A 115,343-nucleotide genomic window follows, 5' to 3' on the forward strand; every position below is an offset into this window, starting at 1 on the left:
GTTGGCGATCACCATCTGGGTTAGCAGGCTCGCCGCTTTGGCGCCGACGACCACAGGATCGAACCGGATGAGCGGCTGGTCTGCGACCACGCTGTCGCCTTCCCTGACGAGTGGGGTGAACCCTTCGCCGCGCAGCAATACGGTATCCAGCCCAATGTGCAGCAGCACTTCGAGTCCGTTGTCTCCCGTGATCGTCACAGCATGACCGGCGCTGTGCAATTGCGTAACCTTGCCGGAAAGCGGGGCGAGCAACTCGGTGGAGATCGGGTCGATGGACACGCCGTCACCGACCATCTTCTGTGCGAAGACGGGATCAGGAACGGTTTCGAGCGGCACCATCACGCCCGAGAGCGGCGCATGGAGTTGGACGAGTCCGAAACTCGCCGTGCCAGGCTGTTTGAGTTCGACTTCGAGCAACACGCTGCGGCCAGCCACGACGATGCCGGTGTGCGGTTTCATACGTTGGACCCGATCGCTGTTGATGACGGTGATCTGGGTGAGCAGGCTGCGCGCCTTGCGCGCGACCAGATCGGTTTCGAAGCGGATCATCGGCTGGCCGGCCGCGACACGGTCGCCTTGAGCGACGAGTGGCGTGAAGCCTTCGCCTTTGAGGCTGACGGTGTCGATGCCGATGTGCAGGAGGATTTCAAGTCCGCTGTCTGTCTTGATCGTGACTGCGTGATGAGCTGCGTGAAGCAGGACGACAGTACCCGCCGCCGGGGCCAGCAGTTCGTTCGACGTCGGGTCGAGCGAAATGCCGTCGCCCACCATCTTTTGCGCGAAAACCGGGTCCGGCACCGAGTCGATGGGTACCAGCACGCCGGAGAGTGGTGCGATCAACTCGATAAGTACCGCATTCTCGGGAGCATTCATCTGCGCGACTCCTTTCCCATTGATGCGAGACTGAAGCAATTTGAGCTGCGCCAAACCAATGCACAAGCTCTGGGACCATCGATGCGGATCAAAGCCGTCCAGCGATGCACCTGACGTTTTGGCTGTCAGGGATTCGAGCGTTGAATTCAATCATAGGCAACCACTTGACGATTCGCTGACCGAATGATTTCAGAAATGACGTCTTGCAGGTGTGTTTGCGAATTGATTGGCGTATCGAGAGACTATTGCGATTTCGTCCGGATTGGCTGGCTTGATTGCAGAAATGGAAACGCGAGCGCGACAGCCACCATAAAGGTGATTTCCTCATCGACACAAAAGACAGTTCGAAGACACGCTGTGATCACTTCAAGTGACCGCAGTGCCGGTCACTCTGCGTTGGATAGCCAGAGGCCGAACGATCAAAGATCGACGCGCGTCAATTCCCGCAACTTTTGTGCATCCTCTGCGTGCCGCTCCGCAGGGTGAAGGCGCATGATTGCTTCCCATGCGAGGTACACGCCGAACGCGTATTCATGGCGTTTTCGGAGTTCCATGTCCGAGGCCGTATTGGCCTTGTCGAGCTGACGTTTGATCTCAGTCTCTGCGGCGCGCATCAGTTCGTCATAAGTCCACTGTTGCATGTCATGTCCGTTTCATCAGATTCGGGTTGGCAACGATCAGAATGAATTCACCAGCAGAGTATTAAACTCAGGCTGCCCCAGACTTGCATCGCAAAACGTGTCACCTGGCAGTATGACGAAATACGTCTCGTCGCTTTGCTTCTGGGGTAGGGTGCCGAACTCCCGGACCGTTTTGTTACCGCTCTGCATGGTGAATCTCACCCGCCTGGCTCCGGGCAAAGCGGATTTCGCCGACTCTATCGGAAGGGTCTCGTATTCTCCCCAAATTATTGTAGGCGCACGGCGTTAAGGCAAACGCGCCTACACCCTGGAACGTGAAGAATCCGCGAGATTGGTGCTTCGCGCAACGATCCAGGTGCTGATTGGCTATCGAATGACGAAAAAATGAACGTTTGTACATCGACTTGAATTGCACACGCGGTAGCGTATTCTGCCTTGGTACCCGCACATTTCCCTTGGCAACATCACGGATGCAGCGTGCGCCCAATGGCGCGAAGCGGCCCGGCTGGTTCATTTAAGCGCCAACGTTGTCACCCGAAGGAGAGGTCGTCATGGACAAGCACTCCTCGTCTGATGCTTCGCAGCAAACTCCCCTAAGCTCCGATGAACTCCGGCTGATCGACGCCTGGTGGCGCGCGTGCAACTATCTGTCGGTCGGCATGATCTACCTGATCGACAATCCGTTGCTGCGCGAGCCGCTGAAGGCCGAACATGTGAAGCACCGGCTGCTCGGACACTGGGGCGCGAGCCCTGCGTTGTCTTTTGTGTGGGCACACCTGAACCGTGTCATCAAACGCGACGATCTCGATGTGATCTTCATGGCGGGTCCTGGGCACGGCGCGCCTGGCGTGCTCGGCCCTGCGTATCTGGAGGGCACATATTCAGAGGTGTATCCCGACAAGAGCGAAGATGCAGAAGGGATGCAGAAGTTCTTCAAGCAGTTTTCCTTTCCCGGGCATATCGGCTCGCATGTGACGCCCGAAACACCCGGCTCGATTCACGAAGGCGGCGAACTGGGATATAGCCTGTCACATGCGTACGGTGCGGCGCTCGATAATCCCGACCTGATCGTGACCTGTGTCGTCGGCGACGGCGAGGCGGAGACGGGACCGCTCGCCACGGCGTGGCATTCGAATAAATTCGTGAATCCGGCGCGCGACGGCACTGTGTTGCCGATTCTCAACCTGAACGGCTACAAGATCGCCAACCCGACTTTGCTCTCGCGCATCAGCCATGCTGAACTGGAGGCGCTGTTCGTCGGCTACGGCTACACGCCGTATTTCGTCGAAGGATCGGACCATGCCGAGATGCATCAGAAAATGGCAAGTACGCTCGATACGATCGTAAGCGAGATTCGCGCGATCCACACCAGGGCGCGCGCGGGCGGGGATATTGAGCGACCGCGCTGGCCGATGATCGTGCTGCGCACGCCCAAAGGCTGGACGGGCCCGAAGACGATCCGGGGTCACAAGGTCGAAGGCTCGTGGCGCTCGCATCAGGTGCCGTTCTCCGACGTGCGCGGCAATCCTGCCAACCTCGAGCTTCTGGAAAGCTGGCTGCGCAGCTACAAGGCCGAAGAATTGTTCGATGCCAACGGGAGACTGATTCCAGAGCTGAGAGCGCTCGCACCCGAAGGGCCGCGTCGCATCAGCGCCAATCCGCATGCCAACGGTGGCATGCTGCGCAGGGAATTGAAACTGCCCGACTTTCGCGACTACGCGGTGGACGTGACGCAAGCGGGCAAAGTGCTGCAGGAGAACACCAGGCCGCTCGGAGAATTCCTGCGCGACACGATGCGCGAGAACATGCATACCTTTCGCGTTTTCGGCCCCGACGAAACGGCTTCCAACCGCCTTCAGTCGATTTACGAGGTCAGCAAGAAGGTCTGGATGGCCGACATGCTGCCGGAAGATGAGGACGGCGGGGAACTCGCTCGCGACGGCCGGGTGATGGAAATGCTTTCCGAGCACACGCTGGTGGGATGGCTCGAAGGCTATCTGCTGTCCGGGCGTCACGGATTCTTCCATACGTATGAAGCATTCGCGCATGTGATCGATTCGATGTTCAACCAGCATGCGAAGTGGCTCGACATCTGCAAGAACCATGTGCCGTGGCGCGCGTCCGTGTCGTCGCAGAACATTCTGCTTTCGTCGACGGTATGGCGCCAGGATCACAACGGCTTCTCGCATCAGGACCCGGGTTTCATCGACCTGGTCACGAACAAGAGTCCGTCGGTCACGCGCGTCTACCTTCCGCCGGACGCGAACACGCTCCTCGCCGTGGCAGACGAATGCCTGCGCTCGACCGATTGCATCAATGTGATCGTCGCGGACAAGCAGAAGCATCTGCAATTCACCACCATCGACGAGGCGATCGTGCACTGCGCGAAGGGGCTCGGCGTCTGGCGTCGCGCGAGCAACGACGAGGATGAAGAACCCGATGTCGTGATGGCCTCGTGCGGTGACGTCGCAACCCAGGAGGCGCTCGCGGCAACTGCCATCCTGCGTGAACGGCTCCCGGAACTCAGGCTGCGCTTCGTCAATGTCGTCGATCTCTTCAGGATGCAGCCCGCAAGCGAGCATCCGCATGGCTCGACCGAGCGGGAATTCGACAGCCTCTTTACGGTCGACAAGCCAGTGATCTTCAACTTCCACGGTTACCCGTGGTTGATCCACAAGCTCGCCTATCGCTTCCGCAACCACGAGCATCTGCACGTGCGTGGTTACAAGGAGAAGGGCAACATCAACACGCCGCTCGAACTGGCGATATTGAATCAGGTCGACCGCTTCAATCTGGTGATCGACGTGCTCGACAGGGTGCCCCGTTTGCAAGGACGCACCGCGCATCTCAGGGAAGACATGAAGAACGCGATCATCAGCAACCTGAACTATGCGCACACGCATGGCATCGACCGTGCGGAGATCACGGACTGGGTATGGCCGGACTGACCGCCGCCCGATAACGGAGCGATACACCATGGCCGCCGACACGATTGCCAGCGAAATCCGCCCCGGCGATTCCGCGCGTAGAGGGCTGGACGCCGATGCGATGCGGCGCGGCGTGCTCGACAATCTCACCTGTTTGCAGGCCCGTCCGCTGTCCATCGCGACGCCGCACGACTGGTACATGGCGCTCGCCTACAGCGTGCGCGACCGCATGCTTGCGCGTTGGGCGGCAACGATTCAAACCTACGCCGAGCGTGAGTTGCGGGTTGCGTGCTATCTCTCGGCGGAGTTTCTGATCGGGCCACAACTGGGCAACAACCTCGTTAATCTCGGCATCGAGGCCAGTGCGCGCGCCGCGATGCAGGCGCTCGGCCAGGATCTTGACACGCTGCTCGCGCTGGAAGAAGAGCCGGGGCTCGGTAACGGCGGGCTCGGGCGGCTCGCGGCCTGCTATCTGGATTCGCTGGCGACGCTCGAAATACCTTCCGTTGGTTACGGCATACGCTACGAGTTCGGCATTTTCGACCAGCAGATTCGCGACGGCGAACAGGTCGAACTCACTGACCTGTGGCTGCAAAAGGGCAACCCGTGGGAGATCGTGCGTCCGAACGTCGCCTACTACGTCGCTTTCGGCGGACAGACACAGTTCACGAACGATGCGCAAGGGCGGCTCCGTGTGCACTGGACGCCCGCGCATATGGTCAAGGGTGTTGCGTGCGATACACCGATGCTCGGCTACCGGGTCAACACCTGCAACACACTGCGCCTGTGGAAGAGCGAGGCCGTCGAATCGTTCGATCTTCAGGACTTCAACGCAGGCGATTACTATCAGGCCGTGCAGGAAAAGGTGATATCGGAGACCCTGTCGAAGGTGCTCTATCCCAACGACGAACCCGAGGCGGGCAAGCGGCTGCGCCTCGCGCAGCAATATTTCTTCGTTTCCTGCTCGCTGCAGGACATGCTGCGCCTGCTCGATCTGAAGGGCGAACCCATCGCGCGTTTTGCCGACATGTTCACGGTGCAGTTGAACGATACGCATCCGTCCATCGCTGTCGCGGAACTGATGCGCCTGCTCGTCGACGTGCGGTTGCTGCCTTGGGAAGAAGCCTGGGAGATCACCAGGAACGCGCTCTCGTACACGAACCATACCTTGTTACCTGAAGCGCTCGAAACCTGGGGATTGCCGCTCTTTCAAAGCCTGCTGCCGCGCCCGCTCGAAATCATCTACGAGATCAACCGGCGCTTTCTGGATGAAATCCGTCGCCACTATCCTGGCGACGAAGCGCGCGTGGCGCGAATGTCGATGATCGATGAGACGGGCGACAAGAAAGTGCGCATGGCGCATCTGTCGATGGTCGGCTGTCATGCCGTGAACGGCGTGGCGGAACTGCATTCCGCTCTGCTCAAGGAAACGGTGTTGCGAGACTTCGCGCAACTGTGGCCCGAGCGCTTCCATAACGTGACCAATGGGGTGACGCCGCGCCGCTTCATGATGCTCAGCAATCCAGGGCTTGGGCGATTACTCGACACGACGATAGGCGAGGGTTGGGTGACTGACCTGACGCGGCTGCGCGCGCTGGAAGCGCACGCCGACGACCCGGTGTTCCAGGACGCTTGGCGCGGCGTCAAGCGCGCGAACAAGGAGACGTTGACGCAGCAGATTCTCGGCGCAACGGGCATTGCGGTGGACCCCGCCGCGATGTTCGACATTCAGGTCAAGCGCATTCACGAATACAAGCGTCAGCATCTGAACGCGCTCTACATCGTCACGCTGTACCAGCGCTTGCGGCGCGACCCGCGAAGGTCTATTGCGCCGCGCTGCTTCGTATTCGGCGGAAAGGCGGCGCCGGGGTACAGGATGGCGAAGCTGATTATTCGCCTGATCAACGGCGTGGCGGAAGTCGTGAACAACGATCACGCTATAGGCGGACGACTGAAGGTCGTGTTTTACCCGGACTTCAACGTGAAGAATGCGCAGTTCATTTACCCTGCTGCCGACCTTTCCGAGCAGATTTCGACCGCGGGCAAGGAAGCCTCGGGTACGGGCAACATGAAGTTCATGATGAACGGCGCGTTGACTATCGGCACACTCGACGGCGCGAATGTCGAGATCCAGGAGGAGGTCGGTGAGGAAAACTTCTTTCTGTTCGGATTGACCGCCGGGCAGGTGGAGCAGGTCAAGCGCGACGGCTACCGTCCGTCGGACTACGTGGGCGGCAATGATGAATTGCGCGAAGTACTTGACCTGATCGCAGGTGGATACTTCTCGCGCGGCGACCGCGAGCTGTTCCGTCCGCTGGTCGACAACCTGATGCAATCGGATCCGTTCCTCGTGCTGGCCGACTACGCGGACTACGTGGCTTGCCAGGAGCGGGTGAGTCATGCATGGAATGACACGCAACGCTGGACACGCATGTCGATTCTCAACACTGCGCGGTCGGGCAAGTTCTCCTCCGATCGCGCAATCCGCGAATACTGCGAACATATCTGGAATATCCGCCCTGTGAGTATCCCCCTTGACCGACTCTGAGGCACGGCCGCCGCGGATCTATCGGGTCAGCAACGGATCGCGCTTTCCGCCGGGCGCCTCAGTCGTGCCGGAAGGCGTCAACTTTTGCGTCTATTGCCGCCACGCAACGCGGGTCGAACTGCTGCTGTACGCAGGTCCTGATAGCCCGGAGCCGTTTCAGGTCATCACGCTCTCGCCCGGTTGCAACCGGAGCTACTTCTACTGGCATGTGCTGGTAGAGGACCTGCCGGTACGTACCTGCTACACGTGGCGTGTGGATGGGCCGCACGATACGCAGCAGACAGGCCGGGCTTTCGACCCGCGCTACGAACTTCTCGATCCCTTCGCCCGCAGTGTGACCGACCAGCTCTGGAAGCGGCGCAGTGTCGCGGGTGCAGCGCCCACGGGTCACGCATCGTGCCGGGCTGTGGTGACGGAGCCGATGGCGTCGGGGGACACGCGCGTCTTCCATGGTCTGGACGATGCGGTCATCTACGAACTACACGTTGGCGGCTTTACGCGTGACCCATCGAGCGGAGTGAGGCATCCAGGAACCTTCGCCGGGTTCATCGAAAAAATTCCTTACCTGCAGTCGCTCGGCGTGACCCACGTTGAGCTTTTGCCGGTGATGGCCTTCGACGTGCAGGACGTTCCGCCTGCGGTAGCGGCGCTCGGGCTCTCCAACTATTGGGGCTACAGCACCCACAGCTACTACAGCCCGCATCCGCGATATTGCGTCGATCCCGCCCGCGCGCCGCAGGAATTTCGTGCGCTGACCGATGCATTGCACAAGGCCGGCATTGGTGTGCTGCTCGACGTAGTGTTCAATCACACGGCGGAAGCAGGCGAAACCGGGCCAGTGATCAATTTCAAAGGCTTCGCCAACGACATCTTCTATCATCTCGACTGCGCGGATCGGCGCCACTACCGCGACTACACAGGCTGCGGAAACACCGTCAATTGCAATCATCCGCTCGCCACGGCGTTCATCGTTCATTGTCTGGAGTACTGGGTGGAAGAACTGGGCGTCGACGGTTTTCGTTTCGATCTGGCGAGCGTTTTTGCGCGCGACCAGCACGGCGAACTGATGAGCGATCCGCCGCTGCCGTGGGCGATCGAATCGTCTCGTGTGCTCTCGCGTGTGCCGCTGATTGCAGAAGCGTGGGACGCGGGCGGTCTTTATCACGTGGGCGCTTTTCCTGGCATGGCATGGTCGGAATGGAACGGCCGTTACCGGGACGTGATGCGCCGCTTCGTGCGAGGCGAGGTGGGCATCATCGGGGACGTGGCAATGTGCATGGCAGGAAGCGCGGATCTCTATGAGGACGATGGTCGCCTTCCCATCAACAGCGTCAACTTCGTGACATGCCACGACGGGTTCACGCTGAACGACCTGGTGAGCTACAACACGAAGCACAACGAGGACAACGGTGAGGCAAATCGTGACGGCAGCAATGACAACCTGTCGTGGAACTGCGGCGCCGAAGGTTATACCGACGATTCTTCGATTCTTCGGCTGCGCCGCCAGCAGGCGAAAAATCTGATGGCTACGCTGTTCCTGAGTCAGGGCGTCCCGATGATTCTTTCCGGAGACGAAGTGCTGCGCAGCCAGCAGGGCAACAACAACAGCTATTGCCACGATAACGACATGTCGTGGTTCGACTGGCGATCAACAGAAGAGCAACCGGACATGCTGCGTTTCGTGGGCGAACTGATTGCGCTGCGAAAGAGACACGCGAGTTTGCGCCGTCGGCGTTTTCTGACGGGGACACCATCTCCGGGTCACACACTGCCGGATGTGGTCTGGCATGGGGAACGGCTGAACTCGCCGGAGTGGCATGACCACAATTCCAGGCTCCTCGCCTTCACGCTCGGTGGGGAGGCACCTGGAGAACCGCCGTTGCACGTGGTTCTGAACATGCATGATTGCTCGCGCCAGGTGGCGCTTCCCGCGTCAGACGGGAGAATCTGGCGACGGATCGTAGACACGTCGTTGGAAAGCCCTCAAGACATCGCTCTTATGCACGGCGTTTCGGATGAAAGTGAAGAGTGCCATGTGCGAGCACGTTCCGTTGTCGTTCTCGAAGCGACCTGAATGGAAGTCGTAGACATTGCTGTGTCGATGCGAGGCTACCGACCAAAGCTTATCGCGAAGCCGAACGGCACGCCATCTGATGGTGGCGAAATACTTAACGATCCATGTCGCTTGTCCGCGTGACAACTTTCATGGTGAGGCACCGATTCAGGTGTCTGTATTGGTTCGATCCTTATTGTCATGCGTCTGTGACGCTTGTGACGCCTTGCTTTTCGGTGACATATCAGATCCACGTGCGCAACTGGAAAGGTACGGCACACCGATCAGATTGCGTCCGTTGGGTCAAGCGCCGATCAAGGTATGCATCTATCACGGTTGCCAGTGTGGGGCGAAATAGATGTTCGAAACGGACCCGTCTGTGTCAAACGAGCACGAGTGGTTCTGTTTATATCACTCGTCGAGATCTTGAACGTGGCAGCTTTTCACGCCGGTGATGCGTGATCTGAAAGGTCGCGATCGAGCGGCGAGTTTCCGGTCATGCGTGTTTCGCTTGATGAATCATCCAGCAGAGCCAATTCAATCTATAGCGCGTTGAAAGCCGGCGCAGCAAATTCGAGCGATTCCTGCAAGTCACGGCGAGTTCCGACGATCGAACCACGCACGGCACGAGACCATCACAGCACACGTACCAGGGTAATGAACAGGTACGGTTCCAAGCCGCTTGATTGCTCCTTTTGAGGATATTGGACTGAGGTCCAATATCCTGCGGTCTACTGCGGCCTCGCGGATGCGGGACTGGATGGACACAGGTCGATGGAAAAGGAGTCAGAAAAAGGCCGGCCCGCGATGGGCCGGCTCGAGAAACCCTGACTTTCGGAGGGTATGTCGATTAGGGCTGAGAGATGAGGCACGCATAAAAAATGCGCGTGAGCACAGTCAGCGGGATTGATATGAAGTGACTCTACCTCACGCACCGATGATGAAGCGGAAAATATGCATCAAAAACGCGCCATTAGTACGATGGTGTAACTATTTTACCGTTGTCAAGTGATCATCGGATGAATAGCGGCTAAAATTGCCGAAAGAATTGGAAGAAATGAACCGCAATTCAGTACTTGCTTACGTCTTGCACCTATGCGCATGACTGACTCGGCCGCGAGGACGTGACTACGTGCAACGTATTGTCTTTCTTAAAGATAATAAAACAGGCTATAAGCAATCCTATTTATTCTGGGTGGAATGCTGGTTGTCACGATCGGCGCTGGTTCTGAATGCGAGAAGGATCGGGATCCACAAATAATCTTCTGATTGGCTTTCGTCCATTATGTCGAACAGAGAGAGATAATGAACAGCGAAAAGACCTTGTATCTCGGGTATAGCCTTCAGGCGCTTGCCGCCTATGACGACGGGTCGTATGCCTCGATGTACATCGTGCGGCCTCCCAGCGGAAGCGAACGGGTCTCTCCTGTGCTGGGGCATTTCTCCAGCCCGGTGGATGCACGGCAGTTCGCATTGCGACGCGGAAAGATGGACGTCGACCGTATGTCTTCCGAAGATCCTCAGCAGTTAATCAGCGATCATCTGTGAGTCTTACTTCCCGAATATTGCGGAATGTATGACATCGCAAAATCTGGAATAAACTCCACGAACTTGAAGCCCGGTTATGCCACGAACTAGGCCAATTCGACGTAATGCAAGTCCTTATGCCTGTCGTGATGTCGATGCGGCCATCGCTCACCTCGAGGCGGTGCTTCTTTATGAGAGCGCAAGCCGGGTTTTTCCGAGAAGCTACTGGCGACGACGCGTACTTGAGCTCTCCACAACTTTTGGGATTGCAGAAACCCAGAAACAACGATTGGAGAACTTGCTGGAACGTGTTGACGAATCGTCGGCCCAGCGATGCGAGCGAAATCACCGATCCTGATAAATCGCATTCGATTCTCCAACCTGATCGATTAGCAATGAAAATGTCGTGCGCCGGATTCTGGAAGAAAAAAGAGCAGTGACAGTGTTCCTGGTTCTTATGCGGGAGTCGGACGGATACCGCATCGCGTCGTGATCGTTATACCAAGATAGGCGAAAGAGTCGTATACCGCGGAACGGTAATCTGGTCGGGGTGTTGCCGTTTCGTGAGCAATTAATTAATAAGATTTTCGACAAGCTCTTTGTGCCGAGCCCGCATGTTTCATCCTTAGAGAGCAGCTTAGAGTCTATATTAGACACGACGGCATGACTGCATGCCGCCGCTGTAGGGTGTGGGATTCACGTACAACGGTAATAGACTTTGAACGGGTACCCTGACCTTTCGTTTCCATCAAATGAGTCGGCCAGGTGATTGGATTAGGATAACGTTGGCGGTAAGGGGCTGTCCATCACGAGATGTCACTGGATGAAGCGCGCGGCGTTTCTGCAGGCTCGCCAGGATTGCGTGACGGTCTAATCTCCACAGCATTCATTTGGTCTTGGCGGCCTGCTGTCTATGCTGGAAGTAAAGAAGATCAGCCGCTTGATGCTTGCGAGGGCACAGATGCAGGCGCGACGTTACTGACCTCTTCGTATTAGTTCAATCCTACTTATCATGTTTTGTGACGCTTGCGAAGCACTGCTTTTCGGCGATAGATCAAGTCCACATTCACAGCTGGAAAGGTCTTGCGCGCCGACCAGATTGCGGCCGTTAGCTCACGCGCCGATCGATGTGTGCATCTATCGATGTTGCAAGTGTGGGGCAAGCTGGATGTCCGAAACGGACTTGTCTATACCCGGCGGGCGTGACTGGATCTGTCTGTATCGTTCGTCGAATATCCTTGAGCCTGGCAGCCTTTCACAGAGCATGTTGCAAGATAACGCGGATCCTCCGATAGTCACGCAATTGAGCGAAAAGCACGTGATCAAAACTGATTGGACGTTCCAAACGTTGATCCTGCTAGGTTCGCTTCCCTTCATATGACGATCTTGCGTTCGTTTGTGCATGTTGCAGGAGTTGGGTTGTGCTTACGTGGACCATGCATCCAACGAGGCAGTGCCATGGAATTCATGCTATCGGCCGCGATATTTGTTACATCTACTGGTTTCTCGTCAGCACCTCAGTATCGCGTGAGCCGACAACGGCTGTTGCGCCCCCGCAGTTCATGCCGCAGGTGACGCGGTGGTCCGCGAGGTTGCAGCTTAGCCGTGAGTTTCCGGTACGGTATGTCTCACTTCATCAACTATCCGGCAACGCCAATTCAATCTACAGCGCGTCGAAGTAACTGCCGGGAAAGCGGGCCGGGAGTCCGTCTGGGAGTGAATCAATGGAGAAAATTTACTCGTACCATGGCTTTGAAGTCACTGTGAAGCTGGAGTCTGTGCGGGCCGTTTCAAGCGAGTTCACGTATGGTCCTCCCGTTGGCTTCGTTGCAGAGGTGAGCATCTGTACGGCAGACCCGAAAAGACCAGTAGGCGTGCCGATTCGGCTTGTCGCCGAGGGAAACCGCGTTTTCAGCCTGGAGGACGACGCCTTCACGGCAGCCTTTAATGCTGCAAGGCGCGTGATAGACGACAGGGCTACTCCTTGACATGGACGAGGGCGAGTCGCGCCTGTGAGGCACCTGGGCGAGGACAGACGCTCGAAAGCAAGATCAAGGCCCCGTGATTCACGCGTGCTGCACATTCATCAGGTCGGAACGAGATCAGGCTGGCCGGCGGGTTCAAACGGATGGAAGCAGAGGAGACTCCTTTCATGCGCGGATACTATGGATGCATCGCCGCCCTGACACTCGTCGCGACGTTCGCACGGGTGTCGAACGCTGCGTCGACCAGAAGCGATGAGGATGAACACTGGCAATTCGCCGTCGCGCCATACCTGTGGCTGCCGTCCGTAGACGGGACGATGCGCTTCTCGCTGCCTGGCGGTGGCGCCGATGCGTCGACGGGGCCATACGATTACCTGCAGAACCTCAAATTCGCTTTCATGATTCAGGGCGAAGCGCGTAAGGGCGACTGGAGTTTCTTCGGGGACGGAGTCTATCTGAACTTCGGACGCCACGAGAGTGCGGTCAATGCAACGACCGGCTTGTTCGGGCCAGGCGAAACGCAGCAGAGCGTCCAGACGAGTTTCCGCGGCACGCTGGTCGAAATTGGTGGAGGCCACACGGTGATGCGACCATCGTGGGGCTACGTCGATGCGATTGTCGGGATGCGCTACCTTGGCGCGAAAGGCACGCTCGACGCGACAACTGCCTCGACCACGCGCACAGGCGGGGGTGCGAACCGGCAGTTCGATTTATCGCAGGTGCAGAACATTTTCGATGGCTTCGCGGGCGTGCGGGGACGCCTGTCGATCACCGAAAGCGGCCGCTGGTACGTGCCGTTCTATCTGGACGTGGGTGCAGGAACGTCGAAGTTCACGTGGCAGGCGATGGCGGGGCTCGGCTACGCGATGAAGTGGGGCGACGTGAGTCTGACGTATCGGTATCTGGCCTTCTACGGATCGGGCGATCAACTCGTGCAGACGCTACGCTTCGGCGGTCCGAGCCTGAATTTGATCTTCAGGTTCTGAATGCCCAAAGGTCGCGCGTGACCGGTAATCGAGCGTCCATGAAGGTCGCAATTTGTCTTTTGCAATTGACCCGGTGTCGCCGAGATGGTGGCGTCAACCCGTGAGGCAGCGCGCGGCCATCACCAGTCATTCGCCACGCGGCCTGCGATGGATTTCGAGCGGGCGGCTTGTAACGTCTCGTGCTGCCTCTGTCGTGTCCAGTTACTCAGCGAGGCTGTCGATGAACTGCCTGATGGTGCTCAAGACGGGTTGCTGATCGCCAGCGAAGGCCCAGTGATCCGCTCCGTCGAGTTCGACGAACCGTGCCCGCGCGATGTGGCTGGCGAGATACCGGCCCGCGCCGATGCGAACGGCGCGGTCGTCGCGCCGGTGGAGCACCAGAGTGGGCATCGAAATTTGCCTCAGAAGATGCCGCACGTCCATGTCGCGCAACGCCTCGAGCACGCCCTTGATGGCTCCGGGGCTTGATGCCGCCCGAAGCAGGCCGGCCCACCATGCTCTCGTTTGAGGATCGCCAGACAGGCTCGGCGCGAATGTCTCGATGCCTGCGGGGCCGCCCCAGTCTGTGACGAGCTGCTGCAGCCACATCTCGTACTGACTGGCCTGCAGCGCGTGGGGATAGTCGCGCGTAGCGGTTCCCTTCGCCAACGAGGCGAACAGAATGAGGCCAGCGACGCGGCCCGGTTGATCCACGGCAAACCTGACACATGCCGGCCCACCCTCTGACGCGCCGAACAGCACGACTCGGCGGCTGCCGGCGGCATCCAGCACGGTGCCGATGTCCTGCGCGGTCGCGTCGACGCTGGGATTGAAGCCGACTCGGTCGGAGAGTCCGACGCCGCGACGATCGAGCAGGATGAGACGGCCCATCCCGGCGAGCGAGGACAGGAACGCCCGACACCGCGGCTCCTCCCACAGCCGTTCGACGTGAGACACGAAGCCGGGCAGCACCAGAAGATCGATGGGGCCGGCGCCGCAGGTCTGGAATGCCAGGTGGACACCGCCGCCGCTGGCGTAGCGCGTTGACGGCGGTTCCTCGATGGGCAACGCTGCGCCGGCATTCAACAGCGCGCGGGTTGCGGATTCGGGGGCAACGTTGAGCTCGTCGTGAAGGCGTCGCGTCAGGGCCTCGAGGTGCCGCTCGGCCGTGGTGCGATCGCCGGCGAGCAGAAGGTTGCGGATCAGGTGACGTCCGTACACTTCGCTGAGCGGATCGAGTTCGACGAGACGGCCGGCGTGCGCGGCTGCGGCGGCGTAGTCACCGCTCGCATTCCTGTCATGCACCACGCGCTCGAGCGCCTGAATCGCGCGTCCGCGCAAGGCCTCCCGCCGGAAAAAAGCCCAGTCGTCGAACTGTGGGCAGTCGCCAGGCGAAAAACCCTCGAGAAAGTCGCCGGAATAGCAGCGGCACGCCCGCTCGAAATCGCCGCGGTCGCAGGCTTGCTCGAACAGTTGGGAATCCACTCGCAGGTCGATCGCTGCCGACAGGCGAACTGATGACCTGTCGGTGGTGAAAACGTCGTTGCCGAGTGTGAGTTGAAGGCGATGAAACAGACGCCGCAGCCGCGCCCGCACAACCTCCTCGGCGGCCTCCGGCCACAACATCGTGGCGATAGCGTCGCGTCCGACCGGACCGTTCGCTTCGGCCAGGTAGACCAGCAGGGCCAGGCCCTTGCGCAGCGTCAACCGGCACAGTTCACCGTCCCGACGGATCTCCGGGAATCCAAGCGTCCGGACACTCAACAGAGCCATGGCGGGCGACCTCCATGATGGCGTGCGGGGACGCTTAGGGGACGGGGCGATCCTACCATTCCTGCAAACGGCGATCGTCGGACTCGTTTACGAAATGGACTGGAGGTGTGTGATGAAGCATCTGGGAAAGCATGCGATCGTGATCGGCGGCAGCATGGGCGGGCTGCTGGCCGCTCGCGCGCTGGCGGATTTCTATACGCTCGTCAGCGTGCTCGAGCGCGATGCGTTTCCGGCGGCGGACCTCCCGCGCAAGGGCGTGCCACAGGGTCGTCACACCCATGGATTGCTTGCGCGCGGCAGCGCGGTACTCGAGGCGTTCTTCCCGGGATATAACGCCGAGGTGGTCGCGCAAAGCGGCGGATTGATCGGTGACGTAGCCAACGATGTGATCTGGATCGGCCACAACGTCAGGCTTGCGAATAGCAAGAGCGATCTGGTGGGCCTGCTGGCGAGCCGTCCGGTGCTCGAAGGCCATCTGCGCCGACGGCTGCTGGGATTGCCGAACGTACGCATGATAGAAAATTGCACCGTTCGGGGTCTTGCCACCGACTCCGCTCGCAAGCGGGTGACGGGTGTGCGCACAGGTGTCGACGGCGAGCCAGAGGCGATCATCAACGCGGACCTTGTCGTTGATGCGACGGGGCGCGGCTCGTCCAGTGCGACGTGGCTTGAAGAACTCGGCTACGAGCCTCCCGCCAGTGAGAAGGTCGACATCGGTATCTGCTACACGACCCGTACCTATCGGCGCCGACCGGCTGATCTCGACGGTAAGCACGGTATCGTTATAGCCGGTAGTGCGCCGAACTGGCGCAGCGGTGTCATGCTCGCGCAGGAAGGCGACAGCTGGATTGTCAGCGCTGGCGGTTTTCTCAATGACGATGCACCCGACAACGACGAGGGCTTTCTCGCGTATCTGGCGACGCTGCCGACCATGGAGATTCACGACGTTGTCGCTAGTGCGCAGCCGCTAGGCGATTACAGGCGTTACCGCTACACCTGCAGCGTGCGTCGCCAGTATGAGCAGCTTGCACGCTTCCCCGGGAACTATCTGGTTTTCGGTGACGCTGTGTGCAGCTTCAACCCCGTGTACGGGCAAGGCATGACCGTCGCGGCGGAAGAGGCGCTTACGCTGCAGCAGTGCCTGCGCGCGGGCACGGACGAGCTTGCCCGCCGTTTCTTCAAGGCTGCCGCGAAGATCGTCGATATACCATGGGACATTGCGGTTGGTAACGACCTTCGTCATCCACAGGTCAAGGGAGCGCGCCCACCGAAGCTGCGTTTCATCAACTGGTACATCGGCAAGCTTTATGTTGCCGCGACGCGCGACAGCATGCTGGCGACCGAGTTTCTGAAGGTTGTAAACCTGATAAGGCCGCCATCGTCGCTGCTCAGTCCTGCGATTGTGAGGCGGGTCTGGCAGGGCAACCGGAGGCCGGTATTGTCGGCTTCCTCGCTTGCAGTCGAAACCGCGCCGCGAAAGAGTGCATCGTCATGACCGGAAAGCACTGTGATAATCGGGGAAGGCGGTAAAAGCGCACTCGCTAAACAGTCGCTACGATATCCACCGTGTTTGAGTTTAGACGTTCACGACGGCAGGACACGCGAGCGAATGGCTGCTTAAAAACACTATTTTCCGACTGGAATCTGGACGCACCTCTCATTTGTTTCATCGGCTTTTTCTTCGGTGGATTAGCCGGCCGATTCATTGCGTGGCTGAAATGGCGTGATCTTTTGCGACTGTCGAAATAGATCGGGAAGCGATGAATAAAACTACCTGCAGAAGAGGCGAGCAGATATTCCGGGCCATCGCGCGGCCATTACTTTCGGCGACAACTGCACGTCCATCTCGATGGGCGCGCAGTGTTTGCGACTGCCGGAACGCATGAGGTCGGCGCAGTTGCAACCCGGAATGACCGCGCGATATTCAGGCTGCGATCGCCGCCTTGTGCGCTGCGACGATCTCCGCCTCATCCTTCAACGCCTTACGGACCGACGCACGCGCTTCGATCCGCGCGATATACGCCTTCAGGTTCGTCAGATGATCGAGATTGACGCCTGAGCGCTCGTGCCACATGGTTGCCCACACATAGGCATCGGCGACAGTAAACCGCTCGCCTGTCAGATACGAACGGCCATCGGCGAGACGCGCGTCGAGCTTGCCGTATGCCGCGAGCAGCTTGTTACTGTGAAACGCAATGCCTTCGGGCGTCATCAGTTTGCGCATCAGCGGGATGTGCTTTTGGGCGATTTCAGTTGCGATGAACGTCAAGAGTTGGTCCATGCGCGCGCGTTCCATCGTGCCGTGCTCAGGAATCAGCCCAGACTCCGGATACTGACCGGCAACGTACGACGCGATCGTGATCGTCTCCGTGAGCGGCTCCGCTTCATCATCGATCTCTAGTGCGGGGACGTACAGCAACTCGTTCACGGTGGCGAAGTCGGTTTGGTCCGACGTCGTTTTGCCGAACACATCGAAGTGCACGAGTTCAGGCGTAAGCCCCAGTTCGTTGAAGACGGCTTGCACGGCGAGCGAGCAGGTAGCTTGAGCAATATAGAGTTTCATGGTGTGCCTCGTTTCGGTGAAGGATTGCCGGGAACACATCGGCTGGTGCGTTTGCCCGCTGTCCCGTTGCAATGAAGTATCGCGAGATCCGGTCCGGCGATAAACAACGGCACGGGCGGCGCACCGTCGCCTGTACGGCGACAATCGCTAGCGCAGGGGCGCAAACCATTGTCGCGTTCATGGCGACACTCTGAACACGACGCACGGCTTTATCCGGCATCGAGCCGACTCTAGAATCCGGCGCTTCTCCCTCATCGCGGGCGCACGTGACGTGTCGTGCGCGCTCGCCTTCTCGCCGGACAGACTCTTCGATGAACATTTCAAACCCGGACGCCACACAGCGCGACAAGCTGCTGATACTTGTCGCCGTCTGTCTCTCGGCACTCGTGCTGCCGCTCGCATTTTCAGGCGGCGCGGTTGCGACGCCCGCTATCGGCCGCGACCTTGGCGCGCACGCCACCGCGCTCACGTGGATCACCAACGCATTCATGCTCAGCTTCGGCAGCCTGCTGATGGCGGCGGGCGCGCTCGCCGACCAGTTCGGCCGCAAGAAGCTCTTCGTGCTGGGGTTGGGCGGTTTCATCGCGACATCGTTCGCTATGAGCTGTGCGCCATCGGTGCTCGCGCTCGATCTGTTGCGCGGTGCGCAAGGGATTGCCGCTGCCGCATCGCTGTCGAGCGGCGCGGCAGCGCTCGCACAGGAGTTCGATGGCCACGCACGCACGCGTGCGTTCAGCATGCTCGGCACGAGTTTCGGCATCGGCCTCGCGTTCGGGCCGTTGCTGGCGGGCGCGCTCATCAACCAGTTCGGCTGGCGCGCGGTGTTCGTCGTGATCGGCGCGATCGGCATTCTGGCGTTCGCGTTCGGTGTGCCGCGCATGCGCGAGACGCGCGACCCCGATGCGACAGGCCTCGATTACCCCGGCGCCGTAACGTTCAGCGCGGCGCTCGCACTCTTCACGTTCGGCGTCGTCCAGGCACCGGCAAGCGGTTGGGGCAGCACGCCCGTCGTGGCGCTGCTCGCGGCTTCCGCTGCGTGCCTCATCGCGTTCATCGTCATCGAGCGGTGCGTAAAGCGCCCGATGCTCGATCTGGGTCTGTTTCGCTACCCGCGCTTTATCGGCGTGCAGGTGCTGCCCGTGGGCACCTGTTACTGCTATATCGTACTCGTCGTGATGCTGCCGCTGCGCTTCATCGGCGCGCAGGGACTCAGCGAATTGAACGCGGGCCTGCTGATGATCGCGTTGTCCGCGCCGATGCTCGTCGTGCCGATGCTGGTCGCGTCGTTCACGCGCTGGCTATCGGCGGGCACGCTATCGGGTATCGGCTTTCTGATCGCGGCGGCAGGCTTGTACTGGCTGAGCAGCGTCGACTTCGACGGGCCTGCGCGGCAACTCATCATGCCGATGTTCGTGATCGGAATCGGGGCAGGCATGCCGTGGGGGCTGATGGATGGCCTCTCGGTGAGCGTCGTGCCGAAGGAACGCGCCGGAATGGCGGCGGGAATCTTCAGCACCACGCGTGTAGCCGGAGAAGGCATCGCGCTCGCGATCGCCACCGCGATGCTGGCGGCGCTCGCGCAGTCGAGTCTTGCGCGTATCGTGCCGGGCGGGAGCGCGGATATCGCCGGACGCGTCGGGGAAGCGGCCCGTCACGTGACGGCGGGCGACATGCATCATGCTCTCGCCGTCTTGCCCGAAGTGACGCGCGCAACGCTTGCCGCGAGCTATGCGGATGCATTCACGCGCCTGCTGCATGCGCTCATCGTCATCACGTTGCTGGCCGCGTGTGCGACCTTCGCGTTCCTGAGCCGGACACACACCCACGACGAAACCGGTCCGACTGAAGACATGGCCGCTGCAGCGACCGAAGACACAACGGTATCCAGCTAGCTGCTACAGTTTGCTGTCTCTGATCCTCTTACGATTTTGCCAACGAAACGAGGCGAACAATGAGCGAGCGTGTGGACGCCCCTATCAATGAAATTGCCGTTTTCGTGACCGTCGCGCAGACGGGCAGCTTCACGCGCGCCGCGGAGGAAATGGGCAATAGCAAGTCGAATGTCGGCAAGGCTGTGCAGCGTCTCGAAGCCCGGCTCGGCACGCGTCTGTTTCAACGTACGACGCGTGCTGTGCGTCTCACCGAAGATGGCGAGACCTATCTGCTGGCTGCGCGCGATGCGCTGGACGGCCTGCGCGAAGCCGAGCAGCAACTCGCGGCGCGGCGCTCGGAACCTGTCGGCCGCGTGAAGATCGACGTCCCGGCCGGTTTCGGCAGGCTGCTGCTGCCGAGCTTTCTCGAACTGCGTGCCAAGCATCCGAAGGTGACGCTCGAACTCGCGCTGACGGACCGCATGTCGGACCCGATCGGCGAGGGATGGGATGTGGTCGTGCGTATCGGTGCATTGCCCGAGGACAGCGAGCTGACGGTGCGCAAGCTTTGCGATCTGCGCAACGGTCTGTATGCGTCGCCGGAATATCTCGAACGAAGAGGCACACCCGCCGATATCGACCAGTTGGGCGATCACGACGCCGTCATCTTTCGCGGACCAATGGGCCGGTTGCGTTCCTGGACCCTGCGCAGCGGCGCGTCGACGAAAGAATTCGCGCCGCAGCCGGTGATGGTGCTCGCGGATGGTCAGGCGCTCGTCGAAGCGGCCGTGGCCGGCTTCGGGATCGCGCAGATTTTCGATCGCGTGGCGCTGCCGCATGTGCAAGCGGGCAGGCTGGTGCATGTACTGCCCGAAGCCGACGTCGATGGGCCGCCCGTGCACGCGATCATTTCGCTCGGACAAAAGATGGCCGCGAAAACGCGCGCGGTCGTCAATCATCTGGCGGAAACCTTGCAACGCTCAGACGCGTGACGTGCATGAAGGCGGCCGGTGCAATGCCGGTCGCCCGGACGCGGGCGCATCCGCTACATCTGGATGCGTCCGCGCTTTCATTTATTTCCGGTCGTTGCGCTTACAACCTGATCGCCTGCTGTCCCGTCGCCCCAACCGCCGCCAAGTGCACGAATCAGGCTGACCGTCGACGCTGCCTGCACGCCCTGAAGCTGCACAGCGGCGCGTCTTGCCTGCAGTACGCTGCGCTGCGCATCGAGTACGTCGAGATAATTCACCGCGCCTTCGGCGTACTGCTTGCGCGACAGGTCGGCGGCGCGCTGCGATGCCTTCAACGCTTCGTCCTGCGTTTGCGTCTGCGTTTCGAGGATGCGCAGGTCGGCGAGACTGTCCTCGACTTCCCGGAACGCAACCAGCACCTGCTGACGGTATGTCGCGACGTCCTCTTCGTAGACGGCGCGCGCATTAGCGAGATTGCCGCGCCGGCGTCCGCCGTCGAAGAGCGGCACATTGAGCGCGGTGCCCGCGAGCGGGCCGAGCAGGAATGCACGGCTGCTCCACTTGAAGAGGTCGCCGAGTGTCGCGGATTCGAAGCCGGCGGTGCCCGTGAGCGTCAGCGACGGAAAGAAGGCCGCCTTCGCAACGCCGATGCGCGCGTTCGCGGCGGCCATCGCGCGCTCGGCAGCGGCGATATCGGGCCGCCGTTCGAGCAACGACGACGGCAAGCCCGGCGGTATGCGCAGGTTCACGGCCTGAATCGGATTGGGTGCGATCGCGAACGCGGCGGGCGTTTCACCGAGCAGGACGGCAAGCGCATGTTCCGATGTGGCACGCAGGCGCTGGACGCTCATCGCGTCCGAGCGCGCCGACGCCAGTTCGCTTGTCGCGCGTTGTACATCGAGCTGCGTAATTTCTCCTTCAGCGAAGCGTCGCTGAACGAGCGCTAGCGATTGTTCGCGCAGCCCCACGGCTTGCATGAAGACGTCTGCTTCGGCGTCCAGCTCGCGCAATGCAAAGTAGTTCTGCGCGACGTCGGCCTGTAGTGCGAGCAGTATGGAGCGATAAAGCGCTTCGCTGCGCTGCGTATCGGCGTTTGCCGCATCGACCGTGGACGCGACGCGGCCGAACAGATCCACTTCATACGATGCGCTCGCCTGAGCACGCCACAGCGTCTGCTGCGGCACATCAGTGCCGTCCGGCTCGAACAGCGACGCGGCCGACACGCGCTGCTTCGTCGGACCGACGCCGGCGTCGAGGGTCGGAAAGAGGCCCGCGCGCGTGGCTTGATTGAGCGCGCGAGCCTCGTTCACGCGTGCAGCGGCAGCTTTGAGATTCTGGTTTGCGTCGCGCGCGTGCTGTTCGAGTTCATTCAGTTTCGGGTCGTCGAAAACCTTCCACCACTCACCGCGTTTTACATCTTCCGAAGGCTGCGCGGTTTTCCACGCCCCTTCGGCGTCGGCGCCTGCGGGCGCCTCCTTGAAGCTCGCGATGGTGGATGACGCCGGCACTTCATAGGTCGGCGCCAACGAGCAACCGGCTGCGACGAGCATTGCGCCGAGCAGCAGCGATCCGCTGAAACCGCGCTTCCAGATACCTTTTTTCATGTCGATCTCCTTAGTCCTGCAATGCGGGTTCCTGCGCATCCTGTTCGTGTTGACGGCGCGTCACGGGCGAGCCGTCGGGACCATGAATGTGTGGATGACGGCCATGTTTGTCGCGCAGAGGCTTCGCACCAGAGAGCTTGCGCAGGATCACGTAGAACACGGGCGTGAGCAGCAGGCCGAAGAAAGTCACGCCGAGCATGCCGAAGAACACGGCGATCCCCATTGCGCGGCGCATCTCCGAACCCGCGCCTGTCGAGATCACGAGCGGCACGACACCCATGATGAAAGCGATCGATGTCATCAGAATGGGGCGCAGCCGCAGGCGCGACGCCTCGATGGCCGCCTGCACGATCGAGCGGCCCTGCATCTCCAGCTCGCGCGCGAATTCGACGATCAGAATCGCGTTTTTCGCCGACAGACCCACCAGCACCATCAACCCGATCTGCGTGAAGATGTTGTTGTCGCCGCGTGTAAGCCATACGCCCGCCAGCGCCGACAGGATGCTCATCGGCACGATCAGCAGGATCGCAAGCGGCAGCGTGACGCTTTCGTACATCGCGGCGAGCACGAGGAACACGAGCAGCACGCTGACCGGAAACACCCATAACGCGGCATTGCCTGCCAGGATCTGCTGATAGGTGAGGTCGGTCCATTCGAACCGGATGCCACGCGGAAGCGTCTCCTTCGCGATGCGCTCGACGGCCGCCATCGCCTGACCGGACGAATAACCGGGCGCGGGGCCGCCGTTGATGTCGGCGGCGAGAAAGCCGTTGTAGCGCACGACCATCTCCGGCCCATAGGTTGGCGTCACCTTCACGAGCGACGACAGCGGCACCATCTCGCCGCGCTCGTTGCGCGTCTTCAGTTGCAGGATGCTGTCGGCATTCGCGCGGAACGGCGCGTCGGCTTGCGCCCGGACCTGATACACGCGGCCGAACTTGTTGAAGTCGTTCACATAGAGCGAACCGAGATAGATCTGCATCGTGTCGAACACGTCCGTGACGGAGACACCCAGTTGCTTTGCTTTCTCGCGGTCCAGCTCCACGTTCAGTTGCGGCACGTTGATCTGGTAGCTCGAAAACGACGGCCCGAGTTCGGGTGCCTTCGCGGCGGCGGCGAGAAACGCCCGCGTCGCCGCGTTGAGCGCTTCATAGCCGAGCGCGCCGCGATCCTCGATCTGCAGCTTGAAGCCGCCGATCGTGCCGAGACCCTGAACCGGCGGAGGCGGGAAGGTGGCGATCGCCGCGTCCTTGATCGCGCTGTACTGGTGGTTGAGGCCCGCAACGATATCCGTGCCCGTTTCGCCTTTGCCGCGCTCCTTGGACGGCTTCGCGACCGAGAACACGAGACCGCTGCTCGACGAGTTCATCAGCCCCGTCACCGATAGCCCCGGAAACTCGGGTGTGTGTATCACGCCGGGCTGCTGGCGTGCCATCGCACCCATCTCGTTCACGACCTTCTCCGTACGATCGAGCGACGCGCCTGCGGGCAACTGGAGGATGCTGACGAAGTAATCCTTGTCCTGTGCCGGCACGAAGCCGCCCGGCACGATCCTGCCGAGCAGAACCGTGCCGCCGAGCAGCACCGCATAGACGACGGTCATCGCCAGCTTGCGGTTGATGATGCCGCTCACGCCTTTGCCATACCCTTCGGAGCCGCGATTGAAGATCTTGTTGAAGATGTTGAAGAACGGCCCGAGCACGCGATCCATCGCACGCGTAAGCCGGTCCTTCGGCGCGTGATGGTCCTTCAGCAGCAGGGCAGACAAGGCAGGCGACAGCGTGAGCGAGTTGAACGCGGAGATCACCGTCGAAATGGCAATGGTCATCGCGAACTGCTTGTAGAACTGCCCCGTGAGCCCCGACATGAACGCGAGCGGCACGAACACGGCAACGAGCGTCAGCGCAATCGCGATGATCGGTCCGCTCACTTCGCGCATCGCTTCATACGAGGCTTCGAGTGGCGACAGGCCTGCAGCGATGTTGCGCTCGACGTTCTCCACGACCACGATCGCGTCGTCGACGACGATGCCGATCGCAAGCACCATCCCGAACAGCGACAGCGCGTTGATCGTGAATCCGAACGCCAGCATCAGCGAGAACGTGCCCACGATCGATACGGGCACCGCAAGCAGCGGAATCAGCGACGCACGCCACGTCTGCAGGAATACGATCACCACCAGCACGACGAGAATGATCGCTTCGAACAGCGTGTGCACGACGGCATCGATACTCTCGCGAACGAACTGCGTCGGGTCGTAGACGATTTCGGCTTTCACGCCTTCCGGCATGTCCTTTTGCATGTCGGCGGTGAGCTTGCGGATGTCGTCGGAGATCTGCAGCGAATTCGCGTTGGGCTGCTGGAAGATGATGATCTGCACCGCCTTCTTGCCATCCATGCTCGCGCGCAGCGCATAGTCCGACGCGCCCATTTCGACGCGCGCGATATCGCCGAGATGCGTGATGGCGCCGTCAGGCGAAGTCTTCACGATGATGCGGCGGAACTCGTCCTCCGACTTGAGCCGGCCCTGTGCGTTGACGCTCAGTTGCAACGGCACGTTGGTCGTCATCGGCGCGCCGCCGACGATGCCTGCTGCGACCTGCACGTTCTGCTCGCGGATCGCCTTCACGACATCGGTGGCGGTGAGATTCTGGCGTGCGACTTTGGTCGGATCGAGCCACACGCGCATCGAATAGTCGCCCGAACCCCACAGCACCACTTCGCCCACGCCTGGCACCTGCGCGAAGCGGTCCTTGATGTTGATCAACGCGTAGTTGCGCAGGTACGTGAGGTCATAGCGGCCGTTCGGCGACACGAGGTTGACGCCCATCGTGAGCGTGGGCGACGACTTCACGGTTGTCACGCCGAGCCGCTGCACGTCTTCAGGCAGACGCGGCAGCGCCTGCGACACGCGGTTCTGCACCAGTTGCTGCGCCTTGTCGGGATCGGTGCCGAGCTTGAACGTGACGGTCGTCGTCAGGTTGCCGTCGCTGTTGGCCTGCGACTGCATGTACAGCATGTTCTCGACGCCGTTGATCTGCTCCTCGATGGGCGAGGCGACCGTTTCCGCGATCACTTTCGGATTCGCGCCGGGATATTGCGCGCGGACCACGACGGACGGCGGCACGACTTCGGGATACTCCGCCGTGGGCAGTTTCGTGAGCGCGATCACGCCCGCGAGCAGGATGACCACGGATAGCACGGCCGCGAAGATCGGCCGGTCGATGAAGAACTTCGAGATGTTCATGATGAGCCTTTTGCCTGATCAGGCAGCGGACTTCGCGGCATCCGTCATGTCGACGGGATGCGGCTTTACGGTGTCGTTGGGACGTGCGCGCATCAGTCCATTGACGACGATGCGCTCGCCCGGCCTGAGTCCGGCGCTCACCACGCGCAGGTTGTCGTGCAGCGCGCCGAGTTGCACCTCGCGGTACTGAACCTTGTTCGCGTCGTTGACGACCAGCACGTATTTCTTCGACTGGTCGGTGCCGATGGCCGCGTCGTCGACCAGCACGGCGGAATGCGCGTCGCCGCCGCCGACCTTCACGCGCGCATACAGCCCCGGCACGAGCGCGCCGTCGCGGTTATCGATGATGGCGCGCACGCGGATCGTCGCCGACTGGGCGTCCAGCCGGTTGTCGACCGAACTGATCGTGCCCTGGCGCGAGTAACCATCCTCGTTCGCGAGTCCGAGCGTGACGGGCACCCTGGCCTGACGATCGCGACCGAGATAGCGCAGATACGTTTGCTCGTCGACATCGAACGACGCATAGATCGGCGAGACGGAAACCAGCGAGGTGAGCAGCGGCGCATTCGATCCGGCCGATACGACGTTGCCCACCGTCAGCTCGGCGCGCGATACGCGGCCGCTGACGGGCGCGACGATCGTCGTGTAGCCGAGATTCACCTGCGCGGCTTCGAGCGCTGCATCGGCGGCCTTGACGGCGGCGGCGGCTTCCCGTGCCGCGTTCTGCTTCTCGTCGTAGTCGCGTCTGGCGATTGCGTTGTCGACGAGGAGACGCTCCGCGCGCGTGGCATCCATCGACGTATAGAGCGCGCGCGCCTTCGCCGCGGCCACCTGGGCGGCTGCGCGATCGACCTCTGCCTGATAGGGACGCGGATCGATGGTGAAGAGCGGGTCGCCCTTCTTGACGAGCGCGCCGTCAACAAAATGCACGGCGACGATGGTGCCCGGCACGAGCGGGCGCACGTCGACGTGATCGACGGCTTCGAGCCGCCCCGAGTAGCTTTGCCAGTCGGTGACGCTGCGCGAGAGTACGGTAGCAACGTCGACTTCAACGGCGGGCGCGGGCGCATCGGCGGCGTGGGCATCGGCAAACGCGCCCTGGCCGACACCCCGAACGAGTCCGGCTCCCGCCGATATACCGAGCACGGCAAGCGCGCCCACGGCAACGGACAGGCGTTTCAGATTAGGTGACATGAATTGGATTCCTGAACAAAAATTGATGATCGAGATTCGGCATGTGCGATTGAGGACCGGGCCCGGATACGTCGGAGACGGACCGCGCAGCGTTGACGGAAGTATGGGTTTCACCCACGGAGCGATAAAGCCGGCCCGGGTGGTTTCTTTGTCGCGCCGAAAGCGACAATGCCGGGCGCTTCGCGTGTGTCGTGGCCGCTCGAGCGCTTCAGACCGTGGCCGCTTCTTCAAGCAGCGCCGATGTGCGCAGGTCGACGGCACGCAGCAGATTGCATTGCGCAAAACGTTCGACGGCCCAATCGACGAACGCACGCACGAGCGGCGACAGATAGCGATCGCGCGGATAGACGGCCGAGATCGGCAGGGGCGCCGGGCGCCAACGACCGAGCACCTCGACGAGTTCGCCCGCTTCGAGATGCGGTATCGCGAGGAAGCGCGGCAGCTGGATCAGACCCAGTCCGTTGAGTCCGCATTGCAGATACGCATCGGCGTCGTTGGCCGCGAGCCTGGAATGCAGGCGCGGCGCAGTGGCTTGTCCGTCGACGATGAAGTCCATTTGCACAATGCGCCCCGTCTTGCCCGGGAAATAGTTCACGGCCGTGTGTTGGGCGAGGTCCGCGAGCGTTTCAGGCACGCCCGCGCGTGCGAGATAGGCGCGACTCGCGACAGTGACGACGTCGGCTGTGCCGAGACAGCGTGCAACGAGCGTCGAGTCCTGCAATTGCCCCATGCGGATCGCGCAATCCGTGCTGTCTTGCACGAGATCGACGGCCGTATCGCCGACGCCGAGCATGAGTTCGATGTCCGGATAACGCGACTGGAAATCGCCGAGTGCGGGCACGATCACGTGTTTGCCGATCGACCCCGGCATGTCCACCTTCAGCTTGCCGCGCGGCGGCACATGACGCGCGATGACGCGCTCGGATTCCTCGATGTCGGCGAGAATGCGCGCGCAACGCTCGTAATATGCCGCGCCGTCGGGCGTGAGGCTGATTCTGCGTGTCGTGCGGTTCAGCAGACGCACCTTGAGATGCGCTTCGAGCGCCTGCATGATGGTCGTCACGGAAGAGCGTGTGATGTGCAGCGAATGCGCCGCCGCAGAAAAACTGTTGCCGTCCACGATGCGCGTGAACACCTGCATGGCCTGTAGTCTGTTCATGATCTTATCGATGCCACCGCATCCGTCATTCCGGCCCGACGGCGTGCGTGTGCAGGCGACCGATTTCACCCGCGATCGCGTCCACATAGGGATCGCGCAGTTCGCAAGCGTGCAGCGCGTGTTGCAGTTTCATCGACAGAACGCACGATGCCAGCGGTGCAGCGTTGCGACGGCTTCAGCGTTTCGGTGAGCGACAGCATGATCTGTTCGCGCTTCCAGACGCACGGCAACGACCCGAAATGCTCCAGATACGCGCCGGAGTGAATGGCCTCTCGTGTCAACATCCCATCGCCTGTTCGAATCTTCGTAATGGGCGTGAGTATGGCCATCGTCCGTTCGCGGATAAACGCGTGTCCGGGAGACGCTTCGGCGAATGGCGCGCGACAATCGGGCTTTTCGGTGGGGCGCGCCGCGTTACGTCAGCCCGAAGTCACGCGATGCTTGCGAGGCGCTGCAAGGCAGGAATCAGTTCGCTCGGGTCCGGCCGCTTCGTGTAATCGGGGCTGACTTCGGCATAGGCGATCGTGCCATCCGTTGCGATCACGTAACGAGCCGGCATCGGCAGGGTCCAGCTGGGCTCGCCGTTGATGACCGGCAAGTCGACGTTGAAGCCCTTGTAGGCGTCGATCAATTCGTCCTGCAGGCGAAAGCGGATGCCGAACGCGTCAGCCGTCTTGCCGGCTTCATCGACGAGAATCGGATAGCTGAGTTTGTTCTGCCGTTGCGATTTCAGGCTGTTTGCGGCCGTCTGCATCGAAATCGAAACGAGCTGCGCGCCCAACGAGCGAATCTCTTGCGCGACGTCTTCGATCGCCTGCAAATCGATGTTGCAGTACGGACACCAGACACCCCGATAAAACGTGACGACCAGCGGACCGCGCGCGAGCATGGCCGTGGATGAGACGGGCTCGCCTTCGGCAGTGACGAGCGTGAACGTCGGCGCGATGTCGCCGACCTTGAGGGATCGCTCCGCCTGGCCCGATGCAATCAGCTCGGCTGTCGTCCGGTGAAAAAGCTCGACGACGTCAGGCGGTGCAACCTTGCTTTCGAAGTTCGACCTGAAGGCATCCAGTTTCTGTTGCAGTTTCATTTCCAGCTCCATGTTTGCTCGCCGGTGATGGCGTGAAGTCATGGTGATTCATTTGCCTGGAGATGGGTAGAATGCCAGGATGACTTTTAGTTATTCGCCGCTCAAATGAATGACAAGCTATCGGTGTTGCGGCTGTTCACCCGCGTCGCCCGTACATCGAGCTTCACGCGAGCCGGGCGCGAGCTTGGCGTGAGCCAGCCATCAGTGTCGAGACAGATTTCGGAACTCGAGGCCGACGTCGGCACGCCGCTTTTTGTCAGAAGCACTCGCGCAGTGAGGCTGACGGAGGCGGGCGTCGACTATCTGATGCGCGTCGAAGCCATTCTCGAAGCGCTCGAAGAGGCCGATCACGTTGCGCGCGGGAGCGCCGATCTGCGCGGTCATCTCCGGGTGGCGCTGTCCGCAAGCTTCGGGATTCGCGAGGTGATTCCACGCATCGGACGATTCATGGACTCGCATCCCGCGTTGCATGTCGAACTGCTGATGTCGGACGATCGGCAAGACCTGATCGCGGAGGGTGTCGACGTGGCGATCCGGTTCGGCGCCTTGCCGGATTCGAGCGCCCGATCGAGATTGCTCGGACGTTCTCCGCGCATGCTCGTTGCCGCGCCGGACTATCTGGCGCGCGCCGGACATCCCGTCGCCCCCTCCGATCTGAGCCAGCATGCGTTTGTGATTGGGCCGTCCAGTGCAGCGTCGTTGGGATGGAGGCTGAGGAAGGATGGACGCGAAGCATCGTTTCGCGCCGAAGGGCGCCTCATGACCTCCGTGAACGAGGGCGCGACGGCGGCCGCCGTGGCCGGACTCGGTATATTGGCAGTTGGCTTGTGGGGATGCCGGAACGAAATCGAAGACGGACGCCTCGTACGGGTTCTGGACGACTGGACGCTCGAACCCGTCGAGATTCATGCGATGTTTCCACCAGGCAAAGCTTTACGGCCAGCTGCCCGCGCGCTTGCGGACTATCTCGCCGAAGAGCTGAGGTCTATATCTGCGGCGTGACGTAAGTCCGTCGATGTGAGTCGACGACCGCATCCTCACTGCATGAGCGAAAAGGACTGCGTAGGTCTTTCCGTCGCGAGTATCTGGTCCGTTGGAGGACTGGAGGTCCAGTCCTTTCCCGGCAGCGGCCATTCGCCTGATTTGTCACATGGATAGACGACCGTTCGTCGCGAGAGCCTTACTGCCGCGCCGCGACTTGCACGCGCTCGCCTGCGCTGCTTCGGGCCGAAGCGATCGACATACCCAGACCGAGCAGCGTCAGGCAGACGACGGGCACCAGCATCGGCGCGCTCGCGTTACCTGCGACCTTGCCGATATAAGGCATCAGGTTCTGCGCGAAGAAACCACCAAGATTGCCGATCGAATTGATCGCCGCGATGCTCGCTGCAGCGCGGGCGCCTGTGAAGTATCGCGGGGGCAGCGACCAGAAGCAGGGGTAGAGCAGCGGAATGCAAGCCCCGCCCAACACGAGCGCGGCAAATTGCAGCGGCAGACCCGGCAGCACGAGACTGAGCGCGAAGCCGATCACGCCGACGCCTGCCACCATCGCCATTGCCTTGAGTACTACGCCCTCACGCTTGAGCTTCGCGGGTAACCACAGCAGAAGCAGCGCGGAGAGCATCCACGGAATCATGTTGAGCAGGCCGTTGAGCGACGAATGCGAGACGCCGCCGCTTTTCAGCAACGTCGGCAGCCAGTACGTCACGCCGTAGAGCGAGGTGGACATGAGCATGTAGCCGCATGCGAACATCAGCACGCGTCTGTCGATGAACGCTCGCCACGGATGCCCGGCGACCGCTTGCGCCGGCGCTTCGCGCCGCAGCGCCGCGGTCAGCAGGGTTTTCTCGTCGTTCGACAGGAACGGCGCACGTTCGACGGACTCAGGCAGAAAGCGCAACGCAACGAGTGCGACGAGGACGGCAGGCATACCCGTTGCCACGAACACCCATTGCCATCCGGCGAGCCCCAGATTGCCATCCAGCGACAACAGCAAGCCACCCGCGAGCGAGCCGAGCATGTTGGCGAGCGCACTGCCTAGCGTGAAGAAGCCGAGCATGCGCGTGCGATGGCTCTGCGGAAACCACAGCGTCAGATAAAAGATCACGCCCGGATAGAAGCCAGCTTCGGCGACACCCAGTGCGAACCGGAACACATAGAACAGTCCCGTCGAATGTGTGAATGCCATCGCCACGGTGATGACGCCCCAAGTCGCCATGATGCGGGCGAGCCACAGGCGCGCGCCGAATCGATGCAGCGCCAGCGTGCTCGGCACCTCGAACAGCAGGTAGCCGATAAAGAACAGCGACGCGCCGAGACCATATGACGCTTCCGACATTCCCAGTGCATGCACCATCTGCAGCTTGGCAAAGCCGACGTTCTGCCGGTCGATAAAGGCGATCAGAAACATTACGACCAAAAGCGGCATGAGCCGCCAGGCGACCTTCTTCACGGTGGCCTGCTCGGCAATCAGGGTTTCGTTCACAATCAATCTCCAATCAAAATTCATATATATGTTTAGTTGGCTGAGCGCTTTCAACAATGGGTAGAAACCCGTTATCCGCTGTAATACGGCCTATACGCGGGTTAATACTGATCCACCCATGACGTCGATCGTGAAATCATATATATGAATATGGAGGAGATTCCCGATGCCAGCCGATGACCGCTTGCCCCGTTACCAGCGTTTGCGCGACGAAATGGTTGCCCTGATCGCGGCCCGTCATTGGCGGCCGGGTGAAGCGATCCCTACCGAGCAGGCGCTGGCCAGCAGCTACGACGTAGCCGTCGGGACGGTTCGCAAAGCCGTCGATTTGCTTGTCGCGGAGGGCTTGCTGGAGCGCTTCCAGGGCCGAGGGACCTTCGTGCGCCGTGCGAGCTTCGACAGTTCGCTGTTTCGTTTCTTCCGCTTTCAGACGCGGCAAGGCGAACGGCGCGTTCCGGAGAGCCGCATCTTGCGGCGCGAGGTTGTGGACGCACCGTCGGCAGTCGCAGCGATCCTGCAGATTTCGAGCAGCGCGCGCGTGATCCAGATGTCGCGCCTGCGGCTGATCGACGGCGTGCCCATGCTCGCCGAAGAAATCTGGCTGCCCTACGTACGTTTTGCCGCATTTGCGCAGATGGACCTGAATGAAGTCGGTGACCTGCTGTACCCGGTGTACGAGGCGCAGTGCAATCAGGTCGTGGCGTCCGCCACAGAAACACTGACCGTCGAAGCGATTGGCCCGTTGCATGCGCGGTTGTTACACATCGAGCCGGGTACGCCCGCTGTTGTCATCGAGCGTCTTGCGTACGGATACGACAGACAGCCGCTCGAATGGCGCCGCTCACGCGGGCCCGCCAGCGAATTCATCTATCAGGCCGAGATTCGCTAGCGATCGCACGCCTTGACACACACGTTGTTCCCACGCAGGAACGACGACCCAGGAGACAGCGATGTTCAAATGGTTCAACGAGATATCAGGCAATGAGCGCCGGACATTCTGGGCGTGCTTCGGCGGATGGGCACTCGATTCGCTTGATGTGCAGATGTTCAGCCTCGTGATTCCGGCGATCATCGCCGAATGGTCGATCAGCCGCACGCAGGCGGGGCTCGTCAGCGGCGTCACGCTGGTGGCGTCGGCGCTGGGTGGCTGGATCGCGGGCATGATGTCGGACCGGCTGGGACGCGTGAGGACGCTGCAATGGACCGTCGCGTTTTTTTCAGTGTTCACGTTCCTGTGCGCGTTCGCGCAGAACTATCCGCAGTTTCTCGTGCTGAAGACGCTGCAGGGGTTTGGCTTCGGCGGAGAATGGGCGGCAGGCGCCGTGCTGATGGCCGAGACGATCCGCAACGAGCATCGCGGCAAGGCAATGGGTAGCGTGCAGAGCGCATGGGCCGTCGGCTGGGGTGCCGCAGTGCTTCTCTATGCGTTGATGTTCTCGCTGCTGCCGGGGGACACCGCGTGGCGCGTGATGTTCGGGGTGGGCCTCGTTCCCGCACTGCTGATTCTGTACGTTCGGCGCGGGGTGCAGGAGCCCGCCGCGCCGGCGCACGCGATGCGCAATGCGCGGGGGCGTCAGCAAGAGCGAACGCCTGGTCTTGTCGCCGGCATCTTTTCTCCGCAAGTGCTGCGCATGACGCTGCTCGGCGCACTGCTCGGCGTTGGCGCACATGGTGGCTACTACGCGCTGATGACCTGGCTGCCAACGTTTCTGAAGAGCGAGCGCCACCTGTCGGTGTTAAGTACGGGCGGCTATCTCGCCGTTGTGATCGTCGCATTCTTTTGCGGGTGCCTCGTGAGTGCGCAACTGCTGGATCGCATCGGGCGCCGCAAGACCATTCTCACGTTCGCAATCTGCTGCGTGATAACGGTGACTGCCTATCTGTTTCTTCCGCTCGGCAATATCGCGATGCTGTTCTTCGGATTTCCACTCGGTTTTTTTGCAGCGGGTATTCCTGCAAGCATGGGCGCGCTGTTCAACGAGTTGTATCCGCGTGGAATGCGCGGCACAGGCGTGGGGTTTTGCTACAACTTCGGGCGCGTCGTATCTGCGGGATTTCCGGTGCTCGTCGGGCATATGTCCGCAAACATGTCGCTCGGGACGGCGATCGGCATCGATGCGGGACTCGCCTACGCAATTGTCGTGCTGTCCGTACTGATGCTGCCGGAGACACGTGGCCGCGCACTGGGCGAAGCTACGCTCGATCCGGAACACACAGGCGCGCTGTCTCACGCGCCAAGGCATTGATGCGCGGCGCGCTCGCCCGCAATCGCGCAAGACTGGTGATGAAGGAATAGCCGTGATGGAGAAACCGGAGATAGACGCGAGCCACCGGCAGGTGGCACATCGTCCTGCCCACATTGCGTCTGTCGATACGCATGCTCATGTGTTCGAGCGCGGTCTGCCGCTCGCCCGGCAGCGCCGCTATGCACCCGACTACGACGCCACACTCGATGCATACCTTGCCCAACTGGATGCACACGGCGTATCGCACGGCGTGCTCGTGCAGCCCAGCTTTCTTGGCACCGATTGCAGCTATATGCTCGATGCGTTGCGCCGCGCGCCGGAACGGCTACGCGGTGTCGCGGTGATCGAGCGAGATTGTCAGGTCGATACGCTACTGAAGATGGCGCAAGCAGGTGTTGCAGGGATTCGGCTGAACCTGATTGGGCATGCCGATCTGCCGCTCGACAGGTGGGTGAGCGCGCAAACGCTCGCCCACGTTTGCGACCTGAAATGGCACGTCGAAGTGCATGCGGAAGCTGCGCGGTTGCAAGGCATCGTCGAGCCGCTTCTGGAAGCTGGCGTGCATGTCGTCGTCGATCATTTCGGCAGACCCGATCCCGATCGCGGTGTACGTGACGCGGGCTTTCGCCGTCTTCTGGAACTGGCCGACACGCAGCGTGTGTGGGTGAAGATCTCGGCGGCATACCGGAACCGGCGGCAGCTTCGCGCGATCGACGATGATGTGCACGACGTATTTCATCTTCTGAAAGAGGCCTTTGGCGTGCATCGCCTGATGTGGGGCAGCGACTGGCCGCATACACAGTTTGAAGCGGAGGAGGATTTTGTTCAGGCGCTCGCGCTTCTGGACGCGCTGCTTCCGGTTGAGGAAGAGCGCAGGGCGGTACTGGTCGACACGCCCGCAAGACTTTACAAGTTCGACGTTGCGTGACTCACATCGCGTGTCGCAAGGGCAACGTGAGTGCGTGCGCGTGGTGCTCGATCACTTCTGGCCGAGCCGCCTGACCGGGGCACAATTGTCGACGGTCGGCTGTCCATCGGGACGAGAGACAGGAACGATATGTTTGAAAGTGTCTTTGGTCATGATGGATATCCGGCGCGCCAGCACGCCGGCCCGTGTTTCTATTGCAACACCGCAGCGCAAAGCTTCGCCAGCCGATCGTCGAGTGAGCGGCCTTGAACGTCGATCTGGGCGCTGTGGAACTGACTGAGTTGGGTCGACGGCTTGTCGTACTCGATAGTCGTGCCACCCTGTGCATTCTCATACACCATGATGCGCAATGGTGCGTACAGTCCCGCCGCCATGTTGACGCTGGTCATTTCAGTCGCCGTAAGAATGTTGCCGGTGAAATACTCGGTGCCGTTTTTGCGCTGTCCTTTCAGCATGAGCCAGTCGCCATGCAGCCCAATGTAGTGAATCACCAGCCCGTCATTGCCAGCGGCTTTTTGAAGGGCGGTACGCAGTTCGTCGACCTTGTCCTGCTTCAGCAGCGCACGGATATGATCGTCGAGCCGGCCGAGACGGCTCTCCAGATCCTGTTTGACGAGTGCATAAGGTTTGCTGGACGAGACGGTCACATGATCGATAATCGTCTTTGTTTCCGATACCTCGACAGTCGCCGCCATCGCGGACGCACACAACCCGCTCATGGTAATCGCGGCAATCGCGGCTGTGGACAACGTACGTCGTAAAACGGTAGTACATAAGCGAATCACTGGGTGTCTCCTTGGTGGACAGGTAGTTGGATTGAACTCTCTCGCGTCAGTGTTTCGACGCGGCTTCGGCGCCAAGACCGCTTAGCATTCGAAGTTGCTGCGTATCGAAGGAGCCGTCGCCGGCGTTCTGACGTGTCGTGACCGATCCGATCCAGCCCGCTATAAAGCCTGCGGGAATGCTGAACAGACCGGGATTCGAGAGCCAGAACGGCGGGGTGGAGTCCTTGAAGATGATGCCTTTCGCTCCGATGACGGCCGGTCCCAGCAGCACGAGGCCGATCGACGAAAGCGTGCCGACAAGTACCGCGGCGACGGCGCCTCGATCCGTAAAACGCCGCCAGTACATCGAGTAGAGAACCACGGGCAGATTCGCGCTAGCCGCGATGGCAAATGCGAGGCCTACGAGAAACGCCACATTGAAGGTCTTCACGAGCAGCGCAAGTCCCATGGCGGCGATACCGAACACTATCGTGGCAATCTTCGCGATCACGACCTGCCGGCGCTCCTTGTCACGCGACGCCGAGAATAGATGGCCGAAGATGTCGTGAGAGATGGTCGAGGCCGAGGAAATCATGATCCCCGAGACGACGGCCAGAATGGTTGCGAATGCAATTGCCGAAACGCACGCGAGCAGAAGTTCGCCGCCCACAGAACCCGCGCCACCGCCGAGTGTCGTGGCAAGCAACGTGATGGCGCTGTTTCCGGAACTGTGCGTCGCGAGAATCGCCGCCGGTCCCACGATCGCGGTAGCGGAAAAGCCGAGCACGATCATCATGACGGCAAAGGACGTCATCACGATCAGGCCGATTTTCGCTGACTTTCTAGCAGCGATGGCGGACGGCACCGTGTAGAACCGGGTCATGACGTGCGGCAGGCCCGCTGTGCCCAACGCCAGAGCGAGTGTGAGTGACAGCGTATCCAGCGGGTCCTTGAAGTAGCCGCCGGGCACGAAGTACTGCGCTGGATGCAGCGATGACAGGCGTGCCCTGGTGAATAGCGCGCCCACGTCGAAGGAAAAATGCGCGAGAGCAAGCAGCACGAGCACCGCCCCGGCAGTCCAGACGAGGACAGCCTTGACGATCTGCACGTAAGTCGCAGCCACCATTCCGCCGAACAGCACGTACGCGATCATGAGTACGCCGATCAGCACGATTGCGGCGTTGGCGCCGATCGGCAGTAGCAGACTGGCCAGCGCGCCGGCGCCGACGAGTTGCGCGAGCAGATACGCTAACGAAATGATCAACGAAGAGCCCGATGTCGCCGCTCGTACGCCACGGCTGCGCAAGCGGAGTGCGACCACATCGGAGAGCGTGTATTTGCCGCAGTTTCTGACGGGCTCCGCGACGATCAGCATGATCATGATCCATCCGGCGATAAAACCGACCTGATACACGATGCCGTCGAATCCGAACAGGGAAACGAGTCCCGTCACACCCAGAAACGATCCGGCGGACATGAAGTCTCCCGCCAGCGCGAGGCCGTTCTGGGTCGGCGACAGATTGCGTCCGGCCACGAAAAATCCAGAGGTTCCGCGCGATCGGCGCGTGCTCCAGCCGGTCAGAAGAAGGCTGAGTCCGATAAACCCCACGAAGGCGATGATTCTGAGTCCGCCATGACTGATCAGGTTATTCATGTCGATCACCGTCCGGTTGTGCAGACGCGCTGCGAAGCAGTTCGGCCGCTTTCGGGTCGTAGGCTCGCTCGGCCCATGCGCAGTAGCCCCAGAAGGTCGCGATCGTGAGCGCGAACTGGACGACTACCGCAAGCAGTCCGAGGTTGAGTTCGCCGTAGACGGATACGGACATCGCGCCGGGAAACTCCAGCACCGCGATCAACAGGCCGAAGTAGAGTCCCAGCGAGATATAGAGCAGCGACCATACGAAGTGGTTGCGAAACTTTGCGAGCGCTTGCGTCTTCTCGACGAGTGACGTGCCGGATGATCTGGCTTTCGTCATGTTTTGCCGCTCGAATTCGGCGTTGATCGATTCCATCGATTGCATATCGGGTCTCCTCCGTTATGGTCTTTCGTGACAGACATCTGTCGCAGTCGTCGCTAGCACTTTGCCGGCAGCACTTCGCCACGGCTCTCTCCAAAGCCGATTCGTGCAAAGCCCGCCTTCTCGCAATAGCCGCGCAGAATAATGGCGTCGCCATCCTCCACGTAGCTGCGCTGTTCACCCGTACCCAGCGTGATGGGTTCGCTTGCGTTGCGCGCAAGTTCCATCAGCGCGCCTGCTTCCGATTTCTCCGGACCTGAAATGGTGCCGCTTCCTAGCAGGTCTCCCGGACGCAGATTGCAGCCGTTCACGGCGTGATGCGCGACCATCTGCGCGATGCTCCAGTACTGATGCCTGAAACTCGTGCGTGAGAGTTGCGTTGCCGGGAGATTCCCGGCTCTATGGTGAGAAGTCTCCATGCAGACTTCCAGTTGGATATCGATGGCGCCCGTCGTGCTGTTACGGTCCGAATCCAGATAAGGCAGTGACTTGCCATCCGCGTCCGGGCGCGGCAGTGGGAGCCTGAAAGGCGCCAGCGCCTCCATGGTCACGATCCACGGCGAGATCGTGGTGGCAAAATTCTTTGCCAGAAACGGTCCTAATGGCTGCATCTCCCACGCCTGAATATCGCGCGCGGACCAGTCGTTGAGCAGACAAAGCCCGAACACATGACTGTCGGCCTGATCCAGTTCGATCGGTTCGCCCGGCGCATTGCCTTGTCCAATGTAGATGCCGAGTTCGAGTTCGTAATCCAGCTTGCGCGAAGGCGAGAAGATCGGCGCCTCTTCACCTGGAAGCATGATTTGACCCGCCGGGCGCCGGAACCGCTGACCACTTGTTCCGATGCTTGAAACCCGGCCGTGATACGCGATGGGTATCGACTTGAAGTTGGCGCTGACACCGTCTAAGCCGAGGAGCTTGCTGATGTTGGTCGCGTGATGAATCGACGTGTAGAAGTCCGTGTAGTCGCCGATCTGCGCAGGCACGCTGTACTCCACTTCCGATTGTGGGATCAGAGATGCGTCGATTGCCGCACGGTCGCTGGAAGGGGCACGCTCATGAAGCGCAGCGAATAGCGCGTGGCGCAATGCGCGCCATGCGGAAGGGCCCATTGAAAAGAACGCATTGAGCACGGGCTGCGCGCATGCACGCGCGGCCTCGCCCGCGATTCCATCCAGAGCAGCACGAGACGCCCACGCGGCGATGTCGACGACATGATCGCCGATGGCGACCGCGCCCCGAAACGCCTCATCGGCATTTCTTTTGCGGAAAACCGAAAACGGCAGGTTCTGAATGGGAAAATCGCCTGCCTCTGCATTGGCTGAGTCGACCCAACTGCGCGCAGCGGGATCATGAGTTTGATTCAGTGTGTGTTGCATGTTCGTCTCGATTCATTCGTAAATCGGCGCGAGCCGTGCGCAGCAGGGCATCGACATTCAGTCGAACGGGCGCGTGGGGCCCGGCCGGCTGAGAAGTATTCCGCGTTCCTGCAAATCCCGAATGAACGCCGCGCTTAGCTGACGCTCGGCGAGCACCTCGGCGTTGTGCTCGCCCTGAAAAGCGGGGCTGCCCGGCTGCGGCAATTCCGACTGGCTGAAATGCCAGGGCGCGCCGGGCATGCGTGTCGTGCCGCCCGATCTGTCGTCGACATCGACTAGCGCACCCCATTCCTGCACCCACTCGGATTCGGCGAACTCATTGACGCTGCGAACCACACCGATGGCCAGCCCTGCTTCGCTGACCTGCGTCTGCAGAAGGTCGAGATCGTTGAACGTGAGAATCCACGCGCGGACTTCGGCCAGCAAATCGGCAATGTTCTGCCGCCGTAACAGCGCTGTGCCGAAGCGAGGATCACTCAGCAGATCGTTGCGGCGCATCATCGCGCAGTAACGCGAGAACATCGGCGTGTAGATCGGGCTCCCTGCGATAGTTAGCTGGCGCCCATCGGGCAAATCGAAGATGTGCGAATCGGGCGCAGAGAGAATGATCGGCTCGCCGTCGGTGTCGATTTCCGACAGTTGTGCGCCTACGCGTTCGTTCACCGACAACATGGTGGCGGCCATCGAGACATCGACGTGTTGCCCTTCACCCGTACGCGCACGATGCGCAAGCGCGGCCAGGATGCCGATGACGCCGTGAAGTCCCGTGTACATGTCGGCGTGGCTGCATGCGTCGTTGCGGACTTCCGTGAGCGCATCGCCGAAATGGTGCTGGACTATGTCCGTCAGTCCCGATTCCGCCTGCACGGTCGGCGCGAACGCAGGCCGGTTACGCCATGAGGTCGATTGTCCATAGCCACTCAACGAAGCGTAGATCACGGACGGATTGAAAGCGCGCACCTGCTCATAGCCGAGTCCAAAACGGTCCAGCGTCCCTGGCCGAAAATTCTCGACGATGATGTCTGCGTCGCGGCACATGTCGACCATGATCGAGCGTGCCTCTGGAAAGTTGAGGTCGAGGCTCACGTTGCGCTTGCCTGCGTTCTGCTGCACGTAATACAGCGACATGTCGCCGATATGCGGCATGCTCACGCGGCCAATATCGCCGGAGGGCGGTTCGATCTTGGTCACGGTGGCGCCGAGATCGAGGAGTGTTTTGGTGCAATGCGGTCCAGCCAGCACGCGCGTGAAATCGATCACACGAATACCTTCGAGCGGTGCTGACATGATCAGTCTCCCTTGAATTCGGCGGTAGCAGGCCCCGTCGCGAAGAACGAAGCGAAACCGCGTTCGCGATCGCCCGTCTTCCAGATCATGTTGTTGAGGTTGATCTGTTCCAGGTCTGCGCTGCGCACGCCGCCATTGGCAGCGAGATTGGCCTGCTGCTTGATGCCGTTGAGAACCTTGGTCGGGCCTGCCGCGAGTTGGCGGGCGAACGACAAGGCCGCTGTCTGGAGCTCTGCTTCGGGCACGACGTGATTGATGATTCCCCAGCGTTCGAATGCCTCCGCCGAATGCCGACGCCCGATCAGCGCGATTTCCTTGGCGCGCACGACGCCCGCTCGCTGAACGAGCCGTTGTGTGCCGCCAAGCAGCGGGATCAAGCCCACGATGTTCTCGACCTGGCCGAAGTAGGCCGTGTCCGCGGCCACGATCATGTCGCAGGTGAGCGCCAGTTCGAGGCCGCCGCCGAGCGCTGCGCCGTGAACGGCGGCGACCGTCGGGACGGGTGCGTTCTCGAGCACGTCGAGGAACTCGAGGAATTGATCGGCGTTGTGCTGGATTACTGTCTTGCCATCGGTAAAGGAACTCATTTCTGCGCCTGCGCAAAAGTGCCGCATGTCGCTCCTGAGGATGATCGCGCGGGCGCCATCCGCGACGACACGGCGATACGCAGCGAGCAGATCCGCGATCATCGCGTCGTCGATCAGGTTGTGCGGTGGCTTGGCGAGCGAAACGATTCCGACGGCGCCGTCCATATCAATCTTTACTGTGGTCATGGTTCTCTCTGCAATGGGCGATAGGCAAAGCAAAAGTCACGTGCTTCGGGCAGTTCATGCCGTGCTGCAGGCGCGGTTGGGTGAGGTGACGAGTCCGTTACGGATGTCTTTGATGAAGGCCGCCAATGGGGATCAGCGGACGTGTTGCATCGCCGCATGGGGACCGATCGCGCCATCCTTCCATTTCGGATGGGTGTTGATCAGGGTCGGTCGCGAGTTCCGGCGCGGGTCTGGCTGAGGGCTTCAAGGCTTGTCTCCATCTGTTTTCCGGCTTGCGCCGTTGATGGTTACTATCTCAGCGAGACCTTTTGGCGGCAACGTTCAACCCTGCCAATTGCCGCGTCAAAGTGTGCCAACCGCGCTCGACGAAGTTTGGGAAAATATGCGAGCATTATTCGCAACTGAAGCGAGACATATCGTGCGTCCCCCGAAAATCATTACGCCGTTGCATCCGGATCTCGATGCGCCGACTCAAAGTCTTCTTGGCCTGGCCGCGCTTGCCGCAGAACTGGCCGCAGAGGGCGTGTCCGTCAATAAACTGTTCGCGCACACTGGCGTCCATGCGAACCAGTTGGAGGATTCGCAGGCGAGAATTTCGCATCGTCAGCGTCTCGCCATTTATCGAAACGCCCAGCGGCTCGCAACAAGAGCCGATGTCGGATTGCTTGCGGGTGCGCGTCAGAGGATCAGTGACTTCGGCATATACGGCTATGCGATGGTCAGCAGTACGACCTTTGGGGACGCCCTTAAATTCAGCGTCGAGAATGTCAGGATGGCCGGCGCGGTTTTGCAGATCAGCTATTCAACAGAGGGAGACACGGCCATTCTGAGCAGCCACGGGCTCGCATCGTTGGGTGACATGCTGCCGTTCGTCGCCGAATTCTGGCGAAGCTCGATGACGGTATTGTTCAGCCGGGTGCTGGAAGCGCCTTTTCCTTCGAAGCGGATGGTCATGGCGTATCCTGCGCCGCCACACTGGCGAAATTACGAAAGGATGTTCGACTGTCCTGTGGAGTTCGGCGCAGACACGATGGAGTGGCATTTCGACGTGCATGTACTGGATCGTCCGTGTCCAAATGCGAATCCGATTACTGCGCAAATCTGCCAGCAGCTTTGCGATCGGATTCTCGAAGAACGGGATGGCATTCCCGAACTTCCGAGGCAGATCCGCATGGCCTGCCTGAACGCGCCGGGCGTGTTTCCATCCGCAGAGAAGATGGCTGCACAGCTCGGCATGTCGCTGCGAACCTTGCATCGACGGCTGGCCGAAGATAACTACTCGTATCAGACTTTGTTGAACGATGTTCGCCGGTCGCTTGCCATCGAATTTCTGGAAAATACGAGGCTTCCCATTGAACAGGTCGCCGAGCGCATCGGGTTTTCGGATGCAGCGAGCTTTCGCCGGTCTTTCAGGAAATGGACTGGAAACTCACCTGGCGTGTACCGCAAGGGTGTGGGTAAGGATGCGTGACGGGCGTTGTCGTCTCCCTCTGGCCGTTGTGCATCCATGAATACGTCATTTTTTTGCGCTGACTTCCCGTGCCGGATTATCCCGTGCTGTAGTTGGCGGCGTTCGTTGGCCGCGTTCGTGACGTCGGTTCGCGGGTTCGAAACGGCGTTCGACATGACTCGTCGATTACCCCTGCGAAACCGGACGTTTTGAGATCGCAGCGTTTCCAGATGAACGGGTGCGGAAGGGCGGCCCGAGCCTCAAGCGACGGGAATCGGGTTGTCCCGAAGCGAGAGGTTGAACTGGTCGACAAACGCATTGCTGCGCAACCTGCTGAATTTGTGCGCCGTCCGCGATGTCGAGTTCGATCGTGTCGATGCCCGGATTCGCCTTTGCGACCTCGTCAAGCAACGCCTTGCAGCGCCCCGCGACGATAACCCTGTTGCCGCGCTGATGGAAAGCTTCGGCGAGCGCACGGCCAATACCCGACGTGCCGCCAGTAATGAATATGGTGTTGTCCGGCAGTTTCATGCTCGCTGTTCCTTCGAGATGACGATGGGTTCGATACGAATGTCAGTGCGTGGCCGTGTAGCGCGCGGCCGGAACGTTGGTCGACAGCAGGGGCGACATCGTGCGTCGCGCGCTTTCGTATTCGTCCCATCTGGCGACATCATGCAGCGAAGGAATCGTTACGAGCTCGCCCCGATCAAACCCGACCAGTGCGGCGTCGACCATGTTTTCAGCGGACATCACGATCGACTTGTCCAGGTTTTCGAGCGCCAGGCCACCCGTTTGCCAGAACTCGGTAGCCGTCGCGCCCGGCAGCACGGCCTGGATCTGAATGCCTTTGCTGGCGAGTTCGTGATGCAGGGACTGGCTGAATGCAAGCACGAACGCCTTGCTGCCGCCATAGACGCCATTGAGCGCTTCCGGCGCTATCGCGACAATTGACGAGATATTGATGACGGCGCCTTTGCCGCGCGAGAGAAAGCCCGGCACGGCGGCATAGGTAAGCCGCATCAGGGCCGTCACGTTGAGATCGATCATGCGCGACATCGCATTGACATCACTGTCCGCAAGAGGTGTGTGCGTGCCGACACCCGCGTTATTGACAAGCAGGGTGATTGTCGCGTCCTGCTTCAGCTTCGCTTCGACGATCGACATGCCATCCTGGGTGCCAAGGTCGGCGTCGAGAATTTCGACGCTGCGTTGCGTTTGTGTCGTGATGCGGCTGGCAAGCGCAGCGAGTCGCTCGCGGTTGCGTGCAACGAGAATGAGTTCATAGCCGCGTCGCGCGAGGCGCTCCGCGTACACCGCACCGATGCCAGACGATGCGCCTGTAATCAGCGCCGTGCCCAAGTGTGATTGCGTCATCATGTCACTCCGTGTCAAAGACGATGGTGGGAGTGCATTGTGGTGCCGGAAAGAGCCAACTCAAATGACGTTTAAGGTCATGTTTTAGGACATGCCTGGCACTGTGGGTCGTAGGGAGAATGAATCGCGAAACGGAGGAACGGGGCAGGAAGTGGGTCTTGATCTGGAACCGACCCGGTCGCACGAAATCGATTTTCGTTACAACGATTATGGAAGTCACGGAAAGCCGCGGTGTATGCGGCAATACCGCATCAATGTATTAATCGTCGATAGGGCGTTCATTGTCAGTCACATTCCGGGACTCTCGTCTTAACGACTGCGGCGTCATTTGATAGGTTCGAGTGAAAACTTCACGTAGGTGGCGCCTGTCACGAAACCCCGTTTCGCGAGCGATGGTTTCAAGCGAATGACGGCCACGCTCAATCAGATTTCTTGCCGCTTCGAGACGCAGGCGTTCGATTGCCTTGGCGGGCGATTCGCCGGTCTCGGAAAGGAAAATGCGCGCAAATTGTCTGCTGCTGAGATGTGCTGCTTTAGCGAGATCGTCGACGCGCAGGGGTTTGGACAGATTAAGGCGTGCATGTTCAAGCGCCATCTGGATTCGATCCGACTTCGGTGCAAGCGCCAACATTTCAGAGTGCTGCGACTGTCCGCCTGAGCGTCGATGTGGCATGACCATCGCACGCGCCACCGATATCGCGAAATCCGCGCCGAGATCCTTTTCCACCAGGCCAAGCGCAAGGTCTATCGCCGCCGTCAACCCCGCTGATGTCCATATCGAACCATCGACAATAAAGATGCGGTCAGCTTCGACGTGAATATGCGGCCAGCGTGCCTGCAAGGCGTCTGCGAAGGCCCAATGCGTGGTCGCGCGCTTGCCGTCGAGAAGCCCGGCTTCAGCCAGAACGAATGCACCCGTACAGAGGCCTGCCGTGCGCCGCGAGCGCGCAGACGCATCGCTCACGAACCTGAGTTCTTCAGCGGTCGTGGCGCGGTCGGTTGGATTGGCCACGCCGCTAATCATCCACGTGTCGGCTGTCGCGTTCGAATCCGCCCGCTTTGTGATGACAGAGACACCGAGCGACGAACGAATTTCTCCGCCCCGCAGTGAGTAATTCGTCACATGATAAATCGGTTCGCGCGCAACGATGTTGGCGATTTCGAATACGGTCTGTGTCCCAATGGCCATGACCTGGAAGTCGTCCGTCAAGAAGTAGCCTATTCGATGCATTAATTCCACCAGCCGCCATGTCCGAAAAGGTGAGTATAAATGTCGTAGGAAAAAAACGTTTGTGACGTGGATGATAAGCACCTGTGAATCGCGTTCGACACAGGAATGTCTTTATTGCATTAGCCGGGACTGGATTTAGACGGTCGATAACAGTTTCGAACCGGTATCGCGTGAAAGTTTCGTTAATCCATCACATACTTGTAGAAACATGTTCGTCGGTCAGAAGTGCGACGCCGCGCCCGCAAGACGTTCGACATGGATCAGATGCGACTGCCGCACGGTCTTTGTACGTTATCAACCACCAGCGGTTTTATCTTATGAGAATGCTAATGCCTAAAGCGGCATCACCGTCGGACGACGGCGAGATTATCGAGCGGGCGCTGCTAAGTTTGCTTTGTCCTAAGCCTTTGTTCCTCACTCCGCCCGTCGAGACCTCGTTCAAAAAGAAGATGCGCCGGGAGAGATTGCCGGCTGCGCAAAACAGTCACCAGGCCGAATGGATCCCGCTGCCAGCCCGGATTGTCGTGCAAGAAATACTGTCGGCCCATACGCTCAGTATCTACTGGAGCGATTCCCAGACCGGACATTATGCAGAGCAGATCTGGCGTCTGGGTCTGGCACGGGACGATGGTTTTTGCGTGCTCTCGGGGCGCCCCATCGTGCGAGGCGATGAAGTGTTTCGCCCCCGACGCAGCATGACGCTCGTCCCGGCGAACTGGCGTCGCATGATTCTCGCGTCGGATGTGATCGCGACATTCGCTTCTGCGCGGCACCAGAGAGCCGCTGCGTAACGTCATGCCGCTTTACCGTGAGTGTCGCGCCGTGCATCCGGTTCGACCAAACGGGTTGCCGCGGCGGTGGGGGACGGTGCCGCCGTCGTTGCACAGATTCATCGTCATCTTGAGCGAGCGATCGCTCAAGCAAAAACGCCGTGAATGGATTGGCGTGCAGCGCACGCTGCGTCCGTTGCCGGCTTTCAGCGTGCTGCCCATATCGGGTTTTGTAATCGACGAACAAACAGGAATTCCGCGATGACAACGATCGAGCATTTCGAATATGTGTTTCTTGGTGGTGGCAAGGGTGGAAAGACACTGGCGATGGAACTCGCGCAGGCGGGCCGCAAGGTTGCAGTGATCGAGCGAGGCATGATCGGCGGCTCGTGCATCAACGTCGCGTGCATTCCGACCAAGACCCTGATTCAGACCGCGCGCACCGAACACATCCTGAATCGACAGGATGGTACGGGCGCCGACATGGCGAAAGTCTCGCAACGCGTGAAAGCCGTGGTCGATAGCATGGTGGAGATCAACCGCAATGCGTTTCGTGATTCCGGCCTCGAACTCGTGCTGGGTACGGGGCGCTTCGTCGGGACGCGCCGGCTCGAAGTGAAAACGAATGACGGCGGGTTACGGTTGATCGAAGGCGAACATGCGTTTATCAATACGGGCACGACGGCCGCAATCCCCGACGTACCGGGATTGAAGGCTGCTGAACCGTTGACGCACGTCGAGGCGCTGGTGCTCACGACATTACCGGAAACCCTGATCGTGCTCGGCGGTGGCTATATCGGACTGGAGATGGCGCAGGCATTCCGTAGACTGGGCAGCAACGTCACGGTGGTGCAAGACGCACCGCGCGTGGCGATGCGCGAAGACGAGGACGTCACTCAGGCGATCGAAACCGCGCTGAAGGAGGAGGGCATCGACATCAGAACCGGCGCGAGACCAGTCAACGTGACGGGCAAGTCGGGACAGGCAGTGACGGTTGCATTGCAGGACGGCACCACAGTGAAAGGCAGTCACATTCTCGTTGCGGCAGGCCGCACCCCCGTCACGGCGGATATCGGTCTCGATGCCGCAGGCGTCGAAGTCGACGCGCGCGGCTTCATCAAGACCGACGAACGCCTTGCCACGACAGCCGAGCGGACATGGGCAATCGGCGAAGTGGCGGGCACGCCCATGTTCACTCATGCTTCGTTCGATGACTACCGCGTGTTGCGCTCGCAACTCGCGGGCGGACATCTGACGACCACGAACCGCATCATTCCGTACGCGCTCTTCATCGAGCCAGAACTCGGCCGCATAGGACTCAGCGAAGCCGATGCAAAAGCGCGCGGCATCGCGGTGCGCGTTGTGAAGCTTCCGATGGCGGCAGTGCCGCGGGCGCGCACGAACGGGTCGACGCGGGGCTTCATGAAGATGCTTATCGATGCGAAAACGGACGATATCCTTGGCTTTGCCATGCTTGGCACCAATGCCGGTGATGTGGTGACAGCGGTGCAGATGGCGATGCTCGGCGGACTGCCTTATACGGCTGTGCGCGACGCGATCATTGCGCATCCCTTGATCTCGGAGGGGCTCAATATCCTGCTGGCGAAGGTTCCACAAGTTGTTGGGGAATGAGCCAGTCGTAGGGCGGCAAGCATTGCGCCCAATGCTTCCCTGCAAAAAAAACGTATCCCGGAGCACGTGCCCCGGGTACGATCGCTGCGGTATCGCATGCATGGTGGTTGATTGTTTCTGTCAGGCCTGTTCGTTGTTCAGCATGCTCTTCGGGATCGAGAGGATGAGCACGCAACTGATGAGCAGGCACGCGCCGAGCGCGTAAGTCCCATTGTTGATGTTGCCCGTCAGGTCCTTTGCCACACTCGTGATCATCGAGCCTGTGAAGCCGGAGAGATTACCGACGGAGTTGATGAGGGCAATGCCTGCTGCTGCGGCAGTTCCAGAAAGAATCTGGCCTGGAAATGTCCAGAATATCGGCATCAGGCCGAGGATTGCGCAGGTGGCAATCGTCAGGAAGAGAATAGACAACGGCACATTGTTCGCGAAGGTGGCGCTGAGGATGAGGCCAACGCCGCCGATGCACGCGGGAATAGCTGCGTGCAGCCGGCGCTCGCCTGTTTTGCGCGAGTGCCGCGCATTCCAGATCATGGCGACCACAGCACTCAGATACGGGATAGCCGTCAACAAGCCGATGTTGAATGTGCTCTTGACACCGGATGCCTTGATGATCGATGGCAGCCAGAACGCGAGACCGTAGAAGCCCGTGTTAAATGTGAGCAGGATGAAGGTCAACAGCCATACACGCGGACTCTTGAGTGCCGCGCCAATACTGTGGGTTTTCTTTGCGCTTTCCTGTTCGAGATTCTTCTGGAGCAGTGCTTTTTCGGCTGCCGTCAGCCATTTCGCCGACTGGATACCGTCGCCCATGCGGAAAAGCACGATGAATGCGACGAGGATCGATGGAATGCCTTCGACCAGCAGCATCCACTGCCAACCGTCCATGCCGAACGCGCCGTGTGTATTCTCCATCAGCCAGCCGGAGATCACACCGCCCAGCGTCAGGCTCACGGGAATGGCGATCAAAAATCCTGACATGGCGATACTCTGGCGCCGTGCGGGGAACCAGTAATTCATGTAGAGAATGATGCCGGGGAAGAAGCCCGCTTCACAGACACCCAGCAGGAAACGCAAGGTGTAGAACATCGTGGACGTTTCCACATGAAAGAAGCTGGCAAGCGGTGCGATGAAGGCGAGGGAGGAAGAGACGATGCCCCACGACACCATGATGCGTGCGATCCAGAAACGTGCGCCGTACCGGTGAAGAAGCAGATTGCTGGGCATTTCGAAGAGGAAATAGCCCCAGAAGAAGATGCTTGCGCCGACGGCGTACACGGCGTCGCTCAGTCCCAGCGAATCGAGCATCTGCAGTTTGGCGAAACCGACGTTCACGCGATCGAGATAAGCCACGACATAACACAGCAGCAGCAGTGGCAGAATCCGCTTCAGGACCTTGCGGTATAGCTGTTCTTCAGTTTCATCGACCGCGGCGGGCGACGCCGCGGTCTGAGCGATTGTCGGCATTGGAATGTCTCCTTTTTTCATGTCTTGAGCGCTACGACGGCGCAAATTGTTCGTGTGAATTCCAGGCGTTGCTCGCGGGCAAGCCTCAATCTGTTCGCCACAAACAAACAATCAGGCCGGATTATGTTACCGATAACAAATCGGGCTGCAACATTTCCGTCGTTTCGGATGTTATCGGTAACGAAGTTAGCACGTTGTGTCCTGAAGAGGCAAGCTAGGGGAATCTACCTGGTTCGGGATGGGCGTCCCATTTATCATGGCGTCTGATTCTGAGCCGACGCGTCTGCGCAACGGCTTGTCCCGCACATGAGTACACGAAGCCCGATGGCCACCACAACCCGAATCCCGCGAAGCGTTCTACCGAAGCGCACCGTTCATGCACAGCCCGCCAGTCCGCCGCGTATGGCCGACGTCGCGCGGATTGCGGGTGTCTCAAAGATGACGGTGTCGCGCGTGCTGGCAGGGCAAAGTGCTGCGCCCGCGACGAGAGAGCGCGTCGAGCGGGCGATTGCGCAGCTGGGATATGTGGCGGACGCTGCGGCAGGCGCGCTTTCATCGGGACGGTCAGATTTCGTCGCGGTGCTCGTGCCATCGCTCGCCAGCTCGAATTTTTCGGATACGGTGCGCGGACTCACAGCCACACTCGAACCCGAGGGCTTGCAACTGCTACTTGGTGACACCGACTATGGCCTCGAGCGTGAGGAGCGGCTCGTGCGCTCCATGTTGCGCTACCAGCCGCGATGCGTTGCGTTGACGGGTTCGCAGCACACGGATGGCACACGGCAACTGCTCGAACGCGCACGGATTCCTGTTGTCGAGATGTGGGATATCCCGACTCATCCAATCGATATGGCCGTCGGCTTTTCGAATGTCCGGGCTGCGCGCGAGATGGTGCGCTATCTGAAAGAGAAGGGCCACCGAAGGATCGGATTTCTTTGTGGGGCGAGCGACCTCGACCGTCGCGGCCTCGAGCGGCTCAAGGGTTATCTGCAGGAAATGAAGGCCCAGGATCTGGGCGAGCCACGCGTCGTGCGTTTAGGCGAATCGCCCATCACGATGACGCACGGCGCGCCCGCGCTCGATGCGCTGCTCGACCAGTGGCCTGATACGGATGCCGTCATGTGCGTGAGTGACATGTCCGCCTTTGGGGCGATCATGCAATGTCATCGTCGTGGGTTGAGCGTGCCGCGCGACATCGCGGTTGCAGGCTTCGGCAATTTCGAGGTTGCAACCTGCTCCAATCCAACTATCACTACCATCTCCGTCGACGCCTACGGCATCGGCCAGCGCACCGGTGAGCTGCTTCTCGAAGCGCAGGCCGGCGACATGCGTGGCGCACAGGTACAGCGAAAGGTGGTCATCGACTATGCAGTCGTGGCGCGCGAAAGCGCATAGCGTCTTCCGCTCTCCGGAGATGCACGCTGCGTTCGCGCGTGCTAATATCAAAAGATGTTACCGATAACAATCATGCGCGGATAAGCTTTTACGCGGTTAGGCCGGGAGCACGCCGAGCCGACATCCGATATCTGCACAAGAGACGATTTGCGCCCGTTGATCTTTCGACGGGCCATGAAACAGGAGTACAGCATGACCTCATCCAATGCACGCCGCCTGCGCAGTCAGGAATGGTTTGACGACCCCTCGCACGCAGACATGACCGCGCTCTATGTCGAGCGTTTCATGAACTATGGGCTCACGCGCGAAGAGCTGCAGTCGGGGCGTCCGATCATCGGCATTGCGCAGACGGGCAGCGATCTCGCGCCCTGTAATCGACATCACATCGAACTGGCCGAACGCACGAAGGCGGGCATCCGTGACGCGGGCGGCATTCCGATGGAGTTTCCCGTGCATCCGCTAGCCGAACAGAGCCGCCGTCCCACGGCCGCGCTCGATCGCAATCTTGCGTATCTCGGCCTCGTCGAAATCCTGCATGGCTTTCCGCTCGACGGCGTGGTGCTTACAACCGGCTGCGACAAGACCACGCCTGCCTGCCTGATGGCGGCCGCGACGGTCGATCTGCCCGCCATTGTTCTTTCAGGCGGCCCGATGCTCGACGGCTGGCATCAGGGCAAGCGCGTCGGCTCGGGCACGGTCATCTGGCATGCGCGTAATCTGCTTGCGACCGGCGAGATTGATTACGAGGGATTCATGGAACTGACGACGGCTTCGTCGCCGTCCATCGGACACTGCAACACGATGGGCACGGCGTTGTCGATGAACAGCCTTGCGGAAGCACTCGGGATGTCCTTGCCGGGCTGTGCGAGCATCCCCGCGGCGTACCGCGAGCGCGGCCAGATGGCATACGCGACAGGCAAGCGTATCGTGGACCTCGTTCGCGACGATGTGCGGCCGTCGCACATCATGACCAAAGCGGCGTTCGAGAACGCCATCGTCGTGGCTTCTGCATTGGGTGCATCGAGCAACTGTCCGCCGCATCTGATCGCGATTGCGCGGCATATCGGCGTCGAGTTGAGCCTCGACGACTGGCAACGGGTAGGCGAGCAGGTGCCGCTTATCGTCAACTGCATGCCAGCGGGCGAGTATCTTGGCGAGAGCTTTCACCGCGCAGGAGGCGTGCCAGGCGTGATGCGTGAACTCGACAAGGCGGCACTGGTGCATCGTGACTGTCTGACGGTGTCGGGGCGGACCATGGGTGAGATTGCGGACAGCACGCCCGAGCCTGACCGCGAGGTCATCAAGACGACCGCTGAGCCGCTCAAGCACGGGGCGGGATTCATTGTGCTGTCGGGCAATTTCTTCGACAGCGCCATCATGAAGATGTCGGTGGTGGGCGACGCGTTCCGGCAGACTTATCTGAGCGAGCCGGGCGCAGAGAATACCTTCGAGGCGCGCGCAATCGTTTTCGATGGACCGGAGGATTACCACGCGCGCATCAACGATCCGGCGCTCAACATCGACCAGCATTGCATTCTGGTGATTCGCGGAGCCGGCACGGTGGGATATCCTGGCAGCGCGGAAGTCGTCAACATGGCGCCGCCGGCGGAACTGGTGCGTCAGGGCATCACCTCGCTGCCAACGCTTGGGGACGGACGTCAGAGCGGCACGTCCGCAAGTCCGTCGATTTTGAACATGTCGCCGGAAGCGGCCGTCGGCGGCGGTCTCGCGCTGCTGCAAACGGGCGACCGGATTCGTGTCGACCTGAATGCCCGCAAGGTCAACGTGCTGGTGGATGAACAGGAACTGGCGCGTCGGCGCGAGAGCGTGAGCTTCGCGATTCCCGAGGCACAAACGCCCTGGCAGGAGCTCTACCGCAAGACAGTCGGCCAACTTTCGACGGGCGGTTGCCTCGAGCCTGCCACGCTCTATCTGAAAGTCATCGAAGAGCGCGGCAACCCGCGCCATTCACACTAACCGGCCCGATCAGGAGACATCTCAATGACCGCCAATCCTGCAGCAACTTTCCTTCCGCACGATCTCCAGCAGGCGCTGCTCGTTGGCCGCGTGTGGCGCAAGTTTAGTACGCGCGCCGGTGAGATTGAAGGGCCGTGTGTGGTGCTCGTGCGAAATGGCGAAGTGCTGGATATCACGGCGAGCGCGGCGACGACGGCCGATCTGTTCGAGCGTGAGGATCTCATCGCGTTCGCGCGCGCCGTGTCGGGCGAGTCGCTGGGTTCGGTGGAAGCGTTGATCGAAGCCACCTTGCGTGCTGGCCCGGCGGACGCGCCACGGCTGCTCGCACCCAATGACGTGCAGGCGATCAAGGCATGCGGCGTGACATTCGCTGTCAGCCTGATTGAGCGCGTCATCGAGGAGCAGGCGGGTGGCGATCCTGCCAAAGCGCAGGAAGTGCGTGCCACGATCGCGGCGACGATCGGCACCGACCTGTCGAAGATCCGGCCAGGCTCCGAAGCGGCGATGAAGCTCAAGGCTGAACTCGAGCGTCGCGGCGCGTGGTCGCAGTATATGGAAGTGGGCATCGGGCCGGACGCGGAGGTTTTCTCGAAGTCGCAACCGATGTCGGCTGTCGGCCTCGGAGCGGACATCGGTTTGCTGGCCGCATCGAACTGGAACAATCCCGAGCCGGAAATCGTGCTCGCCGTCAATAGCCGTGGGGAGATCGTTGGCGCGACGCTGGGTAACGACGTCAACCTGCGTGATATCGAAGGCCGCTCGGCGCTGTTGCTCGGCAAATGCAAGGACAACAACGCGTCGTGCTCGATCGGGCCGTTCATCCGCCTTTTTGACGATACCTTCAACCTCGATACCGTGCGCACAACCAGTGTGAGCCTGCGTGTGGAAGGGGCCGACGACGACTTCGTGCTCGACGGCGTGAGCCACATGAGCGAAATCAGCCGCGATCCGCAGGATCTCGTTTCGCAGACGTGGGGTCGTCATCATCAGTATCCCGACGGCTTCATGCTGTTTCTCGGCACGATGTTTTCGCCAATCAAGGATCGCGATACCCCGGGCGGTGGTTTTACGCATCATCTCGGCGACACGGTTACCATCTCGGCGCGCGAGCTGGGCGCGCTCGTGAATACCGTCCAGCTGAGCACAGAAGTGACCCCCTGGACGTTTGGCGTGCGCGCTCTATACCGGAATCTGGCGCAACGCGGACTGCTTCAGGCGAGCTGACTGTCCGGCGGGAGCGAGCGAAACAGACCGATTGCAGGAATGCTGGCCAAGAGGCTCATTGCGAGCCTGCAGCCCGCATGGCCCGATACTCCCGCCGCACGATATCCATCAGTTCCGTCACCGAAGTCAGTGCGCTCTTTTGCTCGTACGTCACGCGACCGCGCTGCATCAACATGATGCGATCGGCGATATCGAGCGTCTGCGCGTAGTTGTGCATGATCATGATGATGGACAGGCCGCCCTTTTCCTTCAGACGCATCAGCAGATCGATGATGAGACCTGCCTCGCGCGCGCCCATCGCCGCGAGCGGTTCGTCGAGCAGCAGGATCTTCGCATTGGAGTGCACGGCGCGTGCCACGGCGATTGCCTGACGCTGTCCACCGGAAAGACGTTCGACGGGTAATTCCACCGAAGGCACATGGACGCCGATGTCGTCGAGACATTGCGCCGCGCGCTCGCGCATCTGCTTGTGATCGAGCAGCTTGAACGGTCCGCGTCGCACGATCTCGCGGTTCAGGAACATGTTGTGATAAATGCTCAGCGAATTCGCCAGCGCGAGATCCTGATACACGCATTCGATACCGAGCGACCGCGCATGATCGACGGAACGCAGCAGCGTCTCCTGGCCGTCGATAAACAGCGTGCCGCCCGTTTGCTGGTGGTAGCCCGTCAGAATCTTGACGAGTGTCGATTTACCCGCGCCGTTATCGCCGAGTATGCCGAGAATTTCGCCCTTGCCGAGCGAGAGCGACACGCCGTCGAGCGCGGTCACCGCGCCGAAACGTTTGACGAGGCCCTCGCCGCGCACCGCGAGCGGGGTGTCACGCGTCGTATCTGGCGGCGCGCTCGCGCCGGGAAAGGCAGCCTGAGGTTCGTCCATTAGCGTCCTGCCTTGCGGCGAATCCGCCCGACGTGGATGTTGAAGATCATCGCCGCCAGAATCGCAGCGCCGAGGATGATGTTGAACGTGAACGCATTGATGCCAATCAGCGTAAAGCCGTCGTTGAGAATACCGAGCACCGCCGCGCCAATCAGCCCGCCGACGATCGTGCCCGAGCCGCCCGTGAGCGGCGTGCCACCGATCACCGCGGCAGCCACCGCAAGGAACATGATCTGGTTGCCGCCCGCTTGCGGATCGATCGAGGTAATGCGGAACGCTTCGAGAATGCCCGTCAGACCCGCGAGCACCGCGGCGAGAATGAAATTGCCGAGGCGCAGTCTGTTCACATGTATGCCGGCCTCGCTCGCACCAATCGGATTCGCGCCCGCCGCCTGCGTATGCAGGCCCCATCGGGTATGCCGCAGCAATACGTGCATCAGGAAGGCGACCGCCACGGTCCAGATGATCTCGCTGTAGCCCCACGCGCCCATGACCGCGGAAAATGCGGGCGATCCCGGCGTGGGCGCGGGCGTGCCGCGCGAAACCGTGAGCGTAATGCCGTTGATGAGAAACAGCGTGCCCAGTGTGGTGACGAAGGAGGGCAGCCGCAGCCATACCGTCACGGCGCCATTGACGAAGCCTATGATCGCCGCAGCGACGAGCCCTGCGATCAAGGCGAGCCACATCGGCGCGCCCGCGTCATTCGCGAACACCATCATGAACGGCGCGAACGCGAACACCATACCGGCCGACAGATCGATGTCGCCGCCGATCATCAACATGATTTCGCCGAACGCGATGATCGCAACGGGCGCGATGAACTGCGACAGGTTGACGAGGCTCGCGTTCGTCAGCAGAAAATCGTGGTTGGCGAACTCGAAATAGGCAGCCAGCAGCACGGCCACGAGCAGGATGCGCAATTCGGCCGCCCAGTGCGACGCGAATGTGCTCCCCGCGCGCCGGGGCGCGCGGGCCGCCTTGACCTTGCTGCTCTCGTTCGCTGTATTCATCACGACCGGATTGCGCCGGTCATCGGAACGATTTGCGGCTTGGTGGTCTTGCCTTCGTAACGCGTCGACGTGTTCAGGTAGGGGTCGACGGTCTCTTTGGTGACGAATTTCAGGCCGGTGTTGATATCGGCCGGTCCCACCAGTCCGCCTGACGCGAGGAACACGAACGCCTCCATCACCGTATAGAAACCTTGCACGTACGGCTGCTGGTCGATGGTGAAGTCGAGAAAGCCATCCTTGATGAGCTGGATCGTGGTCGGCAACAAATCGAAGCCGCCGCCGTGCACGCCCTTCGACGGCAGACCGGATTCCTTCATCACCTGCGCGACACCTTGCGTGCTGCCTGCATCGACGGCGAACATGCCTTTCAGGTCCTGATGGCCCAGATAGAACGACTTGATCTTCGATAGCTCCTCGTTGACCGTTGCACCCGTCGCCACCGTCTGGATGTCGATCTTCTTGCCGGACTTCTTGATGGCGTCGCTCGCGCCGTCCAGGCGTGGCTGGATGTTGAGTTGCCCCGGCGTCGCGATGAAGAGCGCGACCATGCCGCTGTCGATCAGGCTCACGATACGCTCGCCCATCTGATAACCGGACAGATACAGGTCCTGGCCGATGTAGGCAAGGCGCGGATTTTTCTTGCCGCGCGGCGCGTCAGCGTTATAGGCGAAAACAGGGATGCCCGCATCGAGGGCGGCCTGAATAGGCTTGTCGAAGGCCCCCGGATCGACGATCGGCACGGCGATCGCATCGGCTTTGGCGGCAATCGCCGAGTTGACCGCGCGGACCATTTCGCCCGCGTCCGAAGTCGCGGAGCCCGTCCATTGATAATCCATGCCGAGCAGCGAACAGGCGTCCTGAATCCCATATTGTGTGGGCACGAAGAACGGATTGGTCGTAACGTGATTGACGAAGACGACCTTCCACTTTTTGTGCGCGGGGAAAGCCGTCTCGGCGGCCTGCGCCGCGCCGATCAGTCCACCCGCGCCGCCCAGCGCGCCCATTAGCGAAAGCGCCGCGCCCAATCCTGCGCCCTGCATCAGCCCCCGCCGCACGGTGTTCAAGCCTGTGCGGTCGTGTTCCTGGTCGTCCTCGCGTTGCTGTGCCATGTCTTCCTCCGGTTTCTTTCTTCGTTGGTCGATGTGGTCGACGTTGCGTCGATCGCGTGCGGATGCTCGGCGGCGGCGGGAGTGCGCGGCAGCGTTGGACTTCGGTGTTCAGACGCGCCAGAACGGTTTGCAACGGCTTAACGTGCGCCGACGATACCGGAAAAATGGTAGTGCAACGCGGTTACGCCATCTAATCCATGTATACCCGTAACTAGTCGGACTATTTCGTTATGACTTGATGGCGGTTCGTGCAACTGCATGCGACGAAGCTGTCGTCGCCGCATCATGGGTGGTTGGTTGGCAATCTGTTGCGCCGTTATTCGCCAGACACCGGAGACGATGGCGCGAGTTGCTTGCTGACCAGCGGACACTGCAATGTCGGCTACGCGCCAGACACGAGATGTCTGGCGCGTAGCTTGAATCAGGTGGGCCTTGGGCGGCCCACCGTCGCCGCCGTTACGATCAAACCGGGAGCGCTGGCGCAGCCGGAAAATCGACCGGAACCTGCGTGGTTCCATGCAGATAGTTAGTCACCGTTTTATCGCCGATGAGAACGACGACATCCACGAGGTTCGCCTTTCCCCAGCCGGCCGCAATAAAGGCGTCCACCAGCGCGGGGTCGGCGTGGCCGCGGTTCAAGACGATGTTGCGCGTCAGTCGTGCCAGCGCATCCAGTTTTGCGTCGAAGCCTGCCGTGCCCGCGCGGACTTCGAGGATCTGTTCATCCGTCAGCCCACTCATTTTACCGATGACGGTATGCGCCGCGAGGCAATACTCGCACGCATTGACCTGGCTGACTACGAGGTTCACGACTTCGCGAGCCTTTCCAACGATTGAACTCTTCGCATTCTGGAACGCCAGGTAGTTACCGAGCGCATGTTCCGAATGCGCCAGCGTCGCATACAGGTTCGGCACCATGCCGAGGCTACCCTTGAGCTTGTCGAATATCGCCTGGTTAGCGGGGGAAACTTCTTCACGTGTGGGGACATTGATGGTCGTCATGTCATACTCCTTTTGCTACGGTTGAGAAAACTGAAAGTGCGTTTCAAGTGCCGTGCGACGAACCCCATCGCACAGCGTCAGGTATCGTTTAATGGGTTCTGGCAAAGAGCCGCGGCAACGACGTCATCAGAAGACTGATCGAAGATGCGAGAAGCACCAGGTCCTTGAGCAGAAATTGACCTGGCAGCGCGGAAATCGCCGGGAAGCCGCCGGCAGTCGCCTCGGCTACCCCAGGTGTCGTGAAAAAGAAAGTCAACGTGATCAGGTAAGTCATTGCCGACATCGCAGCGCCTACTGCAGAAAGCACGGGAACAAATGCACCGGCAGCAAGTGCGACTGCGGTGGAAAGCTCCAGCGTGCCGATAACATAGCTGGCACCCTGAATGCCAAATGCCACGTGCAGCCAGCTCATGATCGGGCTGTTTGCGATGAACGGGGCAATACCATGTGCTTCGTAACTCGTAAACTTCATACCGCCAAACCACAGAAACACGATAACCAGAGACCATCGCAAAAGGGCCTGAGATGCGTAAGCCCCTGAGGCTCGTTCGGCGACTGCAAACTCAGATAATGTCGATTGATTGGTCGATGCCATGATGAAACTCCATATAAAGACAATAAGGAAAATGGTCTCCCACTCGCGACACATCCGAGGCTGCATGCGAGTCAGAGATCTGACTCAAGTGCTAAAGAAGGACTTGATTTCTGCTGCAACCTGGCTTGAGTTTTCGTCGAGAACGAAATGTCCTGCATCGAGCCAGACGAGTTTCGCGTCCGGCAGATCGCCGAGATAAGCTCTTGCGCCGCGTGGAATGCAGAACGGGTCGTTCTTTCCCCACACGATCAACGTTTTCGGCTTGTGATCGCGGAATGCCCGCTGCCAGGTCGGGTAGAGGTCGATGTTCGATTTATAGTCTTCGAGAAGATCGACCTGATAATCCTGTACACCTGGGCGGTCGAGCAGCGCCCGGTCCAATAGCCAGTTATCCGGATTGATCGCCGCAGGATCTTTCGCACCTGCCAGCCAGTGATAGCGGGTTGCTTCCAGGCTGACGAAGTCGCGTGCCGGCTTTTCGGTTTCGTCAGTTCGTTGCTTCCACAACGGTAGAAGAGCCCTTTTATACACATCGCCCAAGCCTTCCGTGTATGCGTTGGCATTCTGGATGACGAAACCCTTCACGCATTCCGGTCGCTGTGTGAAGAGACGAAAGCCAACGGGGCCGCCGAAGCCCTGCATGTAGAGGATGTATGAATCGAGTTCGAGTGTATCGATCAACCCCAACACAGACTCGGCCAGATTGTCGAATGTATAGGTGAACTCGCTGCGCAGCGGCGCTTCCGAATTACCGAAGCCGATATAGTCGGGAGCAATCAGATGAAACCGGTCTGCCAATGCCGTCATAAGGACACGGTACATCTGGCTGCTTGTCGGCAATCCATGCAAAAGGAGAATCGTCGGCGACTGACGGTCTCCCGCTTCCCGATAGAAAACCTTTCGACCGTTCACTTCTATTGCGCGATGATATGTGCGCGTGTGCATTACTGGCTCCGTGGAATGAATCGCTTTCGAGTGGACCGCCGTGTTGACGTCGTGAAAGGATTCTGCGCATTCCCGGAAAGTGGCGATAGACAGTAAAATGTGAAAGCGACCTCTCATTTTCTGGAAGGCCATGGATCAACTCGATGCGATGGCGGTGTTTCTCGCGGCAGTGGAGACAGGGAGTTTTTCGAAGGCGAGCCGCAAGCTTGGTGTTCCGCTCGCCACGGTCAGCCGCAAGATGGCCGATCTGGAGACATACCTGAGAGCAACGCTGTTGATACGCTCGGCGAAAGGGCTCGAATTGACTCCCGCTGGCCGGTCTTACGCAGCGTCAGCGAAAGCGATTCTTGAGCAGGTGGTCGAGGCGGAGCGGACCGCCGCGGGCGAGTATGCAGAGCCGAAAGGCGACCTGGTCGTGACTGCGCCGATCATGTTCGGCAGGCTGCACGTACTTCCCGTTGTTACGCGTTTCCTCGCTTCGTATCCGGAGGTTTCGATTGGCCTGATCCTGACCGATCGGATCACCCATTTTCTTGACGATCAGGTTGACGTGGCGCTGCGGGCGGGTGATCTGCCGGATAGCAATCTGGTCGCGGTGAAATTGGGCTCAATCAGACGCGTTGTCTGCGGCAGTCCGGAATATCTCGATACGCGCGGCGAGCCCACCAAGCCGGAAGATCTGGCCTTCCACAGCGTAATCTCGTTTGAAAGCATTTCGGCGTCGGTGCAATGGAGCTTCTGGTCTGAAGGCGAGGAGATCAAGACTCCTATATTGCCGCGCTTGAGCGTGAACACCATCGATGCAGCAATAGACGCAGGGCTATCGGGCACCGGGCTGGTTCGGGCGATGTCCTATCAGGTGGCTGAATATGTACGGCAGCAGCGGTTGCGTGTGGTCCTGCAGAAATTCGAGCCTGGGCCGCGCCCGCTTCATCTCCTCTATGACAGGCAACGCAGACTGCCTCTGAAACTGCGCACATTCGTCGACTTCGTGGTTCCGCTGTTGCGAGAACGGGTCGTGGAGGCAAGTCTATGAGAAAGGATGAATTCGAAAAGCGCGGTGTTGCTGCCATCGGGCCCCAGTGGTTCCGGCAATGCGTCGCCTAGTGCCTCGGGATCCGTCTCGTAGGGGATGATGGGATATTTCCCGGTCGATGAACCTGTAAGGGCCACGCGGACAGGAAGGAAACGCAGCGGGCATGGACGGCAGGGCAATGTCTTCACGCTTCATGGTGCTCTCCAGGATCGTCTGATGTTGCAGAAAAAAGGGTGATTCAGATGCCAGCACGGACGCCCGCGTCGACGCGTTGAGTCGCGCCAGGTGTCGCAGCGGCCGCATGAGCGGATGTCTTCAGATGAGCCTTTCCCGTTGTCGGCATGCCGCCGACCGGCGGCACATGGCCATTGATCTCATCGGCCTCATTCGAGCGTGTGAAACGTAAATGGGTGATATCCGTCGGGAAAAACATGCTCCAGCTCCATTCCACAAAGATCCGCAGCTTGCGGCCAAGGGTCGGAATTCTGGCGAGGTAAAACGCACGCCACAGCAGCCAGGCGGGGAGGCCGGTCAGGCGTATGCCGTAAATTGACGCGACGCCTTTCATATGTCCAATGGTGGCCATCATCCCTTTCGCCACGAATGCGAACGGGCGAGTCTCTCGGCCCGTCAGACGACGCACAAGGTTGTCTGCGAGTTGATGTGCCTGCGCGACCGCGTGCTGGGCGGTCGGCGGCGACGGTTGACCCGTCGCCGCGTTGTGCACCAGCGCGCAATCTCCCGCTGCCCACAGAGCGGGGAAGTCACGCACGCTCATATCGCCATGCGTGGTGATCCGGCCGCGCTCGACGGGCAGGCCGATGCGTGTGGCGAGCCGTTCGATCAGCGGGTTGGGTTTCGTGCCGATCGTGCAGATGACTGTCGAGCCGTCCATGCACTCGCCATTCTGCAGTACCACGCCTTCTGCGCTGACATGCGAGGCACGCGTGCGGAGTCTGACGTTGATGCCCCTGTCCGCCATCCGCTGCGCAGTGATCAAGCCAAGCGATTCTGGCATCTCCGGCAGCAGCCGGTCGCCGTCGTGCAGTATCGTGACGGCAAGTTCCTCATCCCGCACGAGCCTGTAAAAGGGCCGCACGCTATGGAGATAGTCGGCCAGTTCGCCCGCTACCTCGACGCCGGAGAATCCCCCACCTACAACGATGAAATGTCCAAGCCTGCGCCTGACTTCCGGGTCTGATTCCAGTTCGATGCGCGCAAGCCGTCGCAGGACCTGATTGCGGATGAACATCGCGTCGCCGATCAGCTTGAGCGGCAAAGCATGTTCCTTCATGCCCGGTACAAGTTCGAGATTTGCACGCGTTCCGAATGCGAAGATCAGATGCTCAAAGGCGATTTCGCGCGTGCCGGCCAGTGTCGTGCCACGTACGGTCCGGCGCTCGTAGTCGATGTCCTGGACGGTTGCCATGATGAAGCGGGAGCGCTGGATCATCTGCCGGATCGGCACAATGACCTGCTCCGGAAAAACCGATGCGCCCACGACTTCAGCCAGCATCGGATTGAAGGTGGTGAAGCTTTCGTCGCTGATGAGCACCACACGATAGGGCGCAGGCAATCGCTTTTCGAGGGCCTGGGCGAGCGTCGTACCGGCAAAGCCCCCGCCGATGACCACGATGTTTTTCTCGGCTTCCATGTCAACTCCTTACGTACCCGTCGGCCGGAGTGGCCTGGGTCTGGTAGGTAGTGTGCGAACCGCTCCTCACGTGCGCGTCGCCTGGAGTTCACTTTTCTGTCACGGCACCCGGACAGTCAGGTCCGTCTCGGCGGCCAGATCCCCGACTGACCGTGCAGCTCTTGTCGACCTGATCTCCAGATAGCCCTGGGACGTCGCCAGCGAATAGGTGGCATGTGGCGCGATGGCCCGTGTGCGTTCGCGTTTGTTGTGTTTCTCGAGCTTTGCGGCCAGATTGACCGCGTCGCCGATGACCGTGTATTCGAGCCGCCTGCCGTCGCCGGCGATCTTCGTGCACGTGCCGGCTGGCAGCAGCACCCATTCGTCGCCGGCTGCATCCCGCGTGGCGCGGTCGACATAGCCATGTCTTGCGGTGCCGCAGTCGTTACGGACGGCACGCACTACGCCGAAGCATCGCTCGCGACTGAATGTGAAGGTCGCGCCCAAGTGAGGGCCGAGATGGGTATTGCGGTCGAATGGCGCCAAGCGCGCTGATGACCACAATGACATTGCCAATGCGGTGGCTCATGCACGCTCGCTCGTTTCGTGTTGCCGGCGCGCGTGCAGCAGCCGGCGCGACAACGACACAATGCCGATCGCGAAACACATCGCCGCAAATGCGACCCATGCGTATGGCCGCAAGAGAGGCATCGCTACCAGAACGAGCGAGTCGTTCCCGCCAGGAATCATCAGGCTTGCCCACCCCATCAGCGCACCGCCACTCAGGCAACGCGCCAGTAGCGACGGGGTGACGCGCGTGCCGCCTGCACGTTCGCCGCGCATGGCGCGGCTGATCCCGGCTGACATCGCACCCAGCAGCAGTGCACCGAGCAGCAGTCCGCGCGAGGCCGTAGCGCCGGCGTGTCCTCCCTGGGCAAGATCGGCGAGCATATCGGTGTATGTCCAGGCGCCATCGAGCACAAACAGCAACACGAACGTAATCCCGATTGCGGCAGTCGCGCTGTGCGGTAGCCACGATGCACGATTGTTCTCAGCCGGATCCGTGTCTGGCAGCCGGGATGGCGATCCCGCGTGGCGTGAGCGCAGAGCACAGGCCGAAAGTGTCGCTGCTATTGCAACGAGTAACACCGCGATAGATGCGGGCGCATGCAGCACGGGCGAGTCATGCAAGGGGACGCGGATCGCAGCCGTCAGGCCACGCGCGGCGATGTGACAGCCGGCGTAATAGCCAATGGGCGTTGCGACGTAGCTCCACTGACCTGCGCCGATACGCGCGATTGTGCCCAGCGCGCACGCGCCGTTCACCGAGGCACCTAGTCCCAGAATCAGACCACCCCAGACAGTCGCGCGAGTCACCGGCGAGCCAGCAGGAAACGATGGCAGCGCATCGAATGATCTTGCAATGAACAGGCCGCCAAGCACGAGCGCGGACGCTAGCAGTATCGCGAGCAGACGCCCGCATTTGCGCTCGTCGATGAGCTCGTTGACAGCGGCCACGGTGCAGGTTGCCCCGCGCCGGATGGCGACACCCATCGCCAATGCGCAGAGCACCGCAAGTGTTGTCGTGATGGCACGAGGTGGGACATCGATCATGACCGTGCTCCTGAAAGAGCCGATGGAGTAAGCCCGTTACAGGAACTCGGCGCGAAGATCGATGCTGGAGCGCTCACCGATCGCGTCGAAGTTGTCACGTAGCCACGCTTCGGCACGGGCTCGCCCCTCGTCGCGCAGATAGCACAAGAGCGACCAGTCGGCGTTGAGCTTGCTCGACAACACCCAGCGCTGCCATCGCTTCGTCGCAACGGATGGAGTGGATCAGCATCTCCATCATGTCAGGGCGATCGATCCGGCCTTGCTGGATCGGCGATGTGACGAAACTGACGGCCGAAATCGTCGAGCATTACATCCGCTCCGTGGGCGGCGAATGCGGTTGCGATCGCGAGTCCGATGCCGCTCGTCGAACCGGTGACGATGGCTGATTTTCCTGTGAGCATGAGATTCTCCGGATTGCACTGTGCGCAACGGCCTGTCTGGCAGGGGCTCGCGGACTACAGCGCTGCAGTTATGGGCGTGATGAGGTGTGACCCAGCCAGCGGCCGATCAGGTAGTCGAGCGACAGCTTGCCAGGGCCGTGCAGCAGCACAACGAGCAGAAAAAGGCCCCAGTACTGGTGATCGCGCAGACCGACTTCGCCCAGCGCCGGATAGGAGATGACAGCGATGATGTTGAAGATGAAAAGCCCGAATGCCGCGAAGCGTGAGCCGAGCCCAAGCACGAGGAAGATCGGAAAGCCCAGTTCGGCGGCCGTGCCAAGATAGGCAGCGAGTACGGGAGGCAGAAGCGGCACCGAATACTCACCCTGAAAGAGGGCTAGCGTGGAAGACCAGCTCGCGATCTTGGTAAGCCCGGACTGGAAGAACACCAGGCCGATGACGATACGAATGCCCAAGTCGAGCACGGGCGTGGCGAAGTCCAGCGCGCGCAGCGCAGAACGATAAAGTGAGAGTGCCTTGCGCGGCACGCTGGAAGGTTCGGCATCGTGCGTCGCGGAAAGGGGCGATGAGAGCTTCATGTTGGAACCTCGGGTCGTAGTGAACTCAGGCGGAAGTCAGGCGGCGCCGCAGGCGGCTCGATGCGGCGCCGGAGCAACGAGGTTGATATCAACCCGCAGCTGCCGCTTTGGCGGTGGGACTGAGCACGCCGCTTTTTCCACCGGGTTTGGCGAACTCCGACATCTGCAGATGACCGCCGGCGATCTTGTCGCACGTGCCCTTGGGAACGAGGATCCAGGCTTCCGTGTCATGGTCCATCTTCGCAGTAGCGGCGCATGAACTCTTGCTGGTGCCGCAGTCGTTCTTTCCTGCCTTCGCAATGCCTGCGCATTTCTCGAAGTCGCCGGCTGCAAATGAGGCCGTGCTTGCCGTCGCAACGCCAATCGCCAGCAGACTCGCAATGGCGCCTTGAATGATGCGTTCGCTTTTCATGGTGCTTCCTCCAGGGTGGTGGTCAGGTCAGGCGCGATTGCCTGCGTCCCGGGATGAAGTGTGCAAAGCGCTGCTCACGGTTTTATCGCCCGAAAATCAAATTTTCGTCACGACGTGCTTGCGCGCTGGACACGCCCTGCTGGCGATCTAGAATGATCTGGACATCATGGAATTACCTGTTTCCCGCAGGCGACATGGTTTGTTCAAAAGTCCAGTGAGGATGCCGTCATGTCTCGCAACGTTCTGGTGATCGAAGACGACAATGACATCGCCCAACTCGTACGCATGCAGCTCACGGGTCTCGCGTGCGAGACGACGGTCCTTAACGACGGCAGGGCGGGGTTGGCGGAAGTGCTCGCCAGGCCATACGACCTGGTGGTGCTTGATCTGATGCTGCCGGGCGTCGACGGCCTCGAGATCTGCAGGCGTTTGCGGTCGGAACGGCGCTATACGCCTATCCTGATGCTGACCGCGAAGTCGACGGAACTCGATCGGGTGCTGGGCCTGGAGATGGGCGCTGACGACTACCTCGCAAAGCCGTTCAGCGTGCTGGAATTCGTTGCGCGCGTGAAGGCGATTTTCAGGCTCGTCGATATGCTCGCCAATACGGCGGCTGGAGAGCACACGCTGATCGAATGCAAAGATCTGAAGATCGACGTCGAAAGGCGGGATGTGACCGTGCGCGGCGCTTCAATCCTGTTGACCGCCAAGGAGTTCCAGTTACTGCTTCATTTTGCGCAGAATCCGGGGCGCGTCTATACGCGCGCGCAGTTGCTGGATCAGGTGTGGGGCTACAGTCATAGCGGCTATGAACACACCGTCAATTCCCATATCAACCGGCTGCGCGCGAAGATTGAAACCGATCCGAACGCGCCGGAATACATCCAGACGGTATGGGGCGTCGGCTACAAATTCCGCAATGCAACCGAAAACTGATTTTCATCTGTTCGCCACCTTGTATGGCCGGCTCGCGTTGTCGCTGATGGTGGTGTTCGTCGCGATCGGCGCCATCATGATCGTAGCGTCGCAACGGATGTTCGAGACACAGCGACTGTTCGAACTGGTGGCCAACCTGGTGGTCGGCACGGTTGTATTCAGCCTGATCGCCGCGCTTGTCGTTTTCCGCTTTCTCACGCTCAGACTTCGCAGGCTGGCGTCCGCGATTGAAGCCTTCCGCGCGAGCGGATTTGCTGACCCGATACGGGTGGAGAGGACGGATGGCAATGACGACGAGATAGGCCACCTCATCGCCGCATTCCAGGAGATGTCGGAGCGCATCGCGATGCAGCTCTCACAGCTTGAACAGGTTGACCGGCAACGCCGCGAACTGCTTGCCAACGTGTCGCACGATCTGCGAACACCGCTTGCCTCCATGCAGGGCTATCTGGAGATGGTACTCATCCGGGACGACGGATTGTCCCAGGACGACCGCGCCCGGTATCTGCAGATAGCAGTGAAACACTGCGAGCGGCTTGCGAGGCTCGTGCGGGACCTGTTCGATCTCACGAAGCTCGAGGCAAATGAAGTTAGACCGCAGGTCGAGCCATTTCCGATCAGCGAACTTGCGCAGGATGTCGTCCAGAAGTTTGCGCTCAGCGCGCAAAAACGGGATCTCAGATTGAGCGCAAATGTGAGTGCGGACTGCCCGCCCGTTTGCGCAGATATCGGCATGATGGAACGCGTACTCGAGAACCTGATTGAAAACGCGATGCGCTATACGCCGGCCGGCGGGGAAATCAGCGTTGGCGTGCACCGGGCTGGAGACCGGATCGAGCTTCAGGTGAGCGATACGGGGCAGGGCATCCATCACGACGATATCGGCAACGTCTTCGATCGCTACTATCGCGCGGATCGCAGCGAATCCAGCGACGCGGGCAATGCGGGCCTTGGGCTCGCGATTTCGCGCCGCATCGTCGAACTGCATGGCGGGCAGATTCGCGTCGAGAGTACGCCGGGTCTTGGCACGACCTTCACAGTCGAACTGACGATGGCGTAGACATCGCGCTGCTCTGCCAGAGTTCAAAGCTCGAAGCCAACGATGGTCGAATCGAGGATGCGGCGCTGGATGAACTCGCCGAGCGCGAACGCAGGATCGCGCCGCAACGCAAGGTCATAGGCGTCGTCCACGGTTTGCCCTTCGTGCAGTGCCGTCAGCATCGCGAACTCGCTGCCAGGTAACGCCTGGATATCGACGGCGAAGCCGACACGGTGGACAAGAAGCTGATCGCCACCAGCCTTTGCATCGACGCGTTCGTTGCCTGGAGATTCCGGCTGGTTGACCTCCCAGATCCTCAGTACCGGAAACGCAGAGGCGAACAGGCGGCAAGCAGGGTGGAGCTTCAGGCTCAGTGTGGAGCATTCTGCGCCGGCGAGACTCGACAGTTCCGATAGTGGAAGCGGCGCGTGATCTGCGGCATGAAAGACTTCGTGCACGAGCCATTCGAGTGTCGCGGTATCGGCCAGGTAGCGCAGGGAGATGGCGGGAGGAAAGCTCCCGAGAAAGGCTGGAAAACTCTCGCCGAAACGTTGAATGTCGCCGCTTTGCGACGGATGGTCGCGTATGTACCGGTTCGCCGCATAGTCGAAGAACTGCTCGCCGACGAGCCTGTCAACGACGGGATAGACGGCGCGCAATGCCTCACGCAGGTTGTGATACGTGTTGCCGATATAGACCGCCAGCCGCTCCTGCGTGGCGTCGCCGCATATTGACTCGTGGATCGCGGACGCATCCTGCTCGAGAAGCGCGGCCGCAAACGCGACCTGAAATTCATGAAGCGAGTGCATGGCGAGCCCCCATCACCATCGCCGCGTGACTGGATTCTTCGAGCAGGACTTCGAGCGGCGGGATGTCGGTGTCCCATTCGATCAGGGTCGGGACCGGGCCGAAGCGTTCGAGCGCCCGCGCATACAGCTCCCACACGGCGGGTGCCACGCGCGCGCCATGCGTGTCGATCAGCAGGGCGCCGACGCGGTCGTGTCCGGCAAGATGAATCTCGCGGATTGCTTCAACGGGCAACGCATCCAGATACGTTTCGGGATCGACGTCGTTATTTGCTTCATTCACATACAGGTTGTTGACGTCCAGCAATATTCCACAACCCGTCCGCCGCACCACCTGTGCGATGAATTCGCCTTCGGGCATCGTCGAATGACGGAACTGGATATAGCTGGATATGTTCTCGATGAGAATCTCCCTGTGAAGGCACTCCTGCACTTCGTCGATGTGATCGCACACGACGTCCAGCGCCTCCTTCGTGTATGGCAAAGGCAATAGATCATTGAGATGTCTCGATCCGACGCGCCCCCAGCTCAGGTGCTCGGACACGAGTCCGGGCTCGACCCGGGAAACCAGATCGCACAGATGCTGGAGATGCTCCCGGTCGAGCGGGCCCGTCGATCCAAGGCTGAGTCCGACGCCATGCAGACTCAGCGGATACGCGTCACGGATTCGCTCAAGGTAGTGGAGCGGCTGGCCGCCCGCGCCAAAGTAGTTTTCGCTATGCACTTCAAACCATCCGACGCGCGGCCGTTCACGCAGGATCTGCTGATAGTGTGGGGGGCGCAGGCCGATCCCGGTCAAGTTGGGCACGGGGTGCGCTACGGCGAACGGTGAGGCGGAGGAGCGCATCGGGCAATCCTCGTTGGCGGTGCGAATGAACTGTACTGTCGTCGATAACGATCACGAATCCGTCACGATTGCGTCCAATTTTTGATCTGCGTTCGCCCCTTCTATATGAGCGGCCTTGCGGCACGCGCTGGTGCAGAGCGGGATGTTCGCCTATCTTTTGGAAGAGCGGAACACCCTTCGACGCGAGAAATTGGGGCCTTCGTATGAGTCTCAAATGGAAGCTGATCTGGCCGGCCGCCGTCTGTGCGCTGCTCATGCTCGTTGTTCTCGCTGCCAGTCCCATTCCCGCGCTGGTAACCGGGAATGTTCGATCGGGTCTTCTGATTGTCGTTGCGGTGACGCTTGCGATACTGCTCGTGGTCATGGGAGCGGTGTCGGAACTTCGTCTGTGCCGTCCCCTTAGAGCCATTCTGCATACGTTTGGAGAGGCCGCTATCCCCAATGCAACGCGTGGAGCGGTCGACGAAGTGCAGGCGGTGCAGCGCGCGGCCGGACAATTCATCGACAAGGCCGAGGCGCTAGGTCAGGCGCTGAATGCTGCCGAAGCAAAGCGTTCGGCCCTCGCGGCCGAACTGCAATACAGCGAAGAGCGGTACGTACTCGCCATGCGGATCGCGGACGACGGTCCATGGGAATGGAATCTGCAAACGAACGAGTTTGTGCTCTCCACACGATGGAAATGCATGCTCGGGTATGGCGACGACGAGTTCCCGGATTCACTGGAAAACTGGCGCGGACATATCCATCCCCTTGACCTTGCCGGCGTGGATGCGACGTTGCGATGTCGCCTGGAAGGACAGGAACGCCAGTTCGAGCATCAGTTCAGGCTACTGCACAGGGATGGCCGGTATCGCTGGGTAAGCTCGCTCGGTACCGTCATACGGTACGCGAGCGGTAAGCCGCTGCGCATCGTTGCGCTCGATACGGATATCACACGGATAAAGCATATCGAGAGCGTGTTGCAGCATATCGTTGATGGCACGGCGGGGATGGGGGGCGAGGCATTTTTCCGGGCGCTGGTGCGCCACTTCGCGGCCGCACTGGACGTGCCGTGCGCCTTCATTACGGAATGCACCGGCTGGCCACCCAAAAGCGTGCAGACGCTCGCTTACTGGCTTCGCGATGACTTCCGGGAAAACATCGAATTCGAACTGGCAGGCACGCCGTGCGAAGCGGTGTACAGCAACGGCCGCCCCGTATTTCACGCGTCGGGTGTCGGGAAATTATTCGCCCGCGACAAAGCATACGAAAGCTACTACGGCATCCCGATCTTCGGTACACGGGGCGAGGTGATTGGACACATGGCCTTCTTCAATGACCGGGAAATGAAGGAACAGGACGTCCTGACCGACGCGGTGTATCAGATATTCACGACACGCGCGGCTGCCGAAATCGAACGCAAGGCGGCGCTTGATCGTCTCAGTCACTCACGGCTCCTGAACGGGCAGGACGCTTTCGGCACTGATGATGTACCGCGCTCTGCATCGAATGTGACGAACATGTGATTTCCGGTTGATATAGGCGTGATGAGCGCCAACCAGAATCGCTCCTGGAAGTTCGGTATGGAGCGGTTCACTGCGAATGTTTCTGGACGAGGTCCGGAAAATAGCGCTCCAGCACAGGACTTGTCGTAGCGCGTCGGCCACGGTGGCGGCGCATTTCCTTTTCTGGAGCAGACATGAAAACCTTTCGCAACGCAATTCTTTGTGCTGTCGTTCCTCTGGCTTGTGCAATCGGCGCGACGCATGCGCAGGCACAAGGTATCGGCCGCAGCGGGATGTACGGGCCATGGTGGGATAGTCCCGTGACCATGTCGATGGACAAGCTTACTGCGCAGCAAAGAAATGAAGTGGTGCAGATCAAGAACAAGATGATGCAGATGACCATGGAACATGACCAGACCATGGCAAAAATGGAAATGGAATTCATGCAGTCGATGATGGACCTGCAGAAGCAGTTACTCGACGTGTTCCGTGGGCATTGATTGTTGGGCGTCAAGCGCGGCGTTCAGGCTGAATAGCGATTCGCCGCGCGTTACGTCCTGTTGTGGTGTCTGGCGAGAACCGGCCACCGGATCTTCTCTCGTGCGGAGAATCGAACTCGAACAGGCGCGACGAACGGTCTATGTACGAAGTCCCAGGTACGACGATACATGCGTGCATGCGCGACGTGCTCCAGCACTGATCTGGCCGGTCGTCGTGGTCGCGATGCAAATCGGCTAGCGGGCCGGGACTCGCGCAGGATAACTGAGAAAAGTCCGGTTGTTGTTCGGCGGGAATACGCACCAGCCATCATCGTGCCGGAAAAAGAACATCGACAATGTATCGTTCTGACGTTTTGTTTCGACGCAAACGTACCGCTGGTTTTGCCCGCTGGCTGGACGGAACCGGGTTACCCGGATCAGGGTAGTCGCGGTTGGTGCGAGCCATTTGTCGACCAGAGAATGCAAGGACCGAGGACTAGCGTTCATGACCTCCTCCGACTTCATTAAGATGCCGGCCGCAAAACGCACAACGCACAACGCTTTCGAGGCACCCGGAAAGAAGTGTGGCAACCGGAATTCACGTCGCGATCAAGGAAAAGTCACAAGTTTGTCGTCCCGAGGCGACACTGTTCGAAACAGTCAGCTCGATTGTTGCGCAAATTGTTGGTGCGAACGCCTCGATATGCCATATGGCAAAAACGTGAGGCCCTTTGTTTGCAGCAGCCACATAACCCCGCCTATGCTTGCAGTGCCTCGCGATCAAACCTTGCTGTTCGCGGGGAGCGTGAACAGTTGCTCGTTTCGACCATGAACAACTCTCAGGGAAACAGCCATGAAACTGACTCGCTGGACGGCCGCCCAATTCGCGCTTGCCGCCACCGCGCTCTTCGTGACGTACGCGTCGAACGCGCAAGACGCCCGGTACGACCCGCTCGTCAACGCTCCCTTTGATAAGGACTATCCCACCGCCGACACTGCCCGATTGTTGCGTGATGAACTGATCTTCCAACGTGCGACGCAAGCGTACCTCTGGGCCTTGCCCGCCATCAACATCTGGGCGATGAAAGAGGGTTCGGAGAAAGTCTTCGGCGCGGGTTACAACGTTTTGCCCGTATGGAAGGAACGTATCCAGGCGTCGACGCTCGTCACGACACCAAACTCGGACGTGGTCTATGCAATGGGCTATCTGGATCTCCACAAGGATGGTCCACTCGTGGTTGAAGCGCCACAGGGCGTGCAGGGCATGTTTGACGATTTCTTCCAGCGTCCGCTCGTCGGACCGACCATCGGAGGGCGAACCTGGATCGGTGACGTCGGTCTTGCTGGACCCGACAAGGGAAAAGGCGGCACCTATGTGCTCTTGCCGCCTGACTACAAGGGTGAGCCACCCAAAGGCAGCATACCAAACGGGGCATTCGTTTACCGCTCCCGCACGTATAACGTGTTTCTGTTCTGGCGCACGTTCTTCACGGACCCGAATGACCTTTCAAAAGCAAACGCGCAGATTGCCGCCACGCGCATCTATCCGCTTGGCCAGAAGGCGAGCGCCAAAGCGATGCAGTTCCCCGACGCGAACCAGAAGGCCGCCGACCTGCTATTTCCTCGCGACATCCGCTACTTTCAGATGATGTCGCGCTTCATCGACAGTGAATACGTCGACCCGTCGGATCTCGACATGCGAGGCTTCCTGCACACCATAGGCATCGAGAAAGGCAAGCCATTCTCTCCGACGCCCGAGATGCAGGCGCTGCTCGATCGTGCAGCGCAGGCCGCATTCAAGATGAGCAAGGTTGTGATCACCGATCTGCTCGTCCAGGAACCGGGCGGCAAGTACTACGCCGATCGCCAGTGGGTCAATGTGTTTGCGGGCGAGGATACATCGTTCCAGTCGAGCCGGACATTTACCAATCTCGAACAACGCTCGGGGTACTTTACGAGCGCGTATTCTGCAAGTCCGGGGATGGTGAAAAACCTCGTCGATGCAGGCGCGAAGTATCCCGTCACGTTCCGCGACAAGGATGGCAATTTCCTTGATGGCGGGCAGTCGTACACGCTGCATCTGCCGCCGAACGTTCCCGCGAAGAACTTCTGGTCAGCGACGGTAGATGACGCGACCACTGCGTCCGGACTCGATAACGGCCAGCCGCATCCGTCGTTGAACAAGATGGATAAGCCCGTGCAGAACACCGACGGATCGATTGATCTTTACTTTGGCCCGAGCGCACCAGCCGGCAAAGAGAAGAACTGGCTCCGGACGGTGTCGGGCAAAGGCTATTTCGTGATCTTCAGACTCTACTCACCGGAGAAGGCGTTTTTCGATCAGAGCTGGAAGCCCGGCGACCTCGAAAAGACCAGTTGATACACCCGTCTCGAGGACAGACCTTCAAACTAACGAGGCAGACATGGCCGATCAAAACGACGTGAATGCGACACGAAGACTGGTCACCGCGCTGGGCGCGGCACTACCACTTGCTTATGCATCGTTGGCCACAGCGCCGCGGGCAGAGGCTGCCGATCGGAAAGGCAGCATGCCGAAAGCTGCGAATGCAGATTCAAATACACCGGTGAAGGAGACGTTGCCGCCGCGTGGCATTCTGATGCACCCGGAATATGCCCAGGTGATTGCCCGCATGGCCTATATCTGGGGCTGGCCGATGGTCAACATGATCAACCGGTTTAACGCCATTACGCGGGCGCCGTACCCTGGACTACTCAATGGTGTGCTTCCCGCTGCGCCACGCGGACAGGTGGGAATGCTCCATGACTACATCGACCCTGCTGAGACTTTCGTCACTTGCCCGAACCAGGACGTGGTCTACGGGCTCGGGTTTTTCTCACTTGATGAAGAGCCAGTCGTTGCGCAGGTGCCCGACTTCGGGGGCCGATTCTGGGTCTATGCGCTGTACGACGCGCGCACGAACCAGTTTGGTCACATAGGCAAACCCTACAAGACAAAGCGCGGCTTCTATCTATTGGTTGGACCGAACTGGAAAGGGAGCAAGCCTGCAGGTATTACCGAAATCATCCGTTGCCCGACGTCGCTTGCCAATGCCATACCACGCGTGTTCCAGAACGATACAGCAGAAGACAGGCAGGCAATCCAGAAGGTGCTCAACCAGGTCGTCTTCTATCCGCTGAAACAGTTCGACGGTCATATGAAGACGATTGAATGGAACAAGGCACGGGAGATACAGGGGCCGCAATCCGATGGCAGTGGTGAAACGAAGTGGGTTATTCCCGAGAAGTTCTTCGACCAGTTCGATCAGGTGCTCGACACGGTGCCGCCGCTGCCCGGTGAAGAAGCGCTCTATGCGCAGTTCAGATCGTTGATGGAGGTAGCGGCACGCGACCCGGACATCAAAAAGACACTGATCTCGACAGCAACGGATACCGAGCGGGAAGTGATCGGTCCGTTCTTCGAATGGCGGCATAACGGGCTGCCGGCAGGCAACAACTGGAACCGCTCGACCAACAACGCGCAAACCGGCTTCGATTACTTCGACCGGACGGGGACAGCCAAATCGAACATGTTCGATAACAGACCCAACGAGACGCAGTATTTCTACACCGACTTTGACAGCTCGGGTCAGTTGCTGAACGGCGCGAATGCTTATGAAATCACGTTTGCCAAGGGCGAAGATCCGCCCGTCAATGGCTTCTGGTCGCTAACGCTATACAACGAGAAGCATCTCTTTCATCCCAACGACCTGAAGCGCTATTCACTCGGCACCAAGAACACGGGTCTGAAACGCAATGCCGACGGCTCGCTGACGCTCCACGCGGGCGCGACATCGCCCGGGGCCGAACATGAGTCGAACTGGCTGCCTGCGCCCACCGGAAGCTTTTCTTTGTATATCCGGGCGTATTGGGGCAAGCAGGGCATTCTCGACCAGTCGTGGAAGCCACCTGTGATCCGGAAGACGACCTGAGCGCAGCGGTATATGCGTTGCCTGACGGAGCGGAATCGGCCCGTCTACGCAGAGATGATCCTCGCTGCATGAGGCGGCCCGGTTCCGATGACAGGTCCTTTAGTGGAGACATGCATGGCAGCGTTTATCGCTCATCCGGTGGTTCTGTTTGTATTTCTGGTCGTGCTGTTCATTGCGGCCGTCGCGTTCGGTGCATATGTGTTGAGGCGCATGCTCGCGTTGCAGGAAGGTGAACGTGAGGACTTCAACCTCGTCCAGACGTCGACACTGACACTCCTGGCGCTTCTGATCGGCTTTAGCCTGTCGATGGCGGTCGGACGGTACGACCAGCGCAAGAATCTGGAGGAGGGCGAGGCGAATGCGATTGGCACTGAATACGCGCGAGCCGATCTGGCCGATCCCGAGGTCGCGGCGCAGATCAAGGCCACATTGGTCCGTTACACAAAATTGCGGCTTGCAGATTTCAAGACACGTGATCCGCAGGAGCTTGCGCGCTTAGGCAAGGAAACGGCAGACACGCAAGCAGAACTCTGGCGACTTGCCGTCCAGGTCGCGAAGGAGAAGCCTGATCCGATAGGTGCGCTGGTCGTTGCCGGGATGAACGATACCCTCAACTCGCAGGACTACTCCGAAGCGGCACGGATCAACCACATCCCGATCGGCGCATGGATTCTGATGATCCTGATTGCGCTATTTGGCTGCATGGTGCAGGGGTATGGTGCGAAAGGAAAGCTGCGCCGCGGGTTGTTGATTACAGTGCTGCCGGTCACGGTCGGGTTGTCGCTCGCGCTGATTGCGGATATCGACAGCCCGCGTGGCGGCATCATCCGGGTTCAGCCGCAGAACCTCACGCGACTGATTCAATCAATGGGACAGTGAACCGCTCATGCTCGCGTGGCTAAAGACTGGCGCTACGTTACCTTTCGCGTCCCGGCAGGAAGCGTTTGCAAAATGTTTACATCGAAGTAGTCAACCTTGGCGGGGTCTTTACACACTGGGTGCTGGAATAGAAGCAGGTGAGTATCCGACAGAGGGTGGGATGTTAAAGCTGCTTATTCCGGTGCTTTCTCAATCGGGATCAATGGAAGCTGCGCGGCATGCAGCGTTCCTGTTTGCGGAAAAATGTGTGTCGAGGGTCGAGGTGCTTCAAGTGCTGGAGGAGGTAAGCGAGGGTCGCGCTGTCGCGTTCCAGTCGCGTTCCCAGAGAGCGTGATAACTGTGCGCGAACGGCGAATTGGCCCAGACGAGCGCGAGCGCCGCGGCTGCCATCAGAACGATGCCGCTGGCGGCTTCGACGTGCAGAAAATGTTCGAGCGCCGTGAAGGCTTTCTGGGCGATGCGATAGGCACGCGATAGCGTGTTCGATGAAGAGTCGTGTGGTATGAGCGAGCGGAACCTTGCGTGGCGGCCCGACCAGCGCAGATAACCTGTCTCGCTGCGACATGCAGCTGACACTCTGCGTGGATTTTACACGTGGCCTGGCGTCGCGACGGTCAGCCTGTATCCGAAGGTGCGCGGATGAAGCGTCAGCGCGCAAAATACGGTCCCGCTCACGTGTCGCGGTCTGCGAGGCTCGCTACAGAATTGATGAGCAGCACGGGGATCGTGGCCCGTTGGAGGATAGTCGACGCCACCGATCCCACGATGGCCGTCACCATCGCGCCGCGTCCTTTTGCACCGAGCGCGATGACGTCCGCATCGACCTCCGAGGCAAGCCGCATGACTTCGATATCCGCATCGCCATGCAGCCAGTGCAGATGGACAACCGACGCGGCAGGCTCGAGCACGGCTCGGGCTGTTTCGAAGACGCGTTCGGCCTCCAGCCGGTTCTCTTCCTGGAAGTCTGCGGCGTGAAGACCCGTTCTTCCAAGAACTGGCGATACATGGACCACATGCACGATCAGCGGTGGCAATAGCAGCGGACGCTCCGCCAGACGTTGAGCCGCCGCTGCGCTGTGCGCGGAGCCATCCATCGCGAGCACAATCACCGTCATGTCGTCGCCCCTTTTGGCCATATGTGAATCAAATAGTACACGTGATCGGCGTTTTCGCGTGCAAGCACGGAGTACGTTGAAGAAATCAATACCCGTCATCTCCGGCATCATCATGTCAGTGATGATGAAGTCGGTCTTGATGACATGTTCCACCCTGGCCGACTGTACAAGGTTCGCCTTCGTGCGCCCGGTGTATCAGCGCAATGCCTTGCAGGAGTCGTGTGACCGTCGAATAGTTGCGAAGGCATCAGGATCTCCCGGGTCGCCGCAAACGTCGGATTGCTTTCCTTTTTACGCGATCGCACGTATCGCGGACGAAGAAGGGCAGAGATTACCGGTTTTCCATTCATCGCGTGAACTGATGAAAGTCAAATTGGGTGACGCGACAGGCACGTCCGCGACGCATTCAAAACGTGAGGCGTGCATACCCGATGCCTTAACGCAAATAAAGTTCTACTACGCTGCATCCGCTCACGTTCGAGCAACGTAACGCTAATGAAGACGCGACCGTTGCCTGCCACTGACAAGTCCGTGTCTCCGTTCATGCCGTCTCCGGCATGGGTTCAATTGAACATCGAAAGGAGCAGGATCATGTCAGATTCAAAAGCACTTCTCGATACATTCGACCGGCGTGCCGAGCGCCGCAGGAACCGGCGTCAGTTCTTCAGAAACGCAGGTGGTCTTGGTCTTGGCCTCGTGGGCGGCACGATCATCAGTGCGTGTGGCGGCGGATCGGGCAATAACGCTGGTGCGGCCGGCGCGCCGACCGATGCGGAGATTCTCAACTTCGCGCTGAACCTCGAATACCTCGAATCGCAGTTCTATAGCTATGCGACGACGGGAGCCGGCTTGCCGGCTTCGATGACCACGGGTGTCGGCACGATGGGCGCTGTGATTGCCGGTCAGCAGGTGCCGTTTCAGGATCCGTTGGTCAAAGCGTACGCAAACGAGATTGCGAAGGACGAGCGCGAGCACGTCACGTTTCTGCGCAGCGCGTTGGGTTCCGCAGCGGTCGCACAGCCTGCGATCGATATCGGCGGCACGGACCCGAACGGCGCATTCTCGAATGCGGCGCGTGCTGCGGGACTCGTCGGTGCAGGCGCCGCATTCAACCCCTATGCCAGCGACAACAACTTTTTGCTCGGCGCATTCATCTTCGAAGACGTGGGCGTCACGGCCTACAAGGGCGCATCGCCGCTCATCACGAACAAGACTTTTCTGGAAGCAGCGGCGGGCATACTCGCAGCCGAGGCGTATCACGCGGGCCTCGTGCGCACGACGTTGTATGCGAAAGGGCTCGACATGACGAGTCTGGTATCGGCGGCCAATGCCATTTCTGCTGCGCGCGACAGCCTCGACAATAACGGACACGACGATCAGGGCATTTCCGGCGCGACGGCGGATATATCCAACATCGTTCCACTCGACAGCAACGGGCTTGCGTTTAGCCGTAATTACGCAAACGTACTCAACATTGTGTATCTAACCAGTTCAGCAGCCATGAAGGGCGGCTTCTTTCCAAACGGTGTGAATGGCACGCTCAACATGAGTGCGTAAATCCGTATTGCGCGGGGTGACCAGCAGCGGGCAACACGAAGTTTTCGCCCGCTGTCCTTTTTTTTGCGCGCTGTCTTGTGGGTTGATCGACGCACTGGAGCTATGGATGAACAGAATCGCTGTAGATACCGTCGCGTCCCCATCGCTTACCGAGCGCTCGCGCACGACGATGCATGCCGCACTCGCCGGCACGCGCCGTGGTCCGCGCACGATGCTCGCATTCGCCGGCCCGGCTATCGTCGCCTCGGTCGCCTATATCGATCCCGGTAACTTCGCCACCAACATTCAGGCGGGCGCGGGCTACGGTTATGCGCTGCTATGGGTCGTCGTTCTGTCGAATCTGATTGCGATGCTGTTCCAGTCGTTGTCGGCGAAACTGGGTCTCGTCACTGGTCACAATCTCGCAGAGCTATGTCGCGACTCACTGCCGCGGCGATGTGTGATGGCGATGTGGCTGATCAGCGAACTGGCCGCGATGGCGACGGACCTTGCGGAATTCACCGGCGGCTCGATCGGCGTGGCCTTGTTATGTCATCTGCCGATGTTGCCCGCAATGTGCATCACGGCCGCCGTCACCTACAGCCTGTTGCAGTTCGAGAAGCGCGGCTTTCGTCCACTGGAACTGACGATCGCGGCACTCGTCGGTGTGATCGGACTGTCGTATCTGGCCGAACTGACGATGACGCAGGTGAGCTGGAATGCGGTCGCTAGCCATGCCATCACGCCTTCCATTCCCGACGGCAACGCATTGACGCTCGCCGTGGGCATCGTCGGCGCGACCGTGATGCCGCATGTGCTGTTTCTGCATTCAGGGCTGATGCAGACTCGTGTGTCGGCACGCAACGATCGCGAAAGGGCTACGTTGCTGAAGTTCTCGAATATCGAAGTGGTGGTGGCACTCGGCGTGGCGGGTCTCATCAACCTGGCGATGGTGATCATGGCGTCCGGCGCGTTTCATCAGGGCAACCCGGACATCGTGAGCATCGAGAGCGCGTGGCGCACGCTCACGCCGTTGCTTGGCAGCGCCGCAGCGGGGTTCTTCCTCGCTGCGTTGATTGCTTCGGGCATATCGAGTTCGGTGGTCGGCACGATGGCGGGACAGATGATCATGCAGGGTTTCGTGGGCTTTCATGTGCCGCTCTGGGTGAGACGGCTCGTGACGATGGCGCCCGCGTTCGTGGTCGTCGCATGCGGCGTTGACGCGACGCGCGCGTTGGTGTTGAGCCAGGTCGTGCTGAGCATCGCGTTGCCGGTGCCTATGATCGCGCTGGTTTGGTTCACGTCACGGACTGCCGTGATGGGGCGCTTTCGCAACAGGATGATCACGAATGCTGCTGCGCTGGTTTGCACGGTGGTTGTGCTGTGTCTGAACTTCGTGTTGATCGCGCAGGCGTTTCGCGGCTGAGAAAGCGTCTGGTGCGTAGTCGTCTTGATGTTTGTGCGCGGTGAATCGCCGCCTTGCGCCGAGTTCGCGCGCTGACCGACACATCTGGCTACCATCTAAGTCGATACGCGACGAATGGCGGCTGTGCTCGGAAAGGCATTGCACGGGTCGTAGCATAGCAATCGACAGGTTTGGTGTGTTTGCTACGACCCGGATCTAACCTGGAACAGTCACTCGCGCGCGATCTGGATGTCTCCTCCTTCCGCCTGGACAGCGCGGACCCGGATGGATCCGTCATCCGCGGGTGCTTTCGTTGCTTTCGGCCACCAGTTGGGTTGGCAGCGGGAAATCGATTACGGTGTCGTTGATGCGATTCACCAGGTTTCCAAACGTGATGGAAGCGATTGCCAGAGTCACGCCGATCACCTGATGTTCGCTGTAGCCAGCCGCACGAAACGCATCCAGTTCCGCGGCGGGAAGCGTACCCCGGGTTTCGACAAGAACCCGAACGAAACGTACCAGCGCATCGCGCCTTGCGTCATCAGTGCGCTTTCCTGCGCGGACCAGCGTCATTACCTCCTGAGACAGGCCCGCGAATTTGCCTTTCAACGCGTGAGCCGCCACACAGTAATCGCAGCCCGAAACCTCGCTGACGACCAGCTTAAGCGTTTCGATATCAGCGTCCGACAGTTCGCTTCGGGTGACTGCCATGTCAATTGCGAATATGGCCTGCAGTCCATCAGGGCTGTGAGTGCCGATCGTCGCAAATGCATTGGGAACTTTGCCCACGTTTTTCTTGATCTTCGCGAAGACTTCCGCGGTTGCGCCAGTCGCGTTTTCAAGGGTGGCGGTAGTAAGACGGGTCATGTTATTTCCTTTGATGTTTCTGTTTAACAGCTATAAATCGCGTAGTGCCCGGGCGACTACAACGAAGAACTTGAATCGTTGCATTAGATGTGCAGCTGGTTGCTGGCGCTCTACATATGAGTGGAACAGTGAAACCATTTTCAATGCTGAGACGCTTCGCGGTTTCTGGCAGCAGCAACGGCGGGCACGAGAATCGCGAAAACGACGATCGCCAGAGCGACGATAAACAGTCCGACAAACGTCAGATGAACGGACTGATGCAACGCCAGACGAATCGCGGCAAAGCTGTCCGTACTGCCGGGGACTGACTCGATCACCTTGCGCAGTTGATCGGAGGTGACGACGCCGAGCGTCTTCGAATGAGCCAGTCCGTAGTTGAGCAAGGCGCCGAAGACGGTCGCACCGAGTGTGCTTCCGAGGTTGCGTGAGAACAGGTTTGAGGCGGTAGCGCTGCCACGTTGCGACTTGTCGACCTGCTCCTGGATAAGGACGAGAGAAGTGACGCTAAGTGCGCCCATTCCGAAGCCCATGACCAGCGATCCGATAGCGGCCAGAAGCGGGGCGCTATGAGGTGTCAACGAAACGAAGACCATCGCGCCAATCGGGATCACGGCGCTTCCACCGATGAGCAGCTTGCGCAGATCGAACCGGTGAAAGGAGCGGGCGGAAAGCGTGGCGCCTAGCGGCCAGCCCACCATGACCATGGTTAGCGCAAAGCCTGCGACCACCGGCGTGCGATGCAGCACACCCTGAACATACATCGGCAGGAAAGTGGTCAGTCCCATCAAGGCCATGCCGGAGAAAACCGTCGCGAGGTTGGTCATCGCAATGGGCCGATGTCCCCACAGGCTAAACGAAATCATCGGGTCGGGGCTTCGCAATTCCTGCCAGACAAACAGCGCTGCGCTTGCAACGAACACGCCGCCGCTGAGTATCGCGTGCGTATAGTCCGCTGTACTCAGGCTCGTCAGGCCGATCATGAACGCTGCGATGGCGACAGTGAAGAGAACCGCACCGCCGATATCGATCGACGGCCGGGCATCTCTTTCCTTTTCATGCAGGAACAGGACAAACCCTGCGGCTGAAATCAATCCGATGGGGATGTTGATCCAGAAGATCCATGCCCACGAAAAGTCACGGACAATGAATCCGCCGATCATCGGCCCAAGGACCGCCGCCGTCGCCCACACGCTGGCCAGATACCCTTGAACCTTTCCACGCTCTTTCGCCGGATAGAGGTCGCCGACGATGGTCAGCGTGACCGGTTGTATAGAACCGGCGCCGATGCCCTGAATGAGTCTGAAGACGATCATCGCCGGCATCGACCAGGCGAAGCCGGCCAGCACCGATCCGATCAGAAAAATGGCAATGCCGGTGAGCATGATGCGCTTGCGGCCAAAGATGTCCGCGAGCTTGCCGAAGACTACCGTCATGGCGGTCTGCGTCAGCAAAAACGACGAGAAAACCCAGCTATACAGGTGCAGTCCGCCGAGTTTCGTCACGATCTGCGGCATCGCGGTCGAGACGATTGTCGCTTCGATGGCGACCATCGCCAGCGAGGCCATCACGGCTGCGATGACAAGTGGCCTGGATGTCTCCGATCTTGAAGACAGGTTGGCTAGCATTGTGTTCATGGTATTCCTGCTGAAATGGCGACGGTTCAGGACAAGAATCCACGCGTCACCGAAATCGATAGACTCGGCAAGCCGTCTATCCCAAACAAGCGGGAACACCGGATAGCCTGGGTTCAACTGTACGGCCACGCTCTCCGCTTTTCACTGCCCGAAAGAGTCGAAAATCTGCTCAGGCGGCTCAAACGGATGTCTCCCTCATTGCCCGACATGGGGGACTATCTACGCGGAGTGGCTGAAAGCCGGTTGCGCGCACCGCCTGGTGTGTTTGAGAGCGGCCTGGCCACGGGATACTTGTCGTCGAGCGTGAAAAGCGCGCGTTCATCACTGACCGGATCGGGGACTCTTTTTGCCGTTGAAGCGTCCCCGGCTGAGGTCACCCTGCTTGCGACCGTGCGCGAAGTCTTCGAGACCAACACGTTCGGCACGATCGCGATGACGCGGGCGGTGATACCGCAGTTTCGTGAGCGTAAGGCTGGCGTCGTCATCAACGTCACGTCGAGCGTGACGTTGAAAGCGGTACCTATTATTGCCGCTTATCGCGCTAGCAAGGCCGCGGTTGGTGCGTTCACCGAGTCAATGGCAATGGAACTCGAGCAGTTTGGCGTGCGTGCTTGCCTGGTACTTCCGGGGCGCGCACCCGAGACTCCCGGCTCCATGACACCCGCCGGCACAACTGTTGTCCCGGTTGTAGGTAAGCAGCATCTGGCGAACGCCTAAATTCGCAAATAGCTCGACCATAGCGGGATCTTCGAGCAGCATATTTGAACCTTCGAGGTCGAACGAAACCGCGAGCTTTCGATGTTCACGCGCATGGTAAATATCGTCCATGGTGCCGACCAGCACGAAGTCTTCCGCGTGCTGAGTCAGCCAGTGTCTAAAGCCCGCGATCACCCGTACTACGGTATCGAAAGGCGTCATGTCCATGCCCACATTGACCGACACATGGTGGAATCCGGCGTCCCGATAACGCTTCAGACTCGACATGTCCTGCCCTGGAATCAACGGAAGACAGGCATGTGCCTCCCACTGAATCAACTGCGTGTTACTGGATTCTGATTGCCTCATGTTCATCTCTTCCAAAGCCTCCGATCTCCTGGCTGACTAGAACTTGTCGCTTAAAAATTCACCGAGGGCCGACAACACTTCGTTCGGCGCATCCTCGGGTAACAGATGACCTCCCGGCAACCCCGCGCCCGTAACATTCGTCGCCCAACGGGACCACGTATCGATGGGTGAGGTGTTTCTCGCCTTCTGTTCCTGCTCGCTCCAAAGCACCAGAACCGGACAGGCGAGCTTTCGACCCGCCGCAAGGTCGCTAGCGTCGTGTTCGTGATCTTCTGCTGCAGCGGCGCGGTAGTCTTCGCACATCGCGTGACGCACTTCCGGATTCCGAAAGGCGGTGCGATAAGCGTCGAGTGCCGTAGGATCGATGCGCGCGAGCCCGCCTGCCATCTTCGTCAGCGCTGCGTCGAGGTAAGCGTCTGGATCGGACGCCAGCATCCGTTCCGGAAGGTCGGCGGGCTGCGCCAGGAAAAACCAGTGCCAGGCGTTTAGCGCAAAGGTCTTGTCGACACCCGCGAACGCGTCGAGGGTAGGGATAACGGTCAGCGATGCATAGGCGGCGACCCGCTGAGGGTGGTCCAGTGCAAGCCGGTATCCGGCGCGCGCCCCCCGATCATGTCCGACCACCGCGTACCGGTCATGCCCGAGCCGGTCCATCAACGCAACGAGCGCACCGGCGACGCGACGCTTGGTCCAGCGCGGCTTATCGTTGCGGGTCCGGCTGTCGCCATATCCCGGCAAGTCCGGGACGATGACGGTGTAGTGCTTCGCAAGCTCGGGCGCAATCAATCGCCACGCAACGTGAGTCTGCGGATAGCCGTGCAACAGCAAAACCGGCAATCCCGTGCCACCGACTCTGCCATGAAACGAGACATCTTCCGTTTCGATATCGAGCGTGGCGAAACCGGGGAAGAAGTCATTCGTAGCAGTTCGCGCGGTGTCGGTCGTCATGATTTTCTCCTTGTGGAACGTGACGTCATTGTCCGGATACCGATCTGACGAACTCCGCCAGATCGTGGTTGAACCGGTCCGGCTCTTCGATGAACGGCGCGTGTCCCGAACCGGCGTACACCTTGCTGGTGATACGTGGATTCAGTTCGGCCGCGCGGGCCAGCGTCGCGTTTGTATCAACCAGTGCATCGTGGCCGCCGTAGATGAACAGCAATGGCACGCGCGCCTTGCTGATCCCATCAGCGGCAAACACCGTCATGGTCGGGATTTCCTTCTGCATGTCCCACGACGCCATCGCGGCGTTGGCGAGCAGCCGGTTAAAGGTGTCGGCATCCGGACGATGATTGAAGCACAATCCGACGAACGTACGTGCCCCGTCGAGATGTGTCTTCAGATCCGGAGAGTTCATGTTCTGATAGACCTCGGGGTGATCCACGATCTGTCCGGGCGCAAGCTCAACCACGCCATCGACGTACACGGCGCCGGCAATGTCGCGATCGCCGTAGGTTGCCAGGTAGTTGGATATGACCACGCTGCCGAGCGACCAACCCACTACAACGGGTTTGTTCGCATGCGAGCCCTTGATGACGGCGGCGAGGTCGTCGGCCCATTTCCGTCCGTCGTGATACGGTTGCGCACCGGATGGCTTATCCGTAAGGCCGTGACCGCGCAGATCGTAAGTAATGAGCCGGTATTGGCGCAATTGGGGGCTCTGCACCTGTGCGTCCCAGTTCAGGCGACTGCCGAGCAGGCCGTGAACCAGAATGATGGCCGGCCCGTTGGGGTTGCCGCTTTCCTGAACGGCAATTTTTACGCCATCGTTCGATGTCACGCTATAGCTGGTCGAGGCAGCGACTGCATCCGGTGCCGCTGCAAAAAGCGTTGCCGCCGAAAGTGCGCCGGTCATGAAAAAAGTGAGCATGCGGGTGGACACAGAATGATCCTCAAGAGTGAACAGTGCATGCAGTCTCAACCCTCACGTCAATGTGAGGGTCAAGCGAAATGTGCTAACCTGATTTTCATGAACGGGACGCCCTCGCAAAAGCTGCTGACGATCGGAGAACTGTCGCAACGCACCGGTACAAGCGTGCGATCGATCCGGCATTACGACGAACATGGTTTGCTCGCGTCGGCGCGCGCAAGCAATGGCTACCGCATGTTTCCCGAGAAGGCCGTCACACAGGTCAGGCAGATCCAGCGCATGATCGCGACCGGTTTCACCATCGACGACATTCGCAGCTTTCCGGATTGCATGCTTCTCATCGAAGGCGCGCGCTCGTGCGACCAGATCACCGACGTCCAGCGGCAACGCCTTGAAGCAATCGATCGTCAGATGGCGGATCTCGAACGGCGCCGCGCGAGGCTCATCAAGACCTTGACGGAAGGTACGTTTCCGCCAATCGACTGATGTGAAGCTGTTCGGCTCGCTGAGAAGTTGCATTTCAGAACTCGAAGAGCGCGCCTTAAACAGGTACATTCGACGCGGATTTTTTCTTGCGAAGTTCTGCCCGCAGCCAGCTGTATTCCTGTTTTCCGACCGGCGCGGCATCGCGTTTGCCTAGCGCACTGACCGGTAGCCGGAACGTCTCGCGAGCGGTCCATGCGCCCAATGCGCCGATTGCGCCGATTGCCAGCGTGATCGTTCCGACAATCAGCGGAATGTGCTGGGTTCCGGGCGGCACTGCGACTGCAATGCACGCGGGCAGAACTGCGGTGATGGCCGTGCCGGCGTTCTGGCCGATAGCCATTGCCGTGACGCGGGTGCGTGTCGGAAACAACTCCGGCATGAAGCTCGTCTAGACCGCGTTAAAGCATTGATAGACCACGCCCCGCATCACGATTGCAACGGCAATTGCCAACGTCGCATTGTGCAGACTGATTGCATACAGATACACATACGAGAGTAGTCCCGACGCGAGCGCGCCGAATATGATGAGCGGGCGGCGATCGCGATGCGTGCTCGCTGCGAAACTCCATAACAAATTGGTAAGGAAAATAGGTAGGAAACCTGATCGTATGACTGAGCGAATCAACAAATCTGACAGGGCTTTTAAGTTTCCATCGGTCGGAGTCGGAGCGGGCAGCCTCGCGAACGCAGGAGGCGAGCAGGCATTCTTCGGAATGGTTCGTGCCGCGTGGGGGAGTGGCGTTCTCGGAGGCGTATCTGGACGGCGAAAGCGAGCAGCGGTTTGGCACAGCGCTGGCGGAATTTCCTCGAGAAGAACTGTTCCTGTCGACAAAGCTCGGCGGATATTTGCGCCAGCCCGGCGCAAGCGCAATGCCAGGCGGGGGCGACTATATTCTGGACTACACGTACGATACGGCGCTCAGATCGATTGAACGCAGTCTGGCACGGCGCAAGGTCGATCGGCTCGATGCTGTCTATATCCATGATCGCGATCCTGGCTTTGCGGGAACGGCATATCGCGACGAGCTCGAGTCCGCGGCAGAAGGTGCTTTCGTTGCGTTGCGGCGTTTGAAGGAGGAAAACGTGGTCGGAGCAATCGGTGTTGCCAGTATGGACTGGCGGGCTCAGACCGCCAGATTTGGCACGAAACAGACGATTACCCTTATATCCGTCAGTACAACAAGCAAGCCGCTTCATTGAAAGGAAGTACGCCGGCCAAGGCGCCGCATCCGCTGCGGTTCATCCGGTTTGCTGGACTAGTGGCGAATGGTTAGAGGGCGCCAATCGGTCTGATCCGTTGGCGGGGTCCATTTTTCGTCGACGACGTCCGGGACCGGTTGATACGTGCCTTTTTTGGGTGTTGGCTCCAGAAAGCGGCACCAGTTTTCAGGCTTGTTTTCCCAATCGATCTGGAGGCAAAAGCGGCCGTCATCGGTTACGCTCCACTTGCCGCTTGCGCTGTGGGATTGGACAAAACCACCGCCCGCCCAGTAGACGGTCAGTGTCCCGTTGGGGACGTTGACCCATTCTCGCAGTGCGCCTGCCGTATTTGTTCTCAGTATGGTGGCGCCCGGCATCAACGCTATCAGCTGGTCTCTGGTTAGTGGCAGGGGGCGGCCGCTGGCCGAGTGCGGCGGGTTGCCCTGGGCGATAGGGTTGGCCATTGCTACCGCGCTTGCGTTCACTGATTCACCCGGTTTTACCTGCTGCTGCCCAGCGGGCGCTGGTGCGGCCCCAACAGCGGAAGACACAGGCGCAAGTGGGACAGCAGACGCCGTGGACGTGTCGGCCCCCGATGGCTTTGGTTCGGACGCGGAAGATTGCGCGCCGCGTGCGGTCGTCGAGGCGCCGGCCGAACTGGCAGTTGACGGCGGCCGGTTGCCTGTTGCCCGTTCGACCGACGCGGCAGGTACGGAAGCTGCCTTTGCATTCGGCTTCGTCGCGGGTGCTACGGCATGGCGTTGTTCAGCTTTGCGCTTCTTTTTCGCATCGGCTTCAGCCTGGGCCGCCTGGTCGAGAACGAAATCCACACGCTGGACCAGAGCAGGGACATCGGATGGCGTAACGTGGACGTACCTTGGTGACTGTTGCAACTGAGGCGACCACTGCGCGCGATCCCGTTTCGCAACGACTGTCGAGTCGGCGAAAAGCAGTGTGAGCAGCCCTGATAGCACGCCCGCGCGAATCGGCCAGATCATCGTCATTCGCAGTTGCATCCTCCGCTAGTGGGCGGGGCTGGACAGACAAAATACCCACCAGCAACCTTGTCGGAAAAGTACCGCAGTAGCATGGGGAACTGCAATCGGCAGTTTTCCGGTCTGTATTCGAATCGTATTCGCGAGTTTACACGCGTCATGCTGATACTTCAGTTGAACGAGTCCGTGGCGCCCGTCACCCTGCATGGCAGGATGCAAGACTGTGCCGCGATAAGGTGGCGTCCGGCGCTTTCGCACCATAGACAACTTTTGCCCTTCCCTTGGGAAATTGAATCGTGGTCGAGTACTTATTGCGCACGTTCAGGCGTGAGAGCAGCCGTCTGCACGCTGAATTTTGAAGAGACACTACCGCGCGGCTACACAAGATGGTGGTTCATTATCGATACTCGCCCGCGTCACGCACGCGCGAAGAGACATTGACCCCGAAAAAGCACTGACGGCCGGGTCAATCCTCGCGTGATCACCACGACCACGGCGGCCGAAATCTTCCTCGCTGCTCATGGATTCACAGCTACTGAACTCTCAAGTGATCCAGTCCGAACTAGACGATATCGCCCCATCCCGACAATACCAACGAGTGAAATAGCCGACAGCAGCGAGAAGAACGCGGCGAGCGGCAACCACTCGCCGTTGAATCGCTGTGCGAGCATCGTGCCGAGTAAGGGCGTCGTGCCGCCTGCGATCATCGTACAGAGTTGGTAGGCGATCGAGATACCCGAATAGCGCACACGTGTAGGAAACGCGGGCGTGATGAAACCTGCGATCACCGCATAGATTGCCGACAGCGTCACGACAGCGACCGAGATCCCTACGACGATGGCAACGGGGTTCATGGTTTTGACCAGCAGGAACATCGGGTAAGGCGTGAGCATCGACAGCACGGCTGCAACGGTCAGAAAGCGAGTCTCGCCGAAACGCTGAGCGAGCAGCGCGGAGATCGGCTGCGACAGCAACTGGATGATGGTGACGATGAAAAGGCAATCGAGAATGAACGACTTCGACATGCCGAGATAGGTCGTCACATACGAAATCATGAACGTGTTCGTGAAGAAGAAGCCAGCGGAGCCAATCGTCGTCGCCATCGCGGCGAGAAGTATCGGATACCACGCGGTGCGCAGTACTTCGCCAACGGGGTTCTTCGCTACGGCATTGTTCTTGCGCACGCGCTCGAATTCGGGCGACTCCTTCACGCCCAGGCGAATAACGATACCGATCAGCAGCAGCACGAAGCTCGCCAGAAAGGGCAGACGCCAACCCCACGACACGAAGCTTTCATGATCGAGCGACGTGACGAGCCGGAACGAGATCAGCGACAGAATCAGACCGGCAGGGCTGCCCATCTGTGGAAACGATGCGAAGAACGTTTTGCGCCCTTGCGGTGCGTGTTCGCTCGCCATCAGCACGGCGCCGCCCCATTCGCCACCCACGGCGATCCCCTGCAATATGCGCAATAGAACCAGCAGGATCGGCGCCCAGATGCCGATCGTCGCATAGCCCGGTAGCAGACCAATGCCCGTCGTCGCGATGCCCATCAGGAACATCGTCAGCAGCAACATCTTCTTGCGTCCGATCCTGTCGCCTAGATGGCCGAATACCGCGCCGCTCAACGGTCGCGCGACGAAGCCGACGAAGAAGGTCGCGAACGATGCCATCGTGCTGACGAAGTGATTGCTGCCTGGAAAGAACACCTCACCGAGCACGAGCGCGGCGGCTGTCGCGTACGTGTAGTAATCGTAGAACTCGACGGCAGTGCCGATGAATGCCGCCGTGGCGGCGCGCACGGGTTGATGGGTGCTGGGTGTGAGATTTGACATGGGCGTTCTGTGGCGCTGTCGATTGGGGGCGGCGAGTCAGGTGTCTCTTTATCGGTCGCCGAATTGGATTCGTAAAATTCGGGTTTTTTATCGGGAGCATTAATGGCGCTTATGCTCTCGCAATCGGGATGTCGCGGCGATCTGGCTTGCCGCTTCGTATCGTGCGAGCGTGCTGCGGGCATTGTTGGCCTCGGGCGCATCGATCCAGCCCATCGCTCCCGTGACGCCTGTCGTCTGTTGCGCGCGATGTGCGTCGAGCAGGATCCGCGCGGACTGCGCGTCGGCAGCGGACGGCGTCATCACCTGATGGATCGCATCGACGTGCTCGACGAATACCGCGCACTTCGAGCGAAACCCGAGTTGCGTGGAGCGGTGCAAATCGCCTGCGAGTACGGTTTCGGCGCGATACGTGCAGGGCAGATCGATAGGTTGGCAGCCTGCCGCAAGTGTGTCGAGCAGGAAGCGGCTGCGCGCGTAAAGCAACTCGTCTGCGCCCAGTGTGCGGCGCACGCCGAGACTCGCAGCGAGATCCTCGGAGGCGAGCATGCAGTAACGGATGCGGGGACTGGCTGGCAGCAGGGTGGCGAGACGCGCCAGTCCTTTCGCCGATTCAATGGTCGGCACGATTTCCGTCGCGCCATGATCGATGCCGTTGCGCTGTTCGAGCGCGCCCAGATGCGCGTCGAGTGCCGCGAGTTGCTCGGGCGTTTCGGTATGAGGCAGAAAGATTGCCTGCGGCCGGCCGGACATCACGCCTTCGAGATCAGCGAGGCCATCGTGCTCCAGCCGGTTGATCCGCACTGCGCCGAGCGCACCGCAACTGTTTATCGTATCGAGTAGCGTGACGATCAGCTCACGCGCGTGGGGACGCGCGGGTGGCGCTGTCATTTCCTCGAGGTCAGCGACGATCACGTCGGCGTTGGAACACAATGCAGCCGTGTGGCCAGCAGGATCGGCACCGGGTACGAAGAGCCAGGTGCGCCGTAGGGCAGCGTGCGTGCGTAGCGGGTAAGTCGTCACGACCGTTCCTTTTCGTTTTCAGTGGACATGTGCCAGATGGCGACGCTATGCGCGTCCCGCGCGGGCCAGCATCGCGCGCAGGAGCACGTCCGCGCCGCGCGCGACGTCTTCCGGCAACGCGTCTTCCGCTTCGTTGTGACTCAAACCATCGACGCAGGGAATGAAGATCATCGCGGTCGGGCAATGCTTCGCCAGATGGATCGCGTCGTGACCCGCGCCGCTCACGATGCGCTGGTTCACATATCCCAGTTCGTTCACGGCCTCCTGTACCGCGTCGATGCAAGCGGGGTCGAACGGAGTCGAGGGGCTGACCCAATGCTGCGCAATATCGATCGTCAGACCGCGCCGCGCGGCGACCGCTTCGAAACGTGTCCGTACGGCGGCTTCCATTTCTTCGATTGACGCGTCGCTCGGGTTGCGCAGGTCGACGGTGAACATCAGATCGCCGGCAATCGTGTTGCGCGACGCATTGGCAATCTGCCATTCGCCGATCGTCGCGAGTCCTTGCGGGAAAAAGTCGGCGGATATGGCTTCGAGTTCCGATGCCATATCCGCTGCACCGAAAAGCGCGTCCTTGCGATACTGCATCGGCGTCGTGCCGGCATGCGCGGCGCGGCCCATTACCCGCACGTCCAGCCAGCGGATCGCCTGGCCGCCCGTCACCACGCCAACAGGGACGCCCGCTTCTTCCAGCACGGGGCCTTGTTCGATATGCGCCTCGAAGTAGGCGTCGAAGCGGTCGCCGGGCACCGCGCGTTCGCCCTGATAACCGCTGGTAGCCAACGCATCACTGAGCGCCACGCCATCGGCATCACGCGCCGCGAGCGCGGTTTCGAGCGGCATCACGCCCGTGAATGCGGCCGATCCGAGCATGGCGGGTGTGAAGCGCGCGCCTTCCTCGTTGGTCCAGACGGCGATCTCGATGGGCTTGCGCGTGACGATATCCGCGTCGTTCAGCGTTCGCACGACTTCGAGCGCGGCGAGCACACCGTAGACACCATCGAAGCGTCCGCCTTCGGGCTGTGTATCGAGGTGGCTGCCACTTGCGACGGCGGCTGCGCCCGCTTCGCGGCCTTCACGCCGCGCAAACAGGTTGCCGACGCGGTCGACGGAAAGGGTAAGACCCGCGTCGCGGCACCACGCGGCGAACAGCGCGCGGCCTGCGGCATCCTCGCTCGTCAGCGCGAGACGGCGAACGCCGCCTTTAGCCGTTGCGCCCACTTTCGCCATGTCCATGAGGCTCTGCCACAGCCGGTCTGCATTGATCTTCAGCATCATTCGGTTTCCTGATAGTCGGCGTGCGCTGCGTGTCGCACGCGTGGCCATGTTCGTCACACCGTCTTTATCGAAAATTCAAAATAATTAGTCCAATTTCTAATTGTTATCCTGAGTATAATTTTGGCGAATACTTCGATCATGAGGCTCGCGATGAGCAAAGACCGGCCCGACACCTATCTGAACGACCGTCTCGACTGGAACCTGCTGCGGACGTTTCTGGCTATCGCACGCGAGAAGAGCGTGAGCCGTGCGGCGACGCGCCTGCATCTGACGCAGCCCGCCGTGAGTCAGGCGCTGCGGCGGCTCGAAGAGCAACTCGGGATGCGTCTGGTCGATCGTCACGGGCCGCGTATCGAGGTCACGCAGGCGGGTGTCGAAGTGCAGAAAATTGCCGAGGATATTTACGGTACGGTTTCGCGCCTGTCGCTCGCGGATGTCGATCGAGACCACGATATTTCCGGCACGGTGCGTATCGCGGTGGTGAGCGGCATTGACTTCCCCGCCTACGACGACTTCCTCGCCGAGTTCCATCGGATTTATCCGCGCATCGAATTCGAGAGCCTCGTGATGCGCAGTGCCGATGTCGTCAACAGCCTTCAGCAGAAAGCGTCGACACTTGGGCTGACGCCACGGCGCGCGTTGCCGAAGCGCATCGAAGGGCGCGTGTTCCTGCGTCAGCGGTACGCGTTGTTTTGCGGCAGACATCACGCGCTGTTCGGCCGCGACGACCTGAGCGTTGCCGATCTCGCTGGCCAGCAGTTCGTGTCCTTCACGGGCGACAAGGTCGGCGATCATATGTCGCCGCTCACGATCTTTCGAGACGAGATGGGCTTCACGGGTCGCGTGATCGCATCGTCGTCGAGCATGGCCGAAGTGAAACGCTTTATCTTCTCGGGGCTGGGCATCGGTTGTCTGCCCGAGCACATCGTGAGCAGCGACATCGAGCAGGGCCGCTTTCAGCGGCTGCCGCCCGATGATGGCGTGGCTGACGTCGACGTCTATTTCCTCTGGTCGCAGGACCGCAAGCTCAGTGCGGCGGAAGCGGCCTTCGTGGAGGCGCTGAACAGATTCATCGACGCCCGGGAAGCGTGATTCAGTATCCACGCGTGATGTCGACCACGTTCTGAAGCGGTTCGCCGTCGAGCAGCCGCTGGACGTTCTGCGCAACCTGCAAGCCGATCGTTTCCGAACTTGCGACAGAAGCCATGTGTGGCGTGACGATCAGATTGGGTGTGTTCCATAGCGGATCGTCAGCGGGCAAGGGTTCGGCGGGAAAGACATCGACGATCGCACCGCCCAGCCGACGGCTGGTGAGTGCTTCGACGAGATCCGGCACGACGAGATGTTCGCCGCGACCGACATGAATCAGCTTCGCGCCGTGCGGCAGATGCCCGAACGTATCCGCGCACAGGATGTTGCGCGTTTCGCTCGTAAGGGGAAGCAGGCAGACCAGAATGTCCGTGCCGGCGAGAAACGGATGCAAGCCGGCATCGCTCTCGAAGATATCGACGCCAGCCAGGCTGCGCGGCTGACGCGCCCAGCCTCTGACAGAAAAGCCAAGCCGATGCAGGTCGAGCGCAACGCGGCTGCCGATTTCACCCAGCCCCATGATGCCGACCGTGCATTGCGATGGATGCGTCTGGTCGGGCCGAAACCAGTGTGAACGCCGCTGGTTCGACATCACCCGATCGAGCTGGCGATAAAAATGCAGCACGCCCCACGTGACGAATTCGCTCATACCGCGCGCATGCTGCGGATCGACGACGCGGCACAGCGGCAGCGAGGGCAGCGCCGGGTCCGACAGAATGTTGTCGACGCCGGCAGCGATGCTATGAATGAGGCGCAGGTTCTTCATGTTCGCGAGCACGCCGCGCGGCGGGTCCCAGCACGCGGCAATTTCTGCGTGTGCGGCGCGTGGTTCGCCGTGCATGACGACATCGAGTTCAGGCGCGGCACGCTTGATCGAGGCCACGAGATGCGACATGTCGTAGCTTTGGCTCAGAAGGGCAATGGTGGTCATATTCAGGTAACGCTGCGCGGGCTCCGGCAGCAGGCATGAGAACAGGAAGTCGGGCCTTCAGCTTCGATAGTCGTTGTGCGGATCGTCGATCAGACGCAACGCGGCGCGCCAGGCTGTTTCGGTGATTTCAGCGGACTCGTCGCGCATGAACTGGCCGGCAGTGCGCTCGCAGACATCGGCAGGCGGGATGGTGAGTTTCGCTCCTCCCGACATGGCCTGGATTTGCGCCTGACACGCCCGCTCCAGAAAGTAGATTTCGTGGAAGGCTTCGGCAGCAGTTGCACCACCCGCGATGAGCCCGTGATTTCGCAGGATCATCGCCTTATGTCTGCCGAGATCGCGCACGAGGCGCTCACGTTCGCCAAGATCGAGCGCGATGCCTTCATAGGCGTGATAGCCGAGCTTTCCGTAGAACTTCAGCGCATGCTGGCTGATGGGCAACAGACCGTCAGCCTGCGCCGATACGGCGATGCCCGCTGCCGTATGTGTGTGGACCACGAAATGCAGATCGTCACGCGCCATGTGGATTGCCGAATGGATCGTGAAGCCCGCGGCATTCACGCGGAAGCGCGCGGGGTCGCGCTTTGCGCGTTCATCGATCACGTTGCCGAGGTGGTCGATTTTCACGAGATCGGACGCGCGCATTTCATGAAAGAGCAGTCCGTAGCGGTTGATCAGGAAGGTCGGGGCGTCGCCTGGGTCGCCGGGCAGACGCGCGGAAATGTGCGTGTCGATCATGTCCGTCATGCGGAAATGCGCGACGAGACGATAGAGCGCAGCAAGCTCCGCGCGTACCGCCCACTCTTCATTGGAGAAATCGTGGCCGCTTTTCAGGCTCTGGACGTTGTCGAAAGATCGCATTGAAGTGTCTCCGTGGACTTGCGATGAAAGCGGGCTAGTTTTTGCGTGGAAGGCGGGTGCCGTCAATTTCATTGTTCTAATGCTCTTCATTAGCGTGGCGAATGCTTGGTGATGAATAGCCCTGCAACACGGTTGCAATGGGTTCACCGGCGTTCAGGCGCGCGAGCAATTCGGGCTCGGCACGATCGGAGGCGAGCGCGGTTTCAATCACGTCGGCGAGCGTGGTTGCATCGGCAAATAGCAGGCCGTTGTCGTCGCCCAGCACGAGCATGCCCGGGTCGACGTTCACGCCACCGCATTGAACCGTTGCGCCGAAGTGGCTCGCGCCCGTATCGCGGCGCTTCGTCGTCAACGCACTGGTGCCGCGTGCGAACACCGGCAAGCCGATTTGCCGCAGTTCGAGAATGTCCGTCGCCACGCCGTCGACGACCACGCCCGCCGCGCCCGCACTCAGCGCGGCCGTGGCGGTGACGGCGCCCACAGGCGCATGACTGTGGTTGCCCTTCATGTCGATCACGAGGACATCGCCCGGCGCGAGTTGCGCCAGTGCGCGATTGACGGGCAGTGCATCGGGACTGCCGAGTTCGAGCGTGACCGCGCGGCCGATCATCCGCTCGTTGGGCACGAGGGCGCGCATGCCGTAATGAGCAAAGCCTGCTTCGAGGAAATGGCCGAGTGTCGGAAAGCTGACCTGGCGAAGTTGGTCGAGAAGCGTACTGGAGACACGTTCGATGACAGGTGCTCGTTGCATCACGTACGCTCCGTAGCACGCGCGCGCTGCCGAAGATTGCCCGCGAGATCGGTCCTGAGCGTTTCCGTCAGCAGCACCAATGCAATTGCAGAGACGAGCGCCGAGCCGATCATGTACCACGCGATCGACGAACCGTGGCCGGTTGCGGACAGCAGAGCGGTGGTCACAATCGGCGTCGCCGCGCTGCCAAGCAGACCGGACAGCATGTAGCTGACAGAGAGGCCCGAGTAGCGGACCTCGGTGCCGAAGAGTTCGGCGAGAAACGTCGCAATCGGCCCGTAGTTCGCGGCGAAGGCAGTCATCATGAGGACGTAGCCGAGCAGCGCGAACGAAAACTCGCGCGTGTCGAGTAGCCAGAACAGCGGAAACGCGAACAGCGCCTCGGCAACGATGCCGCCGATGATGACAGGCTTGCGGCCAATCCGGTCGGACAGTGTGCCGAACAACGGCAGCATCACGATGCACAGCGCGCAGGCGATCAGCGCGATGGATAGCATCGCGTTGCGGCTGAAGCCGAGCGTTTGCGTGCCGTACGTGAGACCGAAAGCGACGATCAGGTTAAACGACGTGCCCGTCGACATCGTGGCGACGCCGCCCAGCACGACCTGCTTCCAGTGTTTGGTCAGCACATCGGCGATGGGCAGTTTCACCTGGGCCGCAGCGTCCTTGACCTTGCGGAACGTCGGCGTTTCGGAGGTGTTCAGGCGGATATACAGACCGACGCCTACCAGCAATGCGCTGGCGAGAAACGGAACGCGCCATCCCCACGACAGCAAAGACTCGGCGGAAAGCGCGGTGCTGGTGAAGAGAAAAGCGAGGTTGGCGATCAGCGTGCCCGCGGGCACGCCGATCTGCACCCACGAGCCGTACAGACCGCGTTTTCCAGCTGGCGCGTGTTCGACGGCCATCAGCACGGCACCGCCCCATTCGCCGCCCAGCGCAAGCCCCTGGATAATGCGCAGCGTCAGTAACAGCACAGGCGCCCAGATACCGATCGCAGCATAGTTGGGCAGCAGGCCGATGCAGAACGTCGCGCAGCCCATCAACACAAGCGACACCAGCAGCATCGATTTGCGGCCGAGCCGGTCGCCGAAATGGCCGAACAGCGCGGCGCCGACGATGCGCGCGAGGTATGCGGACGCGAACGTGCCAAACGCGAGCAGCGTGCCGATGAGCGGAACGAAGCCCGGAAAGAACACCTTGTTGAACACGAGCGCGGAAGCCGTCGCGAACACAAACAGGTCATACCATTCGACCGTCGTGCCGATCACGCTGGCAACGGCGATCTTCTTCATTTCGTTGGGGGCTGCATCGTCTGCGACGGACGATGCAGCGGGACGGACCGTACTCATGGTCTTCTCCGGAAAGTGTGGCATTGACGGGGGATGCCGCGTGGGGAGCGCGGCGTTCCCCGTCTTTATCCGGAGCCAAAAACAATAAGTAAAAGTCTGATTCCTAATCCAGTGTATTAATGGCGTTGATGATTCAGTTGCGACGCGCGAGGTGAATACCGGCGAGCATGCAGCGCACTGAGCCGCCCGCCAGTTCGATAGTCGGCACATCGAGTGGTAACAGCTGCGCCGACCGCTCGATCAGCCTGCGCTGCCGCTGTGTGAGGCAATCGAGCGCGCGCCGGGAGAGCGCAAGCATCCGTCCGTCGCGGCCCGTCAACTCCAGCGCGTTGCCAGCGAAGTTTCCAATCTGCGCGTTGTCGAGGGCAATTACCGTGCGTCCCGTTTCCGTGAGACGTCGAAGAACCTGTTCGCGTCGGCCCGCGTCGCTGATCAGGTCGAAGCCAACCAGCGCGAAATCTGTCGCGATGCTCATCATCACATTCGTGTGATACACGGGATGCCCGTTGGCATCGGCGGTATCGAAACACATGGGCTCGAAGTTGAAATGCGTGCAGAAGCGTTCGAGTGCGATGGGATCGGCGCGCCGCGAACGCGCCGTGTAGGCGATGCGCGCTACGTGATCGAGCACCATCGAGCCCGTACCTTCCAGGAAGATGCCGTCGTGCTCGAGGCCCGAATAATCCACGACATCCTGCACCCGATACTCGGTCTTGAGCATGTCGATTACATCAGCGCGACGCTCACGCCTGCGGTTGTGGCAGTACATCGGATACAGCGCAACATGGCCGCCCGGATGCGTCGAGAACCAGTTGTTCGGAAAGAGGGAGTCGGGCGTGTCATTGTCGCCATGGTCATCGAATAGATGCACGCGGACGCCCGCGTCGGACAGGCGTTGTGCCGCAGTCGTCACTTCGTTGCGTGCGGCGTCCGCCAGTGACATTTGTTGTTTTGTGCGCAGCCCTGTCGGGCTGCGGATCATTCGTGATACAGCAGGCTCGCCGCGCATCTTCGCGTCACGCGGTGGAAGCGCAGGCGCTGCACTTTCGTCGCCCCACCAGGAACATGGGAGGATCTTGTCCACACACAAACAAAAACAAACAAACCCACAACTTGTGTCGAGGCCAGATTCAAATGTCGGCCCGATAGAAATGTCCGGGTTTAAGTGGTTAGGTTTTGCTTCTCATGGGTTAAAGATCACGCAATGTCGAAGTTTGGTTTGCTTTTGTGAGAAACCGTCATTCTCGATGCGTCCCATTTCCGTACAGCCCGTCGATCCTCACCCTCTTTGAGCGTCCGATTTTGCGACAGTTGGCCTGCAGGCGCGGCCGTTCGCCGCTGCAGATGACACCTCCGCCCGGCCGCGGACAACGGCTTAATAGCTACCTTCACTTTTTGGCACAGTCGTTGCGTGATCGGCGCTCACCGCGCGAAATGACGCCAGTCACTCGGCTCATGCATGTCATGGACCGAACATGAAAGGAGGAGACAAAAAGTGAAAGCCGCTGTGCTACATCAGTACGACGAGTCACTGAGCCGCGAAGAATTCGTGCGCTACGAAGATGTCGACGATCCAAAGATTGTCCGCCCAACCGATGTCATCGTCCGGATTGGCGGTGCGGGCGTGTGCCGAACCGACCTGCACGTCGTGGAAGGTATCTGGCGCAGCAAGGTGGATGTGCCGTTGCCCTATATCATGGGCCACGAAAACGCCGGCTGGGTCGAAGAGGTAGGGCGCGGTGTGGAGAGCGTGAAAGTGGGCGACCCGGTCATCTGCCATCCACTGGTGACGAGCGGACATTGCCTTGCCTGCCGCCGCGGCGACGATATGCACGCCACGGACAGCCGGTTTCCCGGTATCAACGCCAACGGTGGCTATGCCCAGTATCTGCTGACGGGTGAACGCTCGCTGATCCGGCTGCCGAAATCGCTCGCGCCAAAGGACGTTGCGCCTTACACCGACGCAGGTTTGACGGCGTACCGCGCCGCAAAAAAAGCGTCGCGCCATTTGCTCCCTGGTCAATTTGCCGTCGTGATCGGCGCTGGTGGCCTGGGGCACATCGGTATCCAGGTCTTAAAGGCACTTTGCGCGGCTGAAATCATCGTGGTTGACCGATCCGATCTTGCACTGCAATTGGCTAAGGATTGCGGCGCGCATCATACGGTCAAGGGGGATGGCAGCGAAGTCGAGTCCGTGCTTGAACTGACGGGTGGCAATGGCGCGGAAGCCGTCATCGATTTTGTCGGCGAAGGTGACGCAATCGCAAACGGCCTCGCGATGACGCGCAACGCGGGGTTTTACTACATCGTCGGCTATGGCGGAAAGATCGAACTGCCGACCATCGACATGATCACCAGCGAAAAGACCATCGTCGGGAATCTGGTCGGCACCTACCCTGAGCTCGTCGAACTGATGGCGCTTGCCGAGCGCGGCCTCGTGCATCTGTCGACGCGGGAATACCGTCTGAGCGAGGCAAATCAGGCGCTCAAGGATCTGCATCACGGCAAGGTCAAAGGCCGGGCGGTGCTGATTCCATAAATACTGTCGATCAGGTGACCCTGGCATGGAGGCAGCTTTGACTCCGGAGCGCAACGCGGCATCGCTTTTCGAGCGCATGCATCTGGTTATCGCACTCACCGACGTCAACTCCCGCCATTTGAGCGGAGAAAGCAGACGTGCGGGCGCGGAGATCGAACTGGCGTGCGCACTGGCCAGTGAAGCACGCGACGGTGTCTCTCCAGAACGAGCGGCGCTTATCGAGCAATTGCGCGAGCGTCTCAGCGAGGCCGACAGCGCGCTAAGGGCGATCGAATCCGATCGGGATCGACTTGCAAACGAACTGGCCCGTCTGGACAGTCAAACGCCGTCAGACACACGAGAGGCCCGGCAATGAAGCGGATCCCGGTTACCGTCATCACGGGCTTTCTCGGTGCTGGAAAAACCACACTGCTCAATCGCATCTTGCGCGAGCAGCACGGTCGGCGCTATGCGGTGATCGTCAACGAATTCGGCGACATCGGCATCGACGGGGGGCTTGTCGTCGGCACGGAAGACGAGGTCATCGAACTGAACAACGGCTGCGTCTGCTGCAAGGTTCGCGGCGATCTGATTCGCGTGGTGTCGGGTCTGGTCAGGCGGAACGGCTTTGACGGGATTCTGATTGAGACTTCCGGGCTGGCCGACCCCGCACCGGTGGTACAGACCTTCTTTATCGACGACGAGATCCGGCAGCGCACGCGGCTGGACAGCGTCATTTGCGTGGCCGATGGCGCACATCTGCAGGCGCGCCTCGCGGATAGCCGTGAGGCCGCGGAGCAACTCGCACAGGCCGATTTCGTGCTGGTCAACAAGATCGATCTCATCGATGCGCCGGGTCTCGCTCTGGTTCAGGATGCCGTACGTCGCATCAACCCGGCTGCCGAATGGCTGACCAGCGTGCGTTGCGAGATACCGCTGGCCGCGCTGCTCGATCGCGGCGCGTTCGATCTGGCGCGCGTACCTTTTCGCACTTCGCCGGATGAGACCCGCGATGCGCCACGGGGCGAGCGGACTTATCGCTACGTGCCGCATCGCGTTGGCGTCGGTGTCGGTGCCGCGATCGAACAAGGGCGCCATACGCACGGTATCGATAGCGTATCGCTGCGCGTAGAGCGGCCGCTCGACAGAACGCGCTTTCTCGCCTGGCTCCAGCAACTGGTGGTCGAGCAGGGCCAGGATCTGCTGCGCGCAAAAGGTATCGTCGATCTCGCGGGATCGCAGCGGCGCTTCGTGTTTCAAGGCGTGCACATGACGATGGATGCCGATTTCGACCGGCCCTGGCGAGACGGCGAGCACCGTGACAGCCGCCTGGTGTTTATCGGTCGGAACCTTGACCGGAGCGAGTTGCGGGAGAGCATCGCGCACTGCGAGATCGACGCATGAACGCGCCGCATGTTCTGATCGACCTGCTTGGGGCGTGTTGGGTAACCGACACGTGCGTCGTGGACGCCGTTTGGGACAGGTCGGGGAAATGCGCTGGCTTCGCATTAGGCGACGGCACGCTCGCGCTCGCGACGGGTGTCTGGGAGGGTGGCCCTCGACTCAATCCGCGCGAGAGCGGCGGCGTCGAATTCGTGCAGGCGCAAGCGCCGCCGGCGCCACTCGCGCGCTTCAGCGTGCATGAGGGCACATGCTTGGCTCTTGCCGCTGACGCCGCGGGTGGATTCCTCAGCGGTGGTGATGACGGCCGTCTTGTCCATCTGCGTCTTGACGGCACGAGCGAACTCGTCGCGCACGAGCCGGACGCATGGATCGACCATGTGGCCGCGAGTCCGGTGTGTGGTCGGGCGTATGCGAATGGCCGCAGGGTTCAATGGCTGGGGCCGAAACCTGCGTGTCTGATGTTGCCTGGATCGGTCACTTCGCTTGCCTTCGATCCTGCTGGTACGCGCCTGGCGATATCCCATCAAGGTGGTGTGACGCTTTGGGCGGCCGATACGCTTCGCCAGCGTGAGCTCGCATGGCCGGGTTATCACCGTGCCGTGGCGTGGAGCCCGGACGGCCGCTATCTGGTGAGCGGCATGCAGGAGAACGCGCTGCATGGCTGGCGCTTGTCTGACGGGGCAGACATCGAAATGGGCGGCTATCCAGCGCAGCCGCGCTCGTTATCGTTTTCCGCGGATGGCCGCTTTCTCGCCACCAGCGGCGGCATGCGCGCCGTGTGCTGGCGCTTCGATCCGCCCCGTGCAAATGACGAGCCGCATGAATGCGGTATGGCGGGTAAGGCGCCGGTAAGCCGGGTAGCTTGCCATCCCGTCCATCCTCTGATTGCGGTCGGTTATCAAAGCGGCGCGGTGTTGCTATGTCAGCCTGGCAGTAGTGGCGTCCTGTTCATCAAAGGTTTCGGCGACAGTGCGATAAGCGCGCTGGTGTGGTCGCCGGACGGCCGGCGCCTCGCGCTGGGCACCGAGGCGGGCGAGTTGGCCCTTGTGTTTCTGCCGGACGAATTGTTTCGCTTCGGAAGCCCCGGTAATACATAAAGGACAAAGCACCGCGTTTCTCACACCCATTCAGAGAGAGAGCCATGAATAGCGGACGCACTTCTAAAGAGCAGTTTTTCGAACGCCTTGGCGCGATGGCCGACGAGATGAATGAAGCCTATGGCAAGGACTTCGCCTTGGGTGCGCTCATTCTTACGGCGCGCTTTGTCGCTGAAGGAAGAGATCCAGGTGACGCTGAGAAAAGCGTGATTATCACGGATGAGAACCGCGGCAGAGTTGCCACATAGAAGATGTATCGCTTTGCTCGTTATATTTCAGGTAACAGTAAATAAGGTATGCGAAAGAATATAGATTTATCAGCCAGAATTTTCGATCGCATCTGAACGTCCCAATATCGGACAGCATCGGGAAATAAGGTTGTCGCAGAACAAAACATGACGCACTGCGAGATTTTATTCGCATAAGCCTGGGTCCTCGCCCGGCTTGATATGGAGAAGAAGAAATACGCATGGCACGTTTATCGCTCCATATGAGCAAGCCAATCCGAAAGCGTTGGCGTCAAGAAGTTCAAAAGGAAAAAATCAGGAGACGGCATCATGAAGACCGGTTTTGCAAACCAGTCCTTCGATTCACTCTCCCGACTTTCGCTTGCTAACGAGACGGCCTGTCCGTGCTGTTGACTCTGGTCCTGGCGCTAGCCGGCCCTGCCCGAAGCGTCGCATTGCGGCAGTTTTCGAAATGGAACTAGGAGAGCTCAATGTCTGATGGATTAACGCTGAACAAGATCACGTCCCAGCGCGGGATCAGTATTGGCGAAGCGGCACGCCGCGTCGCCGACCTCGGCTGGACTCCGAGTTACGTTCAGGAAGCGATGACCTTCCCGACGGACTACAAGATCAGCAAGGCACCGCGCGACCCGATGAAACAGGTGCTGCGCTCATATTTCCCGATGCAGGAGGAAAAGGATAATCGCGTCTATGGCGCACTCGACGCGGCATTGCGCGGCGATATGTTCCGCAACGTCGAGCCCCGCTGGGTGGAATGGATGAAGCTGTTCCTCGCAATCATTCCGTTTCCGGAGATTTCGGCAGCGCGCTCGATGGCGATGCTCGGCCGTCTCGCACCCGGTGAAGAACTGCGCACCGGCTTCACGATGCAAATGGTCGACGAGTTCCGGCACTCCACGATCCAGATGAATCTGAAGAAGTGGTACATGGAGAACTATATCGACCCCGCCGGTTTCGATATTACCGAGGCAGCGTTTGGCAAGTGCTACGCCACCACGATTGGCCGTCAGTTCGCCGAGGGGTTCCTCACCGGCGATGCGGTCACCGCTGCTAACGTCTTCCTGCAAGTGGTAGCCGAGACGGCCTTCACGAATACGCTGTTTGTCGCGATGCCATCAGAAGCCGCCCGCAATGGTGACTATGCGTTGCCGACTGTGTTTCTTTCGGTGCAATCGGATGAAAGCCGTCATATCGGCAATGGCCACTCGCTGGTGATGTCGATCATCAACGATCCGGACAATCATCTGCTACTCGAACGCGACCTGCGCTATGCGTTCTGGCAGAACCATGCGATCGTCGACGCAGCTATCGGCACCTTCATCGAGTACGGCACTACCGACCGCGACAAGAACAAGGAATCGTACGCCGAGTTGTGGCACCGGTGGATCTACGAAGATTACTACCGCACCTACATGCTGCCGCTCGAGAAGTACGGCATCAAGATTCATCACGACGACGTCGCTGCCGCGTGGGATCGGATCGTCAAGCAGAACTACGTGCATAAGGTGGCACAGTTCTTCTCTGTCGGCTGGCCTGTCAACTTCTGGCGCATCGAAGCGCAGACCGAAAAAGACTTCGAATGGTTCGAACACAAGTACCCGGGTTGGTACGCCGAATTCGGCGACTACTGGAAGTGGTACGCGAAGAAGAGCGTGCCGGGTGAAACCAACATGCTGTTCGATCAGGAAAACGGTTACGTGTATCCGCACCGTTGCTGGAGCTGTCTCGTGCCCTGTCTGATCCGGGAAGACTTCGTGGTCGACGAGGTTGACGGTCAGCTGTTCACGTATTGCTCCGAACTGTGCCGCTGGACCCATAAGGTCGCGTTCGCGGACGAATATGAAGGCAGACCGACTCCGGCAATGGGGCGCTTCAGCGGGCGGCGTCAATGGGAAGAGTGCTACCACGGCTGGGATCTGGCCGATTGCATCAAGGATCTCGGTTTCGTGCGCAGCGACGGCAAGACGCTCGTGCCGCAACCGCATCTACGCTTCGATGACAGACAGATGTGGACGCTCGACCATGTGCGCGGCAACACGATCCAGAGCCCGCTCGTGTTGCTGCGGGGCATGACGCCGGAAGCGCGCGAAAAACACATCGCCGAGTATCGCGCCGGCTTCAAGATCAATCCGGTGAGTTGAGGAAAGCCTGCGATCCGGCGGCGCGCACGGTGCCGCCGGACGGCTCGGGAGACCAGCATGAGCGACACGCAAGAGACGAGGCGAGAGATGGCGGCCACAAACGATGACAAGATATACCACACTGTTTGCTTCGAGCCGGTTGGAGTGCAGATGTCGGTGGCGGAGGGCGAGACCGTGCTCGATGCCGCGTTTCGTCAGGGCATCGCGGTGATGCATGGCTGCAAGGAGGGACAGTGCAGCAGTTGCAAATCGCTGCTCGTCGAGGGCGACGTTGAGCTGAAGAAGTATTCGACCTTCGCACTGCCCGACTACGAACGCGAGTCCGGCCATATCTTGCTATGCCGCACACTCGCCTATAGCGACCTGACCGTCGAACTGCTGAATTACGACGAAGATCTGATGCGCCGCTCGATTGCGGTAAGCGAATATGATGCAACGCTTACGAAGATCACGGCGCTCACGCACGACATCAGACTGCTGGAAGTGAGGCTTACGAGGCCGTTGCGCTTTTGGGCCGGCCAGTATGTGGATCTGACGATTCCGGGCGCGGACATCACACGCTCGTTCTCGATGGCCAATACGCCTGACGGTCAGTCGGAACTGCAATTCATCATCAAGAAGTATCCCAACGGGGCCTTCTCGTCGCAACTGGATGGCGGCCTGAGGCCAGGCGACAGGCTGGTCGCAAAGGGGCCGTACGGCACGTGTTTCCGGCGCGAAGACCAACCCGGACCGATGGTGCTGGTGGGTGGAGGGTCGGGGATGTCGCCGTTATGGTCGATCCTCAATGATCACCTGCAAAGCGGCGAAGAGCGCCCGATCCGCTTTTTCTACGGTGCACGCAGCCGGCGCGATCTGTTCTATCTCGACGAGTTTGCGGATATGGAGAACAGGCTGCCGGACTTCCGCTTCATTCCTGCGCTCTCGAATGCCGAACCGGACGACGGCTGGACGGGCGAGACTGGCTTCATTCACGAAGTAGTAGGCCGTACCTTGCGCGACGAAGCGCTCACCGGTGATATCGACGCCTACGCATGCGGTCCCACTTCGATGATAGAAGCAGTGATGCCGGTGCTGCAGATGGCGGGTGTCGCACCGGAGCGTCTGTATTTCGACAAGTTCACGCAGGCCATTCGCTGACGGCATCTGACACAGCGCCTGTTCGAAGTGTCTATAACCGAAACACGAAGGAGGACTAACATGAGTACGTTAGCAGAGCAGTCGCCGGTGAAATCGGGTGCGGCTGGAGCGGCCCAGTTTGCTGGTTGGGATAGCCGTAAATACAACTACTTCGAGCCGAAGGGCCGCAAGGCGAGCCACTACGAAGACATGACCGTGGATGTGCAGCCCGACCCGAACCGATATCTGCTGCAAGACTGGATTCTCTCATTCGCTGACGGCACGCCGACGTATTCACAAACTTGGACGGCGGCCAAAAGCTCTGACTGGCACAAGTTCCGCGCTGTCGACGAAGAATGGGAGCGCACGCATTACCAGCGTCAGTCGACCATCGTTGGCATGATCACCGGGGCGATCCAGAATGCGCGCCGCTCGGGTGCGGTGAAGCGCTTCGACAAGACGTGGCTCAAGGTGCTGGAAGCACATCTCGGCGCGTACAAACACGCGGAGTTCGGTCTGGGCACATCCACGATGCATGCGCAACGCTATGGCTTTACCCAGATGATCAATAGCGCGATCCTCACGAACGCGTCGTACAAACTGCGCTTCGCTCAGGACCTGACGCTTTACCTGGGTGAGATTGCATTGGATCTTCCCAATCTCGATCTCGATGCCGGCAAGCAGCACTGGCTGACCGACCCAATCTGGCAGGACACGCGCCGGGCAGTGGAAGCGATCGGCGGGGCCACCGATTTCCTCGAAAAGTACTTTGCCGTGAACGTTGTTTTCGAGCCGCTCGTGGCAGATCTGTTTCGCAGCGGTTTCATCATGCAGGTGGCAGCCGCGCAGAACGATTTTCTGACACCGACGGTCGTGTCTGCGGCGGAAGGCGACTACGAGCGCAATCTGGCCAATTCCGTTGAACTGTTCCATATGCTCGCTAACGACCCGCAGTACGGCGAAACCAATCGCAAGCTGTTCGGCGAATGGTTGGAAAAACACGGTGCACTCGCATCAGCGGCAGCAAAGCAGTTGCAGCCAATCTGGTCGCTTCCGCATGTGAAGACAGCGCAGTTCAACGACTGTCTGAACAGCGCGATAGAACGCGCGGAGATGATAGCGAGAGAAATCGGCGTTCACTTTCCTTCGTCGATACGCGCCTGAGTGCGCTGCACGAATCATTCAGACCAACCGCGCAGAGGAGTACGCCATGTCAGTGCATACCGCCAACATTTTCAAGTCAATGAAGGACGTCCGCTTCGAGCAGACCATCTCCCATCAGTGTGGCGTGACGATGAACGACAGTGTCGAGGCCCGGGCAATTGCCGAGCTGATGTCCGCCAAGCCGGGCATCACGGTGACCTATCTTCCCGCGATGATCCGCATCGACGGGCAGGGCAAGATCGAGTTCAAGATGAGTGAAATCAGCGAAGCGCTCGGCCGCGAGATGACGCCGCATCTCTTCGAGATATCCACCTCGACCCATTACGGAAGAATGGTGATGATCGACGACGAGACGGTCGTACTGTTCGGCAATATGGACGATGCGATGGCTTACGAGTGAGCGAACCCACCACCAGCTATATACGCGGCCGGTTTCGTGCAAGGACGACGGGCCGCTCGCGCAACCAAGGAGACGAATGCCATGTATCGAACCGCGGACGGTGAGGAAATTTTCATCATCGACGGGCACGTGCATCTATGGGACGGCAGCAAGGCCAACCTTAAAAACGTGCACGGCCAGCAATTCATTGACTGCTTCTACGCGTATCACTCGAACCTGAGTCCCAAGGAGTATTTGTGGCCGAAGGAGAAGTTCGATAAATACGGCGAAGAAGCGATGTACAACGACTTGTTCGTCACGGGTTATGACGACATGGCGATCTGTCAGCCAACGTATCTGACGGACTTCTACAAGAACGGTTTCAACACGACTGAATCCAACTATGTGTTGAAGAAGAAATATCCGCACCGCTTTATCGTCAACGGCGCATTCGATCCGCGCGACGGCGAAGCGGGACTCGATCGTCTGGAGGAGCTTGCGTCACTCTACAAGATTCAGGGTGTCAAGCTCTACACGGCGGAATGGCGCGGCGACAGCAAAGGCTACAAGCTGTCGGACCCCGGCGTGCAACGCTATTTTGAACGCTGCGAGAAGCTGGGAATCAAGAATATCCACGTCCATAAGGGACCGACAATTCTTCCGCTCAATCGCGACGCGTTCGATGTTGCCGATGTCGACGAGGCTGCGACCAGCTTTCAGAACCTGAACTTTATCGTCGAGCACTGTGGTTTGCCGCGACTCGACGACTTCTGCTGGATCGCCACCCAGGAGACGAACGTCTATGGTGGTCTTGCCGTGGTGCTGCCGTTCATCCACACGCGGCCTGAGTATTTCGCCCATGTGATCTCGGAACTGTTGTTCTGGATCGGCGAAGACAAGATTCTTTACGGCAGTGATTACGGCATCTGGTCGCCGAAATGGTTGATCGAAAAATTCATGGCCTTCGAATTGCCGGAGTCGGTAAGCAAGGAGACGGGCGTGCAGTTGTCGTTGACGGCCAAGAAGAAAATCCTTGGGCTCAACGCGGCGCGCCTGTACGGGATCGACGTCGACGCGCAAAAGGCGTTGCTGGAGGACGTCCGGCAACCGGCGGCGGTTGGCGCATGAGCACCTCGCACGCTGCGCGGACGCCCACCGTCGTGATGTCGACGGGTGCATCGAGCCGGGTCGATGAGGTCTGGTCCCGGCTCGATACGGTTGCCGACCCTGAGCTCGACGAGTCGGTGACGGAGCTGGGTTTCGTCACCGCAGTGGAGGTCGACGGCGGTTGCGTATCGATCGGATTCCGCTTGCCGACCTACTGGTGTGCCGCCAATTTCGCGTACCTGATGGCCGACGACATGCGGCAGGCGATAGCGAGCCTGCCGTGGGTGACGGACATCACGATCACACTCGACGAGCATATGTACGCCACAGAGATCAATCGCGGCGTTGCTGCTGGACGGTCGTTCCAGCAAACCTTCGGCAGCGAGGCCAATGGTGAGGTGGAAGACGTGCGGCGCGTGTTTCTCGTCAAGGCCTTTCAGCGGCGGCAGGAGGCGCTTCTAAGCTGGCTGCTGGTGCAAGGCAACGCGCCATCGGTGCTGGTGGGCCTGAGCATGGCGCAACTATCGACCCTTGCAGACGAGAGTGCAGACGATGGCAAAACGCGGCGACTCGTAGCGCGATATTGCGAGCGGCGGTTTGTAGTGGGGCACTGTCCGGCCGGGACAGAGCAGGCAGATGAGCCCGCTTTTATCGACGCAGACGGCGGCGCGCTGAATCCAGAGGAACTGGGTGCGTACCTGCGCGCATTGCGAAGAGTGGGTGTCAACGCCGAGTTCAACGGTGCGCTATGCCGCGGTCTTCTGGCTGCGCGTTATGGCGAGAGCTGCGCCCCGGCGCCGGCGGTCGAAATCAAACCGGTGCACTTCGTTCGCACCGGAAATTCGATCCCCGGATGTACGGTCACACCGGCACGAGAGATACCCGCAGAACCAGCTTAAAAAAGAGCAATCGGAACTAACCGGATCAGGAGACACAAGATCATGCCGAACATCATGCTGCATGACGACGACGCGCGCAGGGCGCTAGGTCGAGGCGTCGCGAAACTCGCGAGAGCCGTGCGAGGCACGCTCGGCCCGCGCGGAATGAACGCAATCATCGACCGGCCAATCGGCTCGCCGATCATCTCGCGCGATGGTGTCAGCATTGCCAATGAGATCGAACTCGAAGATCCATTCGAGAATATCGGCGCGCAGGTGGTGCGCGAGGTGTCGAAGCAGACCAACGAAGTCGCCGGTGACGGGACGACCACGGCGACTGTTCTGGCCGACGCACTGGTCCAGGACGGTCTCGCCTGTCTCGCGCAGGGCGCTAACGCTGTCGAACTGGTGCAAGGTCTGGAACTGGCCGCCGATGCGGCAATCGACGCACTCAAGCGCGTCGCGACGCCGCTGCGCAGCGGTGACGAAGTGCGCGCCGTGGCGGTGGTGGCAGCCAACGATGAGTTCACCGGGAAACTCGTGGCCGAGGCATTGGAGCGCGTGGGCGCCGACGGGATTGTCGATGTGGAATACGGCACCACCGTCGAAACGCGACTGGAAGTGGTGGACGGGATGGCTTTCGATCGTGGCTACCTGTCTCATCACATGGTGACGGACATCGAAAGAATGCAGGTCGTACTGGACAACCCGCTCATTCTGATGACCGACCAGCGGTTGCAATCAATGGACGAAGTCGCGGCACTTCAGGCGCTCGCGACCCAGAGCAAACGGCCGTTGCTGATTATCGCTGAAGAGGTCGCGCCCGCCTGCGTGATGACGCTGCTTGCGTGGCGCGACAATGGCGGCATGCCGGTGGCGGCGATTCATCCGCCGGAGTATGGACACTGGCGCAAGGCGATGCTCGAGGACATCGCTATCGTGACAGGCGGCAAGGTCGTTGCGCGCGACCTGGGCGGGAAACTCGAAGCCACCGCGCTGAGCGACCTGGGACGTGCGCGCCAGGTACGCATCTCGTCGAACCAGACCATCATCACGGCGGGCGGTGGCGATCCGGCGGCGGTGACGGCACGCCGTCAACAGGTGGCGCGCCAGTACGAGATGGCGCCGGAAAACGTCGAGCGCGACAAGTTTCAGGTACGCCTCGCAAAACTGTCCGGCGGCACCGCGCTGATACTCGCAGGCGGCGCGACCCCGGTGGAACAGAAGCGACGTCTGCATCTGATCGACGACGCAATTCACGCGGCGCGCGCGGCGATTGCCGAAGGCGTCGTGCCGGGCGGCGGCATGGCCTTGTTGCAGGTCTCGTCCGAACTGGAGGGCGTCGTCGCGCGTACCCAGGGCAGCGTGCAGCAAGGCGCGCGGCTGTTGCAGGGTGCCTTGACGAAGCCGCTCTTTCATATCGCGACGAATTGCGGCCTCGACGGCACGGCTGTCGTAAGCGAAGCCGTGCGCGCAGAACCGGGAATGGGCCTCGACGCACGCCGAGGCGCTTTCGTCAATCTTGCCGAAGCGGGAATCATCGACCCGGTCAAGGTCAGTTATAGCGCGGTTCGCAATGCGGCTTCGGTCGCAGGGCTGATTCTTACCACCCAGACGTTGATTGCCAAAAAGCCGGAGACGACCGATCCGACTGCTGGACCGGCCTTGGGTGCTGGCGCCGAACTGCTCGGGCGGGCATAGACGCGCGAGATCGACATCGCCGGCCTCGTCGACGGGGTCGGCACGGCAAGGCCGCAACCGGCACAGACCGGGCGGCGGCCGGTGGACGGAGACGAACAATGGCTACAGGAAAGGCCGGTGCGACGGTGATGACAGTCATGCATCCTGGCGCGATGCGTCTGGTCAGGCGCACGCTGGGCTGGGGCATCACCCTGTGCGGGATGTTGATTCTGCTGAACGATGTGAGCGCAGCGATCGGCCCATTTTTATACGGTGTTGCCGACGCGATCATCAAGACAACATCGTGATTGCCTGCATTTCCGCTTGATCGGGCCGCATCTGCGAATTGCGGGAAAAGGAGAGAGCACGCATGGATGATCGCGTCCGGCCAACGAGCTTGGCGAATTCGGGGGCAAGCACAGCCCGTACGATGCTCGCGGCGCGAGAAATACTGGAAGGACGCCGTCGCGGTGCCTTGAATCTGATGCCGTTTGCTGGTCCCGCGGTCATCGTCTCCGTTGCCTATATGGACCCGGGCAACTTCGCGACGAATATTCAGGCGGGCGCCAGATACGGCTATGCGTTGCTGTGGGTGGTGTTGCTGGCGAACCTCGTGGCCATGTTGTTTCAGGTAATGTCGGCCAGACTCGGCATTGTCACCGGCAAGAACCTCGCGCAGTTGTGCCGCGAGCAGTTTCCGAAGCCGGTTGTGTTGTTGATGTGGGCGGTGAGCGAGATCGCGGCGATGGCCACCGATCTCGCCGAATTTCTCGGCGCGGCAATTGGGCTTGCGTTGCTATTTCACCTGCCGCTGCTCGCGGGGATGGCGATTACGGCGTTGGTAACGTACGGCCTGCTGCTATTTGAAAGCGCGGGATTCCGGCCGCTTGAACTGGCGATCGGCGCACTGGTGAGCATCATCGGTCTTTCGTATCTCGCCGAGCTGTTCATCGCGCCGGTGGTCTGGCCGGAGGTTCTCTTCCATGTGTTTTCGCCGAGCTTGCCAGACAAGGATGCGTTGACGATCTCAGTCGGGATCGTTGGCGCAACCGTTATGCCTCACACCTTGTTCCTGCATTCAGGGCTCACGCAGGATCGCGTATTCACAAGGACCGCAAACGAGCGCAGAAAGCTGCTGAAGTTCTCGAACATCGAAGTGGTCGTCGCTCTGAGCATCGCCGGCGCCATCAATATGGCCATGGTGATCATGGCTGCCAGCGCGTTTCATCATAGCCATCCCGAGGTCGCGAAAATCGAGGAAGCGTACCGCACGCTGGTGCCGCTACTTGGTGCAGGTGCGGCGGGCATCTTTCTGGTGTCGCTGATCGCATCGGGACTGTCCAGTTCGGTCGTGGGCACAATGGCGGGTCAGATGATCATGCAGGGCTTTGCCGGCTTCCGGATTCAGCTGTGGTTGCGCAGGGCGGTCACGATGGTGCCTGCTTTCGTTGTGGTGGCGCTGGGTGTCGACGCGACGCGCGCGCTTATCCTGAGTCAGGTGGTATTGAGCCTCGCGCTGCCGGTTCCGATGGTAGCCCTGCTGTGGTTCACGCGTTGCGAAGCGGTGATGGGTGTCTACCGGAATCGTCGGTTGACAACGTTCATCGCCACATTGGCCTCGCTGGCGGTTTTATCGTTCAACCTCGTGCTGGTACTGCAGACATTTGGTGTTGATTTTCTCAATTGGCGCGAATGAGAAAGCAGCTTACAGAAAGATGTACAGAAGAGCCTGGCGAGGAGCCGCAGCGTGACGTGAGGGCCGTATTTTCCCCAAAAGACTTGTTGAAGCTCTGAGCATATACTGGGTGCGCGTCAGCTTTTTGTGTCTGAAAAGTAGAAATCAGCAACACACGTCCCACCATAACATTCTAGCTAGTCAGGACGGAGCCAGCCGCAGAGCCCGGTTCCGCGTTGACCGATCGCCCAAGGAGGAAGTTGTGGCGAGGAGACATCAGCTTGGCAGCATGTTGGGTCTAGGTGATCAGGTTGCGATGCGTGGCATCGTGGCCGACGCGCAGCGCGCCAGCCTCCGTCATTCCGACCGGGGCACGATGCTCGCGTGGGAGCGTTTTCTGGCGGGCGAGCCGTCGACCTCCGCTCCCCCGGCGCTTCTCGACTCATGGCAACGCAGCTTGCGATCCGGCGTGAGTCCGACTGCCGTCTCGGCACCCATCGCGGTACATGGGGACGACGTGGCAGCGCTACTCTGGCGCCATCGGGATTTGCTGGCAGCAGCAGACCGCCTGTTCACGGTGACCGCAGATCTTTTTGCCGATTCACATTCAATCCTGCTGCTGACCAATCAGGACGGCGTCATCCTTAAAGCGGCCGGCGATTTGCGCATACAGGCAGCCGGCGAAAAAATCCATTTGACGATTGGCGGCGATTGGGGCGAGGGCAGTGCGGGCACCAATGGTATCGGCACCGCGCTGGCAACCCGTCAGCCAACCTATATCCATGCGTCGGAGCATTTCTGCGAAGGCATCAAGTCATGGAGTTGCGCGGCAGCGCCGATATGCGAGCCCGGCACGGGCGCGGTGATCGGTGTACTCGATATATCCGGACCGCCTTCCACCTATCAGATCAATAACCTGACGTTGGCCGTGACCGCCGCGCGGCAGATCGAAATGGTACTCGCCGAGCAGGCCGCGCGCGAGCATATGCGTTTATTGGCCTTCTGTCTGCAGCGGATGTCGTCGTCCGATGCCACCGGGATGGTTGCCATAGACCGCAGTGGCCGGCTCGTGCACACCACGGGCAGAGTCAGTTTGCCGGTCGGTATTGGCGAGCGCTTCCCGGGGATGAGCGAGAGCTCCGCGGTGGAAGACTGGGCGCAGCATTTGCCTGCAGGATTGAACGCCGAATGGTTCAACCCGGTCGTCGTTGACGGCGACACGATTGGGGCGATGCTAGTCGTGCCCGTTCGAAGCCGAGCCCTCAACGTGCGGGTCGCCGTGCGCCACGGAGAGGCTGATCCGCAGCGCAACTGCTTCGCGCAAATTCAGGGGCAAAGCTCCGCGATGCAGGCCGCGATCAATCGCGGGCGTCAGCTCGCCAGCAGGCGCGTACCGGTGCTGATCGAGGGTGAAACAGGGGTTGGCAAGGAACTGTTTGCGCGCGCGATTCATGGTGAAGACGGCGAAGGCGGTCCCTTCGTCGCGTATAACTGCGGGGCGGCTTCGCGAGAACTGATTGCCAGCGAGTTGTTCGGTCATGTGCGCGGCGCATTTACCGGCGCGACATCGGAAGGGCGTCCCGGCCGGTTCGAGCTGGCTCACGGTGGGACGCTCTGTCTCGACGAGATCGGTGAGATGCCGCTCGATCTTCAACCCGTTCTATTGCGGGTGCTCGAAGAAGGCGTGACCTATCGGCTTGGCGACACGCAGCCGCGCCGCGTCGACGTGCGTCTGTTAGCGATGACCAATCGCAATCTGCGAGAAGAGGTCGAGTCGGGCCGCTTTCGCCGCGATCTTTATTACCGGATCAGTGTGACACGGCTGCGTATTCCGCCGCTGCGCGAACGGGACATCGATATTGATCTGCTGGTCGAGCACTTCAACCGGAAGCTTGCCGTGCGTCACGGTGTGCCCGAGCGAAAATTCAGCGCGGAGATCATGGCGCTGCTGCGTGCCTATTCCTGGCCCGGCAATGTCAGAGAAATGCGCAACGTGATCGAGAATCTGCTTTTGACGTCGAGCGAGCCAGCCGTGTCGCGCGACGATTTGCCATCCGAATTGCTCGATGGCATCTCAACGTCTGGGTTGACGGAGCCGCTGCTGGACGATGGGTCAAGTCTTGAGGCGACAGAACGTCTCGCCATTGCACGGGCCGTGCACAATACGCACGGCAACCTCGCGCAAGCCGCGCGCGCTCTCGGCGTCTCGCGCAGCACACTCTATCGCAAGATCGAACTGTATCAGCTGGAAGGTATCGTCAAACCGGCGGCCAAGGGTTGAAGCTCACGTGAACCGGCGCGGTGATGTCGAAGAAATTCTCGATGCAAATGGGAGGCTTCGGGCTATGGCGATTGACGGACCGAGGTAGTTTGGGGTGTTGCGGGAAGCGAGGTTAGACACGATGCAGGATGCGGGCTGGTGCTGTGCCGAAGTGGTGCAGTCGCACAATCGTGATGGAGAATCGGATGAGAGCGGAACCGTTAACGGACATAATAGCGTTTCTGTCGACGCGGTTAGCCGAATTAACGCACATTGTTCATCACATAGATTGAGCGAGCGGATTGAGCACGGATGCAGGTGCACGGCGTCGCGCGACCTGGCATACAGCCAAAGGTGCGGTTGATCCGGCCGCATCTGCGTTTGGCTTCAGGCGGAAGAGGAACTTCCAAGGGAGCAGGGGGAAACTGTCGACTAGGATAGTGGTCGGCTAGCCTCGCCTCGGCGCTTTGCGTTTCGAGGGAGATGACCAGGAAGTGGCCGATGGACGGATGATACGTCGTGGATAGTGGCAGGCGGCTGCTGCCGCGGCCTCGAGTCGCTTTTGACGCAAATCCCGCGCGATCCGGTTGCGGCACTTCGCACGAGGATTGGGCCGTTCCCTGAGTAAGTCGACGTCGAGGTAGGACTGGATGACAGGGTTGACCGCCCAAGGGCCGGTATTAGGTAATCAGGGCGGTCGGCACAGCGCACTTTAGCTGATCCTTTTAGTCACCGAACAACCATACGACTCACCATAATCTTATTTTAGCATTTAATTATTAGGAGTCATATGCAAAGAGATCGATTGGTTGACGATGTTGGTTTGGGCCAGTCGCTCACATGTGCTTGGTCCTGACGGCTTTCTGAGCAGGCGTGACGGCCGCTCGCCCATTCCGATAGCGTATCCGGAGCAACCCGTCGCCCGCTCGAATATCGCGATCTAATCGTTCAACTTCGTGCACGAGCGCCCGATTGTGTCCGATATCCTGCACCGCGTGCCGCTCGGTGAGATGGATAATCGGACCGCCATATTCACCCTCAGTCATATCGATTTGCTGCCAGGTTAGGTTATGGGCCGACACGAACGCCTCGGCCTCACTGGCGGACCTCTGTCGAATGGCGTCTAATTCCGCAAAAAATGTGCGGACGACGCTTACTGCCTGATCGAACGTTGGAGTGTAGTTCAACATTTCGATTGAGGCGAAGCGCTCTTTCATCGCGAGGGGCGGTGCGTCGAGCGCATCAGCAAGTGCGTCCAGATGCCGGTACATGAACGGTCGCACGTGTTGCAGCGCGTTGGGCTCGCGCTCCACGACCATCGACAGGTCGAACAGGTCGCGGGCGGTTCCCTGGTTTCCCC

At 60.2% G+C, this 115,343-nt stretch carries 99 protein-coding genes and 2 pseudogenes (2 of these 101 only partly in view); 49 read left to right on the plus strand and 52 right to left on the minus strand.

Translation table 11 applies throughout. The features are described 5' to 3' along the window. Together ptsP and G3O01_RS07015 are read right to left on the minus strand one after the other, a co-directional pair. Window positions 1-873, minus strand: partial view of a phosphoenolpyruvate--protein phosphotransferase gene (gene ptsP, locus G3O01_RS07010; protein ID WP_241023738.1) — the start only. It extends 2,133 nt beyond the left edge of the window; only the first 873 of its 3,006 coding nucleotides appear in the window; the start codon lies at window positions 871-873; the stop codon falls past the left edge of the window. 419 nt (window positions 874-1,292) lie between these two features. Beyond that, the gene (locus tag G3O01_RS07015) at window positions 1,293-1,514 is read right to left on the minus strand and encodes a hypothetical protein (RefSeq protein WP_205803818.1); all 222 of its coding nucleotides are present in this window, start codon (window positions 1,512-1,514) and stop codon (window positions 1,293-1,295) included. A gap of 551 nt (window positions 1,515-2,065) precedes the next feature. Here G3O01_RS07015 and G3O01_RS07020 point away from each other — a divergent pair. The 6 genes from G3O01_RS07020 to G3O01_RS07045 all read left to right on the plus strand — a co-directional run bounded on the left by G3O01_RS07020 (window position 2,066) and on the right by G3O01_RS07045 (window position 13,540). Next, entirely contained in the window at window positions 2,066-4,462 is a 2,397-nt protein-coding gene (locus G3O01_RS07020) for a phosphoketolase family protein (RefSeq protein ID WP_205803819.1), read from the plus strand. Between the two features lie 28 nt (window positions 4,463-4,490). After that, window positions 4,491-6,989 (plus strand): glycogen/starch/alpha-glucan phosphorylase, encoded by a 2,499-nt coding sequence (locus G3O01_RS07025; RefSeq protein ID WP_205803820.1) that lies wholly within the window; start codon window positions 4,491-4,493, stop codon window positions 6,987-6,989. A 16-nt stretch (window positions 6,990-7,005) separates the two neighbouring features. Next, entirely contained in the window at window positions 7,006-9,063 is a 2,058-nt protein-coding gene (gene glgX, locus G3O01_RS07030; protein ID WP_205804078.1) for a glycogen debranching protein GlgX, read from the plus strand. A 1,284-nt stretch (window positions 9,064-10,347) separates the two neighbouring features. After that, window positions 10,348-10,590 carry a hypothetical protein gene (locus tag G3O01_RS07035; protein ID WP_205803821.1) on the plus strand — a complete coding sequence of 81 codons (243 nt, stop codon included), beginning with the start codon at window positions 10,348-10,350 and terminating at the stop codon, window positions 10,588-10,590. A 1,703-nt stretch (window positions 10,591-12,293) separates the two neighbouring features. Continuing rightward, window positions 12,294-12,557 carry a hypothetical protein gene (locus tag G3O01_RS07040; protein ID WP_205803822.1) on the plus strand — a complete coding sequence of 88 codons (264 nt, stop codon included), beginning with the start codon at window positions 12,294-12,296 and terminating at the stop codon, window positions 12,555-12,557. Window positions 12,558-12,721: 164 nt separating this feature from the next. Further along, window positions 12,722-13,540, plus strand: coding sequence for a hypothetical protein (locus tag G3O01_RS07045; RefSeq protein ID WP_205803823.1), 819 nt, complete (start codon window positions 12,722-12,724; stop codon window positions 13,538-13,540). Window positions 13,541-13,741: 201 nt separating this feature from the next. On the opposite strand, the gene G3O01_RS07050 is transcribed toward G3O01_RS07045, so the two are convergent. Continuing rightward, a complete protein-coding gene (locus G3O01_RS07050) occupies window positions 13,742-15,292 on the minus strand; it encodes an alpha/beta hydrolase (protein ID WP_205803824.1) in 1,551 nt (516 codons plus the stop codon). 112 nt (window positions 15,293-15,404) lie between these two features. Between G3O01_RS07050 and G3O01_RS07055 the strand changes: the two genes are divergently transcribed. Then, entirely contained in the window at window positions 15,405-16,787 is a 1,383-nt protein-coding gene (locus G3O01_RS07055) for a monooxygenase (RefSeq protein WP_205803825.1), read from the plus strand. A 429-nt stretch (window positions 16,788-17,216) separates the two neighbouring features. Here the strand turns inward: G3O01_RS07055 and G3O01_RS07060 are convergent, their stop codons facing one another. Beyond that, window positions 17,217-17,855: a glutathione S-transferase C-terminal domain-containing protein gene (locus G3O01_RS07060; protein ID WP_205803826.1), complete on the minus strand. Its 639-nt coding sequence runs from the start codon at window positions 17,853-17,855 to the stop codon at window positions 17,217-17,219. Window positions 17,856-18,166: 311 nt separating this feature from the next. On the opposite strand from G3O01_RS07060, the gene G3O01_RS07065 reads away from it, so the two are divergent. Continuing rightward, window positions 18,167-19,747: an MFS transporter gene (locus G3O01_RS07065; protein ID WP_205803827.1), complete on the plus strand. Its 1,581-nt coding sequence runs from the start codon at window positions 18,167-18,169 to the stop codon at window positions 19,745-19,747. A 59-nt stretch (window positions 19,748-19,806) separates the two neighbouring features. After that, on the plus strand, window positions 19,807-20,718 hold the full coding sequence (locus G3O01_RS07070; protein ID WP_205803828.1) for a LysR family transcriptional regulator: 912 nt from the start codon (window positions 19,807-19,809) through the stop codon (window positions 20,716-20,718). A 77-nt stretch (window positions 20,719-20,795) separates the two neighbouring features. Here G3O01_RS07070 and G3O01_RS07075 read toward each other — a convergent pair whose 3' ends face one another. The 5 genes from G3O01_RS07075 to G3O01_RS07095 form a co-directional block, all read right to left on the minus strand. Continuing rightward, a complete protein-coding gene (locus tag G3O01_RS07075) occupies window positions 20,796-22,301 on the minus strand; it encodes an efflux transporter outer membrane subunit (protein WP_205803829.1) in 1,506 nt (501 codons plus the stop codon). A 10-nt stretch (window positions 22,302-22,311) separates the two neighbouring features. Next, on the minus strand, window positions 22,312-25,548 hold the full coding sequence (locus G3O01_RS07080; protein ID WP_205803830.1) for a multidrug efflux RND transporter permease subunit: 3,237 nt from the start codon (window positions 25,546-25,548) through the stop codon (window positions 22,312-22,314). Between the two features lie 18 nt (window positions 25,549-25,566). Further along, on the minus strand, window positions 25,567-26,742 hold the full coding sequence (locus G3O01_RS07085) for an efflux RND transporter periplasmic adaptor subunit (RefSeq protein WP_205803831.1): 1,176 nt from the start codon (window positions 26,740-26,742) through the stop codon (window positions 25,567-25,569). Between the two features lie 208 nt (window positions 26,743-26,950). Next, the gene (locus tag G3O01_RS07090; protein ID WP_205803832.1) at window positions 26,951-27,901 is read right to left on the minus strand and encodes a LysR family transcriptional regulator; all 951 of its coding nucleotides are present in this window, start codon (window positions 27,899-27,901) and stop codon (window positions 26,951-26,953) included. A gap of 430 nt (window positions 27,902-28,331) precedes the next feature. Continuing rightward, on the minus strand, window positions 28,332-28,991 hold the full coding sequence (locus G3O01_RS07095; RefSeq protein ID WP_205803833.1) for a peroxiredoxin-like family protein: 660 nt from the start codon (window positions 28,989-28,991) through the stop codon (window positions 28,332-28,334). A gap of 105 nt (window positions 28,992-29,096) precedes the next feature. Between G3O01_RS07095 and G3O01_RS07100 the strand changes: the two genes are divergently transcribed. Then, the gene (locus G3O01_RS07100) at window positions 29,097-29,993 is read left to right on the plus strand and encodes a LysR family transcriptional regulator (protein WP_205803834.1); all 897 of its coding nucleotides are present in this window, start codon (window positions 29,097-29,099) and stop codon (window positions 29,991-29,993) included. Between the two features lie 178 nt (window positions 29,994-30,171). On the opposite strand, the gene G3O01_RS07105 is transcribed toward G3O01_RS07100, so the two are convergent. Then, the gene (locus G3O01_RS07105) at window positions 30,172-31,500 is read right to left on the minus strand and encodes an MFS transporter (RefSeq protein WP_205803835.1); all 1,329 of its coding nucleotides are present in this window, start codon (window positions 31,498-31,500) and stop codon (window positions 30,172-30,174) included. Between the two features lie 142 nt (window positions 31,501-31,642). Here G3O01_RS07105 and G3O01_RS07110 point away from each other — a divergent pair, with 142 nt between their 5' ends. The 3 genes from G3O01_RS07110 (at window position 31,643) to G3O01_RS07120 (ending at window position 34,650) form a co-directional block, all read left to right on the plus strand. Beyond that, the gene (locus G3O01_RS07110) at window positions 31,643-32,365 is read left to right on the plus strand and encodes a GntR family transcriptional regulator (protein ID WP_205803836.1); all 723 of its coding nucleotides are present in this window, start codon (window positions 31,643-31,645) and stop codon (window positions 32,363-32,365) included. Between the two features lie 61 nt (window positions 32,366-32,426). Then, window positions 32,427-33,722, plus strand: a complete 1,296-nt coding sequence (locus G3O01_RS07115; protein ID WP_205803837.1) for an MFS transporter — start codon at window positions 32,427-32,429, stop codon at window positions 33,720-33,722. Between the two features lie 52 nt (window positions 33,723-33,774). Further along, the gene (locus G3O01_RS07120) at window positions 33,775-34,650 is read left to right on the plus strand and encodes an amidohydrolase family protein (protein WP_346779156.1); all 876 of its coding nucleotides are present in this window, start codon (window positions 33,775-33,777) and stop codon (window positions 34,648-34,650) included. A gap of 191 nt (window positions 34,651-34,841) precedes the next feature. On the opposite strand, the gene G3O01_RS07125 is transcribed toward G3O01_RS07120, so the two are convergent. From G3O01_RS07125 to G3O01_RS07150, 6 genes are all read right to left on the minus strand, one after another. Continuing rightward, entirely contained in the window at window positions 34,842-35,399 is a 558-nt protein-coding gene (locus tag G3O01_RS07125; protein ID WP_241023741.1) for a DUF302 domain-containing protein, read from the minus strand. Between the two features lie 82 nt (window positions 35,400-35,481). After that, window positions 35,482-37,068, minus strand: a complete 1,587-nt coding sequence (locus G3O01_RS07130; protein WP_205803840.1) for a cation acetate symporter — start codon at window positions 37,066-37,068, stop codon at window positions 35,482-35,484. Next, window positions 37,061-37,435 (minus strand): DUF485 domain-containing protein, encoded by a 375-nt coding sequence (locus G3O01_RS07135; RefSeq protein WP_205803841.1) that lies wholly within the window; start codon window positions 37,433-37,435, stop codon window positions 37,061-37,063. Before G3O01_RS07135 ends, G3O01_RS07130 begins: the two co-directional genes overlap by 8 nt. Before the next feature lie 53 nt (window positions 37,436-37,488). Then, complete coding sequence (gene fahA / locus G3O01_RS07140; protein WP_205803842.1) at window positions 37,489-38,811, minus strand: fumarylacetoacetase; 1,323 nt, start codon at window positions 38,809-38,811, stop codon at window positions 37,489-37,491. 57 nt (window positions 38,812-38,868) lie between these two features. Then, window positions 38,869-40,098 (minus strand): CoA transferase, encoded by a 1,230-nt coding sequence (locus G3O01_RS07145; RefSeq protein WP_205803843.1) that lies wholly within the window; start codon window positions 40,096-40,098, stop codon window positions 38,869-38,871. Between the two features lie 2 nt (window positions 40,099-40,100). Beyond that, window positions 40,101-40,871: an enoyl-CoA hydratase/isomerase family protein gene (locus G3O01_RS07150; RefSeq protein WP_205803844.1), complete on the minus strand. Its 771-nt coding sequence runs from the start codon at window positions 40,869-40,871 to the stop codon at window positions 40,101-40,103. 283 nt (window positions 40,872-41,154) lie between these two features. Between G3O01_RS07150 and G3O01_RS07155 the strand changes: the two genes are divergently transcribed. Continuing rightward, window positions 41,155-42,342 (plus strand): AraC family transcriptional regulator, encoded by a 1,188-nt coding sequence (locus G3O01_RS07155; protein WP_241023743.1) that lies wholly within the window; start codon window positions 41,155-41,157, stop codon window positions 42,340-42,342. Between the two features lie 165 nt (window positions 42,343-42,507). Here the strand turns inward: G3O01_RS07155 and G3O01_RS45720 are convergent, their stop codons facing one another. The 3 genes from G3O01_RS45720 to G3O01_RS07170 form a co-directional block, all read right to left on the minus strand. Beyond that, entirely contained in the window at window positions 42,508-42,852 is a 345-nt protein-coding gene (locus G3O01_RS45720; protein ID WP_346779157.1) for an SDR family NAD(P)-dependent oxidoreductase, read from the minus strand. A gap of 42 nt (window positions 42,853-42,894) precedes the next feature. Then, window positions 42,895-43,695, minus strand: coding sequence for an SDR family oxidoreductase (locus G3O01_RS07165; RefSeq protein ID WP_205804080.1), 801 nt, complete (start codon window positions 43,693-43,695; stop codon window positions 42,895-42,897). 259 nt (window positions 43,696-43,954) lie between these two features. After that, on the minus strand, window positions 43,955-44,926 hold the full coding sequence (locus tag G3O01_RS07170; protein WP_205803845.1) for a GlxA family transcriptional regulator: 972 nt from the start codon (window positions 44,924-44,926) through the stop codon (window positions 43,955-43,957). A gap of 329 nt (window positions 44,927-45,255) precedes the next feature. Between G3O01_RS07170 and G3O01_RS07175 the strand changes: the two genes are divergently transcribed. Both G3O01_RS07175 and G3O01_RS07180 read left to right on the plus strand, forming a co-directional pair. Beyond that, complete coding sequence (locus tag G3O01_RS07175; protein WP_241023745.1) at window positions 45,256-45,717, plus strand: DUF3331 domain-containing protein; 462 nt, start codon at window positions 45,256-45,258, stop codon at window positions 45,715-45,717. Between the two features lie 240 nt (window positions 45,718-45,957). After that, the gene (locus G3O01_RS07180; RefSeq protein ID WP_205803847.1) at window positions 45,958-47,328 is read left to right on the plus strand and encodes an FAD-dependent oxidoreductase; all 1,371 of its coding nucleotides are present in this window, start codon (window positions 45,958-45,960) and stop codon (window positions 47,326-47,328) included. Between the two features lie 120 nt (window positions 47,329-47,448). Here the strand turns inward: G3O01_RS07180 and G3O01_RS07185 are convergent, their stop codons facing one another. Further along, complete coding sequence (locus tag G3O01_RS07185) at window positions 47,449-48,792, minus strand: MFS transporter (protein WP_205803848.1); 1,344 nt, start codon at window positions 48,790-48,792, stop codon at window positions 47,449-47,451. 402 nt (window positions 48,793-49,194) lie between these two features. On the opposite strand from G3O01_RS07185, the gene G3O01_RS07190 reads away from it, so the two are divergent. The 3 genes from G3O01_RS07190 (at window position 49,195) to G3O01_RS07200 (ending at window position 53,388) form a co-directional block, all read left to right on the plus strand. Continuing rightward, window positions 49,195-50,187 (plus strand): LacI family DNA-binding transcriptional regulator, encoded by a 993-nt coding sequence (locus G3O01_RS07190; protein WP_241023785.1) that lies wholly within the window; start codon window positions 49,195-49,197, stop codon window positions 50,185-50,187. 192 nt (window positions 50,188-50,379) lie between these two features. Further along, entirely contained in the window at window positions 50,380-52,164 is a 1,785-nt protein-coding gene (locus G3O01_RS07195) for an IlvD/Edd family dehydratase (RefSeq protein ID WP_205803850.1), read from the plus strand. 24 nt (window positions 52,165-52,188) lie between these two features. Beyond that, window positions 52,189-53,388, plus strand: coding sequence for a fumarylacetoacetate hydrolase family protein (locus tag G3O01_RS07200; RefSeq protein ID WP_205803851.1), 1,200 nt, complete (start codon window positions 52,189-52,191; stop codon window positions 53,386-53,388). Window positions 53,389-53,443: 55 nt separating this feature from the next. On the opposite strand, the gene G3O01_RS07205 is transcribed toward G3O01_RS07200, so the two are convergent. The 6 genes from G3O01_RS07205 to G3O01_RS07230 form a co-directional block, all read right to left on the minus strand. After that, window positions 53,444-54,268, minus strand: a complete 825-nt coding sequence (locus G3O01_RS07205; RefSeq protein ID WP_205803852.1) for an ATP-binding cassette domain-containing protein — start codon at window positions 54,266-54,268, stop codon at window positions 53,444-53,446. Continuing rightward, complete coding sequence (locus tag G3O01_RS07210; RefSeq protein ID WP_205803853.1) at window positions 54,268-55,278, minus strand: ABC transporter permease; 1,011 nt, start codon at window positions 55,276-55,278, stop codon at window positions 54,268-54,270. The genes G3O01_RS07205 and G3O01_RS07210 overlap by 1 nt, the downstream gene beginning before the upstream one ends. After that, window positions 55,278-56,387 carry a sugar ABC transporter substrate-binding protein gene (locus tag G3O01_RS07215; protein ID WP_205803854.1) on the minus strand — a complete coding sequence of 370 codons (1,110 nt, stop codon included), beginning with the start codon at window positions 56,385-56,387 and terminating at the stop codon, window positions 55,278-55,280. The genes G3O01_RS07210 and G3O01_RS07215 overlap by 1 nt, the downstream gene beginning before the upstream one ends. Window positions 56,388-56,849: 462 nt before the next feature. Next, entirely contained in the window at window positions 56,850-57,389 is a 540-nt protein-coding gene (locus G3O01_RS07220) for a carboxymuconolactone decarboxylase family protein (protein WP_205803855.1), read from the minus strand. Between the two features lie 88 nt (window positions 57,390-57,477). Then, window positions 57,478-57,984, minus strand: coding sequence for a DUF417 family protein (locus tag G3O01_RS07225; protein WP_205803856.1), 507 nt, complete (start codon window positions 57,982-57,984; stop codon window positions 57,478-57,480). A gap of 84 nt (window positions 57,985-58,068) precedes the next feature. Further along, the gene (locus G3O01_RS07230; RefSeq protein WP_241023746.1) at window positions 58,069-59,061 is read right to left on the minus strand and encodes an alpha/beta hydrolase; all 993 of its coding nucleotides are present in this window, start codon (window positions 59,059-59,061) and stop codon (window positions 58,069-58,071) included. Here G3O01_RS07230 and G3O01_RS07235 point away from each other — a divergent pair. Next, window positions 59,060-59,965: a LysR family transcriptional regulator gene (locus G3O01_RS07235; protein ID WP_205803857.1), complete on the plus strand. Its 906-nt coding sequence runs from the start codon at window positions 59,060-59,062 to the stop codon at window positions 59,963-59,965. The genes G3O01_RS07230 and G3O01_RS07235 overlap by 2 nt on opposite strands. A gap of 238 nt (window positions 59,966-60,203) precedes the next feature. Here G3O01_RS07235 and G3O01_RS07240 read toward each other — a convergent pair whose 3' ends face one another. From G3O01_RS07240 to G3O01_RS07270, 7 genes and pseudogenes are all read right to left on the minus strand, one after another. Then, window positions 60,204-61,619 carry an NAD(P)/FAD-dependent oxidoreductase gene (locus G3O01_RS07240; RefSeq protein ID WP_205803858.1) on the minus strand — a complete coding sequence of 472 codons (1,416 nt, stop codon included), beginning with the start codon at window positions 61,617-61,619 and terminating at the stop codon, window positions 60,204-60,206. 99 nt (window positions 61,620-61,718) lie between these two features. Further along, window positions 61,719-62,144, minus strand: a complete 426-nt coding sequence (locus G3O01_RS07245; protein ID WP_241023747.1) for a DUF2282 domain-containing protein — start codon at window positions 62,142-62,144, stop codon at window positions 61,719-61,721. Between the two features lie 39 nt (window positions 62,145-62,183). Further along, window positions 62,184-63,212 (minus strand): YeeE/YedE thiosulfate transporter family protein, encoded by a 1,029-nt coding sequence (locus G3O01_RS07250; protein ID WP_205803859.1) that lies wholly within the window; start codon window positions 63,210-63,212, stop codon window positions 62,184-62,186. 36 nt (window positions 63,213-63,248) lie between these two features. Then, window positions 63,249-63,392, minus strand: coding sequence for a hypothetical protein (locus tag G3O01_RS45725; RefSeq protein ID WP_205803860.1), 144 nt, complete (start codon window positions 63,390-63,392; stop codon window positions 63,249-63,251). Window positions 63,393-63,502: 110 nt separating this feature from the next. Beyond that, window positions 63,503-63,613 (minus strand): annotated as a pseudogene (locus tag G3O01_RS07260) (SDR family NAD(P)-dependent oxidoreductase); the annotation flags it as partial. 68 nt (window positions 63,614-63,681) lie between these two features. After that, complete coding sequence (locus G3O01_RS07265; RefSeq protein WP_205803861.1) at window positions 63,682-64,191, minus strand: DoxX family protein; 510 nt, start codon at window positions 64,189-64,191, stop codon at window positions 63,682-63,684. 88 nt (window positions 64,192-64,279) lie between these two features. Continuing rightward, window positions 64,280-64,603 carry a DUF2282 domain-containing protein gene (locus G3O01_RS07270; protein WP_205803862.1) on the minus strand — a complete coding sequence of 108 codons (324 nt, stop codon included), beginning with the start codon at window positions 64,601-64,603 and terminating at the stop codon, window positions 64,280-64,282. Window positions 64,604-64,831: 228 nt separating this feature from the next. On the opposite strand from G3O01_RS07270, the gene G3O01_RS07275 reads away from it, so the two are divergent. Next, window positions 64,832-65,539 carry a response regulator transcription factor gene (locus G3O01_RS07275; RefSeq protein WP_205803863.1) on the plus strand — a complete coding sequence of 236 codons (708 nt, stop codon included), beginning with the start codon at window positions 64,832-64,834 and terminating at the stop codon, window positions 65,537-65,539. Further along, window positions 65,523-66,599 (plus strand): ATP-binding protein, encoded by a 1,077-nt coding sequence (locus G3O01_RS07280; RefSeq protein WP_241023748.1) that lies wholly within the window; start codon window positions 65,523-65,525, stop codon window positions 66,597-66,599. Before G3O01_RS07275 ends, G3O01_RS07280 begins: the two co-directional genes overlap by 17 nt. A 23-nt stretch (window positions 66,600-66,622) precedes the next feature. On the opposite strand, the gene G3O01_RS07285 is transcribed toward G3O01_RS07280, so the two are convergent. Next, the gene (locus tag G3O01_RS07285; protein WP_205803864.1) at window positions 66,623-67,387 is read right to left on the minus strand and encodes a DNA-binding domain-containing protein; all 765 of its coding nucleotides are present in this window, start codon (window positions 67,385-67,387) and stop codon (window positions 66,623-66,625) included. Further along, window positions 67,371-68,231, minus strand: coding sequence for a DUF692 domain-containing protein (locus tag G3O01_RS07290; RefSeq protein ID WP_205803865.1), 861 nt, complete (start codon window positions 68,229-68,231; stop codon window positions 67,371-67,373). The genes G3O01_RS07285 and G3O01_RS07290 overlap by 17 nt, the downstream gene beginning before the upstream one ends. 203 nt (window positions 68,232-68,434) lie before the next feature. Between G3O01_RS07290 and G3O01_RS07295 the strand changes: the two genes are divergently transcribed. From G3O01_RS07295 to G3O01_RS45155, 6 genes and pseudogenes are all read left to right on the plus strand, one after another. Next, window positions 68,435-69,736: a PAS domain-containing protein gene (locus G3O01_RS07295; protein WP_205803866.1), complete on the plus strand. Its 1,302-nt coding sequence runs from the start codon at window positions 68,435-68,437 to the stop codon at window positions 69,734-69,736. A gap of 173 nt (window positions 69,737-69,909) precedes the next feature. Further along, window positions 69,910-70,215, plus strand: coding sequence for a hypothetical protein (locus G3O01_RS07300; RefSeq protein WP_205803867.1), 306 nt, complete (start codon window positions 69,910-69,912; stop codon window positions 70,213-70,215). Window positions 70,216-71,047: 832 nt separating this feature from the next. Next, window positions 71,048-72,574: a DUF1254 domain-containing protein gene (locus tag G3O01_RS07305; RefSeq protein ID WP_205803868.1), complete on the plus strand. Its 1,527-nt coding sequence runs from the start codon at window positions 71,048-71,050 to the stop codon at window positions 72,572-72,574. A gap of 43 nt (window positions 72,575-72,617) precedes the next feature. Further along, on the plus strand, window positions 72,618-74,144 hold the full coding sequence (locus tag G3O01_RS07310) for a DUF1254 domain-containing protein (RefSeq protein ID WP_205803869.1): 1,527 nt from the start codon (window positions 72,618-72,620) through the stop codon (window positions 74,142-74,144). A gap of 114 nt (window positions 74,145-74,258) precedes the next feature. After that, window positions 74,259-75,023 (plus strand): hypothetical protein, encoded by a 765-nt coding sequence (locus G3O01_RS07315; protein ID WP_205803870.1) that lies wholly within the window; start codon window positions 74,259-74,261, stop codon window positions 75,021-75,023. Between the two features lie 160 nt (window positions 75,024-75,183). Next, a pseudogene (locus G3O01_RS45155) lies at window positions 75,184-75,345 on the plus strand (universal stress protein); the annotation flags it as partial. On the opposite strand, the gene G3O01_RS45160 reads toward G3O01_RS45155, so the two are convergent. Both G3O01_RS45160 and G3O01_RS07325 read right to left on the minus strand, forming a co-directional pair. Next, window positions 75,291-75,413, minus strand: coding sequence for a hypothetical protein (locus G3O01_RS45160; protein ID WP_241023786.1), 123 nt, complete (start codon window positions 75,411-75,413; stop codon window positions 75,291-75,293). The pseudogene G3O01_RS45155 and the gene G3O01_RS45160 sit on opposite strands and share 55 nt — an antisense overlap. Before the next feature lie 281 nt (window positions 75,414-75,694). After that, entirely contained in the window at window positions 75,695-76,291 is a 597-nt protein-coding gene (locus G3O01_RS07325) for a universal stress protein (protein ID WP_346779158.1), read from the minus strand. A 438-nt stretch (window positions 76,292-76,729) separates the two neighbouring features. On the opposite strand from G3O01_RS07325, the gene G3O01_RS07330 reads away from it, so the two are divergent. Continuing rightward, window positions 76,730-77,695 carry a ferritin-like domain-containing protein gene (locus tag G3O01_RS07330; protein ID WP_205803871.1) on the plus strand — a complete coding sequence of 322 codons (966 nt, stop codon included), beginning with the start codon at window positions 76,730-76,732 and terminating at the stop codon, window positions 77,693-77,695. A gap of 106 nt (window positions 77,696-77,801) precedes the next feature. Further along, entirely contained in the window at window positions 77,802-79,100 is a 1,299-nt protein-coding gene (locus G3O01_RS07335; RefSeq protein WP_205803872.1) for an Nramp family divalent metal transporter, read from the plus strand. A 273-nt stretch (window positions 79,101-79,373) separates the two neighbouring features. Here G3O01_RS07335 and G3O01_RS07340 read toward each other — a convergent pair whose 3' ends face one another. Both G3O01_RS07340 and G3O01_RS07345 read right to left on the minus strand, forming a co-directional pair. Next, on the minus strand, window positions 79,374-79,946 hold the full coding sequence (locus tag G3O01_RS07340) for a carboxymuconolactone decarboxylase family protein (RefSeq protein WP_205803873.1): 573 nt from the start codon (window positions 79,944-79,946) through the stop codon (window positions 79,374-79,376). A gap of 140 nt (window positions 79,947-80,086) precedes the next feature. Further along, window positions 80,087-81,559 carry an MDR family MFS transporter gene (locus G3O01_RS07345; RefSeq protein ID WP_205804084.1) on the minus strand — a complete coding sequence of 491 codons (1,473 nt, stop codon included), beginning with the start codon at window positions 81,557-81,559 and terminating at the stop codon, window positions 80,087-80,089. A 36-nt stretch (window positions 81,560-81,595) separates the two neighbouring features. On the opposite strand from G3O01_RS07345, the gene G3O01_RS45165 reads away from it, so the two are divergent. Continuing rightward, complete coding sequence (locus tag G3O01_RS45165; RefSeq protein WP_241023750.1) at window positions 81,596-82,297, plus strand: SDR family NAD(P)-dependent oxidoreductase; 702 nt, start codon at window positions 81,596-81,598, stop codon at window positions 82,295-82,297. A 384-nt stretch (window positions 82,298-82,681) separates the two neighbouring features. Here the strand turns inward: G3O01_RS45165 and G3O01_RS07355 are convergent, their stop codons facing one another. After that, entirely contained in the window at window positions 82,682-83,593 is a 912-nt protein-coding gene (locus tag G3O01_RS07355; protein WP_205803874.1) for an alpha/beta hydrolase, read from the minus strand. A 25-nt stretch (window positions 83,594-83,618) separates the two neighbouring features. Further along, window positions 83,619-84,500 (minus strand): alpha/beta hydrolase, encoded by an 882-nt coding sequence (locus tag G3O01_RS07360; RefSeq protein ID WP_205804085.1) that lies wholly within the window; start codon window positions 84,498-84,500, stop codon window positions 83,619-83,621. 114 nt (window positions 84,501-84,614) lie between these two features. Between G3O01_RS07360 and G3O01_RS07365 the strand changes: the two genes are divergently transcribed. Beyond that, entirely contained in the window at window positions 84,615-85,001 is a 387-nt protein-coding gene (locus tag G3O01_RS07365) for a MerR family transcriptional regulator (protein WP_205803875.1), read from the plus strand. 55 nt (window positions 85,002-85,056) lie between these two features. Here the strand turns inward: G3O01_RS07365 and G3O01_RS07370 are convergent, their stop codons facing one another. Then, on the minus strand, window positions 85,057-85,380 hold the full coding sequence (locus G3O01_RS07370) for a hypothetical protein (protein ID WP_205803876.1): 324 nt from the start codon (window positions 85,378-85,380) through the stop codon (window positions 85,057-85,059). Between the two features lie 356 nt (window positions 85,381-85,736). Between G3O01_RS07370 and G3O01_RS07375 the strand changes: the two genes are divergently transcribed. After that, window positions 85,737-86,201: an aldo/keto reductase gene (locus tag G3O01_RS07375; protein WP_205803877.1), complete on the plus strand. Its 465-nt coding sequence runs from the start codon at window positions 85,737-85,739 to the stop codon at window positions 86,199-86,201. Between the two features lie 56 nt (window positions 86,202-86,257). Here the strand turns inward: G3O01_RS07375 and G3O01_RS07380 are convergent, their stop codons facing one another. From G3O01_RS07380 to G3O01_RS07395, 4 genes are all read right to left on the minus strand, one after another. Continuing rightward, the gene (locus G3O01_RS07380) at window positions 86,258-87,205 is read right to left on the minus strand and encodes a DUF995 domain-containing protein (protein ID WP_205803878.1); all 948 of its coding nucleotides are present in this window, start codon (window positions 87,203-87,205) and stop codon (window positions 86,258-86,260) included. Between the two features lie 509 nt (window positions 87,206-87,714). Continuing rightward, on the minus strand, window positions 87,715-89,031 hold the full coding sequence (locus tag G3O01_RS07385; protein WP_205803879.1) for an MFS transporter: 1,317 nt from the start codon (window positions 89,029-89,031) through the stop codon (window positions 87,715-87,717). Between the two features lie 99 nt (window positions 89,032-89,130). Further along, window positions 89,131-90,051 (minus strand): aldolase/citrate lyase family protein, encoded by a 921-nt coding sequence (locus G3O01_RS07390; RefSeq protein ID WP_205803880.1) that lies wholly within the window; start codon window positions 90,049-90,051, stop codon window positions 89,131-89,133. Between the two features lie 45 nt (window positions 90,052-90,096). Next, the gene (locus tag G3O01_RS07395) at window positions 90,097-91,326 is read right to left on the minus strand and encodes a Zn-dependent hydrolase (RefSeq protein ID WP_205804086.1); all 1,230 of its coding nucleotides are present in this window, start codon (window positions 91,324-91,326) and stop codon (window positions 90,097-90,099) included. Window positions 91,327-91,479: 153 nt separating this feature from the next. Here G3O01_RS07395 and G3O01_RS07400 point away from each other — a divergent pair, with 153 nt between their 5' ends. Continuing rightward, window positions 91,480-92,421 carry a LysR family transcriptional regulator gene (locus G3O01_RS07400; RefSeq protein WP_205803881.1) on the plus strand — a complete coding sequence of 314 codons (942 nt, stop codon included), beginning with the start codon at window positions 91,480-91,482 and terminating at the stop codon, window positions 92,419-92,421. A 1-nt stretch (window position 92,422) separates the two neighbouring features. Here G3O01_RS07400 and G3O01_RS07405 read toward each other — a convergent pair whose 3' ends face one another. The 5 genes from G3O01_RS07405 to G3O01_RS07425 form a co-directional block, all read right to left on the minus strand. Continuing rightward, window positions 92,423-93,349, minus strand: coding sequence for a glyoxylate/hydroxypyruvate reductase A (locus G3O01_RS07405; protein ID WP_241023751.1), 927 nt, complete (start codon window positions 93,347-93,349; stop codon window positions 92,423-92,425). A gap of 57 nt (window positions 93,350-93,406) precedes the next feature. Continuing rightward, window positions 93,407-94,210 carry a class II aldolase/adducin family protein gene (locus G3O01_RS07410; RefSeq protein WP_205803882.1) on the minus strand — a complete coding sequence of 268 codons (804 nt, stop codon included), beginning with the start codon at window positions 94,208-94,210 and terminating at the stop codon, window positions 93,407-93,409. A gap of 76 nt (window positions 94,211-94,286) precedes the next feature. Then, on the minus strand, window positions 94,287-94,961 hold the full coding sequence (locus G3O01_RS07415) for an RraA family protein (RefSeq protein ID WP_241023752.1): 675 nt from the start codon (window positions 94,959-94,961) through the stop codon (window positions 94,287-94,289). Next, window positions 94,961-96,313, minus strand: coding sequence for an MFS transporter (locus tag G3O01_RS07420; RefSeq protein WP_205803884.1), 1,353 nt, complete (start codon window positions 96,311-96,313; stop codon window positions 94,961-94,963). The genes G3O01_RS07415 and G3O01_RS07420 overlap by 1 nt, the downstream gene beginning before the upstream one ends. A 133-nt stretch (window positions 96,314-96,446) precedes the next feature. Continuing rightward, a complete protein-coding gene (locus tag G3O01_RS07425; protein ID WP_241023753.1) occupies window positions 96,447-97,256 on the minus strand; it encodes an arginine deiminase-related protein in 810 nt (269 codons plus the stop codon). Window positions 97,257-97,808: 552 nt separating this feature from the next. Here G3O01_RS07425 and G3O01_RS07430 point away from each other — a divergent pair. The 15 genes from G3O01_RS07430 to G3O01_RS07500 all read left to right on the plus strand — a co-directional run bounded on the left by G3O01_RS07430 (window position 97,809) and on the right by G3O01_RS07500 (window position 114,004). Then, window positions 97,809-98,852 carry an NAD(P)-dependent alcohol dehydrogenase gene (locus tag G3O01_RS07430; protein ID WP_205803886.1) on the plus strand — a complete coding sequence of 348 codons (1,044 nt, stop codon included), beginning with the start codon at window positions 97,809-97,811 and terminating at the stop codon, window positions 98,850-98,852. 25 nt (window positions 98,853-98,877) lie between these two features. After that, a complete protein-coding gene (locus G3O01_RS07435; RefSeq protein WP_241023755.1) occupies window positions 98,878-99,207 on the plus strand; it encodes a hypothetical protein in 330 nt (109 codons plus the stop codon). Then, window positions 99,204-100,235 (plus strand): GTP-binding protein, encoded by a 1,032-nt coding sequence (locus tag G3O01_RS07440; RefSeq protein WP_205803887.1) that lies wholly within the window; start codon window positions 99,204-99,206, stop codon window positions 100,233-100,235. Before G3O01_RS07435 ends, G3O01_RS07440 begins: the two co-directional genes overlap by 4 nt. Continuing rightward, window positions 100,232-101,332, plus strand: coding sequence for a PD40 domain-containing protein (locus tag G3O01_RS07445; protein WP_205803888.1), 1,101 nt, complete (start codon window positions 100,232-100,234; stop codon window positions 101,330-101,332). The genes G3O01_RS07440 and G3O01_RS07445 overlap by 4 nt, the downstream gene beginning before the upstream one ends. A gap of 44 nt (window positions 101,333-101,376) precedes the next feature. Next, window positions 101,377-101,580, plus strand: coding sequence for a hypothetical protein (locus G3O01_RS07450; RefSeq protein ID WP_205803889.1), 204 nt, complete (start codon window positions 101,377-101,379; stop codon window positions 101,578-101,580). Window positions 101,581-102,050: 470 nt separating this feature from the next. Beyond that, window positions 102,051-103,721, plus strand: a complete 1,671-nt coding sequence (locus G3O01_RS07455; protein ID WP_205803890.1) for an aromatic/alkene/methane monooxygenase hydroxylase/oxygenase subunit alpha — start codon at window positions 102,051-102,053, stop codon at window positions 103,719-103,721. A gap of 87 nt (window positions 103,722-103,808) precedes the next feature. Beyond that, window positions 103,809-104,861 carry an FAD-binding oxidoreductase gene (locus tag G3O01_RS07460; RefSeq protein WP_205804089.1) on the plus strand — a complete coding sequence of 351 codons (1,053 nt, stop codon included), beginning with the start codon at window positions 103,809-103,811 and terminating at the stop codon, window positions 104,859-104,861. Window positions 104,862-104,921: 60 nt separating this feature from the next. After that, window positions 104,922-106,004, plus strand: a complete 1,083-nt coding sequence (locus tag G3O01_RS07465) for an aromatic/alkene monooxygenase hydroxylase subunit beta (protein ID WP_205803891.1) — start codon at window positions 104,922-104,924, stop codon at window positions 106,002-106,004. Window positions 106,005-106,050: 46 nt separating this feature from the next. Beyond that, window positions 106,051-106,404: an MmoB/DmpM family protein gene (locus G3O01_RS07470; RefSeq protein ID WP_205803892.1), complete on the plus strand. Its 354-nt coding sequence runs from the start codon at window positions 106,051-106,053 to the stop codon at window positions 106,402-106,404. An 81-nt stretch (window positions 106,405-106,485) separates the two neighbouring features. After that, on the plus strand, window positions 106,486-107,511 hold the full coding sequence (locus G3O01_RS07475; RefSeq protein WP_205803893.1) for an amidohydrolase family protein: 1,026 nt from the start codon (window positions 106,486-106,488) through the stop codon (window positions 107,509-107,511). Continuing rightward, window positions 107,508-108,389 (plus strand): iron-sulfur cluster assembly protein, encoded by an 882-nt coding sequence (locus G3O01_RS07480; protein WP_205803894.1) that lies wholly within the window; start codon window positions 107,508-107,510, stop codon window positions 108,387-108,389. The genes G3O01_RS07475 and G3O01_RS07480 overlap by 4 nt, the downstream gene beginning before the upstream one ends. Window positions 108,390-108,431: 42 nt before the next feature. Then, window positions 108,432-110,069, plus strand: a complete 1,638-nt coding sequence (locus G3O01_RS07485) for a molecular chaperone GroEL (RefSeq protein ID WP_205803895.1) — start codon at window positions 108,432-108,434, stop codon at window positions 110,067-110,069. Window positions 110,070-110,167: 98 nt separating this feature from the next. Continuing rightward, entirely contained in the window at window positions 110,168-110,356 is a 189-nt protein-coding gene (locus G3O01_RS07490; RefSeq protein ID WP_205803896.1) for a hypothetical protein, read from the plus strand. Between the two features lie 62 nt (window positions 110,357-110,418). After that, window positions 110,419-111,744, plus strand: coding sequence for an Nramp family divalent metal transporter (locus G3O01_RS07495; RefSeq protein ID WP_205803897.1), 1,326 nt, complete (start codon window positions 110,419-110,421; stop codon window positions 111,742-111,744). A 295-nt stretch (window positions 111,745-112,039) separates the two neighbouring features. Then, window positions 112,040-114,004 carry a sigma-54-dependent Fis family transcriptional regulator gene (locus tag G3O01_RS07500; RefSeq protein ID WP_241023756.1) on the plus strand — a complete coding sequence of 655 codons (1,965 nt, stop codon included), beginning with the start codon at window positions 112,040-112,042 and terminating at the stop codon, window positions 114,002-114,004. 815 nt (window positions 114,005-114,819) lie between these two features. Here the strand turns inward: G3O01_RS07500 and G3O01_RS07505 are convergent. Continuing rightward, window positions 114,820-115,343: the 3' portion of a nucleotidyl transferase AbiEii/AbiGii toxin family protein gene (locus G3O01_RS07505; RefSeq protein WP_205803898.1), read on the minus strand. Its footprint extends 427 nt past the window's final position; the window shows 524 of its 951 coding nt (coding positions 428-951); its start codon lies off the right edge, out of view; it ends in the stop codon at window positions 114,820-114,822.

It is taken from the genome of Burkholderia sp. Ac-20365, assembly GCF_017104715.1.
Classification (GTDB): domain Bacteria; phylum Pseudomonadota; class Gammaproteobacteria; order Burkholderiales; family Burkholderiaceae; genus Paraburkholderia.

What these genes read in the sequence shown, in the direction of transcription:
- G3O01_RS07235 (WP_205803857.1), top strand. Translation starts at nt 59,060, where the DNA reads ATGGATCAACTCGATGCGATGGCGGTGTTTCTCGCGGCAGTGGAGACA.
- G3O01_RS07170 (WP_205803845.1), bottom strand. Translation starts at nt 44,926, where the DNA reads ATGCATCGAATAGGCTACTTCTTGACGGACGACTTCCAGGTCATGGCC.
- G3O01_RS07185 (WP_205803848.1), bottom strand. Translation starts at nt 48,792, where the DNA reads ATGCCGACAATCGCTCAGACCGCGGCGTCGCCCGCCGCGGTCGATGAA.
- G3O01_RS07385 (WP_205803879.1), bottom strand. Translation starts at nt 89,031, where the DNA reads ATGTCAAATCTCACACCCAGCACCCATCAACCCGTGCGCGCCGCCACG.
- fahA (WP_205803842.1), bottom strand. Translation starts at nt 38,811, where the DNA reads ATGCAACACACACTGAATCAAACTCATGATCCCGCTGCGCGCAGTTGG.
- G3O01_RS07075 (WP_205803829.1), bottom strand. Translation starts at nt 22,301, where the DNA reads ATGAAAAAAGGTATCTGGAAGCGCGGTTTCAGCGGATCGCTGCTGCTC.
- G3O01_RS07315 (WP_205803870.1), top strand. Translation starts at nt 74,259, where the DNA reads ATGGCAGCGTTTATCGCTCATCCGGTGGTTCTGTTTGTATTTCTGGTC.
- G3O01_RS07425 (WP_241023753.1), bottom strand. Translation starts at nt 97,256, where the DNA reads ATGTCACTGGCGGACGCCGCACGCAACGAAGTGACGACTGCGGCACAA.
- G3O01_RS07380 (WP_205803878.1), bottom strand. Translation starts at nt 87,205, where the DNA reads ATGACGATGATCTGGCCGATTCGCGCGGGCGTGCTATCAGGGCTGCTC.
- G3O01_RS07500 (WP_241023756.1), top strand. Translation starts at nt 112,040, where the DNA reads ATGCGTGGCATCGTGGCCGACGCGCAGCGCGCCAGCCTCCGTCATTCC.
- G3O01_RS07280 (WP_241023748.1), top strand. Translation starts at nt 65,523, where the DNA reads ATGCAACCGAAAACTGATTTTCATCTGTTCGCCACCTTGTATGGCCGG.
- G3O01_RS07240 (WP_205803858.1), bottom strand. Translation starts at nt 61,619, where the DNA reads ATGGAAGCCGAGAAAAACATCGTGGTCATCGGCGGGGGCTTTGCCGGT.
- G3O01_RS07035 (WP_205803821.1), top strand. Translation starts at nt 10,348, where the DNA reads ATGAACAGCGAAAAGACCTTGTATCTCGGGTATAGCCTTCAGGCGCTT.
- G3O01_RS07200 (WP_205803851.1), top strand. Translation starts at nt 52,189, where the DNA reads ATGACCGCCAATCCTGCAGCAACTTTCCTTCCGCACGATCTCCAGCAG.
- G3O01_RS07065 (WP_205803827.1), top strand. Translation starts at nt 18,167, where the DNA reads ATGAACATTTCAAACCCGGACGCCACACAGCGCGACAAGCTGCTGATA.
- G3O01_RS07445 (WP_205803888.1), top strand. Translation starts at nt 100,232, where the DNA reads ATGAACGCGCCGCATGTTCTGATCGACCTGCTTGGGGCGTGTTGGGTA.
- G3O01_RS07475 (WP_205803893.1), top strand. Translation starts at nt 106,486, where the DNA reads ATGTATCGAACCGCGGACGGTGAGGAAATTTTCATCATCGACGGGCAC.
- G3O01_RS07110 (WP_205803836.1), top strand. Translation starts at nt 31,643, where the DNA reads ATGCCAGCCGATGACCGCTTGCCCCGTTACCAGCGTTTGCGCGACGAA.
- G3O01_RS07330 (WP_205803871.1), top strand. Translation starts at nt 76,730, where the DNA reads ATGTCAGATTCAAAAGCACTTCTCGATACATTCGACCGGCGTGCCGAG.
- G3O01_RS07080 (WP_205803830.1), bottom strand. Translation starts at nt 25,548, where the DNA reads ATGAACATCTCGAAGTTCTTCATCGACCGGCCGATCTTCGCGGCCGTG.
- G3O01_RS07210 (WP_205803853.1), bottom strand. Translation starts at nt 55,278, where the DNA reads ATGAATACAGCGAACGAGAGCAGCAAGGTCAAGGCGGCCCGCGCGCCC.
- G3O01_RS07155 (WP_241023743.1), top strand. Translation starts at nt 41,155, where the DNA reads ATGGTTACTATCTCAGCGAGACCTTTTGGCGGCAACGTTCAACCCTGC.
- G3O01_RS45165 (WP_241023750.1), top strand. Translation starts at nt 81,596, where the DNA reads ATGGCGACGGTTCAGGACAAGAATCCACGCGTCACCGAAATCGATAGA.
- G3O01_RS07285 (WP_205803864.1), bottom strand. Translation starts at nt 67,387, where the DNA reads ATGCACTCGCTTCATGAATTTCAGGTCGCGTTTGCGGCCGCGCTTCTC.
- G3O01_RS07270 (WP_205803862.1), bottom strand. Translation starts at nt 64,603, where the DNA reads ATGAAAAGCGAACGCATCATTCAAGGCGCCATTGCGAGTCTGCTGGCG.
- G3O01_RS07485 (WP_205803895.1), top strand. Translation starts at nt 108,432, where the DNA reads ATGCCGAACATCATGCTGCATGACGACGACGCGCGCAGGGCGCTAGGT.
- G3O01_RS07205 (WP_205803852.1), bottom strand. Translation starts at nt 54,268, where the DNA reads ATGGACGAACCTCAGGCTGCCTTTCCCGGCGCGAGCGCGCCGCCAGAT.
- G3O01_RS07470 (WP_205803892.1), top strand. Translation starts at nt 106,051, where the DNA reads ATGTCAGTGCATACCGCCAACATTTTCAAGTCAATGAAGGACGTCCGC.
- G3O01_RS07015 (WP_205803818.1), bottom strand. Translation starts at nt 1,514, where the DNA reads ATGCAACAGTGGACTTATGACGAACTGATGCGCGCCGCAGAGACTGAG.
- G3O01_RS07295 (WP_205803866.1), top strand. Translation starts at nt 68,435, where the DNA reads ATGAGTCTCAAATGGAAGCTGATCTGGCCGGCCGCCGTCTGTGCGCTG.
- G3O01_RS07440 (WP_205803887.1), top strand. Translation starts at nt 99,204, where the DNA reads ATGAAGCGGATCCCGGTTACCGTCATCACGGGCTTTCTCGGTGCTGGA.
- G3O01_RS07060 (WP_205803826.1), bottom strand. Translation starts at nt 17,855, where the DNA reads ATGAAACTCTATATTGCTCAAGCTACCTGCTCGCTCGCCGTGCAAGCC.
- G3O01_RS07130 (WP_205803840.1), bottom strand. Translation starts at nt 37,068, where the DNA reads ATGAATAACCTGATCAGTCATGGCGGACTCAGAATCATCGCCTTCGTG.
- G3O01_RS07290 (WP_205803865.1), bottom strand. Translation starts at nt 68,231, where the DNA reads ATGCGCTCCTCCGCCTCACCGTTCGCCGTAGCGCACCCCGTGCCCAAC.
- G3O01_RS07340 (WP_205803873.1), bottom strand. Translation starts at nt 79,946, where the DNA reads ATGACCCGTCTTACTACCGCCACCCTTGAAAACGCGACTGGCGCAACC.
- G3O01_RS07495 (WP_205803897.1), top strand. Translation starts at nt 110,419, where the DNA reads ATGGATGATCGCGTCCGGCCAACGAGCTTGGCGAATTCGGGGGCAAGC.
- G3O01_RS07095 (WP_205803833.1), bottom strand. Translation starts at nt 28,991, where the DNA reads ATGAAACTGCAACAGAAACTGGATGCCTTCAGGTCGAACTTCGAAAGC.
- G3O01_RS07465 (WP_205803891.1), top strand. Translation starts at nt 104,922, where the DNA reads ATGAGTACGTTAGCAGAGCAGTCGCCGGTGAAATCGGGTGCGGCTGGA.
- G3O01_RS07055 (WP_205803825.1), top strand. Translation starts at nt 15,405, where the DNA reads ATGAAGCATCTGGGAAAGCATGCGATCGTGATCGGCGGCAGCATGGGC.
- G3O01_RS07460 (WP_205804089.1), top strand. Translation starts at nt 103,809, where the DNA reads ATGGCGGCCACAAACGATGACAAGATATACCACACTGTTTGCTTCGAG.
- G3O01_RS07190 (WP_241023785.1), top strand. Translation starts at nt 49,195, where the DNA reads ATGGCCGACGTCGCGCGGATTGCGGGTGTCTCAAAGATGACGGTGTCG.
- G3O01_RS07215 (WP_205803854.1), bottom strand. Translation starts at nt 56,387, where the DNA reads ATGGCACAGCAACGCGAGGACGACCAGGAACACGACCGCACAGGCTTG.
- G3O01_RS07165 (WP_205804080.1), bottom strand. Translation starts at nt 43,695, where the DNA reads ATGACGCAATCACACTTGGGCACGGCGCTGATTACAGGCGCATCGTCT.
- G3O01_RS07400 (WP_205803881.1), top strand. Translation starts at nt 91,480, where the DNA reads ATGAGCAAAGACCGGCCCGACACCTATCTGAACGACCGTCTCGACTGG.
- G3O01_RS07250 (WP_205803859.1), bottom strand. Translation starts at nt 63,212, where the DNA reads ATGATCGATGTCCCACCTCGTGCCATCACGACAACACTTGCGGTGCTC.
- G3O01_RS07090 (WP_205803832.1), bottom strand. Translation starts at nt 27,901, where the DNA reads ATGAACAGACTACAGGCCATGCAGGTGTTCACGCGCATCGTGGACGGC.
- G3O01_RS07115 (WP_205803837.1), top strand. Translation starts at nt 32,427, where the DNA reads ATGTTCAAATGGTTCAACGAGATATCAGGCAATGAGCGCCGGACATTC.
- G3O01_RS07355 (WP_205803874.1), bottom strand. Translation starts at nt 83,593, where the DNA reads ATGACGACCGACACCGCGCGAACTGCTACGAATGACTTCTTCCCCGGT.
- G3O01_RS07300 (WP_205803867.1), top strand. Translation starts at nt 69,910, where the DNA reads ATGAAAACCTTTCGCAACGCAATTCTTTGTGCTGTCGTTCCTCTGGCT.
- G3O01_RS07265 (WP_205803861.1), bottom strand. Translation starts at nt 64,191, where the DNA reads ATGAAGCTCTCATCGCCCCTTTCCGCGACGCACGATGCCGAACCTTCC.
- G3O01_RS07040 (WP_205803822.1), top strand. Translation starts at nt 12,294, where the DNA reads ATGGAGAAAATTTACTCGTACCATGGCTTTGAAGTCACTGTGAAGCTG.
- G3O01_RS07335 (WP_205803872.1), top strand. Translation starts at nt 77,802, where the DNA reads ATGAACAGAATCGCTGTAGATACCGTCGCGTCCCCATCGCTTACCGAG.
- G3O01_RS07435 (WP_241023755.1), top strand. Translation starts at nt 98,878, where the DNA reads ATGGAGGCAGCTTTGACTCCGGAGCGCAACGCGGCATCGCTTTTCGAG.
- G3O01_RS45720 (WP_346779157.1), bottom strand. Translation starts at nt 42,852, where the DNA reads ATGAAACTGCCGGACAACACCATATTCATTACTGGCGGCACGTCGGGT.
- G3O01_RS07365 (WP_205803875.1), top strand. Translation starts at nt 84,615, where the DNA reads ATGAACGGGACGCCCTCGCAAAAGCTGCTGACGATCGGAGAACTGTCG.
- G3O01_RS07480 (WP_205803894.1), top strand. Translation starts at nt 107,508, where the DNA reads ATGAGCACCTCGCACGCTGCGCGGACGCCCACCGTCGTGATGTCGACG.
- G3O01_RS07085 (WP_205803831.1), bottom strand. Translation starts at nt 26,742, where the DNA reads ATGTCACCTAATCTGAAACGCCTGTCCGTTGCCGTGGGCGCGCTTGCC.
- G3O01_RS07230 (WP_241023746.1), bottom strand. Translation starts at nt 59,061, where the DNA reads ATGGCCTTCCAGAAAATGAGAGGTCGCTTTCACATTTTACTGTCTATC.
- G3O01_RS07175 (WP_241023745.1), top strand. Translation starts at nt 45,256, where the DNA reads ATGCCTAAAGCGGCATCACCGTCGGACGACGGCGAGATTATCGAGCGG.
- G3O01_RS07050 (WP_205803824.1), bottom strand. Translation starts at nt 15,292, where the DNA reads ATGGCTCTGTTGAGTGTCCGGACGCTTGGATTCCCGGAGATCCGTCGG.
- G3O01_RS45160 (WP_241023786.1), bottom strand. Translation starts at nt 75,413, where the DNA reads ATGGCAGCCGCGGCGCTCGCGCTCGTCTGGGCCAATTCGCCGTTCGCG.
- G3O01_RS07410 (WP_205803882.1), bottom strand. Translation starts at nt 94,210, where the DNA reads ATGCGATCTTTCGACAACGTCCAGAGCCTGAAAAGCGGCCACGATTTC.
- G3O01_RS07020 (WP_205803819.1), top strand. Translation starts at nt 2,066, where the DNA reads ATGGACAAGCACTCCTCGTCTGATGCTTCGCAGCAAACTCCCCTAAGC.
- G3O01_RS07220 (WP_205803855.1), bottom strand. Translation starts at nt 57,389, where the DNA reads ATGACGACCATCAATGTCCCCACACGTGAAGAAGTTTCCCCCGCTAAC.
- G3O01_RS07225 (WP_205803856.1), bottom strand. Translation starts at nt 57,984, where the DNA reads ATGGCATCGACCAATCAATCGACATTATCTGAGTTTGCAGTCGCCGAA.
- G3O01_RS07105 (WP_205803835.1), bottom strand. Translation starts at nt 31,500, where the DNA reads ATGAATTTTGATTGGAGATTGATTGTGAACGAAACCCTGATTGCCGAG.
- G3O01_RS07405 (WP_241023751.1), bottom strand. Translation starts at nt 93,349, where the DNA reads ATGACCACCATTGCCCTTCTGAGCCAAAGCTACGACATGTCGCATCTC.
- G3O01_RS07370 (WP_205803876.1), bottom strand. Translation starts at nt 85,380, where the DNA reads ATGCCGGAGTTGTTTCCGACACGCACCCGCGTCACGGCAATGGCTATC.
- G3O01_RS07100 (WP_205803834.1), top strand. Translation starts at nt 29,097, where the DNA reads ATGAATGACAAGCTATCGGTGTTGCGGCTGTTCACCCGCGTCGCCCGT.
- G3O01_RS07070 (WP_205803828.1), top strand. Translation starts at nt 19,807, where the DNA reads ATGAGCGAGCGTGTGGACGCCCCTATCAATGAAATTGCCGTTTTCGTG.
- G3O01_RS07195 (WP_205803850.1), top strand. Translation starts at nt 50,380, where the DNA reads ATGACCTCATCCAATGCACGCCGCCTGCGCAGTCAGGAATGGTTTGAC.
- G3O01_RS07045 (WP_205803823.1), top strand. Translation starts at nt 12,722, where the DNA reads ATGCGCGGATACTATGGATGCATCGCCGCCCTGACACTCGTCGCGACG.
- G3O01_RS07135 (WP_205803841.1), bottom strand. Translation starts at nt 37,435, where the DNA reads ATGCAATCGATGGAATCGATCAACGCCGAATTCGAGCGGCAAAACATG.
- G3O01_RS07450 (WP_205803889.1), top strand. Translation starts at nt 101,377, where the DNA reads ATGAATAGCGGACGCACTTCTAAAGAGCAGTTTTTCGAACGCCTTGGC.
- G3O01_RS07360 (WP_205804085.1), bottom strand. Translation starts at nt 84,500, where the DNA reads ATGACCGGCGCACTTTCGGCGGCAACGCTTTTTGCAGCGGCACCGGAT.
- G3O01_RS07455 (WP_205803890.1), top strand. Translation starts at nt 102,051, where the DNA reads ATGTCTGATGGATTAACGCTGAACAAGATCACGTCCCAGCGCGGGATC.
- G3O01_RS07415 (WP_241023752.1), bottom strand. Translation starts at nt 94,961, where the DNA reads ATGCAACGAGCACCTGTCATCGAACGTGTCTCCAGTACGCTTCTCGAC.
- G3O01_RS07145 (WP_205803843.1), bottom strand. Translation starts at nt 40,098, where the DNA reads ATGTCAGCACCGCTCGAAGGTATTCGTGTGATCGATTTCACGCGCGTG.
- G3O01_RS07395 (WP_205804086.1), bottom strand. Translation starts at nt 91,326, where the DNA reads ATGCTGAAGATCAATGCAGACCGGCTGTGGCAGAGCCTCATGGACATG.
- G3O01_RS07275 (WP_205803863.1), top strand. Translation starts at nt 64,832, where the DNA reads ATGTCTCGCAACGTTCTGGTGATCGAAGACGACAATGACATCGCCCAA.
- G3O01_RS07180 (WP_205803847.1), top strand. Translation starts at nt 45,958, where the DNA reads ATGACAACGATCGAGCATTTCGAATATGTGTTTCTTGGTGGTGGCAAG.
- G3O01_RS07490 (WP_205803896.1), top strand. Translation starts at nt 110,168, where the DNA reads ATGGCTACAGGAAAGGCCGGTGCGACGGTGATGACAGTCATGCATCCT.
- G3O01_RS07310 (WP_205803869.1), top strand. Translation starts at nt 72,618, where the DNA reads ATGGCCGATCAAAACGACGTGAATGCGACACGAAGACTGGTCACCGCG.
- G3O01_RS07305 (WP_205803868.1), top strand. Translation starts at nt 71,048, where the DNA reads ATGAAACTGACTCGCTGGACGGCCGCCCAATTCGCGCTTGCCGCCACC.
- G3O01_RS07150 (WP_205803844.1), bottom strand. Translation starts at nt 40,871, where the DNA reads ATGACCACAGTAAAGATTGATATGGACGGCGCCGTCGGAATCGTTTCG.
- G3O01_RS07420 (WP_205803884.1), bottom strand. Translation starts at nt 96,313, where the DNA reads ATGAGTACGGTCCGTCCCGCTGCATCGTCCGTCGCAGACGATGCAGCC.
- G3O01_RS07025 (WP_205803820.1), top strand. Translation starts at nt 4,491, where the DNA reads ATGGCCGCCGACACGATTGCCAGCGAAATCCGCCCCGGCGATTCCGCG.